Below are 115343 nucleotides of genomic sequence, written 5' to 3' on the forward strand. Positions count from 1 at the left end.
CCTGGAAACCATCGCCCCCTTGCGCGATGATCTCGCCCTCACGTTGCCCGCTGCGACCACGTGAACCTTCCGGCCAGACACGCCGGTGACCAGATGAGCGCCCCGGCTCCTACACCACGCCTCGGGACACGACCGAATCGCGTCGCCACGTCGATGGGCATGGCGACGTCTTTCAGTCCGGGTGCGAGGCGATCCGCGGTCGGAGCGGCTCTGCCTCCGCACCGTGGCCTCCAAAGAGCGCCAACACCATTTGTCCACCAAACAATTCGGCGTTCTGATGCTTGGGATGGCCGTAATTTTATTGCGCCGCTGCGTTGCACACTCAGCGTATCTGGTATTTGGTATACCAGTGTACAGTTCCCTCCATCAGACATGAGGGAGATGCACCATGGCCTACACCACCGCTTCGCACACCGATCATGACGGCGCTCTGTCGGGGATCGTCAAGGGCGTCCGCGAGTTCGTGAGCGCCTGGTTCGAAACCTCCGCCGCCTACATCGTCTATCGCGAGCTGTCGGCCCTGAGCACGGCCGAACTGGCTGCCCGCGACCTCCGCCGCGAGGACATCGGCCGCGTCGCCATGGACCTGCCGACGCTGATGCGCGAGTAACCCGCGCACCGCCGACGGAGGCTCAATTCCCCGCCAGAACCGCCAGACAGGCCGCGGGTGGCTCGGGAATGGCCTTGGGCGGCCGGGGCCCCGGCGTTTCCTTCGGGGGCTCGAACCAGCTCAGAAGCTCCTGGCCGCAGCCGTCGCCCGGCGGGATGGGAGCTTGCGGGACGCAGGCCGTCGATCCGGCCGGGCAGTTCATCCGCACATGGAAGTGCGAGTCGTGTCCGGCCCAGGGGCGCACGGCGTTCAGCCAGGAACGGTCGCCCCGCTCGCTCTCGCACAGCGCCAGCTTGATCGCCGGATTCACGAACACCCGCGCGACCTTCGGGCTCGTCGCCGCCAGTTGCAGCAGCCGGGCCTGACGGGGACCGAACCGCTCCGGCAGGACGCGCTGCGCCTGCCGGTCCACCATGGTCGGGAAGTCGGTGCGCTCCCGCGCCTCCCGAGCGAGCGGCGGCTGGTCGAGGTCGAACCAGACGTCCACGTCCAGGCCGATCTGGTGGCTGGCGTGCCCGCTTTCCATGCGGCCGCCGTACGGCTTTGAAAGGTCGCCGATGGCCAGCCGCCCCAGCCGCTCGGCCTGCGCCCGGCGGGCCAGCTGCTGGACGAAGGCGACGGTGTCGGGGTGCCCGTGGTTGCGGTTCCGCGACAGGTTGACCGCCTGATAGCCGGCGCCCTCCGGCGGCAGCGTCTGCGCGCCGCGGATGCAGCCGTTGGCATAGCCGCCGATCGGCTGCGCCACGGAGGACGTCGCCTGCGGCGGCTGCAAGGCCACCGTGCCGAGGCCCGCCGCCACACCGCCGGACCGCGGCGGGTGCGAGTCGGCCGCGTCTGCGCCACCACCCGTGCCCCAGACACCGCACAGGATCGCCAGCACGGCAAAAGTCCATCGTCGAGCCATGACCGGCGGCCCCCTTTCCTCTTCGACCGGGTCCGATTTGACCGGGTCCGACCTTAGCACGGCGCCTGCGGTCCGGGCGTTGCAACGAGCGGGCGGCTGGGGGCATGCGGATTTGGCGGGGCGGCACGGCGCCGCCTTTTTCTTGTTGCACGCGTCACGGCGATGCAGAATCCCTCCCATAATTGAAAAGAATGGGAAGGGAGAGTCCTCCGCCATGAAACGTCGTTCCTTTCTGACCAGCGCCGGGGTCGGTCTGGCCGCCAGCACCGTCGTCGCCGCCCCGGCCATCGCGCAGAGCCAGCCCGAGATCAAGTGGCGCATGGCGTCGAGCTACCCCAAGAGCCTCGACACCATCTTCGGCGGGGCGGAGCTGATCGCCCGCCGGGTCGCCGCCGCCACCGACAACAAGTTCCAGATCCGCACCTTCGCGGCAGGCGAGATCGTCCCGGCGCTCCAGGTGCTGGACGCGGTGCAGAACGGCACGATCGAGTGCGGCCAGTCCGCCGCCTACTTCTACATCGGCAAGGACCCGACCTTCTGCTTCGACACCGCCATGCCCTTCGGCCTCAACACGCGCCAGCACATTTCCTGGATGATGCACGGCGGCGGGCTGGAGCTGATGCGGGAGCTGTTCCGGGAGCACAACATCTACAACATCCCCGCCGGCAACACGACGGCCCAGATGGGCGGCTGGTTCCGCAAGGAAATCAAGACGGTGGAGGATCTCAGCGGCCTCAAGATGCGGGTCGGCGGGCTGGCCGGGCAGATCATGGGCAAGCTGGGCCTCGTCCCGCAGCAGATCGGCGGCGGCGACATCTACCCGGCGCTGGAGCGCGGCACCATCGACGCGGCGGAGTTCGTCGGCCCCTACGACGACGAGAAGCTGGGCTTCCACAAGGTCGCCAAATACTACTACTCGCCGGGCTGGTGGGAGGGCTCCGCCCAGATCCCGCTGATGATCAACATCACCGCGTGGGAGCAGCTTCCCGAGTCCTACAAGACCATCCTGGAACAGGCCTGCTGGGAGGCCAACACCTGGATGATCGCCAAGTACGACGCCGTCAACGCCGCGGCGCTGAAGCGTCTGGTGGCCGGCGGCGCCCAGCTCCGCGCCTTCCCGCGCGAGGTCATGATGGCCTGCGAGAAGATCGCCAACGAGCTGTATGACGAGCTGTCGGCGAAGAACCCGCGCTTCAAGAAGGTCTACGAGGCGTGGAAGCCCTTCCGCGACGAGGAGCGGCTGTGGTTCCGCGTAGCCGAGAACAGCTTCGACTCCTACGTCTACTCCCAGTCGGCGCAGCGGCGCTGACGGAAACACGGCCCCTCCCCGTCCCGGGACGGTGAGGGGCCGCTTCTCCGGTCACGCGGTCAGTGCGAAACCGCGCCGGCCGCCCCCAGGCCGGTTTCCGACCGGATGTACTGGTACTCGTAGGCCTTCGCCTCCGCCGCCGCCCGCGCGCTGCGGTCGGTGACCGAGAAGAGCCAGGTCGTCGCGAAGGCGATCACCATCGAGAACAATGCCGGATGCTCGTAGGGGAAGATCGGCGCCGGGAACTTGAAGACGCTGACCCAGACGGTCGGCCCCAGCACCACGAAGGCGACGCAGCTCACCAGACCGGCGAAGCCGCCGATGAAGGCGCCGCGCGTGGTCAGCCCCTTCCAGAAGATCGACAGGATCAGCACGGGGAAGTTGACCGAGGCCGCCAGGCCGAAGGCGAGGCCGACCATGAAGGCGATGTTCTGGTTCTCGAACAGCAGGCCCAGCGTGATCGCGATGACGCCCAGCGCCAGCGTGGCGAGGCGCGACACGCGCATCTCCGACGCCTCGGTGGCGTTGCCCTTCTTGAGGACGCGGGCGTAGAGGTCGTGGCTGACCGCCGACGCGCCGGCCAGAGTCAGGCCGGCGACCACCGCCAGGATGGTGGCGAAGGCGACCGCCGAGATGAAGCCCAGGAAGAGGTTGCCGCCGATGGCCTTGGACAGGTGGATGGCCGCCATGTTGCCGCCGCCCAGGATCTTGCCGGCCGCGTCGAGATAGGCCGGGTTGGTGCCGACGATGACGATGGCGAGGAAGCCGATGGTCACCGTCAGGATGAAGAAGTAACCGATGAAGCCGGTGGCGTAGACGACCGACTTGCGCGCCTCCTTGGCGTCGGGAACCGTGAAGAAGCGCATCAGGATGTGCGGCAGCCCCGCCGGGCCGCACATCAGCGCGAGGCTGAGCGACACCGCGGCGATGGGATCGGCCATGGCGGCGCTGGGGCGCAGGATGGCGGCGTTCGCGGCGTGGGCGGCGACGGCCTGCTGGAGCAGCCGCTCCGGGTTGAAGCCGAACTGCGCCAGCGCCAGCCCGACCAGCACGGTGCAGCCGCCGAGCAGCATCACCGCCTTGATGATCTGCACCCAGGTCGTGGCGAGCATGCCGCCGAAGGTGACGTACAGGATCATCAGGACGCCGACCATCACGACGGCGTAGGTGTAGTCCAGCCCGAACAGAAGCTGGATCAGCTTGCCCGCCCCGACCATCTGCGCGATCAGGTAGAAGCAGACCACGGTCAGCGAGCCGACCGCCGCCAGCGAGCGGATCGGCGTCTGGCCCAGCCGGTAGGAGGCCACGTCGGCGAAGGTGAAGCGGCCGAGGTTGCGCAGCCGCTCGGCGATCAGGAACAGCATCAGCGGCCAGCCGACCAGGAAGCCGATGGTGTAGATCACCCCGTCGAAGCCCTTGGCGAAGACCATGCCCGACAGGCCGAGGAAGGCCGCCGCCGACATGTAGTCGCCGGCGATGGCCAGCCCGTTCTGGAAGCCGCTGATGCCGCCGCCGGCGGTGTAGAAGTCCGACGCCGAGCGGGTGCGCTTCGACGCCCAGTAGGTGATGCCCAGCGTTCCGGCGACGAACAGCAGGAACATGGCGATGGCCGTCACATTGACCGGCTGGCGCTCCACCGCGCCGTCGATGGCGGCGGCGAAGGCGGGTCCGGCCGCCAGCGCCGGCAGCAGCGCGGCGGAGGCAACGGCGATCGGGGCAACGAGACGACGCGCGGCGTTCATCGGCCCACCTCGTTCAGCAGGTCGCGGTTCATCGCGTCGTAGCGGCTGTTGGCGCGGAGCACGTAGACGCCGGTCATCAGCGAGCAGAAGACGGTGATGACGATGCCGGCGGCCAGCCCGACCGGGAAGGTCATGCCCTCGGCCAGCGGGCGCGCCATCAGGTCGGGCGCCAGCGCCGAGGCGAACACGAAGGCGTAGTAGACCGCCAGGACGATCAGCGCCAGCCGCCAGCTGAAGCGCGCGCGGCTCGCCGTCATCGCGGCGAACTTCGGGTTGGACAGCACCCGCTCGTAAATCTCGTCGGACATGATTGTTATCGCTTTTTTCTTTGAGCCCAAGGCATTGCGCATCGCAGCAATACCTTGAGTGCATGGCAGCAAGAAGCGAAATTAAATTTCTTTGAGCGCAAAATGACGAAATATTCGCTCAGAATCGTCGCCGTTTAACCGAAAGTCGGTTCATCATCAGCCGAGAACCGGTTGATTCAGGGGGGCGGAATGCGACAACCGGTCGCGCTGCGACGCAACATGAGTCAACGCTGTTATCCCGCTGTCCGCCCCTTCAGCCGGGCATCCTTCAGCCGGACATGGATCAGGCCGCTGCCGGTGGGGTCGGAGCGGTCGGGCTTGACCATCGCCTCCAGCAGCTTCTCGTCGCTCGACCAGTAGGGGACGTACCACAGCCGGTCCACGTCCATGACCAGCACCCGGTGGGTTTCGGCATCGTAGGCGCCGAGCGGCGCGATGTGGCCCACCGTGGCGTCGCCGGTCAGCGTGCCCTGGTCGTAGGCCAGCAGAATGATGTCGCTGTCGTCGCGCTCGTTCTCGTCGAGGATTCGCCGCAGCTCGCCCAGCGTTTCCGGGGAAGCGTCCTTCGGCCGGAAGACTTCCACCGTGGCGTCCAGCCCAAAGGCGTCCACCGATTTCTGGACCAGACCGGCGAAGTCGGCGAAAGAGACGCCGTCCCCGTTCTCCGCGGTGGCCGCCTTCCACCCGTCGTCGTCCACCTCGTTCAGCACCCGCGCCTGGGTGACCAGCCGGTTGGAGGAGAGCGGCGGCAGTCCGCGCAGCGCGTTGATCATCATCGCCACGCTGGCGACCGAACAGGCGCTGCCGGTCTGCTGGGCCGTGTAGTAAGGCATCATCGCCCAGAAATCCGGCGCCCCGGCCCGGCGCAGATAGGCGCGGTCATCGGTCATCGGCACGGCGTCCGGGCCGAACTTCGGCTTCGTCTCGCTCTGCGCGTCCTGCGCCGCAACAGGGGAACCGGCCAGACACACGACGGCCAACAGGGCCAACAGAGCCGAGCGGAACGGTGCCTTCATCACCGGCGTTTTCCTCAATGGTGTCAGGGTGGATGCCTCTGCCGGCTCTAGCCGGACGGGGTGGGCCTTGGCGGAAGACTCTGCGGCACGAGCGCCATGCAGTTCTGCACGACCGCGGCGCAGGCGCCCAACGACGACGCCCGGTAGACCAGCTGCTCGACGGCCCCGTTCCTCAAGGTGAAGGTCGCTTCGCACCGGTTGTCCACCACGTCGCCCGACCGCGGAGGATAGTAGTCCCACGGGTCGTAGTCGAGCCCGCGATGGCGCCAGCCGGGATAGCCCCACGGATACCCCCATCCGTAGCCCACCGGTGGCGGCGGTGGGGCGTAGTAATCGATGGAGCCCGCGCGGTAGGTGAAGAACTCCAGGGCGCCGCTGGCCGCCTGCCGGTGCGGCACCCCGGCGCAGGACAGCAGTGTTCCCTTGGGCAGGCCGACCAGCGCGCTCTGGGCGGCCAGCGCGACGTCGGCCCGGGGATCGGCGCAACCCGCCAGCCCCCCGGCCGCGGCGAGCAGAAGGACGGCGGCGGACCGCCGCAAGGGTTGCGAATGCGGGAGCACGGGCGGAGCCTCCTTCCCCGGGACATATCCCGGAAGAACAAGCCTCCGCCCGTTTTTGATCCCGCTCAGGTCCGGTCAGGACGGGGATCAGGCGTCCCAGAAATGCGGCATGCTGTCCGACGCCGTGTAGCCGCTGTGGCCGATCATCGCCCAGTCCAGGTCATGAATGCCCATGGCCAGCGCCGGGGAGTTCGGCTGCAGCGAGTAGTCGCCCCAATAGGGGTTGTTGAACAGCGGCTTGCCCGTCACGTCGTTGTCGCCGTAGCGCGGCACGTTGTAGACGAGGTTGCGGTCGATCACCGGGTTCCCGGCGGTCAGCAGTTCCATGTAATCGTCCAGCGGCAGCGTCCCGCTGATGAGGTTGCCGGTGATGGTGTTGTTGCGCGGCAGGCCCGGATCGCCGTGCTTGGGCGCCCAGCCGACGCGGATGAACTCCTCCACGTTGCTGGCGATGATCGAGAAGTTGTTGGTGACGAGGTTGTTGTCGCCGCCGTGGATGTGCACCCCGGCCAGCCCGGTGTCCTTCAGGAAGTTGCCCGTCACCGTGACGCCGCCGGCCATGTCGTCCAGATAGATCCCGAAGCCCTTGTGGTTGGTCAGCCACTGGTCGGTGTTGCTGGTCGCCAGCCCGCCGACATGCTCCACCCAGTTGCCGCGGATGATCGTGCCGGTGTCGACGCTCGACCGCCCCAGCACCTCGATGCCGCCGCCGTCCGCCGTCTCCAGGTTGGTGTTGGTGACGCGGTTGTACTCGATGACGTTGTTGCGGTTGATGTTGGTGGAGTCCCAGTTCTTCAGCGAGATGCCGTAGCGCGCGCTGGAGTCCACGTCGTTGTGGGCGATCAGGTTGTTGTCGACCCCGGTGCCGATGATCCCGGCCACACCCTTGCGCACCTCGCCGACGTGGGCGATGTCGTTGGCGTAGATGGTGTTGCCGTTGCTGCGCCCGTCCAGCTCGATGCCGTTGACCGCCAGATGGTCCAGCGTGTTGCCGCCCACCAGGTTGTTGGAGGAGGCGGCCGTCAGCTTGATCGCCGTGCCGACGTTGAGGAAGCTGTTGTTGCCGATGCTGTTGCCCGACGCCCCCTTCAGCTCCACCGCGTAGCCCCAGGTGGTCGTGTTGGTGAAGCCCAGCCCCTCGATGGTCACGTCGCTGCTGCCGGTCAGGCGGATCAGCGTGCCCAGCCGCGCCACCTCGACGCCGTCCTGCGCCAGGGTGGCCGGGTTTTCCGGCTTGAACACCAGCGACTTGTCCGAGGCGCGCCACGCGAACTCACCCGCCTGATCGACGAAGGACGGGTTGTTCAGCAGCTTGTAGGTCGTCCCCTCGGCGAAGGGCAGCGAGGTGCCGTTCTTCAGCGTGATGGTGCGGGTGGCGTCGTTGACGCCGGCGATCTCGGTCAGCGTGTCGGACAGCCGCTCGGCGTCCATCAGCTGGATCTTCATGCCGGGGATGATGTCGCCCGACGACATGTCGCCGGTGTGGTAGCGCACCGACCAGCCGCTGGGGCCACCGTTGGCCGCGTCGGCGAAGTACCAGCCGGTGGTGGTGGGGTTGTCGGCGTCGACGATGCCCTTGCTGGCCAGGGTCTGGCGCACCCCGCCGATGGTCAGGTCGAGGTCGGTGGCCTGCGACAGCTTCGCGGAGTAGATCCCCTTGCCCTCGCTGACGAAGTTGGTGACCTTCTCCGCCCCGTTCAGCACCGGCGTCTCGCCGGGATAGTTGCGGAAGCTGTGGCCGTTGTCGGCGCCGGTCAGCTCCAGCGTCTTGGTCAGGCGGTAGGTGCCCTCGCGCACATAGGTGGTGTCGACGTCGCTGTCGCGCATGGCATCGCGGGCGCGCTCCAGCGAGGCGAAGGGACCGTCGGTGCCGTCGGCGTTCGGCGCGGACAGCTTGCCCGACCAGCTGTCCTTGCCGTTGGCCGCGACGTAGAAGGCCGGGCCGGTCGGCGCCGCCGGGGGCGGGGCAGCCGGCGGCTGGAACAGCGAAGCCGGGGCGTCCACGTTCAGGGCACCGCCCCAGAAGAGCCCTTCCTGCCCCTTCACCACGTCCTTTCCATCCACCGCGCCCTTGTCATAGGTGACGATGGGGTCGGTCGCCGCGACGGTGTGGCCGTTGATCGACACCGACTTGACGAACAGGTTGCGGTCCTGGCCGTTGACCACGGAATCGTTGTCGTAGTGGATCTGGATCTTGTGGGCTTCCTTGGCGTCCAGATCGACGGTGAAGCGGAAGGGCTGCGGGTCGCTGGAGGTGGCGCGGCCCTCGCCGATCACCTTGCCGTCGACCAGCAGCTTGAAGTGCGGCGCCACCCCGCCGGCCGACTGGCCCCAGGCGTTGACGACGATGTCCGTCGGCGTCAACTTGGCCGGCGGCGGGGGCGGCGGCGGCGGAACGTAGGGGCCGTCGAAATACTCCTCCGGCACGCCGAAGGTGAGCGCGCCGCCCCAGAACAGCCCCTCCTGGCCGGCGACCACGAACTTGCCGTCCACCGGCCCCTTGTCGTAGGAGGCCATCGGGGAGGTCGATTTGATCTCCTGCCCGTCGATGGTGATGCCCTGGACGAACAGGTTGCGGTCCTGGCCGTTGACGGTGGCGTCGTTGTCGTAATGGATCTGGATCTTGTGGGCCTCGTGGGGGTCCACATCGACCTTGAAGGTGTAGCCGGTCGGGCTGGTCGCGCTGACCCAGGCGTCGCCGACCACCTTGTCGTCCACCAGCAGCTTGAAATGCGGCGGCGTGCCGTTGGCGGCGGCGCCCCAGGCCTTCACGACGATCTCGGTCGTCATGGTGGCCGGCGCCTCCGGCTCGGGCTCCTGCGCGCTGGCGAACAGGGTCTTGGGCAGATCGACGTTCAGCGCGCCGCGCCAGTACATCTCGGTCTGCCCGGCGATGACGTTCTTGCCATCGATGTCGCCGGTGTCGTAGGTCACCAGCGGGTCGATGCTGAGGATCGGTTTCCCGTTCACCTCGAACGATTTGACGAAGAGGTTGCGGTCCTCCCCGTTCACGGAGCCGTCGTTGTCGTACTGAAGCTGAAGCTTGTGGGCCTTGTCGGCCGGAACGCGGGCGTTGAAGGTGTAGCGGCCCAGCGACGCCGACGCGACGGTCGCCTGACCGATCTCAACCCCATCCAGCCGCAGCACGAAATGCGGCCACTTTCCGCCTGCGGGTGCGCCCCAGGCGTTCACCGTGAAGGTGACGTCCATCAGTTCGGTAGTTTCGGCAGCCATCTCGGACCTCATGGAACTCTAGACCAACGTCTTAGCCCAAAGGTTGAGGTGCCCCGCTTAACGGAAAAATAAGAATCTTGGTAAAGATTTTACTAACGGCGCGGATTCCTGTGACATAAACAGGCATCTGTAGTCGGACAAAAATGTTTGCACATTGACAAGAAAGTCTGCACATCGACAAAAATGTTTTCTCTTAACTCATCTTGAGCTTGGCCCTACGCCTGTCGGCGCCGTTCACTTATCCAGCTACTTATCCTTGGCTCCCCTCCCTGTGACGGACAAGCGTCTCTGCTTCCCAAAACTCCACGGACTGAGCAACTTGACACCCATCGGTTCAAAGTCGCGCACGTTGTGAACCAGCAGCCAACCAGGACCCCAAGCTGACGCATCGCAATCACTTGAAGTGATTGAGAAAAGCTCTGCTGAGGTGGGGTCCCGATCAGCGCCGATCGGGACCCCACCTTGGTGAGGAAAATTCATTTATTTACAAAGGGCTAGATTGATTCTGATAAGGATCCCGCTTCCGAGCCGATTCACAGCAGTCAGGTCATCGCCGGAGTGATCTTGCCCCAAATGGATATTCTTCAATTTCGGGGGGAGGTGCCCGGTGCCAGCCCGCAACACCTCCCGCCATGGCGGAACGGAATAACCGTTCAGCGCAGTGACGCGGCAGTCACGCGAGTGTGGGAGAAACCGCCACGGTGACGCGGCCACGGACCTGCCCGTCGAGCAGGCTGGCGGCGGTGGCCATCACATCGGACAAGGCGATCTCCCTCGTCAGGCCGTCCAGCTTGGCCGGATCGAGGTCATCGGCTAGGCGGTGCCAGGCCTCGATCCGCAGGTCCCTGGGGCACATGACGCTGTCGACCCCGGCCAGGGTCACGCCACGCAGGATGAAGGGCGCCACGGTCGTGGGCAGCGACATGCCGCCGGCAAGACCGCAAGCGGCCACCGTGCCGCGATACTTCATCGCTGCGCAGACATTCGCCAGGACTTGGCCGCCGACGACATCCACTGCACCGGCCCAACGTTCCTTGGCAAGCGGCTTGCCGGGGTCCTGGAACTGCTTGCGGTCAAGCACCTCCGTGGCGCCCAGCACCTTCAGGTAACCGGCCTCTTCCGGGCGGCCGGTGACGGCCACCACCTCGTAGCCGAGCTTCGACAGCAGGGCGACGGCGACGCTGCCGACCCCGCCGGCGGCGCCGGTGACCAGAACCTCCCCCTTGTCCGGCGTGACGTCATGCCGCTCGAGCGCCATGACGCAGAGCATGGCCGTGTAGCCTGCGGTCCCGATCGCCATCGCCTGACGGAGCGTGAACGGGCTTTGCAGCGGGACCAGCCAGTCGCCGTTGACACGCGCCTTTTCCGCAAGGCCGCCCCAATGCTGTTCGCCAACGCCCCAGCCGTTGAGGACGACCTTGTCACCGGCCTTGTAGTCGGGATGAGCAGAATGCTCCACGACACCGGCAAAGTCGATGCCAGGGACCATGGGATAGCTGCGGACCACCGGCGCCTTCCCGGTGATCGCCAGAGCATCCTTGTAGTTCAGCGTCGAATGGGCGACGCGGACGGTCACATCGCCCGCCGGCAGGCGGTCGTCATCGATGGTGGACAGGCCGGCGCGGACGTCCGTGCCGTCCTTCTCGATCAAGATGGCTTGAAACATTGAACCCTCCTAGGGGTTGGGTGCGGGTGACGTCAAAGACGCCTGGTCATGCCTGAAGATGTAAGGCCGCGAAGAAGCCGCGGGAGAAAGCGTCGAGAGGGGCGGGGCTTCGTTCCAGCTTTGCCCGCAGGACGGCACCCTCCCAGCCGATCCAGAAGAACTCGGCCAAGTGATCGCAATCCAGATCGACGCCGATCTGTCCGGCGGCTTGCGCTGCCCGCAGACAGCGGGATGTGCGGGCCTGCCAATCCAGAAAGACGAGATGCAGCTTTTCACGGAACGGCTCGGGAAGCGTGCCCATTTCCTGGCCGAGATTGCCGACCAGACATCCACGGCGGAAGTCGAACCGCGCCATGCCCGTCTTGGCATCCTCGACGAAATCGCGCAGACGCTGCAGCGGAGGGCGGGACTCGTCCAGGAACCAGCGGTCCAGCTTTCGCGCGAAGTATTCCGCATAGGCAGCGATCAGCGTGCCGCCGAACTCTTCCTTGCTGCCGAAGTAATAATAGAAGGATCCCTTCGGCACGCCCGCCGATGCCAGGATTTCCTCGATGCCGACGGCGGAAAATCCTTTTTCCGTGAGTATGCCGACGCCGGTCCTGACCAACCTCTCCCTGGTGTCCAGATAGGCGCCGTCCTGTTTCGGAGGGCGCCCCCGTCGGCGAGGCTTCAAAGATGGGTCGGTCGTGTTCATGGAGTTAATTATAGACCAATCGTCTATAAAAATAAAGCGCCTCTTTTGCGCGGCGCACGGCGGCGCCGTCCGATCGCGCGGGGGCGGCGCGACCGAGCCGATGTGACGGTTTGGCCGTCCATCACATCGGCTCCCGCCTCGCTCCTCAGGCCGGTTGGCTGAAGACCATGACGGGCGGCAGGCTTCCCTTGAAACGCTCCACCTCGGCGACCCCGGTGTGCCCGCAGTTGGCCTGCGCCAGCTTCGAGGTCGACAGCCCGGTCGTCAGGTTGTTGACGTCCCCGTACCGGCACAGGCTGCCGATTTCCCGGGCGTTCGCCGGGTCGAACCAGCCGCCTTCGTTGATGCGGATCACACCGCGGCAGATGTCGTCGGTGATCTTCAAACCGGCAAGGATCTGGCCACGGTCGTTGAAGACACGGACCACATCGCCATCCGACAAGCCGCGCGCCCGCGCGTCCTCCGGATGCATCCAGCAGGGCTCCCGGCCGGCGATGGCGTAGCTCTGCCGGTTGACGGTCCCGCAGAGCTGGGAGTGCAGGCGCATCTGCGGGTGGTTGGCGGCCACATGCAGGGGATAACGGGTCGTCGGTCCGTCCAGCCGCTCGACCGGTTCCATCCAGGTGGCGTGCGGCGGGCAATCGTCGTAGCCGTACTTCTCGATGGCCGTCGAATACAGCTCGAACTTGCCCGACGCCGTCCCCAGCGCGTTCAGCAGCGGATCGGCGCGGAAGTCGGCATGGCGCACGAAATCGGCCTGCTCCTTGCCGAGCGGAAATTCCAGCGGCTTGTTGCTGTCCCAGAAGACGTCGAAGACCGGCATCTCCATGCCCTTGGCGCGCGATTCGATCTTGGCGGATTCGTAGATGCCGCGGATCCAATCCATCTCGCTGAGCCCCTGGGTGAAGGCGTAGCCCTTGCCCAGCTTGTCGGCGATGGCGGCGAAGATGTCGAAGTCGCTGCGCGCCTCGAAGACCGGATCGACGATCTTCTTCATCGGGACGATGTGGCTCAGGGCGTAGTCCCCGACCTGCTCGATGTCGTTGCGTTCATAGGACGTCGTCGCCGGCAGCACGATGTCGGCGTGGCGGGCCGACGCGGTCCATTGCACATCCTGCACGATGAAGGTGTCGAGCTGCCGCCACGCGCGCAGCATCTCGTTGCGGTCCTGCTGGTGGGAGAACGGGTTGCCGCCGGCCCAATAGGCGAGCTTGATCAGCGGAAGCGTGATCTCATGCCCGTTGAACTGCATCGTCTTGCCGGGGTTCAGCAGGGTCTCGACCAGACGCGAGACCGGGATCGACACCGCTCCGCTCTGCGACAGCCAGGCCGCCCCGTCGCTCGCCTGACCGGACGCGTCGTCGATCGCCTTGAGGATCGGCGTGGTATGGGTCGGCGCTCCGCCGGAGGCATAATGATAGCTGAGGCCGTAGCCGCCCCCCGGCAGGCCGATCTGCCCGAGCATGGCGGCGAGCGTGATCAGCATCCAATGGATCTGTTCGCCATGGTGCTGGCGTTGCGTCGAATAGCCGAGCGCCAGCATGGTCCGCTTGGCGGCGAAGCGGCGGGCCAGATCGCGCAGCGTCTCGGCGGGCAGGCCGCAGATGCCGGCGGCCCAGTCGGCGCTCTTCGGCGTTCCGTCGGTTTTGCCCAGCAGGTAGGGCAGGAACTTGTCGAAGCCGTTGGTGTAGCGGTCGAGGAAGTCCTGGTTGTGCAGCTTCTCGGTGTAGAGGGTGTGGGCGATGCCCAGCATCATCGCCACGTCGGTCTGCGGACGCGGCGCCAGCCATTCGCCGTTCAGCTCCTGGCAGGTTTCGGTGCGGATCGGGTCGATGCAGAGAACCTTCGTCTTGGCCGCCTTCATCAGCGCGATGCCGGGCCAGGCGCCATGGTCGGCGACCTGCCAGGAGATCTGCGAGCTGTTGAGCGGGTTGCAGCCCCAGAACACCATCAGCTCGCAATGCTCGGCGAGGTTCTTCCAGGTGGTGCATTGCTCATACACCTCGATCGAGCCGGACACGTAGGGCAGGATCACCTGCGCGGCGCCGGTGGAATAGTCGCCGGAGCTGTTGGTGTAGCTGCCGGTCAGGTTCAGCATGCGGCGCAGCAGCGTCTGGCAATTGTGCAGCTTGCCGGGGCTCTTCCAGCCATAGGAGCCGGCGAAGACCGCCTGCTGGCCGTGTTGGGCGCGGACGCGCGTGATCTCGCCGGCGACGAGTTCGATGGCCTTGTCCCAGCTCACGCGGACGAAATCGCCGCTGCCGCGCCCGTCCGGATCGGCGCCGGGGCCTTGTTCCAGCCAGGCGCGGCGCACCATCGGGTAACGAATGCGCGATTCCGAATAGATCGAGTCCATCACGCCGGGAAGCTGCGGCGACGGCGCCGGATCGCCTTCCCACGGGATGAATTCGGTCACGCGGCCGTCCGCGACCTTGCCGTAGAAGACGCCCCAGTGGCAGCCGGACAGGATTTTCCTGGGCGCCGCCTGCGCGAGGGCGCCGCGGGCGAGCAGCGGCAGGCCGGAGAGGCCCAACGCCGCCGCCGATCCCTTGAGGAACGTCCGTTTGGAAAGCCGCGGACCGCCGGTCATCGTCAAGCTCTTTGTCGTGTTCATGGTCAGACCTTTCAGATCGCTGCGGCTGCGCGGCCACCGTCCACCGTCGCGGAACCATCCGCGATCCGGTCGAGCAGCGAGAGCAGGAAGCGCGCGAGATTGCCGTAATAGCCGACGCCGTCGGCCCTGATGAGCGCCCCGGCGAAGCGGCCGGTCCAGACCCGCATCTGGTCCAGCAGGTCGGCGACCGTCGCGGTCCGCCGCTGCCGCATCGCCTCCGCCAGCGCCGCCAGTTGGATCGCCACATGGTCGGGCGGTTCGGCGCAGTCCGCCCCGACCCGCATGTCGAGATCGCGCAGCACCGCCCGCATGCGGTCGACGGCCGGGCCGCAGAGCCGCCCGGTGCCGTCCCACAGGCTGGCGTAGGGCGGAACGGACCGCTGGCGGAAGATGCCTTCGAACAGGGCGGTGTGCCGCCGCTGCACCGCCAGGGTCACGTCCGCCACCGAACCGGCGGCAAGCAGCTGGCAGAGGGCGTCCGCCGCGGCGGGCTGGCCGAGCGCCTCGCCGAACCGGCGCAGGGCGATCTGCCCCGGCATCGTGCGCGCCGCCTCGACCTGTTCGATGGTGGGGGGCGACAGGAACTGCCGCGCCAGCCAGTCGGTGACCGCAACGAGGTCCGTCTCCCCGGAAAAGGCGTGCGTCATGGCTCCACTCATTTCGCCGCCTCCTTGCCGTTCGGGCGCAGATCCTTCGAGTGGTTCTGCAGGTAGGTGAGGATCAGCCGGTACTGGTCGTCGTTGAAGGAGGTGAAGCGCTTCATCGCCTTCAGCGTTCCGACCCACTGGTTGGCGGTGAAATGCTGCTTGTCCGGCAGCACATGGCAGGCGGAGCACGCCTTCTGGTAGGTCGCCTGGCTGTAATCCCACAGCGCTTTGCGGTCCGCGTTCAGGTTGGCGGCGTCGGACCACAGGGTGACCTCGACCGGGACCCAGGACTGGCCGGTGTCGGCGTCGGTTTCCGGCTTGCCGCGCTTCACGGCCGCCGCCGCCGCTTGGTCGAGCACGGCGAGCATCACGCGATGCCCCTTCGACTGATAGACGACCGACGGCGCCTCCGCCATCTGCCAGCCCTTCAGCACCAGCTCCAGCGTGTCGGCGTTGCGGGCTGCGACATGCACCGGGGCACCGCCCAGCAGCTTGCCCTGCTCCGGGACCGATCCGCCGACGCCCGCCTGTTCAAGCCACACCGGCTTGGTCGCCACCACCCAGACGTCTCCGCCCTGGGCGATGGCCTGCTCCGGCGTGGTCGGCAGCGTCGGCGCGGCGGCGACGGCGTTGCGGAGCATCACCAACGTGTCGGTCCGGTTGGGTTCCGGCATGCCGGGCGCGGGCTTGTGGACGGCGGGAAGATGCTTCAGGTAGACGGCCATCGCCAGCAGGTCCTCGCGCGGAAGCTGCGCGGTGTTCTTGACGACCTCCGCCATGTCGCCCGCCGCCGTGCGGCCGATGGGGCTGACGCCGGTGTGCAGGTAGTTGGCGATCGCGTTGACCGACCAGAAGCCGATCCCGGTCTCGTCGGGGGAGATGTTGGGGAAGTAATCGACGCCGTCGGGGGACTTGCCGCCGCCGTAGCGCTGGCTTGCGATGACGTTCCCCATCAGGCCGCGCGACGAATGGCATTCGGCGCAATGGCCCGGCCCCTCCACCAGATATTCGCCGCGCCGGTACTGGGCCGCGTCGATACCGGCCGGAACCGGGCTTTCCTCGCCGCGCTTGCCGTCGAGGAAGGCCAGCCTCCAGACGCCGACGCCGCGCCGCATGGCATAGGGGAACTTCAGGTCGTGGTCCGGTACCTTGTTGCCGACCGGCTTCAGGCTGAGCAGGTAGGCGTAGAGGTCGCGGACGTCGGTGCCGCTCAGCCGCTGGTAGGAGGTGTAGGGGAAGGCCGGATAGAGGTTCCGGCCGTCCGGCCAGGCTCCGCCCGGCCCGACGCCTTCCCGCAGCGCGCGGTCGAACTGGGCCAGCGTCCAGCCGCCGATGCCGGTCTGCGGATCGGGCGAGATGTTGGGCATGTGGAACACGCCGAACTGCGTGTCGAGCGCCCAGCCGCCGCCCAGGACGGTGTCGTCCTCCTGGCCGGGGGTCTTGTGGCAGGTCGCGCAGTCGGAGGCGACGAAGACCTTGCGCCCGTTGGCGAGGTCGGCGCCCTCGGCGTCCGGCAGGGTCCGGCCGGGATGGGTGGCGGACCATGTCCAGGGCGAGGTCAGCACCACGAAGCCCAGCACGCCCAGCAGCGCCGCGCCCCCGGTGAGACGGTAAAGGGTCCTGCGATGAAGTGCCATGTCGTGTGCTTCCTTCGAATGGTACCGACCGATGGAAGCAGCGTAGCGACGGTGGCGGCGCCATAGGCGTCACGCCTGTGAGCAAGATGTAGACGCGATGTAAACGACGACGCCCTTTACACCGGCCGCACCGGCCGTAAGCTGGCCGTCTGGAGTCCGGGGGCCGGGGGCCGGGGGCCGGAACCTCGACGGGGCAATGGCTGGAGGATGGGTGCGGATGAAGCGGCGGGCCGAATGGTTGACCGACGCCCTTCGGGCCGAATGCGGGGCGCTGGTCGACGAGGGCATCCGGCTGGCCAAGCAGAAGGGCTATGCCGACCAGACCAGTTCCATGCGGGCGGCCTGGACCGAAGCCACCGTGGCGCTCAACGAGGGTCTTGCCGCCTATCTGTCCGACCCGCTGCGCCGGGATGGGCACAGCGGCCACAACAATTATCGCACCGACCCGCGTTTCGACAGGCTCCGCCACATCGCGCAGACGCACCACGACGCGGGAATCCCGCTGGAGCTGAACAACGGCTTGCTCAAGCTGTACCGGCGCGCCTATCGCAACCGGCTGGGCGACCTGCCGGACGGTGCGCGGGAGTTCGGCAGCGGCGACGCCTTCCGGGCGAGGCTCGACGATTTCTTCGACGAGGTCGAGCTGGCGATGCTGGTTCCCTGGGCGGTGGCCGCGCCGCAGGAGGAGGCCTTGAGCGACAGCCTGCGGCGGCTGACGCGCGAGCGCGACCAGTATTTCGCGGCGCTGGAAAGCCTGCGCAATCCGGTGTTCATCCTGGACGAGGACGGCCGGCTGCTGACCGCCAACCGGGCGGCCCTGCAATTCTTCCTCGACATGTCGGAAGCTGGTGCGTTGACCTACCGTCTGGCCCTGCAACCGCACCGCAGCGAACTCCAGGCGGTGGTGGACCAGATCGTCGCCACGCCGGGCACGGAGTGGAATTCGATCTGGATGCAGACCCGCCAGGGCAGCCGCTGTTTCGACATCCGCCTGCGGTCGGTCGAGGATACGGTCCACAAGCTGCGGCCCTGGCAGATCATGCTGCTGCACGACGTGACCGAGCATCATCAGGCGATCCGCAGGGCGCGCGAGGCGGAACGCACCATGTCGCTGTTCCTGGCGGCGATGTCCCATGAAATCCGCGCGCCGCTCCACAGCGTCCTGGGGGCCGCAAGCCTGATGAAGGGGGCCAGCCCGGAAAAGCAGGAGGAACTGGTCGAGCTTCTGGACATCGCGGCCCGGTCGCTGAACACGACCCTGGAGAATGTGCTCAGCTTCTCGCGCTTCGAGCATCAGGCGCCGCAGCCGCGTCCGGTTGCGGTGTGCCTGCGCGAGGCTTTGAGCGATCTGGTGCGGATCAAGGACATTCCCGCCCGTCAGCTGGGCGTGCCCCTGCGCCTGGAGATGGCGCCGGGCCTGCCGGAGCATGTCCGGCTGGATTGGTCGATGATCCAGCAGATTCTGGGCAACCTGATCCAGAACGCCCTGCGCCACGACGACGGCCGTGGGGTGCTGGTCGGCCTGCGGGTGGAAGACGGCATGCTGGTCTTTCGGGTCGCCGACCATGGGCCGGGCATGCCCGAGGAGATCCGCGACATGCTGGCGCAAGCCCCCGTCGGGCTGCGGCCCCGGACGACGGGGCGCAACGGGTCCGGCCTCGGCCTGGCCATCGCACAGCGCATGACGCTGGCGCTGGGAGGCGGCATCGCCGTTCTCGATCCTCGGGAAGGGGCCGTTGTCGAGGTGCGCCTGCCACTGGTCGTGGCTTCCCCGGCAGAACCGCCGGCCCGGCAGAGCATGCCGGACGACCGTCTCCACCAGAACTGCCTCATGGTCGACGACGACCCGATCAATGCCCAGGTCACCGCCGCCATGCTGGATCGCATGGGTCTGTCGGTGGACCACGCCCAGACCCTGGAGCAGGCGCACGCCCTGTTGCTTGCGGCCCCGGACGCCTATGGCGTCTTCCTCCTCGATTACCGGTTGCCGGACGGCACCGGACCGGACTTCGCCCGTGAGATCCGTCGCAATCCGGCTTCGGCGGATGCCTCGATCATCCTGTTGAGCGCCAACGCCGATTGGGTTCGCGCCTCGCCCGCCGACGCCGGACTGTTCCAGGCCATCCTGGAGAAGCCGCTGGACGCGACCGCGCTGGGCAAGGCCATCCGCGGCAAGGCGGCGCGACCGGCGGTGGGGGCGGGCGGACTGCTCGACGGCCTGTCGCCGACCGCCCGGCGGCGGATGGCGGAAGCGTTCACCCGTGGCTGGACTGAGTTCCGTACGATGCTGGAGGTCGCCGACCCGGCGGAGCGGGATGCCGCCCTTGCCGCTCTCGCCCACAAGCTGGCGAGCGGAGCCGCGACCTTCGGTCTGGACGAAATCGCCGACCGGCTGCGCCGGATCGAAGCGGCGCATGAGGATGGCACCGTCGGCGCGGCGACGCGGGCCAAAGAGCATGGTTCCCTGCTCGCATGTTCTCTGCCACCGGATTGGCGGAACCGCTTCGCAGAGGACTTCTCAGCGTGACCGAGACCGCCGACATTCTTCTCGTCGACGACGACGTCCTGATCCAACTGATGGTCGAGGATGTGGTCACGCAGATGGGGCATCGCTTCCATTGCGCCGCCGACGGCGAGCAGGCGCGGGCCGCGCTGAAACGGCAGCGCTTCGATCTGGTGATCCTGGACCGCCGGCTGCCGGACACCGACGGCCTGCTGCTCGCCCAGACCATCCAGGCCGAAGCCAGGGCGCCCTTCATCGTGCTGTCCAGCCTGTCGGCCTCGCACGACCAGTTGCTCGGCCTGGGGCTGGGCGCCCTCGACTACATCTGCAAGCCGGTCGAGCCGGCCTTGCTCCGGGCGCGCATCGCCAAGCACATCGACGCGCCGCGCGAAGCGCATGAGGACAGGGTCGTGACCGTCGGCAAGGCCGTTCAACTCAACACCCAGACCCGCCGGCTGTCGGTCGGCGGGCGGACCGAAGTCCTGTCCCCGGCCGAAAGCCGGCTGCTCGTCCATCTGATCCACACGCTCGACCGGCCGTCGGATCGGCTGGAGATCAGCAAAGCGATTTGCGGGCGGGAGTGGGTGTATGGAGACCGCACCGCCGACGTGTTGGTATCACGCCTTCGCCGTCGACTTGCCGGAAGCGAGGTGGAGATCGTCACGGTCCATGGGCTTGGGTATCTGCTGACCGCCAAGCCGGATGCGTAGGTTAATGCCCGTCCTCAGGAGAATGGACCCGTGTACAATTGTCCCGCCGCGGCATTTTCACCTGTTCATGGTGCCGCACTTATATGCCGCAATGGGCCTTGCACCAAGCTCTGGCTTGGGCGGGCGGCTATCCCCACAGTGATGGTGTGGAAACCAGGGCCGAGCGGATCGGCTCCAAGCATCAAGACGGACAGCCATGGATCACTGTGCCGGAATCGACGTCTCGTCGGAACAGAGCAGCGTGTGCGTGGTTCAATCGCCTCGTCTTCGTCATCAGACACCTTCCCGTTCCACTCGGAGCTTAGCTGAGGTGTCCGCCGAGCCAGGGTGAATCTGTCCGAACCTTGTCACCCTGATGCGGCGTGGCGGTTAGCGCTTACAGCCGGCTGGATTGGGCCTTCGAACTGCACCATCGCAAGATACCATTGATCGGACAGCGCTTTTGCGAGGCTGTCGGCGGTGGGGAAGGACCGGCACAGCAACGCGTCGCCATGGACGAACCGTTCGCGCAAGCTTTCGATCGTCATCGCGATCAGCAGGCGCAGGACGCCCTCGAACCTGCCGCGTTCCTCCACGCCGAAGGGCTGTCCGCGACGGCGGGCGACAGCGACGATGATGCGGTCGACCCATTCGGAATTCATCCGCTCGCGCATGCGCAACACCTCGGGATTCCGCGTGGCCAGTTCCGAGAACAGGCTGTAGAAGCCTGCGTTCGCCTCATAGGCGCGGCAATAGTCGGTGTTGGCGGTCAAGATCGCCTCGTAGCTGCTTCGTGGCCCCTTCGATACGGTGCGGCGGTGGGTGACATATTCGAAGAACAGGTTGACGAGGACGACGGCGCATTCGTCCATGTCTTTGAAATGATTGTAGAAGGTTCCGCGTGACAGCCCAGCTTCGTCCAGCAGGGCCTCCACCGTCATCAGCTTTCCCCGTGTGGTGCGCAGGTGGCGGGCGACCAGGGAGAGCAGCATGTAGCGCGTCCGCTCCCGCTTTGGGCGCGTCCGCTCCCGGCTCTTGATCGCCAGCACCTCTTCAAAGAAGAGAGGGGGAACGGTTTCATCCCGCTCAGGCCCGCTGCCCTGAATTTTCTCATCCTGCTGCATTTTTATGCCCTCGCTCCCCAACCACCATGGCCCCGACAAAAATGTTCTGCGAACTGACGTTCACAGCTTGACGAAGGCCATTTTTACACATAGCGTCATATTTAGACAATGCGTCATCACTGGACAGGCCGATGATACCTACGATGGTGGATGTCAATAAACCCTCCAGCGGCACCTTGAACAGGGAAGCTTTTTCGAAAGCGAAGGCGACCGGTGCGACGATCGAGTTCCAATCCGTCCGCAAGGCCTATGGATCGATAACAGCACTGCACGATTTTTCTCTGACCATTCATCCCGGCGAGTTCCTGACGATCCTCGGGTCGAGCGGATCGGGGAAAACGACGGCTCTGAATGCACTTGCGGGTTTCTCCGGGGCGGACTCGGGCGACATCCTCATCGACGGCAAGTCGGTGATCGACGAGCCGCCGGAGCGCCGGAATCTGGGGATGGTGTTCCAGAACTATTCCCTGTTCCCGCACATGACGGTGTTCGACAACATCGCCTTCCCGCTGCGGATGCGCCGCGCCCCGCGTAGTGAGATCAACGAACGGGTGGAGCGGGTCCTGGAGATCGTCCGGCTCGGCGCGCTCGCCAAGCGGATGCCCCGCGATCTCTCCGGTGGACAGCAGCAGCGAGTGGCTTTCGCCCGCGCCATCGTGTTCGAGCCGCCCGTCCTGTTGATGGACGAGCCGCTCGGCGCGCTCGATCTCAAGCTGCGCGAAGCGCTGCAGTTCGAGATCAAGGAAATCCAGCATCAGCTCGGCTGCACCGTGGTCTATGTAACTCACGATCAGCGCGAGGCGCTCGCCATGTCGTCGCGCATCGTCGTGCTGCGCGACGGCCGGATCGAGCAGGTCGGCACCCCGTCGGAAATGTACGACGCGCCGAAAAGCCGCTTCGTCGCCGATTTCATCGGCCAGACCAACCTGCTGGCCGCCGATCTGTCGACGGCCGGATCGGTGTCCATTTCCGAACTGGGCGCCGTTTACCGGGATGCGGACTCCCAAGCCCGCCAGGGGGCCTGGTACGCCAGCGTTCGTCCCGAAAAGCTTCAGCGCCGCCCGGCCGAAGGGGCGGACATTGCCGTGGGCGTGACCGTTCAAGAAGCGGTATTCCTCGGCGACGTGATCGAGTACAGCGCCCGCACCGCCCATGGTGCGCTCATCCACTTCCGGGAACAGAGACGCGACAGGGATCGGATCCCGGAACGCGGCGAGACGATCAGTCTCGTCCTGCGACCCTCTGACGTCGTCCTCGTTCCGGATCTCGCCAAGACCGGTCGCTAAAGAACTGATTGGGAGTGCCGTTATGAAGAAGCTGCTGTGGAGCCTCTCCGTTGGAGCGGCGATTGTCGGCGGTGCCGGCGACGCCGCCCTGGCCCAGTCCGGCAACAAGTCGATCACGATCGCCAATTACGGCGGTGCGTGGGCGGAAACCCTGAACCGCATCTGCATCGAGCCGTTCACCAAGGAGACCGGCATCACCGTCACCCAGGCGGCGACCGAAGACTCCCTTGCCCAGATCCGCGTCCAGCAGACCACCAAGAACATCCTGTGGGACATTGCGCCCACCGAACGTTCGGGCTTGCCGGTCTCGTCCAAGAATGGCTGGCTGGAGCCGATCGACTGGTCGGTGGTCGACCCGGAAAACAAGCTCCCGCCGGTTGCCCGCAAACAGTACGCCATCGGCGCAATCGCCTATTCCACCACAATCGGCGTGCGCACCGATAAGCTGCCGGAAGGCAAGAGCTTCGGCGGCTGGAAGGACTTCTGGGACGTCAAGACCTTCCCCGGCCCGCGCACGCTGCGCAACTCCCCGGCGGAAAATCTCGAATTCGCCCTGATCGCCGACGGCGTAAAGCCGTCCGAAGTCTACAACGTGCTGCGGTCACCGGAAGGCGTCGACCGCGCGTTCAGGAAACTGGACGAGATCAAGCCGGCGATCACCGTATGGTGGACCAGCGGCCAGCAGCCGGTCCAGTTGCTCGCCAGCGGCGAGGTCTTCTACGCGACAGCCTTCAACGGCCGCATCCAGCAGCTTCAAAAGGACAAGCTGCCGGTCAGGATCATCTGGAACGGCGGATCGCTGGACGTCAGCTACTATTCCATCGTGAAGGGCGCCCGCAACGTGGCCGATGCCCAGAAATTCATGAACTACTGCTGGAACACACCGACGCGCTTGGCCGAGATCGCCCGCGCCATGCCCTACTCCTCCTTCAACCCTGACATCTACAAGATCCTCTCGGCCGACGAGGCCAAGGAACTTCCGACCAGCCCGGCGAACCTCGACGTTCAGTTCGCGCTGGATTCCGAATATTGGGCTGAAAACCTCCCGCGCATCCAGAAGCGGTGGGAAGCTTGGCGCCTGCAATGAGCGACGGCGTTGCCATGCCGCACGATGGGAAAGGGGCGGCGCGCGGCAGGCGCGCGCCTCTCTCCTCCCTGTGGCTGCTTGCCCCGGCGGCCGTGCTGTTCCTCTTCGTGTTCATCCTCCCGGTGGGCGAGGTCGCGTTGTGGAGCGTGCAGGGTGAAGCCGGGCTGTCGGCGGAGAATTACGAGGCGGCACTCGGCGCGGGCCCATACCGGACGATCCTGTTCGGAACCTTGCAGCTTTCCTTCGGCGTGGCCTGCGCCTGCATCCTGGTCGGTTATCCGGCCGCCTATTTCCTCGCATCCCGTCCGCCGCGCAACCGGACCCTGCTGCTCCTGCTCATCCTGACCCCGCTGTGGGTCAGCGTGCTGGTGCGCACCTTCGGCTGGATCGTCGTTCTCGGCCGGGAAGGGCTGGTGAACTCCATGCTGATCGGGATTGGCGCCGTCGACGGGCCGCTCCAGATGCTGTACACGCGCGGAGCCGTCTACATCGCGATGGTTCAGGTCCTGCTGCCGGTCGCCATTCTGGTCATGTTCTCGACCATGACCACCATCAACCGCTCTCTGTTGATGGCGTCCCGGATTTTGGGTGCATCGCCGTGGCGCGGCTTCGTCCACATCTTCCTTCCGCTGAGCGCGGGGGGAGCGGTCAACGCCTGGATGCTCACCTTCGTGCTGGCTCTCGGCTTCTTCATCACCCCGGCGCTGGTCGGCGGTCCGAAGGAGACGATGATCGCGAACCTGATCGCGACGCAGATCACGCTGACCCTCGATTGGGGCCTGGGTTCGGCGCTGGGCGTGGTGTTGCTGATCGCGGGCTTTGCCGTGGTGGGCGCCATCGCTCTGCTCTTCCGGCGTGTGACGGGGCTGAGCGGCCATGGAGGCTCGCGATGAAACGATCACTTTGGGAAAAGTCCGGGTGCTACCTGCTTCCGGTCTATTTCGTCGGCGTCCTGCTTTACCTGTTGCTGCCGTTGCTGCTGGTCATCCCGATGTCGATCAGCGAAACGCGCTATCTGAAATTCCCGCCGCAAGGCTTCACGTTCCGATGGTATCAGGAGTTCTTCGCGTCCGCCGGCTGGATCGACGCCACCCTGCGCAGCCTGCTGATCGCCGCGGCGAGCGCCGTGCTGGCCACCGCCATCGGCACCACCGCCGCCCTGGTGCTGAGCCGGGAGGGCAGCAAGGCCGCGCGGGTGGCTGGACCGGTCTTCCTGGGTCCGCAGGTGGTGCCGGTCATCATCCTGGCGCTGGGCACCCTGCTGGTCTTCAGCCGCTTCGGCCTTTACGGCTCGCTGTGGGGGGTGGTTCTGGTCCATGCCGTTCTGGCTCTGCCCTTCGTCACCACCACGGTGTCCGGGGCGCTGCGTCAGACCGGCGATACGCTGGCCCGCGCGGCCCGCGTGCTGGGGGCGAAGCCGCATGAGGCCTTCTGGCACGTCACCTTGCCGACGATCCGTCCGGCGGTGATCTCGGCCGCCGTGTTCGCCTTCTTCATCTCCTTCGACGAGCTGGTCATCGCCCTGTTCGTCATGGGGCAGAACGAAACCCTGCCCATGCGCATCTGGGCGGACATGCGTCACGACCTGACGCCGGTCGTGGCCGCCGTCGCCACGCTGCTGATTGTCGTCACCTTCGTCGCTGTCTTCATGAGCGATCTGATCCAACGCCGCGCCCAACGGCGCGCGGGGTGACGGGTCGCCCGGCACCGCGCGCCTGCGCCGCACCTCAAATGGGCCACCACACCCGACGGTCCCATCACCCAAGGAAAGTGTGATGTTCTCAGATTTCCGCAGGGAAGAACCCGATGCTCTTGCCCACCGCCTGGAGGCGATGACGCTTCCAGATTCGGTGTATGACCTGCTGCTGACTACCGCCACCCGTGTCCCGACGGCGCCCGCTTGGCGCTTTCTCGACGATAGGGTGGAGCGGAACTGGGGCGAGGTCCTTGCCAGGGTCGATACCGCCGCCGCCGCCCTGTCCGCCATCGGCATCGGCCCGGGGGTCCATGTCGCGGTTATGGCGTGGAACCGCGAGGAATTCCCGATCACTTGGCTGGCGCTGTCGCGTCTCCAGGCGGTGATGGTACCGGTCAACGCGACCTACACCGCGCGTGAGGTCGAGTATGTCCTGAAGACCTCGCTCGCCACCTACATGGTGCTGGAGGCGGAGTTCCTGCCGCATCTGGACAGGCTGGAAACGGTGACGCTCGATCCCTCCCGCATCGTCGTGATCGGCGATGCCGTGTCGGACCGTCACCGCAACTGGCGGATCCTGATGGACGAGGCCCGTGGCCGTCAGGCCCCGGCGATCCCCCGTTCGATGGACGCCACGCTGAACCTCCAATACACCTCTGGCACGACGGGCTTCTCCAAGGCCTGCATGCTCAGCAACGAGTATTGGCTGTGCCTCGGCATCAGTTCGACCGAGTTCTTCGCCACCGACCTGCGCCGCTTCTATGTCGGCTCCAGCTTCTTCTACATGGTGGGGCAGCGCATCCTGCTGAATGCCATGGTCAGCGGAGGCTGCGCCTTCTTCCCGCGCAAACCGGGCGCCAAGCGCTTCATGCCCGACGTGTCGGCGCTGGAATGCGATTACTGCGCCCTGTTCGAGATGGTCTACAAGCAGCCGCCGCGCCCGGGCGACGCGGACAACAAGCTGAAGATCGCCACGATCTTCGCCTTCGGCCCCGAGAGCCATGTCGACTTCCAGCGCCGCTTCGACGTGTATGGCCAGGAATTCTACGGCATGACTGAAATCGGCGGCGGCAGCTATGTCCCCGCCCATCGCCTGCCGGAGATGACCGGATCGGGAAGCTGCGGCGTGGCCGCTCCCTTCCGCGAGCTGATGATTGCGGGCGAGGACGGAAAGCCGGTTCCCACCGGCGAGACGGGCGAGCTGTGGGTTCGCGGCCGTGGCATCCTCAAGGGCTATTTCGGCAATGAGGAAGCGACGGCGGACGCCTTCACCGACGGATGGTTCCGAACCGGCGACCTTTGCCGCGTGGATTCCGAGGGCTATCACTACATCCTTGGCCGCACCAAGGACATGGTCCGCCGCATGGGCGAGAACATCGCCTCGCGCGAGGTTGAAGTGGTGCTGCGCGCGCTCGACCAGATCCAGGACGCCGCCATCGTGCCGGTGCCCGACGATTACCGCGGCGAGGAGATCAAGGCCTACATCCTGCTGGCCCCCGGTGTGTCCCCGGACTCCTGCACGCCGGACTTCATCGCCGATCACTGCTCCCGCCATCTCGCCGGGTTCAAGGTCCCCCGCTACTACGAGTACCGCGACAGCTTCCCGCTGACCGACTCCCAGCGGGTCCAGAAGAAGCACCTGATCGCCGAGAAGCCCGACCTGCGGGTCGGCGCCTATGACCGGCAGGACAAAATCTGGCGCTGACGCCAACCCCATCCCATCCCCATCGACCCAATCCGAATAGGCCAGCCGGCCTTGAATGAGGACTATTGCCATGCCCGAAATTTCCACGCGGACGGAGGGCGCGATCCGCATCCTGACCATCTCCAACGAACGCAAGCGGAATGCGTTCGAAGGATCGATGGCGGCGGACTTTCTCCGTCTCCTGAACGAAGCGGAAAGCAATGACGCGGTGCGCGTGATCGTGGTCACCGGAGCCGGGGACATCGCCTTCTCCAGCGGCCATGACCTGAACGAGATCGCGTCCGGCGTGCACGCCGAAAGCAACCTGGGGGAAGAACCCTTCCTGCGCCCGCGCAGCATGCGCAAGCCAGTGATCGCTGCAATCAACGGCCATTGCTATGCCGCGGCCCTCATCTTCGCAGTGAACTGCGACCTGCGGGTGGCCAGCAGAAACGCGACCTTCGGTTCGCCGGGGGCGCGTCTCGGCATGCTGCCCGAGGGCGGCCAGATCGGCCGTCTGCCGCGTCTGATGACGTCGGCCCGCGCGCTGGAGCTGATGTTGACGGCGAACCCGCTGTCGGCCGACGAGGCTTACCGGACCGGCTTCATCAACCGGCTGGCCGAAAAGGGCGAGGCATTGAGCGAAGCGCTCGCTCTGGCGGGCGACATCGCCAGGAATTCCCCGTCCGTGGTCGCCGCGATCAAGGCCGGCGTGATCCTGGGCGAACTCGAGGGGGTCGAGGCCGCGGCCATCTATGAAGCGACGGTCGCCCGCCGGCTGGAGACGGAAGCCGATGCCCGTGAAGGTGTCAGCGCCTTCCTGGAAAAGCGCGCTCCCATGTTCCGGGGCGGTGCATAGCGATAGTTTTGGAGGGTGGAAGACAACGGCACCATCACCTTGTCGTCCACCCAATTGCCTGCGCGACAGCGGCCCCGGCACCTGGGCTCGCCCGTCAGGCGGCGGGGAGGTCCTCGCGCCGTACCTCGAGCACTTGGAGCACCGCTAGGCCGAAGGTCAGCGAAACGCCACCGCGCTATGGCGCGAGATCGGCGGCCGGGGGTTCACCGGCGGCCGATCAACGGTGCGGGCGTGGGCCACGAGCCGGCGCCGGACGTCCCCGGACACGCTGGACGCCGGCCCCTCGAAGGCCGACACATGGAAGCCTCCGTCCATCCGAGGCGTGGCGCGCCTTCTGCAGACCGACCAGAAGGAACTGGCGGAGGTTGATCGGGGGTTCGTGGACACGCTGCTGGCCGATGTCCCTGTGCTCGGCGACGTACGTGATCCCGCGCACCGCTTCGCTGCGCTGGTGCGCAAGCAGGGGACGGGCACCCTCGACGATTGGATGGCGGCCACCGCCGGGACATCGCTGGAGGGCTTCGCGTCCGGACTCCGAAAGGATTTGGCGACCGTGCGGGCGGCGCTGGAGACGCCCTGGTCGACCGGCTTGGTCCGACCGGCCTGGTCGAGGGACGGATCAATCGACTGAAGACCATCAAGCGTACCATGTACGGCCGAGCCGGTTTCGAACTCCTGCGCAGTTCGTGCCCCGAGGCGTGGTGTCTGAGGGGGCCTCTGTGCTCTTCGGCGAGGTGAAGCCACCGGCCTACTCCGCGGCAATCGGCAGCGGATCAGCCGTCTGAGGGTGGCACAGCTCGTTCATGCTTTCCATGGTCATGTACCGCCGGCACACCGCCCACTCGTCGTGCTGTTCGAGCAGCAAGGCACCGACGAGACGGGTGACCGCCCCCTCCCCGGGGAAGATGCCGACGACGTTGGTCCGCCGCTTGATCTCGCCATTCAGGCGCTCCAGCGGGTTCGTGCTGTGCAGCTTGGTGCGCAGGTCCTTGGGGTAACCGGCGTCCTCCTGACCGCACGTTGCGAGTCCCTACTGGTGGATCACCCAGCGACCGTCGAGAAAGCGTTGCGTCGCTTGCCGGCCTACGCTGCCGCGGGCGCGGATGTCCTCTACGCGCCGGTTTTGCGGACCCCGGACGTCATCAAGGCGGCGGTCGACGCCGTCGATCCGAAGCCGCTCAACCTGCTGGTCTCGTCCCCGGTTGGCCTGTCGGTGGAGCAGATCGCCACCTTGGGCGTCCGTCGCATCAGCCTGGGCAGCGGCCTCAACCGCGCCGCCTGGGGCGGCTTCCTGCGAGCGGCCCGCATGCTGGCCGACCACGGGCGCTTCGACGCCCTCGGCGAGGCCGAACCGTTCGATGCGCTCAATAGGTTCTTCCGGACGCACGGCCGGCCAACACTCTGAACGACAGGAAGTGGGCGGCGGCCCGGTCAGCTTCATGCCTGGCGTGGACCGCCCGAAGGCACTCCAGATAAACTCAACCGGACGGTGGCTGGAGCCGGCCTCAGAAGATGCCTGCCAGGAGTTACGAGCAAACATTTTTGTTTGGGCATATCGCCACCCAATGCTCCCACATGGTGGTCAGGTGCAAACTTTGAAAATTTTGCTGACCAAGCACGTATGCTAGATCAATGCCTTAGAGCACACGAATGTGCAAACATTTTTGTCCGCTCACACATCATGCAGTCGAACAAAATTACATTAGCATTGGAAAGAAAGTCTTCGCATCGACAAGATGTTTGATACCGGCCCAGCTTGAGCTTAGTCTTAACTTTTTGACGCCTCTTTCTTCGGCGATGACTTTTCCTCCGATGGCCATCCCCGCAGTGGACAGGCGTCTCTGCTCACTCGACATGCCAGAGAGTGAAGACGCTGAGGCCGAACGGCTCACGGGTCCGCGCTTGGCGCAGACCATGAGTCCCTGCCCGTAGCGCCACCGTTTTCCACATCGGACGAGCGTGATCGACGCCGAGAGAGTCATGGAACGGGCGCCTCGCGCCCGGGCGCCCGTCTTCGGCCACATGGGCGGCCATGGCATGGGCGGCCACGGCATGGCCACAAGCGGAACGCCGGGAACCACCAAGCGCGCGTCGCGCCCTGGCGGCTTCCGGCGTCCCACCTTGCCCCGGATGGGGCTATGCGGCGTTCGGAGTGGGAGTCCGGTTACTCGTCGGCCCCCGCGGAGGGAACGGGCCGGGGAACGACCAGCAGCTTGTCGATCCGGCGGCCGTCCATGTCCACAACCTCGATCCGGACGCCCTCCCATTCGAACGCTTCGCCGGCCACCGGGACGTGGCCCAGGTGATGAAGCACCAGACCGGCCACCGTGTGGAAGTCACCTGTGCCGCGCACCCCGCGCAGCCCGACGGTGTCCTCGAACTCGTCCACCGGCATCCAGCCTTCCACCAGCCAGGATCCGTCCTCCCGGCGCACCGCGGCGGTTTCCATGGCCTCGCCGGCCTCCGGAAGATCCCCCGCGATGGTTTCCAGGATGTCGGTCAGCGTGACGATGCCCTCGATGCTGCCATACTCGTCGACGACCACCGCCAGATGGTGGCCGGAGGTCTTCATCAACTCCAGCAGCTTCAGGATCGGCGTGCCGTCATGCACGACCAGGGGCCGGACAACCTGGGCCTCCAGATCGAACGGCCGGCCCTCGACGAGGGACTCGACCAGATCGCGGGTGTGAAGGACGCCGACCAGTTCGTCGAGTTCGCCGCGGCACACCGGGTAGCGGGAATGGCCCCCGGCGCGGATCGCCGCCAGTTGCTCGGCCTGCGTCTTGCCCAGATCGAGCCAGGTGACGTCGGGGCGCGGGATCATGATGGTGCGCACCGTCCGGTCGGCCAGCCGCAACACGCCGTCGATCATCTCCTTCTCGGCCGGGGCGAACACGCCGGTCTGCGTGCCTTCGGAGATCATCGAGCGGACCTCCTCCTCGGTGACCGATTCCTCCCGCGCCCCCTGCAGGCCGAGCAGGCGCAGCAGCAGGTCGGTCGACGCCCCGAGCAGCCAGACGAAGGGAGCGGCGATGCGCGACAGCAGGCGCATCGGCGGGGCGATCAGCGAGGCCACGCGCTCCGGGCTCTTCAGGGCGATCCGCTTGGGAATCAGCTCGCCCAGGACGATCGACGAATAGGTGATGACGACCAGCACGCCGCCGACGCCGAGCAATTCACCCCGTCCGGCCAGGGCGGGAAAACTGTCGAGCCATTGGCCGAGCCGGTCGCCCAGCGTCGCGCCGCCGTACGCGCCGGCGACGACGCCGACCATCGTGATGCCGATCTGCACCGTGCTGAGGAAGCGGCTCGGGTCATCGATCAGCCGCAGCGCCATCCGCGCGCCGCCGTTGCCCTGGTCGGCCATGCTCTGCAGCCGGGCCTTGCGCGACGAGACGACGGCCAGCTCGGACATGGCGAACACCCCGTTCAACAGGGTCAGCGCGACGATGATGGCGATTTCAAAAGACAGCATGACGGGCGATTCCGGACGTGAGGAGAGACGGCGGGCTCCAACGGCTCAGGGGCGGTTGGGCGGCTGACCACAGGCGTGGGCCGGGCGGGGCGAGGGGCGCCCTGGCCTGGTCCCAGCACCGGCTCGACGCCCGGCTTGGCTGCCAGGGCCTGCCCGGCCACGGGTCTGCGTCTTGGGAATCGCCCGAATCGGGCTGCGGGGGAACGCCGCAGGACATCCGGTCGGGCCGGGTACCCTGCGGCCTACAAGGGCCGCTTGAAACGTTCATGGTGTCCCCAGCCGGTCGCCGGGGGCGCTCCGTCTTTGTTGCACCTGCCGCGATCATGTGGTTTCGGCACGCCTTCGCGCAACCGTGAAGTCGGGGTGGCGGCCCGAAACCGTTGGTGGCACCCCCGAACGATCCGGACGCGCCCGCCCCGTTGCGCCTGCGGACGCCGTCAGATCCGGATCTGCCCGTCCGCCGGCTTTTCTGCCGGTTTCTCCGCCGGCGCCGGCCGGGCGACGCCGTCCAGAGCCCGCTTCAGTGCCTCCAGGCCGGCCGCCGTCGAGCCCTTCGCCGATTCGACCGCCCCGGTGATCGCCATGCACAGATCCAGACGCTGCTGCGGATCCTGCCGGCTCAATTCGAGCAGGCGGCCGATGGCGCTGGTCCCATCCTCGGCGCCGGGCGGCGACCCCGCCGGATCAATGCCGAGCAGCGGCAGGATGTACTCCCGCCCCTTCTCCTTCGCCAGGGCGACGGCGCGGTCGCCGAACGTGCCGGCCGCCTGCAGCCCCATGTCCCAGCTGGTCAGGGCAGCGGACACCGTGGGCGAACACAGCGGCCCGGTTCCGGGCGCCGGATCGGCCGCCCTGGCGGGGGTGGCGGCGCACAGGCCGGCGGCGATGACGAGGGCTGCGGTGCGCGCGGTGATCGGCATGGCTTCAGGTTTCCCCAAGTGGCGTCCGCCTATTTGGGGGCACGACGATCGCGCGTCCAGTCGGGTTTCGTGCGCCTTGCGGCGAGGCCGGGCCACGGAAGGCGCCCGTTGCCCATGGCGGGACTTTTGTGCGTTGCAGCGGACCATCTTGGAAACCGGAGGCGCGGGGCCACATGCGGGGCATGCACCATCATGACCCTCCGCCGGCGACCGATTCCCCACCCGAAGGCCGCAGGACCACCCTCCGCTCCGCTCTCCGCTTCCGGCGGCCGCCGTCGATGCGAACCGCCCAAGGGACGATCCGGCGCGTGGGGGTGGAGGTCGAGTTCCTGGGCATCGACGCCCGGACCGCCGCCCAGGCGCTGGCGCGCGCGTTCGGCGGCACCTGCGTCGAGGAGGACCCCCACGCCTTCCATGTCCAGGACACGGCGATCGGGCGCCTGAGCGTCGAACTCGACGTGCGCCACGCCCACCCGCGGCGGACGGCGGCGGCCCAGCGCCTTCGCCTGAACCCGGCGCTGGCCGCCTGGCTCGGCGCGGCCTTGAGCGGCGTCGTGCCGCGCGAACTGATCACCGCGCCGCTCCCCGTCGACGAGTTGCACCGCGTGGACGACGCCTTGCGCGCGCTGCGCGACGCGGGCGCCCGTGGCACCGGGACGACGTGGTTCGGGTCGCTGGGGCTGCATTTCAACATCGATCCGCCCAGCCTCGACGCCGGCACGATCACCGCCGTGCTGAAGGCGTTCCTGCTGCGAAACGCCCGGCTGCGCCGCGAGACGGTCGGCCGCGGCCTGACGCCGGCCTTCCTCCCCTCGCCCTATCCGGACGATTATGTCCGCCGCGTCGTCGCCCCGGACTACTGGCCGGACCTGCCGACCCTGGCCGAGGATTATCTCGCCGCCAACCCGACGCGGAACCGCGATCTCGACCTGCTGCCCCTGTTCCTGCACCTCTTCCCGGACCGGGTGAGGGCGGCGCTTCCCCATGAGAAGATCGGAAGCCGGGCCGTCTTTCATTACCGCCTGCCCCAGGCCCATGTCAGCGATCCGGCGTGGAGCATCGCCGGCGCCTGGAACGGCTGGGCCGGCGTGGAAACGTTGGCCGGCGACCGCGACGACCTCCTGCGGCGTTGGCGATCCCTGCGGGAACGGGCAGCCTGATGTCAGCGAGGACGACGTGAGACTGCTGCTGGTGGAGGACCATCAGGCCCTGTCGGAGATGGTCGCCGGCCATCTGGCGAAGGTCGGCTTCGTGGTGGATTCCGTGGGTTCCGCCGAGGAAGCGATCACGGCGCTCGGGATCACCCGCTACGACGGCATCGTGCTCGACCTCGGCCTGCCCGGAGCGGGCGGCATGGCCGTTCTGGAGCATGTCCGGCGGCGGGAGTCGCACGGCGTGCCGGTGCTCATCCTCACGGCCCGCGATTCTCTGGAAAGCCGTCTCGCCGGGTTGAACGCCGGGGCCGACGATTATCTGGTCAAGCCCTTCGACCTGAGGGAGCTGGAGGCCCGGCTGCGCGCCGTCCTCCGCCGGCCGGGACCGCGCCGGACGGAGTCCTTCGCGCTCGGCAACCTCACCTTCGACGTCCCGTCCTGGGACGCCCGGGTGGACGCGCGGTCGCTCGACCTCGGGCGCAAGGAGTTCGCGCTGCTGGAGGAGCTGATGCGGTCGGCGCCGCGCATCGTCATCAAGGACCAGCTCGAAGACCGCCTGTACGCCATCCACGAGGCCGTCACGCCGAACGCGATCGAGGCGATCGTCTCCCGACTGCGCAAGAAGCTGCAGGCGGCGGGGGCCCGCGTCCAGATCGCCACGGTCCGCGGCGTCGGCTACAAGATGACGGCGGAGGCGCGGGCGCTTGCGGATGAATAGCCTGCGCTCCCGTCTGCTCCTGGTCATGGCGCTCGTCTTCGCGCTGGGGGTGGGCAACGTCGTGATCTACCTGCTCGACCTGGACGAGGACATCCGCGCGCACGTCCTGAACGAGCAGGTCGACACCCTTCTCGCCACGGTGACGCCCGCCCCGGACGGTTCGAACCTCGGCGCGCTCCCCGTGCAGTTCTCCGCCTCGGACTGGCGCTACGCGCTCTACACGCGCGCCGGCGATCTCGTCGCGAGCGCGCCGGCGGGCGCCGCACCGCTGCCCTTCCGCAATCCGGAGACGCTTCCCGAAAGCGCGCGGGCCGCCATCACGACGCGCCTGATCGACGGCGACCGCGTGCTCGTCGCGAGCCGCAACGACTGGCAGGACTGCGAGGAGCTGTGCCAGCTCTTCCGGGCGCGGATGGCCGGGTCGTCCGTGGTCATCGCGATCCTGGCGGCCATCTCGCTGGTGTCGATCGTCTTCCTGGCGCGTTGGATGCTGGGCTCGGTCCGCCGCGCGGCCGACCTCGCCGCGACCATCGGCGTCGCCCATCCCGACCGGCGTATCCCGCTGCGCGAACTGCCGGAGGAAATCGTTCCGCTGGCGATCTCCGCCAATCAGGCGCTGGACCGCCTGTCGTCGGCGTACGAAATAGAACGGCGCTTCACCGCCGATGCCGCCCACGAGCTGAGGACGCCGCTCGCCGTGCTCGATCTGCGGCTGCAGAAGGCGCGCACCGAGCCAAGCCCCGACTGGAGCGCCATCGCGCGGGACATGGAGCAGATGCGCCACCTCATCGACCAGCTCCTGGTCCTGGCCCGCGCCGACCAGGGTGGCGAGCGGGGTCCCGATGGGTCGGACGTCCCCATCGGGCTCGCCAGGATCGTCCGGGAGGCAGTTGCCGACATGCTCCCGGCCTATGAGGCGGCGTCGCGCACGATCGACGTCGCCGTCGCCGAAGGGCTGGTGGTCGCGGACGCGCACCGGCAGCTTCGCCAAGCCCTGAGGAACCTGCTTGACAACGCTTTCCGCCACGGGCGGGGGCAGGTCTCGGTGTCCCTCGCGAGCCGGGACGAGCGCACGGCGGTCCTGCGCGTGTCCGACGAAGGGCCGGCGGTCGCACAGGACGAGGGCGACGTGCTGTTCGAGCGCTTCCACAAGGGCGCGCAGAATTCGCCGGGGTCCGGGCTCGGCCTGGCCATCGTCCGCCGCATCCTGCGCAATCTGGGTGGGGACGCCCGCATCGGAGCCGGCCCCACCTTCGCCATCGAGCTGATCGTGCCGCTCGCCCCACCCCGCCCGACACCCGTCAGGGCGTGATCACGCCGAGTTGCAACAGCGCCAGCAGCGCAAGCCCCAGCACCGTCCGGTAGATCACGAACGGCATGAAGGACGCCCGCGACACGAGCTTCAGGAACGCCACGATCACGATGTAGCCGACGAGGAAGGCGACGGCGGTCGCCACGATCGTCGGGGCGAGGGCGACGTGCTGCGGCTCCCCCCAGGATTTGGCGAGCTGGTAGAAGCCCGACCCAAACACCGCCGGAACGGCGAGGAGGAAGGAGTAGCGCGCCGCCGCCTCCCGCGTGAAGCCCAGCATCAGGGCCGCGGTGATGGTGCCCCCCGACCGCGACACGCCGGGGATGAGCGCCATCGCCTGGGCGAAGCCGAGCAGAAGGCCGTCGCGCCACGACAGCTCGGCCAGCACCTTGCGCCGGCGGCCGTAGCGGTCCGCGACGCCCAGGATGATGCCGAACACGATGAGCGTGGAGGCGACGATGTAGAGGCTTCGCAGGCTTGTTTCGATGGCTCCGCTGAACAGCAGGCCGAGGACGACGATGGGCACGCTGCCAACCACGATGAGCCATCCGAGGCGCGCGTCCTCCGGGACGTGGCCGCCGATACCCGATGTCTGGCGGATCATCGCCGTCGCGATCCGCATCAGGTCCTCCCGGAAATAGATGAGGACGGCCAACTCCGTGCCGATCTGCGTGATGGCGGTGAAGGCCGCCCCGGGATCGGCGCCGGATGGCAGGAATTCCCCCGCGATCCTGAGATGCGCGCTCGACGAGATCGGCAGGAACTCGGTCAGGCCCTGCAAGAGCCCCAGAACAGCCGCTTCCCATATCTGCATCGTCCCGTCTCCGTTTCTTCTTGGTGTCGTGTACGGCGGCAGCCTGCCGTCGTAATCTGACACGCACCTGATGCGGACCGGCGATTCCGCGGCGCAATTGGGAGGCCGTCAGGATCGTGTCAGCCGCAGCGGCTAGGACTGGTTGGGACGGTTGGAAGAGGTCCGCGACGGCGGTGCCGTCTCTCCGCTTCCCTGAAACGGCCGAAGGTGGATCACATCATGGATGCAGCCGTCGAGATGGTCATGCATTTCCTGGAACGCCATCACGACTGGGCCGGCCCGATCGTGGCGGTCCTGGCGTTCTGCGAATCGGTGGTCCTGGTCGGCCTCGCCGTACCGGCGACGGCCCTCATGATCATGTTCGGCACGCTTCTGGGGCTGGGCATCATCGACCCGGTGCCGGTGGTCGCCGGAGCGGTCCTGGGAGCCATCGCGGGCGACGCCGTGTCCTACAGCCTGGGACGCTGGCTGGGGCCGACGGTGGTGTACCGGCGGCCCCTGTCCCGATACCGGGCGGAGGTGGCGAAGTCGCGCCTGTTCTTCCGCCGCTACGGCTTCGCCGCGGTGTTCATCGGGCGGTTTCTCGGCCCCCTGCGCTCGATCGTCCCGCTCGTTGCGGGGATGATGAAGATGAACGGTCGCCGGTTCCAGTTCGCCAATGTCGCGTCCGCCGCCGTGTGGGCGCCCGCCATGCTCGCGCCGGGATGGCTGGCGTCGGCCGGCGTCGGCAGCATCGCCTCCGACACGGGCGGCTTCGGCGGACTCATGATGGCCGCCCTCGCCGGCAGCATCGCACTGACGGCCCTGATCGCCTGGTTCCTGGGACCGCGGCGGCGGCCGAGCCGCCGCTATCGGTAAGCCGCGCGACCCTGGACCGGCGGGGCCGCCTCACCCCGGCGTGACGCCGTTGAGCAGGTGGTAGCTGCGGATCACCTGGCTGTCGTCCATCGTGCCCTCGCCGCGCCCGGAGGCGGAGAGGAACATCTGGTGCGCGACGGCGGCCAGCGGCAGCGCCGCCTTGGCGCCGCGCCCGGCCTCCAGGACGATGCCGAGGTCCTTGACGAAGATGTCCACCGCGCTGGTGATGCCCGGCTCGGCCTCCAGCATGCGCGGGCCGCGGTCCTTCAGCATCCAGCTCGACGCGGCCGAGCCGCTCATGATCTCCAACAGGACCGCCAGATCGACGCCGGCCTTGGCGGCCAGCGAGAAGGCTTCCGCCACCACGGCGATGTGGACGCCGCACAGAAGCTGGTTGACCGTCTTCACCGTGGCGCCCTGCCCCGGCGCCTCGCCGACGTGGAAGACCTTGTCGCCCATCGCCGCCAGGACCGGGCGCACCCGCTCCACCACCGCCGCCGGGGCCGCCGCCATGATCGAGAGCGTTCCGGCCACCGCCCCGACCGTCCCGCCCGACACCGGGGCGTCCACGAAGCGCCGCCCCGCCGCCTCGACCCGCGCGGCGAGCGCGGCGACGGCGTCCGGCGGACAGGTCGCCATCAGGATCACCGTGGCGCCGTCCGGCAGGCGGTCCAGCGCGCCTTGGGCAAAGAGGACGGACTCGGCCTGGGCGGCGTTGACCACCATCAGGACCAGGGCGTCGGCCCCTTCGGCGGCGGCGGCGGCGCTGTCCGCCCCCCGTCCGCCACGGACTTCCAGGGCGGCGACGCTCTCGCGCCGCACGTCGAAGCCGCGCAGCGCGAAGCCGCGGGCCAGCAGGTTGCACGCCATCGGCATGCCCATGGAACCGAGGCCGATAAAGCCCACCGTCATCATGGCCGTATCACTTTCCTGAACGGAAGAAGGAGAGAGAGGCCCGGTCCAACCGTTAAAACGTCGGGCAACCGGGCCGGAAGACGGATCACAGGAAACCGATGGAAATCCAGGGCACCGCCGCGACGACGATCAGGCCGATGGTCAGCGCCACCAGATAACCGATGATCGGCTTCATGCCTTCGTCGGGGTTGATCCGGCTGATGGCGCAGGCCGCGTAGTAGCCGACGCCGAAGGGCGGGGCGAACAGGCCGATGCCCATGGCCAGGATCACGATCATCGCGTAGTGCACCTCATGCACCCCCAGCTGGCGGGCGATGGGGAACAGCAGCGGTCCGAACAGCACGATGGCGGGGATGCCCTCCAGCACGCTGCCCAGGATGATGAAGGCGATGATCGACACCACGATGAAGACCGGCACCCCGCCCGGCAGGGCCCGCATCGCCTCGGCCAGCGAGCTGGAGAAACCGGACTGGGTCAGCGCCCAGGCCATGCCGGTGGCCGCCCCGATGATCAGCAGGATCGCTCCGGACAGCGACGCCGTCTCGACCAGCATCGGGTAGATGCGGCGCCAGTCGAACTGGCGGTAGATCAGCAGGCCGGCGACCACCGCGTAGACGATGCCGATGGTCGACACTTCGGTCGCGGTCGCCACACCCTCGATCACCGCGGCGCGGATGATGAAAGGCAGCGCGATGGCCGGCAGCGCGATCAGGAAGGCCCTGCCGATCTCCGCCTTGCTGGCGCGGCGGACGTGGGACAGGTCCTCGTGGCGGTAGCGCCACCAGACCAGCGCCGCCAGCGCCGCACCCAGCACGACGGCCGGCAGCAGGCCGCCGGTGAACAGGGCGGCGATGGACACGCCGGTGACCGAGCCGATGGTGATGAGGACCAGCGACGGCGGGATGGTCTCGGTCTGGGCGCCGGTGGCCGACAGCAGGGCGACGAGGTCGCCGGGCTTGGCGCCGCGCGCCTTCATCTCGGGGAACAGAACCGGGGCGACCGCCGCCATGTCCGCCGCCTTCGACCCGGAAATGCCCGAGACGAGGTACATGGCGCCGATCAGCACGTAGGACAGGCCGCCGCGGACATGGCCGAGCAGGCTGGCCAGGAAGCCGACCATGGCGCGGGCCATGCCGGTCATCTCGATCAGCTGGCCGAGGAAGACGAACAGCGGCACCGACAGCAGGATCAGGTGGCTCATCCCCTCGTCCATGCGGCCCACCATGACGATGGCCGGGGTCGAGGTGGCGAGCGCCAGATAGCCGAAGGTCGCCAGACCGAAGGCGAAGGCGATGGGCAGGCCGAGGAACACCATCGCGCCGACGCCCACCACGAAGAAGAGCAGCAGGTTGTAGTTGCCGAGCCCGGCGAACAGCGGCGCCGCCAGCGCCATGACGCCGACCACCGCCGTGACCGCCACCACCGCCCGCAGCACGTCGGACGGGCGGCCCAGCCGCGCCAGCCGGAGCAGCGCCACCGCGATCATCAGGACGAAGCCCACCGGCAGCGCGCTCGCCCGCCAGGAGTTGGGGATGTCCAGCGCCGGGGTGGTGACCCACACCTCCTCCACCGCGAATTCATAGGCCGGCTCGGCCATCAGCAGCAGGAAGGCCAGCGCCGCGGTGATCGCCACCACGTCGAGGAACGCCTGGGTGCGGGGCTGGAGCATGCCGACGATCGCGGTCATCCGCATGTGCTCGCCACGGCGCAGCGCCACGACGGAGCCGAACATGGCGAGCCAGAGGAACAGGATGGAGGCCAGCTCGTCCGACCAGATGATCGGGCTGTGCAGGAGGTAGCGCCAGATGACGCCGACCAGCAGGACGCCGACCTCGGCGAGCACCAGCAGCGCCGCGGGCGTCTCGACCAGCAGCCCGATGCCGCGGTCCAGCCGGTCGAGCCAGCCGGTGCCGGCGCCCGATGGCCGCCCGGCGCCGTGAACGGCGGCGTCCGCCGTGTTGACGGGAGTGTTCATGGTAACCAGCCCTTCGCATGGACGATCGGTTGTGGGGAGGCGGCCGGCCCCGCAGGGCTCTTGGGGAACCGGGAGCCGGCCGCGTCGGCGGACCGCGTCAGCCCAGCTTGCCGGTCACCTTCTCAAGCAGGTCCCAGGCGGTGGCCCCGTACTTCTCCTTCCACTCCGCGTAGAAGTTCGTCCCGGCGAGCACCTTGCGGAACGGTTCGCGGTCGATGGTGTGGAAGGTCAGCCCCTTGGCGGACAGGTCCTTCTGCAGCGATTCGGTGAGCGCGGCGATGTCGGCCCGCTGGTCGTCCGCCGAACGGTCCAGTTCGCGGGCGACGATGGCCTGGATGTCGGCGGGCAGGCGCGCGAAGGCGCGCTTGTTGCCGAGCACCCAGTAGCCGTCCCAGACATGGCCGGTCAGGCTGCAGGACTTCTGCACCTCGTACAGGCGGGCGGTGGCGATGATCGCCAGCGGGTTCTCCTGCCCCTCCACCACGGTGGTCTGCAGGGCCGAGTAGAGTTCGTTGAAGTTGATCGGCGCCGGGGCGGCGTCGATCGCCTTGAACAGCGAGGTCAGGGCCGGCGCCGGCGGCACCCGCATCTTGAAGCCCTTGATGTCCTCCGGCGTCTTGATGACGCGGGTGGAGGAGGTGACGTGGCGGAAGCCGTTGTCCCAGATCTTGCTGAGCGTCATGATCGGGGTCTTGGCGATCTCCGCCCGGACATGCTTGCCCAGCTCGCCGTCCATCGCCTGCCAGACCGCGTCGTAGTCCTTGAAGGCGAAGCCCATGCTGGTGATGCCGGACAGCGGGACGAAGGTGGCGAGGATCAGCGAGGAGAGGTTGAAGATCTCCACGCCGCCGTTGCGCACCTGCCCCAGCAGGTCGGTGTCGCTGCCGAGCTGGTTGGCCGGGAACAGCTTGATGTCGAGCCGGCCGGACGTCGCCTCGCGGATGCGGTCGATGGCCTCCTGCGCGCGGATGTTGACCGGGTGGGTCGGGTCCTGGCCGGTGGCGTACTTGAACTGGAACTCGGCGGCGTTGGCCGGGCGCTTGAGGATGGTCACCAGCGGCACGGCGGCGGCGGCGGCCAGAACGGCGCGGCGGCTCGGGCGGAGAAGGACCAGGGTCGAGTGAGCGGGGGTTTGGGGCGGCTTCTTGTCCATTGTTTCCTCTCCTGTGGTCTTTTGTCGTTCAGCGTATCGGGAACGGGCGCGGCGCGGTTCTTAGGGTGTCCTCGCTTCTGCGACAGCCGGGATGGGGTGAGCGACGGGGGGTTGGGGGCGGCTTACAGCCACCCCTTGATGCTGGTTACCATGGCGTCGGTGGAAATGCCGTAGAGGTCGTGCAGGGTCGGCAGGGCGCCGGCCTTCAGGAATTCGTCGGGCAGGCCGATCTGGCGGAAGGCGCTGGGAACGACCCCGGCGCGCAGCAGCGTGCCGGCCACCGCCTCGCCCAGACCGCCGATGACCGTGTGGTTCTCGGCGACGACGACCATCCGCCCGCTGCGCCCGGCCTCGGCCAGGATGGTCTCGGTGTCGAGCGGCTTGATGGTCGGGACGTGCAGCACGGCGACGTCGACCTTGTCGGCCTCCAGGGCCTTCGCCACCTCCAGCGCCCGCATCGTCATGATGCCGGAGGAGATGACCAGCACGTCGGCGCCGTCGCGCAGAAGCTTCGCCTTGCCGAGTTCGAATTTATAGTCGTACTCGTCGAGCACCAGCGGGACGTTGCCGCGCAGCAGGCGCATGTAGACCGGCCCCTGGTGGGCGGCCATGGCGGGCACCGCCTGCTCGATCTCATGGGCGTCGCAGGGGTCGATGACCACCATGTTCGGCATGGCGCGCATCAGGGCCAGATCCTCCGCCGCCTGATGGCTGGGGCCGTAGCCCGAGGTCAGGCCCGGCAGGGCGCAGGCGATCTTGACGTTGCGGTTCTCCTCCGCGATCGTCTGGTGCACGAAGTCGTAGGCCCGGCGCGAGGCGAAGACCGCGTAGGTGGTGACGAAGGGCATGAAGCCCTCGTGCGCCAGACCGGAGGCGGCGCCCATCAGCAGCTGCTCGGCCATGCCCATCTGATAGAAGCGGTCCGGGTTGGCCTGGGCGAAGATGTGCAGGTCGGTGTATTTCGCCAGATCGGCGGTGAGGCCGACGATCTCCGGACGGGCTTTGGCCAGCTCGACCAGCGCGTGGCCGAAGGGGGCGGGCTTGGTGCGCTGCCCTTCGCCCGCGATCGAGGCGATCATGGCGGAGGTCTTCAGGCGCGGCTTGGCGGCGGCCGGGGTGGTGGTGGCGGTGCTCATGCGGTCCTCCCGGCGTCCAGCGCGTCGAGGGCGAGCGTCCACTCGTGCGCGTCCACGCGGATGAAGTGATTCTTTTCGCGGGCTTCGAGGAAGGGCACGCCCTTGCCCATTTTGGTGTCGCAGACGATCATGCGGGGCTTGGGTTCCGGATGGTCGCGGGCGGCGTCGAAGGCGGCGACCACGGCGTCCATGTCGTTGCCGTCCACCCGCTGGACGAACCAGCCGAAGGCCTCCAGCTTGTCGACCAGCGGCTCGAAGGCCATCACCTGGGTGGAGGGGCCATCGGCCTGCTGGTTGTTGACGTCGACGATGCCGATCAGGTTGTCGAGCTTGTAATGGGCCGCCGACATGATGGCCTCCCAGACCGAGCCCTCGTCCAGCTCGCCGTCGGAGAAGAGCGTGTAGACGCGGTTGTCCGACGCCTTGCGCTTCAGGCCGAGGGCGATGCCGACCGCGATGCTGAGGCCGAGGCCGAGCGAGCCGCCCGACATCTCCATGCCCGGCGTGTAGGCGGCCATGCCCGACATCGGCAGGCGGCTGTCGTCGCTGCCGTAGGTTTCCAGCTCCTCGGCCGGGACGATGCCGGCCTCGATCAGGGCGGCGTAGAGCGCGATGGCGTAATGGCCGTTGGACAGCAGGAAGCGGTCTCGGCCTTCCCAGTGCGGGTCCTCCGGCCGGTAGCGCATGGCGTGGAAGTAGGACACGGCCAGCACGTCGGCGATGTCGAGAGCCTGCCCGATGTAGCCCTGGCCCTGCACCTCGCCCATCAGCACGGCGTTGCGGCGGATGCGGTAGGCGCGTTCGGTCAGGGGAACGTTGTGGCCCAGTTGGGAGGTGTCCACGGGAGTCGTCTCCAGCGTTTCGGGATCAGTGGATGAGCATGCCGCCGTTGACGTCGAGCGTGGCGCCCGTGACGTAGGACGACAGCTCCGACGCCAGGAAGAGGCAGGAGCGCGCCACGTCCTCGGCGTCGCCCAGGCGGTTCAGCGGGATGCCCTTGAGGATGTCCGCCCGCAGCTCGGGCGTCAGCTTGCCGCCGGTGATGTCGGTCTGGATCAGGCCGGGGGTGACGGAGTTGACGCGGACGTTGTCCGGACCCAGCTCCCGCGCCATCGCCTTGGCGAGGCCGAGCACGCCGGCCTTGGCGGCGCTGTAGTGCGGGCCGCCGAAGATGCCGCCGCCGCGCTGCGCCGACACCGAGGAGATGCAGACGATGGAGCCGGACTTCTGGGCGCGCATGTGCGGGACGACCGCCTGGCTCATGTAGAGCGTGCCGCGCAGGCTGACGTCGGTCACCGCCTCATAGTTCTTCGGCTCGATGTCCATGAACTTCAGCGGCTGGGTGATGCCGGCGTTGTTGACCAGCACGTCGATGCGGCCGAACTCCTCGACCACGCGGGCGGCGGCGCTGACGCAGGCGGCCTTGTCGGTCACGTCGCAGGCGATGCCGCGGTGCGCCTCGCCCAGCTCGGCGGCGGCTTCGGCGGCCTGACCGCCGTCGAGGTCCAGGATGATCGCCCGCCCGCCGTGCAGCGCGAACAGCCGCGCCGTGGCTCGGCCGATGCCGCGCTGGGACGCCGCTCCGGTGATCACGCACACCTTGTTGGACAGCAACATGCTCGCTCCCTTTGTTCGAAGCTGGCTCCGCCATGGCGGCCGTGGGTGTGACGGCCGTGGGCGTGGCGGCCCTGGGGATGCCGCGGCGGAGCGTCGTTTTCGCTCGGTTTTGGTGGTTTTTCGGTACGGAGGGCGGATGGTCCGGGCCTCCGATCGTTGCAACAATCCTATGGTCTTGAGATGAATTCGACAAACGAATAAGATTGCCAAATGCTGAAATAAATTCATCAATATGGTGCGATGCGGAAACGGATTTCCATCAAGGCTTTGCAAGCCTTTGAGGCGGCGGCGCGGCTCGGTTCCTTCGCAACGGCGGCGCAGGATCTCGGCCTGACGCCCTCGGCGATCAGCCATCAGGTGAAGATTCTGGAGGAGCAGCTCGGCCTGCGGCTGTTCCACCGCGTGCATCGGTCGGTCGCGCTGACCGACGACGGGCGGGCCTACGCCGCGGAGATCATCGCCGCCTTCGCCCGCATCGACACGGCGACCCGCAACGTGACGACGACGGGCAGCGGCACGACGATCCTGACCGTGCGCTCGATGCCCAGCTTTGCCGCGCAATGGCTGATGCCGCGGCTGGGGCGGGTGAAGGAGATCCACCCCGCCATCGACATCCGCCTGCGCGCGTCGGTCTCACCCATCGACCTGACGACGGGGGCGGTCGACGTGGACATCCGCTACAACCCCGGCCCGCCGCCGGCCGGCTGCGTGCTGGAGCTGTTTCCCGACGACGTCATCGTGCCGATGTGCTCCCCGGCGCTGGCGAACGGGCTGAACCCGATCCGCAAGCCGTCGGACATCAGCCGCCACATCCTGATCCATTCGGAAATCAACATCGTCGGCTGGCGCGACTGGGCGAACCGGCACCGCGGGGTCGAGTTGGACATGGAGCGCGGCCTGCGCTTCGACCGCTCCTTCATGGCGATCAACGCTGCGGCGAACGGCATGGGCGTGTGCCTGGACAGCCTGCTGCTGGCCCGGCAGGAACTGCTGGCCGGCCGGCTCATCATCCCCTTCCCGACCCGCGGCCTGCGGGCGCAGGGGCATGGCTTCGTGACCCTGAAATCGACCGCCAACCTTCCCAAGATCCGGCTGTTCCGCGAGTGGCTGTTCAGCGAGCTGGAAGCCGGACGGCAGTGGGAGGAGCAGTTCCTGTCCTCACTGAACAAAAGCGATTAGGGCCTGTCAGGCGGCCGTGGTGTTCGGCGGCTGCTAATTACCCACATCGTCGAGAGCGAGGGTCGCGCCGAGCACGATGTCGGCCAGACGCGCCATGCCGCGCCACAGGACTTGGTCGCCGGGCGGTCGGTCCCCGGCTCGGGCAAGCCAGCCGCCCAGTCTTGCGATCTTCCGGACGTAGCTGGCCAAATCGTGGATGCCCGACGGGTTGGGGCTTGTGTCGGGGACCACGCGGTCGAGGACCGCGGTTTCAATCCCGGTCAGGGCAATGCCGGGCGCAACGTCCGGCACGACCCGGTTCATCATCCGCAGCCAGAAGATTCGCCAGCCCACGATGCACAGCACCGCGATCAGCTTGACGAGGCGCTCGGCCGTCCGGAGCCGCGCCGCCTCCACCTTGCACCCCGATTTCAAAATCTTGTGGAATTCCTCCACGCGCCAGCGCAGGGCGTACCAGCGCAGCTTCTCCACGGCGGCCGCGGTGTCGGCGACCGGCAAGTCGGTGGCGAGCTTCCAGTCGATACGCGGGCGGTTCTCCGGCTGGTCCAACTCCCGGGCGTGCAGGATCGTCAGGTCGAGCGCCGGGTATCGTCTCTCTTTCCCGATCGGCGGCCGGACGTGCAAGATGGAGTAGGTGAGCTCGAGTTCCGCGGTTTCGGTCCGCCCGGCGGCATCCCGGACGGCGATGCGGTGGCGGCCCCCCACGGCCACCTCGCCCATCAGGCGGGCAACCGTGGTGGTGCCGTCCCCTGCGAGCCGGTCGACACACGTCCGGACCAGGAAGTGGGTCCCGAGATCGCGTGCGAGGCAGAAGAACTCGTAGATGTCGTTCTCGCGGTCGCCGACGTAGACGCAGCGGGCCGGGTCCCCGAACAACTCTGCGGTCCGCCGCATGTTGTCCAGCCAGCGGACACTTTCCTTTCCATCGATCGGGACCCGCGTCGGATTGATGTGCCTCTTGAGGGCGCCGGTTCCCTTGAACGTCTTGCGGGTCCAGAATTTGACCGCGCCCAGGCCGAGCGGCAGGCCGTCCGTCGTGATCGCCAGGCTGGAGTGCATCAGCAGCCCGCAAGCGGTGTAGGGGCGCACGCCGCCCTGCCGATGATTGTTGCCGTTGCCTTTGTAGGTCCAGCCGACCTGGTCGGGACGCTCGCGCTCAAAGGAGAACTCGGTCGTGTCCTGGACAACGAGGATGACGCCGAGCGCGGCGGCAACGCGGCGGCGCGTCGCTTCGACGTGGCCCGCCAGAATGTCCCCCTCACCGACCCGGTCGTTGGCGAAGAACCGGTAGGCCGCCTTGGTGTTGGCCCAGTCCTGGCAGGCCAGGGGAAGGCTCTCGCCCAAGGCGTTCGCCAATTGCTCCAGCACCCGGTGCAGCCGCCGATCCAGGCGCCGGTCGACCAGATGGCAGCTGGCGAGTTCATCGTCGATCCAGTTCCTTGAAGCATCGGTCATCGGTACCTCCCGGACCTCTTTCCAATGTCAACAGCCCGCTGTTTGATGTGGCGGAGACCGGCGTGCCGCCCAACCCGCCCAGCCTGAATGACGATGTGGGTAATTAGCAGGTTCGGCGGGCGCTTACAGTCCGCTGGCTTCGTCGTTCTTCTTCGCCTTCTCTTTCTTCGCCTGATCGTGATGCCACTTGATGGCGAAGAACATGCCCGTGCCCAGCACGATGATCTTGAACGGAAAGAAGACCATGGGGAACCAGTCGTACATTTTGAACATCTCCAAGCTTTGACGCTGCCCATCGTCGGGGAACCTGACGGCGGTCAGGTCGGGCGCGTGTCGTTGTCTGCGGGCGGGGCCGTCAGCCGGATCGGCGTCGGAGCAGTCCGGACCACCGACCTCGCAGCGGGCGACCACGCACGCCGGTGCCGGGAGGGGGACGAGGCGGCCACTCCTGTTCGGATGACATCGCGTGTTCCTTCAGGAGGCAATGCCTGCATTCAATGCGTGATGCTATGCTCCATTTAGACCGACAATGTCAATTTGAATGCATCCAATACGCGTTCGAAATTCATACAAGCATGGGGGATATGGCCGATGCCCCGGCCGGAAGGCCGGCCGCTTGCCGCACGATCTCGCGCAGACTCCCGGCGGTCCTTTGGAGCACGGACGGTACCGGAGGACGGGTCAATAGGGCAGCCGCCGACCGTCCCATGCGAACAGGCCACCGCTGTCCGTCGGCGTCAGATCGCCGAGGACACGGAGCAGATGCGCGGCGGCGACGTCGGCGCTGAACAGCCGGTCCGCAGCCACCCCGGCCTGGAAAGGGTGCGACAGGGGGGTGTCGACGGTGCCCGGATGCAGCGCGACGCAAACGGCCTCCGGCCGTGAGCGCGCCAGTTCGATGGCCGTGGTCCGGACGATCTGATTGAGCGCCGCCTTGGACGCCCGGTAGCCGTACCAGCCGCCGAGCCGGTTGTCGGCGATGCTGCCGACCTTGGCGGAGAGCGCCGCGAAGACCGCCCGCCCGCGCCGCGGCAGCCGCGGCAGGAAATGCTTGGCGGCCAGCGCCGGGCCGGTGGCGTTGACCTGGAACAGGCGCGCCATGGCGGTCGGGTCCAGGCTGCGCCAGCTCTTCTCCGGTTGCACCGCGTCCTGGTGCAGCAGGCCGCTGGCGATGAAGACGAGGTCGACCGTCCCCGCCATCGCCGCCGCCTCGGCGATGGAAGGCTCGTCGGCGAGGTCGAGAAAGCCGGTGCGCAGCTTGTCCGCCGGGGCGATGGGGCGGCGCGACAGGGCCACCACCTCCGTCACTCCCGGATCGGCCAGCAGCCGCTGCGTCACGGCGGCGCCGATGCCGCCGCTCGCCCCGATCACAGCCGCCCGGATCGACGTGGTGAAACCCGCGATTCCGCTCATGACACCCCCTCCCGCGGAGAGTGACAACACCGCGCTCCGCCGATGGTTCAACGGCGTCGAGCGACGGCGGCGCGAACCGCCCCGCGTTTCAAATCTTGCGTCCGATCCCGCCGATAGGGTCGGAGGGTGCCTGTAACGACGCTTCCGCGCACCGAAAATTCGCCCTCTCTGCAAAAAGAGGTTTGTTGGAGCACATATCTCAAGCTATCATATTACAGTTGATGTAATCGTATATCGATCATTTACTGACTGGATCAAGGAGATCGCGGGTGGACGTGATCGCTGAACTGACGAGCCTGATCGGCGCCGACGCCGTCCTGACCGACCCCGCCGATCTGGACGCCGTGACCGAGGATTGGCGCGGGCGCTACCGCGGCCCGGCGCTCTGCCTCGCGCGTCCCGCCAACGCCGGACAGGTGGCCGACGTGGTGCGCTGCTGCGCCAAGCACGGCGTGCCGGTCCTGCCGCAGGGCGGCAACACCAGCCTGTGCGGCGGCGCCGTCCCGTCGGAGACCGGCCCCGCCCCGGTCATCCTCAGCCTGACCCGCATGCGCGCGGTCCGCGCCATCGACCCGGTGAACAACACGATGGAGGTCGAGGCCGGCTGCGTCCTCGCCACCGTGCAGGAGGCCGCCGTGGCCGCCGGGCGGCTCTACCCGGTCAGCCTGGGCGCCGAGGGCTCCTGCCAGATCGGCGGCACCATCGCCACCAACGCCGGCGGCACCTCGGTCCTGCGCTACGGCAACACGCGCGAGAACGTGCTGGGGCTGGAGGTCGTGCTGGCCGACGGCACCGTCTGGTCGGGCCTGTACGGCCTGCGCAAGAACAACACCGGCTACGACCTGAAGCACCTGTTCATCGGCTCGGAAGGCACGCTCGGCATCATCACCGCGGCGACCCTGAAGCTGCACCCGCTGCCGACGCGCCACGCGGTGGCCTGGGTCGGCATGGCCTCGCCGGAGGACGCGCTGACCCTGCTGACCCGCGTGCAGGAACGCAGCGCGGCCCGGCTGTCCGCCTTCGAGATGATCAACCGCCTGCAGCTCGACCTGGTGGTCGGCAACGTCCCCGGCCGGCGCAGCCCGATCGACAGCGCGGCCGACTGGCACGTCCTGATCGAGCTGTCGGACAACGGCTCCGGCGAGGCGCTCGACGCCGAGCTTCAGGCGATCCTGGAGGACGCCTTCGCCGACGGGCTGCTCAGCGACGCGGCGCTGGCCGCCAGCGAGGCGCAGCGCCACGCCATGTGGGAGATCCGCCACAGCGTGTCGGAGGCCAACAAGAAGGCCGGCGTCGGCCTGACCACCGACTGCGCGGTGCCGCTGTCGGCGGTGCCGGCCTTCATCGCGTCGGCGACCGCGGCGGTGCGCGCCCTGGTGCCCGACCTGCCGGTGATCGTGGTCGCCCATCTCGGCGACGGCAACGTCCATTTCATCCCCTTCTTCAGCTTCGACGCCTGGGAGGCCGCCGCCGCGGCGGGCGACCGCGACGCGCTCGCCGCCGCGCTGCGCCACGCCGTCAACGACGAGGCCGCCCGGCTCAAGGGCACCTTCAGCGCCGAACACGGGATCGGTCGCGTCCAGCTCGCCGAGATGGCCCGCTACAAGCCGTCGGCGGAGCTGACGCTGATGCGCGCGGTCAAGCGGGCGCTCGACCCGCAGAACATCTTCAATCCCGGACGGCTCCTGCCGCCGGGCTGACTTCCGCCTTTCCTTCCTCCGCAGCCTTTCCGCCGTCCCGGCCCATCCTCGAGGAGTTCCGACATGAGCACACGTCAATCCGGCTGGTCCCGCCGCACCCTGCTGAAAGCCGGCGCCGCCGGCACCGCGGCGCTCGCCATGCCGGCGATCTGGAGCCCGGCCCGCGCGCAGAACAAGCGCATCGTCGTGCGCGACGACGGCGGCATCTACACCAAGGCCTACGGCGAGGTCTTCTACAAGCCCTTCACCGCGGCCACCGGCATCGAGGTCGTCGGCGTCCAGGCCAACGCCGAGCCGACCGCCCAGATCCGCTCGATGGTCGAGGCGAAGTCCTACACCTGGGACATGGCCAAGATCAGCGAGCCGGCCATCCTCATGCTGACCAGCGGCGACAAGCCGATGCTGGAGAAGCACGGGCTGGAGAACGATCCGGCGGTCGCCGGCATTCCCAAGCAGTACATGTCGGAATACGGCGTCGGCACCAACGTCTACACCACCGTGCTGGCCTACCGCACCGACGCCTTCAAGGGCCGCAAGGCACCGGCCTCCTGGAAGGATTTCTACGACGTCGCCGGCGTCCCCGGCCGCCGCGCGCTGCGCAAGCACCCCTTCGACACCATCGAGCAGGCGCTGATGGCCGACGGCGTGCCCACCGGCGAGGTCTATCCCTGCGACTTCGACCGTGCCTTCAAGGCACTGGACCGCATCAAGAAGGACATCCCGATCTTCTGGACCAGCGGCGCGCAGGTCGAGCAGATGCTGATCTCCGGCGAGGTCGATCTCGTCCCGACCTGGGTGTCGCGCCCGCAGGCGGCGATCGCCGCCGGCGCTCCGGTCGGCATCGTCTGGGACCAGAACATCTGGGGCCTCGACAACTGGGCCATCCTGGCCGGCACCCCGAACGCCGACGCCTGCCGCCAGTTCATCAAGTTCACCTGCGACCCGAAGCGTCAGGCCGAGCTGGTGAAGTACTTCCCGGCCGGCGTCACCATGCCCGACGCCTTCAAGCACATCGATCCGGCGATCGCCCCCAACTGCCCGACCTTCCCGGCGAACATCGAGAAGGGCGTCAAGATCAACGCGCAGTTCTGGCTGGACAACCAGCAGAAGGCGCTCGAGCGCTACAACGCCTGGCTGCTTAGCTGAGGCGACGGGACGCTCCGTCCCGACTGAGGACCCGCGACCGGACCCGCCCGCAGGACGGAGCCGGTCGCGGGGCTCCCGCATTTTCTCCCCACTCCCTTTCTTTCTCGACGCGAGGAGACCTGCCATGTCGTCGTCCAGCCTAACCGTCCAGGGCCTCGCCAAGCGCTACGGCGATTTCGTGGCGCTCGCCCCCACGGATCTCGTGGTCGCCGACGGTGAATTCCTGACCCTGCTCGGCCCGTCGGGCTCGGGCAAGACGACGTTGCTCAGTCTGCTCGCCGGGCTGGTTCCGCCCGACGAAGGAATCGTGCGCATCGGCGCGCAGGACGTGACCTACGCCCCGCCCTACGAGCGCGACATTGGCGTGGTGTTCCAGAACTACGCCCTGTTCCCCCACATGACGATCGCCGAGAACATCGCCTTCCCGCTGAAGATGCGGAAGATCCCGGAGGCCGAGGCGAAGAAGCGCGCCCGCGAGGCGCTTGAGATGGTCCATCTGCCGCACATCGCCGGGCGCTACCCGCGCGAGCTGTCGGGCGGCCAGCAGCAGCGCGTCGCGCTGGCCCGCTGCATGGTCTACAAGCCGTCGATCATCCTGATGGACGAGCCGCTGGGCGCGCTGGACAAGAAGCTGCGCGAGCACATGCAGCTCGAGATCAAGCATCTGCACCGCGAGCTGGGGACGACGGTCGTCTACGTCACCCACGACCAGGAAGAGGCGATGACGATGTCGGATCGCATCTGCCTGATGAATTCCGGCCGCATCGAGCAGCTCGGCACGCCGGCCGACCTTTATTTCCGCCCGCGCACGCTGTTCGTCGCCGACTTCCTCGGCGAATCCAACCTGCTGCCGGCCTCGCTGGGGACCCGGCTGGGCGACGAGGCGGAGATCCGGCTGGGCAGCACCGGCCTTCCGGGCCGCGCGCTCGCCAACGGCCAGGACCTGCCGCCGGGCTCCCCGGTGCGGGTGATGGTGCGGCCGCAGAACCTGACCATCGCCCGTCCGTCGGGGGATGAACCGGCCGTGATGGGCCGGGTGTCCGACGTGATGGTCACCGGCAGCCTGACCAAGGTCTACATGCAGCCGCTCGACGACGCCCTGCCGCCGCTGGTCGCCGCCTTCGCCACCCGCAACGAGGCCGAGGCGATCCGCATCGACGACGTGCTGGCGCTGTCCTGGGACAGCCGCGACGCCGTGGTGATCGCGGACCGCGGCCCGGCGGCCATGCCCGCAACCACGGCCAAGGCGGCCTGACATGAGCGACCAGATCATGACCATGCCCCACGCCGCCCCACGGCGCGGCGCCCCGCCGGCCTGGCGCAAACCGGTGCTGATGGGCGCCCCCATCGTCCTGCTGCTCACCGTCTTCCTGGTCTTCCCGGTCGGGCAGCTCCTGGCGCTCAGCGTATACAACGGCCAGGGTTTCACGCTGGCGCCCTACCAGCAGCTCTTCGCGTCCAGCCTCTACGTCACCGTGCTGTGGATCACGCTGAAGATCTCGCTGGCGACGACGCTGGTCGCGGTGGCCGGGGCCTACCCCATCGCCTACCTGATCTCCGTCACCAAGGGGCCGGCGAAGAGCCGTCTGATCTTCTGGGTGCTGCTGGCCTTCTGGACCAGCTTCCTGGTGCGCGCCTTCGCCTGGGTCATCATCCTCGGCCGCAACGGCGTCATCAACGGCACGCTGATGTCGCTGGGCATCATCGACCGCCCGATCGACCTGCTCTACGGCTTCGGCTCGGTTCTGGTCGGCATGGTGCACGCCATGCTGCCGCTGGCGGTGATGACCATGCTGGCGGTGATGGAGAACATCGACCGCACCCTGCCCCGCGCCGCCAGCACGCTCGGCGCGCGTCCCGGCACCGCCTTCTGGACCGTCTATTTCCCGCTGTCGCTGCCCGGCGTCGCCGCCGCCGCGATCATGGTCTTCGTGACGGCCATCGGCTTCTTCATCGTGCCGGCCCTGCTCGGCGGACGGCGTGAGACGATGATCACCCAGCTCATCATCGACCAGATCCAGCAGACGCTGAACTGGGGCCTGGCGGGCGCCATCTCGGTTCTGCTGCTGATGGTGGTGCTGGCGGTGTTCCTCCTCTACGACCGCGTCTTCGGCTTCGCCACGCTGACCGGCGAGACCGCGGGGGCCGCGCACAACCGCGACACCGCCATGCGGCGGCTGGGCGGCCGGGTGCTCGGGCTGCTGGGTGCGGCGAGCGACGCGTTGATCGGCCTCTTCCCGCGCCGCCGCCCGCGCGGCACCGGCGAGATGCCGTCGGCCGGCCTGCGGACGCTGGTGTGGGCGATGCTGGTGCTGATCAGCCTGCCGGCCTTCCTGATGGTCCCGCTGTCCTTCGGCGAGGCCGGTCTGGCCTGGCCGCCCACCGGCTTCTCGCTGCAATGGTACGAGCAGCTGTTCCAGTCCCCGCTGTGGATGCAGGCGCTGACCCGCTCGCTGGTGGTGGCCTTCGGCACCGGCCTGCTGTCGATGGCGATCGGCGTGCCGGCGGCCTTCCTGATGGTGCGCACCCGGATGCGGGGCAAGGGCGCCATGCTGGCCTTCATTCTGTCGCCGGTGATCGTGCCGCGCATGATCATCGCCGTCGGCATGTTCTACCTGTTCGCCCAGATGGGGCTGGTCGGCACCATCCTGGGTCTGGTGATCGGCCACACGGTCGTCGCCGTCCCCTATGTGGTGATGACGATGACGGCGGTGCTGCGCAACTACGACACCCGGCTCGACCTCGCGGCGCAGAGCCTGGGCGCCCGTCCGCTGGCCGCGCTGCGCCACGTCACCTTCCCGATCCTGGGCGCCGGCATGCTGTCGTCCTTCCTGTTCGCCTTCGCCACCTCCTTCGACGAGCTGACCATCTCGCTGTTCTCGTCGGGCGGTCTCAGCGCCACCCTGCCCAAACAGTTCTGGGACGAGGTGACGCTGCAGGTCTCCCCCGTCATCGCGGCGGTGTCCACCGGTCTCCTCGTCTTCGTCGCGGTGCTGATCTACGCCGCGGACCGGCTGCGCCGGCGCAGCCTGGCCTCCTGACCAGCGCCCGCGCCGACGCGTCCATCTCTTCGCACTTCCAAGGATACATCATGCTCGATGCCACCAAACTCCGCGGCATTCTGCCCGCCACCCCGACGCCGGTGACCGCCGACGGCACCATCGACGTCGCGGCGTCGAAGGCGCTGTTCTCCTGGCTGAACCGCCAGGGGATCGACGGGGTGGTTCCGCTGGGCGGCACCGGCGAGTACGGCGCGCTGGCGCGCGCCGAGCGCAACCGCTTCGCCGCCTTGACGGTCGAGGCGATGGCCGGCCGGAAGCCGGTGATCGCCGGCGTCCTCGACACCGGCTACCACGACGCCCTGGCCGCGGGCCGCGATTTCGCGGCGGCCGGCGTGGACGGCCTGCTGGTCCTGACGCCCTACTACACCAACCCGACCCAGGCCGGCATCCGCGACTATTTCCTGCGCTACGCCGACGAGTCGCCGGTGCCGATCCTGATCTACGAGATCCCCTACCGCACCCGCATCGCCGTCGATCCGGAGGTGCTGCACGAGCTGTCGCGCCACGAGCGGATCGTCGGCATGAAGGCCTGCAACACCGACATGTACCATTTCCTGCGCACGATGGCCGGGCTGGACCCGTCCTTCGCCATGCTGAGCGGCGAGGACACGCTGTTCCCGCTGCATGTGGCCGCGGGGGCCAAGGGCGGCATCGTGGTCACGGCCAACCTCCTGCCGCGCGCCTGGCGCCTGGTCTTCGACCTCGCCTCGTCCGGCAAGACCGCCGAGGCGCTGGAGGTGCACCGCACCCTCATCCCCATGATGAACCTCGCCTTCGCCGAGACCAACCCCGGCCCGATGAAGTCGGTGATGGACCTGATCGGCGTGAACGCCCCGGCCATGCTGCCGCCGCTGCGCGAGCCGCGGCCGGAGCTGCGCGAGGCGCTGAAAGGCGAACTGGCGCGCCTTCTGACCACCTATGAAGGGCTGCCGGCGGCCGCGGTGGCCTGACCGGTGGCAACGCTTGCGCGTGGCATCCGGCGCGCCGGATGCTATGCGTAGGCGAACCATGCCGACGACGCGAGGACGAGCACCGATGAAGGCCGGAAAGACCACCAGGACGGGCGGCATGGCGGAGGAGGACGGCCAACAGGCCGGCACCGCGCCGGCCGTGAAGCCGAAGGCCGACCCGCGCGAATCCTCGCTGTTCGTCGGCTCGACCGAGAAGACCTTCCAGATCCTGCACGCCTTCGACGGCCCGCACCGGCAGATGCCGCTGTCCGAGATCGCCAAGGCGGCGGGCCTGGACCGCAGCGCCGCCCAGCGGCTGGTCTACACGCTGGAGACGCTCGGCTACCTGCGGCGCGTCCACGGCACGCGCAACTACGCGCTCAGCCCGAAGATGCTGCAGTTCTCCTACAACTACCTGCGGGCGAACGAACTGATCGAGAAGGCGTCGCCCTATCTGCTGGAAATCAGCCGGAGCGTCGGCGAGACCGCCAACCTGCAGGAGCTGGACGGCCACGAGATCGTCTTCGTCGCCCGTTTCCCCGGCCGGCATCTGGTGAACATCGACATCATGGTCGGCAGCCGGCTGCCCGCCTACTTCACTGCGTCGGGAACCGCCATCCTGTCGCGCCTGTCGGAGGAGGAGCGGGAGGAGATCCTGGCCCGCACCGACCTCCGCCCGCTCACCCCCTTCACCGTGAACGACCCCGGCCGGCTGCGCGCCCGCGTGCAGGAGGCGGCCGAAAAAGGCTACGCCGTGGTGACCAACGAGACGGTGATGGGCGACATCTCGGTCGCCGCCGCCATCACCGACGAGCATGGGCACGCGGTCGCCGGCCTGAACATCTCCGTCCCCACCACCCGCTGGACGCCGGAAACGGCCGAACAGGAACTCGCCCGCCATGTGCTGGTGGCGGCGACCTCGATCTCCGTCAACAAGTTCGCCGGCTACCCCCGGTAACGGCGTCAGGACGGAAGCGTCGGCACGGCGGCGATCAGCCGCCGCGTGTAGGGGTGCTCCGGCGCGGCGAACAGGCGGTCGCCCGGCCCTTCCTCGACGATGGCGCCGGCGGCCATCACCACGACCCGGTCGGCGATGGCCTCGACCACGGCAAGGTCGTGGCTGATGAACAAATACGTCAGCCCATGCCGCTCCTTCAGCGCCGCCAGGAGATGCAGCACCTGCTGTCGGACCGAGACGTCGAGGGCGGACACCGCCTCGTCGAGCACGATGATCCTCGCCCCGGCGGCGAGCGCCCGCGCGATGGCGACGCGCTGCGCCTGCCCGCCCGACAGCTCGTGCGGGTAGCGGTCCAGGATGGCGGGGTCGAGGTCGACCGACCGCATCAGCCCGGCCAGCCGCCCCTCCCGCTCCGCGGCGGGCACACCGGCCAGGAAGCGCAGCGGCGCCGTCAGGGTCCGCCGGATCGTCTTGCGCGGGTTGAGCGAGGACAGCGGGTCCTGGAAGACATACTGCACCGTCCGGCCCAGCGCCCGCGGCCCTTCGGCGGCCAGTTCGGCGAGGGGACGCCCGTCGAGCCGGACGGTCCCGCCGGTCGGCCGGCTCAGCCCGACGAGGCTGCGGGCGAGCGTCGACTTGCCGCTGCCCGACTCCCCGACGATCCCCAGCGTTTCCCCGGCGGCCACCCGCAGCGATACGGCTTTCAAGGCAGTGACCGCCGGGCGTGACCGCCCGAACAGGGACCGGCGCGCCGCGTATGTCTTGACCAGATCGCGAACCTCGACCGCCCAGCCCACCGACGACGCCCCCCGCGGCGGCGTCTCCGGGCGCCGTGACCGCCCGAGGACCGGCACGGCGGCGAGCAGGCGCCGGGTGTAGGCGTGCCGCGGGCGGGTGAGGACGCTGCGGGTGTCGCCCTCCTCGACGATTTCCCCCTGGAACATCACGGCCACCCGGTCGCAGAGACGGGCGATGACTCCGAAATCGTGGCTGATGAAGACGACGGCGAGGCCCCGCCGCCGGCGCAGATCGTCCAGCAGATCCAGGATCTCGGCCTGGACGGTGACGTCGAGCGCGGTGGTCGGCTCGTCGGCGATGATCAGCTCCGGGTCGTTGGCCAGCGCCATGGCGATGCCGACCCGCTGGCGCTGCCCGCCCGACAGCTCGTGCGGGTGGGCGTGGACGAGGGTGGTGGGGTCGGGCAGCTTCACCGCGGCGAACAGCTCCACCACCCGCCGGTCGGCCTCGGCCCGCGGCACCGGGCGATGGGCGCGCAGCGCCTCGGCCACCTGCGCGCCGACCGGCATCAGCGGATGGAGAGTCGTCAGCGGGTCCTGGAAGACGTAGGCGATCCGCCCGCCGCGCAGCCGTTGCAACGCCCCGACCGGCAGGGCCAGCAGATCGTCCCCGGCGAACCGCACCGATCCGCCGCGCACCACGCCCGGCGGCGAGGCGACGAGGCGCGCGATGGACAGCGCCGTGACCGACTTGCCGGACCCGGACTCGCCGATGATGCCCAGGCATTCGCCGGGGGCGACGCGCAGGTCGACGCCCTTCACCGCGTCCACCGGGCCGTCCGCCCGATTGCCCGCCGTGTCGAAGGCCGTGCGCAGGCCAGTGACCTGCAGCAGCGCGCCAGGGTCCGGGGCCGAATTCCCGCCGCCCCCGGCAGCCCGCTCCACCCGCGTGGCGGCGCCCGGCGCGCCGGGGATGCCGGAGCGCAGGCGCGGGTCGAGCGCGTCGCGCAGCCCGTCGCCGATCAGGTTCATGCTCATCACGATCAGGAAGACGACCAGCCCCGGCACCGCCGCGACGTGCGGCGCGGTGATCAGCGCCTTGCGCCCCTCGCTCAGCATCGAGCCGAGGTCCGCCTGCGGCGGCTGCGACCCCAGCCCCAGGAAGGACAGGCCGGCGGTCTCCAGGATCATCCAGCCCACGGTGGTCGAGGCGGTGATGATGATGACCGGCAGGACGTTGGGCAGCACCTCGCCCAGCAGGATGCGCGCCTCGCCCATGCCGGACAGGCGTGCCGCGTCCACGAACTCCCGGCGGCGCAGGCCGGCGGTGGCGCCGCGGACGTTGCGCGCGAAGAAAGGAATGTTGGCGACCACCACGGCGTAGAGCGCGTTGAGCAGCCCCGGCCCCAGCGCCGCCACGATGGCGAGCGCCAGCAGCAGATAGGGGAAGGCCATCAGCACGTCGATGCCGCGCATCAGCACGCCGTCGGTGCGCCCGCCCGCGTAGCCGGCGACCAGGCCGATGGCCGACCCGACCAGCGCCGCGAGGAGGGAGGCCGCGACGCCGACCCCCAGGCTCAGCCGCGTCCCCCAGACCAGCCGGGCCAGCACGTCGCGCCCCAGCGTGTCGGTGCCGAGCCACGCCCCGGCGCTGAAGGGCGGCAGCAGGCGCCGGGCGGGGTCGATGGCGTCCGGGTCGGCCAGCGGCAGGACGTGCGCGGCGAGCGCGGCCAGGACGATCAGCGTCAGCAGCACGAGCCCCAGCGCCGCCAGCCGGTTGCGCATCACGCGGCGCAAGAGAGCCAAGCCGCCCCTCACGGCGCGATCCTCGGGTCGAGCAGGCGTTGCAGTATGTCGGCCAGCAGATTGAACAGCACATAGCTGGCCGCGACCACCAGGACGCCGCCCTGGACCAGCAGCACATCGCGCGTCGCGATGGCGTTGACCAGCATGCGGCCGATGCCCGGCCACTGGAACACCGTCTCGATGTAGACCGCTCCGCCCAGGACGAAGCCGGCCTGGATGCCGATCACCGGGATCACCGTCACCATGGCCGCCCGCAGCGCGTGGCCGAACACCACGCGGCGCTCCGTCAGCCCCTTGGCCCGGGCGGTGCGGACGAAGTCCTGGCGCAGCACCTCCAGCATGGCCGACCGCGTCAGCCGGGCGATCACCCCGGCGGCCACGATGGCCAGCGTCGCCGCCGGCAGCGCCAGATGCCACAGCAGGTCCGGCAGGTCCCCGCCGCCGTAGATGGAGACCATGCCGCTCACCGGCAGAAGCTGCCAGCGGACGGCGAAGACCAGGATCAGCAGCAGGCCGAGCCAGAAGGTCGGCATGGAGATCCCCACCAGCACGGCCAGAGTCACCAGCTTGTCGGCGAGGCCAAACTGCCGCACGGCGGACAGGATGCCGGCCAGCAGCCCGAGCACCGACGCCAGCACCAGCGCGGCACCGGCCAGCACCAGCGTGGCGGCGAAGCGCTCCGTCACCTCGTCGAGAACCGGCCGGTTGAGGCTGGAGGAACGCCCGAGGTCGCCCGCCAGCACGTTGCCCAGCCACGTCGCGTAGCGCACCGGCAGGCTGTGGTCGAGGCCGAGGTCCTGGCGGAGCCGCGCCACGTTCTCCGGCGTCGCGTAGGGGCCGAGGATCGCGGTCGCCGGGTCGCCGGGGATCAGCGCCATGATCAGGAAGACGATCACGCTGAGCCCGAACAGCACGGGGACGAGCGCCGCGAGGCGGCCGAGGATGTAAGACCTCACGGGCGCCCCCTCAATCCTTCGACACGCGGTCGAGCAACAGGAAGAAGGACGGCTCCAGCGCGAAGCCGCGCACCGCCGCGGTGGTGACGGCGTTCTGCTTCCAGTGCGCCACGAAGGCCCAGGGCGCATCCTCCACGATAATGCGCTCGGCCTGCCGGTAGAGCGCCCCCCGCTCGTCCCGGTCGCCGCTGCGCCGCGCCCGTTCCAGCAGCCGGTCAAGCTCCGGATTCGCGTAGTAGCCGGAGTTGAACCCGCCCTCTTCCGGCAGGGCGCCGGAGCGCAGGGTCAAGTACGGCAGGGTGTCAGGATCGTTGGTCATCCAGGCCATTTCGGCCATGTCCGCCGCCTCGCCCAGCCCGCCGTTCACCCGCGCCAGGAAGCTGTTCCATTCGTAGGTTTCGATGGTGACGGCCAACCCCACGGCGGCGAGGTTCGCCTGGATCGCCGTTCCCATGGCGACGGAGTCGAGCATCCCGGACCCGCCCTCCGCCACATAGAAGGTGAGCCGCGCGCCCTCCGCCCTGGCCTCCTTCAGCAGCGCCCGCGCCCTGTCCGGGTCGTAGGGATAGCCCGTGGCCGCGGGGTCGGTGGCCCAGTCGAAGGCGGGGGCGGTGGGGCCACGGGCCGGGATCGCCGTGCCCTGCAAAATGCTATCGGCGATGGCCCGCTTGTCGATGGCGTAATTCACCGCCTGCCGGACGCGACGGTCCTTCAGCGGCCCGTGCCGGGTGTTCAGGATCAGGAACCACAGGTGCGGCCCGGCCTGCTCGTGCACCCGGAAGCCGTCGCCGTCGCGGAACTGGGACAGGGCGTCCGCCGGCACCTCCACCATCACGTCCAGGCCGCCGGCCAGCATCTCCATCGCGCGGGTGTTGGGGTCGCTGACCGGGCGGAAGATCACCGCGCGCAGTTTGGCGGGTGTGCCCCAATAGTCCGGGTTGCGCTCGATGGTCAGGCGCCGGCTGCCCTGCCACTCGACGAAGCGGAAGGGTCCGGTGCCGACCGGCCGCCGGCCGAACCCCCGGCCCTCCTTCATCACGGCCGTGGGCGAGACGATCAGGCCGGTCGGGTAGGCGAGGTTCGAGAGGAAGGGCGCGAAGGGCTCCTTCAGCGTGATGCGGACGGTGAGCGGGTCCGGCGCCTCGACCCGGTCGATGGCCGCGAAGAAGAAGGCCAGCGGGAAGGGGCCGGTGTCGGCGGCGGGGTGCGTCCTGTCCAGCATGCGGTCGAAGTTGAACTTCACCGCCTGCGCGTCGCAGGGCGTGCCGTCGTGGAAGGTGACGCCCGGACGCAGCGTGAAGCGGTAGGTCAGCCCGTCGTCGGAGACGCTCCAGCGCTCAGCCAGAGCGGGCTCGACGTCCAGGGTTCCAGGCCGGTAGCGGACCAGCCCTTCATAGAGGTTGACCAGGATGCGGAAGTCGTTGGTGGCGGTGCTGACCGCCGGGTCCAGCGACGCCGGTTCGGCGATCTGGCCGACGACCAGCACGTCCTTCGGCACCGGCGCCGCCCGGAGCGGCGCGCCCGGCAAGGCGAGAAGAGCGCCGAGGAGCAGGCCCGCGAGCGCGCGTCGGAATCCGGTCATTGCGTCCCAGCCGTCGAAGTCGATCCGACCTTATCAATGCCGGGAGGGGGAGGTTGTTGCGCCGCTTCCGCTCGGCCGAGGGTGCGTTGCGGGTCAGTCCGGCTCGCGGCAGGCGGCGAGAATCCGCCCGCGCAGCCAGCGGTGGGCCGGATCGGCGTCCTGCCGGGGATGCCACATCTGCGTCACCACGACCTCGTCCAAGACGGTGGCCAGACCGGCGGGAAGCGGCAGGGTGCGCACCCCGGCCACGCCTGCGGCGAGCTGGCGTTCGGACACCAGCGCGGTCAGGTCGGAGGCACGGACGATCGCCAGGGCCGCCGGGAAGCTCGGCACCACCGCCACCACCTTGCGGGCGAGGCCGAGGGCGGCCAGCGCCTCGTCCATGCGGTCGCGCACCAGCCCGCGCCGCGAGGTCAGCACATGGCCGCAGGCTGCGTACTGGTCCGGCGTCACCGCCTCCAGGTGGGCCAGGGGGTGATCCTCCCGCACGGCGGCGACCAGCCGGTCGCGCAGCAGGCTCTGCACCTTCAGCTCCGGCGTGGTTTCCGAATGCACCCCGATGTCGAGGTCGATCAGCCCGTCGCGCAACGCCTGCGCGTCGCGGTTGCCTCGCGGCGCGAAGCGCAGAAGGACGCCGGGCGCTTCGGCGGCGACGCGGCCGACCAGCCGGGCCGCGTAGACCTCGATGAAGCTCTCGCTGGCGCGCAGGGTGAAGCCGCGCTCCAGCCGGGCGATGTCGATGGCCTCCGCCGGACGCAGCACCGCGCGGACCTCCTCGGCGAGGCCGGGCACCCGCTCCCGCAACTGGACGGCCCGCGGCGTCGGGACGAGGCCGCGCCCGGCCCGGACGAGCAGCGGGTCGCCGGTGACCGCGCGCAGGCGCGCCAGGGTGCGGCTCATCGCGGACTCGCTGAGGCCGAGCCGGCGCGCCGCCTTGACGACGCTGCCCTCCGACAGCAGCGCATCGAGCGCGAGGAGGAGGTTGAGATCGGGATCGGCCATGGAGCCCGAGGCTAACACATGGCGCTTGGTGCAGGAATAACCTGCACGGGCGGCGTCTTCCGCCATGCCAAGCGGAGAGCGACATTGATCCAACCCCTGTTGGAGACGCCAATGCCCCGTTCCGCCCTTGCCCGAACACCCGATTCCCCGCATCCCGACGGGCTGCCCATGCCCCGCCGCGCCGTGGCCGGCGCGTCCGTCATCGCGGCGATTGTGCTCGTCGTGCTCGACGCCGCCATCGCCAACCTCGCCCTGCCGACCGTCGCCAACACGCTCGGAGTTCCACCCGCCGACACCGTCTGGATCATCACCGCCTACCAGCTGGCGCTGGTGATCGCGCTCCTGCCCGTCGGCGCCCTCGGCGAGAGTCTCGGGCACCGCCGGGTGTTCACCGGCGGGGTGCTGCTGTTCACCGTGGCCTCCGCCGGCTGCGCCCTGGCGCCGACGCTGCCCTGGCTGATCGCCGCGCGCTTCGTGCAGGGGCTCGGCGGCGCGGCGGTGATGGCGCTGGGCGTCGCGCTGCTGCGCTTCGTCTATCCGCAGCGGCTGCTCGGCGCCGCCATCGGCTGGAACGCCCTGGCCATCGCGCTGGCCTCGGCGGCGGGACCGACGATTGGAGCGGGCATCCTCGCCGTCGCCCCCTGGCCCGTCCTGTTCGCGGTCAACATCCCGGTCGGGATCGTGGTTCTGGCGACCGCCCGCGCGCTGCCCGCCGTCGCGGGAACCAAGCGCCGCCTCGATCCCGCCAGCGTCGCCCTCAACACCGGCTTCTTCGCCGCCCTGGTGATGGGGGCCGAGACCGTCGCGGCGCAGCCCCTGCGCGGCGGCGCGCTGCTGCTGGCCGCGGCGCTCTGCCTCGCCGGGCTGGTCCGGCGCGAAAAGGACCGCGAGGCGCCGCTGGTGCCGCTCGACCTGCTGCGGGTGCGCTCGTTCCGCCTGTCGGTGGTCGCCTCCGTCCTCTGCTTCACCGGCCAGATGGCCGCCGCCGTGGCCCTGCCCTTCTACCTGCAGCACGGGCTCGGCCAGGGCATCGTCACGGCGGGGCTGTTCCTGGTGCCGTGGCCGCTGGCGACCGCCGTCGCCGCACCCATCGCCGGCCGGCTGTCCGACCGTGTGGGAACGGGCTGGCTGTGCGCGGTGGGCGGCCTGCTGCTCGCCGCCGGCCTCGCCCTGTCGGCGGCCTGGCCGCTGGAACAGGACCCGCGGCCGCTGCTGGCCTTCATGGTGATGTGCGGGTTCGGCTTCGGGCTGTTCCAGACGCCCAACAACCGCAACATGCTGCTGACCGTGCCCAAGGCGCGCAGCGGCGCCGCCGGCGGGATGCAGGGCACCGCGCGTCTGGTCGGCCAGACCGCCGGCGCGGTGCTGATGACCGTGCTGTTCTCGCTGCTGTCCGGCCCGGAGGCGGCACCGCGCCTCGGCCTCGCCGTGGCCGCCGCCCTCACCCTGGTTGCCGGCCTGACCAGCCTGCTGCGCGTCCCTGCGAAAGGCGCGGCGGAGGCCGTAGAGGCGCCGGCCCTCCGGTGATCGTCAGCCGCGCCGCGCGGCCTCGATCGCGGCGATGTCGATCTTCGTCATGCCCATCATCGCTTCGAAGGCGCGCCGCGCTTCCTCGCCGCCGGCCGCCAGCGCCTCGGTCAGCACGCGCGGCGTGATCTGCCAGGAGACGCCCCAGCGGTCCTTGCACCAGCCGCAGGCGCTTTCCTGCCCGCCGTTTCCGACGATGGCGTTCCAGTAGCGGTCGGTCTCCTCCTGATCGTCGGTGGCGATCTGGAACGAGAAGGCTTCGGTGTGCTGGAACGTCGGCCCGCCGTTGAGGCCGAGGCAGGGAATGCCGGCGACGGTGAACTGAACCGTCAGCACGTCGCCCGCCTTGCCGGACGGATAGTCGGCGGGCGCGCGGTGAACGGCCCCCACCGAACTGTCGGGAAAGACCGTGGCGTAAAAACGGGCCGCGGCCTCCGCGTCCGTATCGTACCAGAGGCAGATGGTGTTTTTGGCGGTCGTCATGGCGTGTCCCTTCCCTGTCGGAGCGTTGCCGATGCGCGTGAGGATACGCCCCCGCCCTTGTTGACGGGAAGGTTGCAATCCCTTTTGCAGAGGTGGCCCATGAGCGACCCGAAGACGCCGGACGACGCCGGCGTGCATCCCCCGCGCAGCTACGACCCCGACAGCCAGAAACCGGCCAGCGATCGCCCCAATGATCGGGACGAGGCCGCGCCCGGCACGCCGGGAACCGGCGAAAACATCGACCCCAGGACCGGCGAGACCTTCACCGAGGGCATCGGCGGCGCCTGATTTCCGCCGTCGCCGCCCGCCTTTATCGTCCGGCGGCTAAAGCCTGCATGGTCACGCGGGCGGCGCTGGCGATGTGCTCGTCGTAGAGCTGGCGCGTGCGCGCTGTGTCGCGGGCGGTCATCGCCTCGAAGATCTCGCGAATTTCGCGGATCGTGTTGGGCAGCCGCCCCGGCTCGGCCAGCGACACCCCGCGCAGCAGCTGGATGCGGTTGTGCAGCGCCTTGAGGATCTGCGCCATCGTCGGGTTGCCGCAGCCGGCGATCAGCGTGTCGTAGAACATGGTCTTCGCCGTGCGGATGCGCGACGGCACGCCTTCCGCCGCCGCCGCTTCGAAGGCCGCCATGGCGTCGGCGAGGATTGCCCACTGTTCCGGGCTGGCCTGGGCGATGAACTCCGCCGCCGCCAGACTCTCCAGCGCCCCGCGCACCTGATAGATCTGCCGCACGTCCTCCGCCGTCAGGGTCACCACCTCCAGCCCGCGCTGGGGCACGTTGTGGACCAGCCCCTCCGCCTCCAGCTGGCGCAGGGCCTCCCGCAGGATCGGACGGCTGACCTGCAACGTCTCGCACAACTCGCGCTCGACCAGCCGGTCGCCGGGGGAATAGCGCCCGTCGGCGATGGCCGCGCGCAACAGGTCGATCACCTGCTGGCGCAGGGGAGCGGCGACGCGGACAATATTTATCGGCAAATTTGACATAAAATTTCTCTTCTTGTCAGACAGTATGACGATCTGCTTGCGCCACACTACCACCTTCGATTAGCATACGTATCAACGACGATCCAAGGTGGCGGCCCAGAGGGCCAAACGCCACACCCACCACACCATACCATCACCTCGCACACAGGAGGCAGGCGTGCAGCGGAGTGCACAAGCGAGCGCCGATTCAAAAAGCGCCGGCGAGCCTGAGGCGGCGTCCGATCCCAACCGGCAGAGGCGCCGCGAACGGCTGCTCCAACTGGGCACGCTGGTCCTGCTGCTCGCCGTCTGGGAATTCGCGGCGCGCGACGCCAACAAGCTGCTGGTCGCGGTGCCCAGCGACATCGCCATCGCGACCTGGGAGCTGCTGCTGAACGGCGAGCTGTTCTGGGCGACCATCGACAGCATGTCGACCTTCGTCCTGGGCTTCGTCATCGCGTCGATCATCGGCATCGTCGTCGGCTTCGCGATGGGCACGAACCGCACGGTGGAGGTGATCCTCGATCCCTACATCAACGCGCTCTACGCCATGCCGCTGGTGGCGCTGATCCCCATCCTGATGCTGTGGGTGGGCATCGGCTTCCTCGCCAAGATCACGATCATCATCCTGTTCGCGGTCTTCCCGGTGATCATCAACACGGTCACCGGCGTGAAGAACGTCGACCGGCATTATCTGGACATCGGCAAGGCCTTCATGGCCTCGCGGTTCATGGTCTACCGCCAGATCATCGCGCCCTACGCCCTGCCCTACGTGGCGAGCGGCCTGCGCATCGCGCTCGGCCGCGGCATCATCGCGATGATCGTGGCGGAGTTCCTGACCTCCATCTCCGGCCTCGGCGGCCTGATCATCAACTACACCAACGCGTTCGAGACGGCCAAGGCCTTCGCCCCGGTCCTGGTGGTGGCCCTGCTCGCCAACGCGCTGACGGTTCTCGTTCAAAAGGTCGAAGAGCGTTTCGGCCGCTGGCGCCGCCGCTGAGCGGCCCGCCTCCCCCCACACCCCACGCGCCCCACACCACACCGGATTTGAGGAAGGAAGAGGGATCATGAGCATGATGTCCCGTTCGCTGAAGGCCGCCCTGCTGGCGGGTGCCGTCTCCGTGGCGATGAGCACCGCCGCGCTCGCCGCCGACGCGCTGAAGATCGGCATGCCGGCCAAGATGTTCCTGAACCTCGTCGAGTTCGTCGCGCAGGATCAGGGCTTCTACGAGAAGAACGGCCTGACGGTGGAGCTGGTGCACATCGCCGACAGCTCCATCCCCGTGCGCTCGCTGATCGCCGGGGAGCTGGACGTCAGCCAGGCCGGCATGTCGGAGACGCTGGCGGCGGCCGACAAGGGCGGCACGCTGAAGACCATCGGCGGCGTCCACACCGGCCTGCATTACGCCTTCTACGCCAACGCCGCGTCGGGCGTGAAGGATGTGACCGACCTGCCGGGCAAGAAGGTGGGCATCTCCTCCCCCGGCTCGCTGCCGCACGTCGTCATCACCGCCCTGATGCGCCAGGCCGGCATGAGCGAGGACCAGATCAAGTCGGTCCAGTGGGTCTCGCTGAAGGGCTCCTCGGCCCGCATCAACGGCATCCTGACCGGCACCATCGACGCGACCGTCTCCAACTACGACCCGAAGGCCGCGCACGACAAGAACGCCAAGGTGCTGTTCGTCGTCTCCAAGAAGCTGCCGAACTACGTGATGACCCCCTGGGACGTCAACGACGCGACCATCGCCAAGAAGCGCGACGTGCTGAAGCGCTTCGTCAAGGCGGAGCTGGAGGCGACCCGCTGGATCTTCGACAACGAGAAGGGCGCGCTGGACGTCGCGAAGAAGCACTTCGACTACAACGACGAGCAGCTCGCCGAGTTCTACGAGTTCTACAAGGTCGGCGGCATCTGGAACCCGAACGGCACCGTCACCGCCGATCAGGCCAAGTACATGCAGGAGCTGAACGTCGAAGGCGGTCTGCAGAAGGCCGTCCACCCGGCCGAGAAGGTGCTGGACACCAGCATCGTCCAGGAGGTGCTGGCGGAGATCGGCAGCTACAAGCAGCCGTAATCCTCCCGTCGGGGCCGGCGTCGCACCGCCGGCCCCTCCCCCGCTTTGCCCCATTCCGCCCGCCGTCCCGCTTCAAGACCCGGTGCCGTCCCATGCCCAAGCTGTCCGTCCGCAACCTGACCAAGCGCTTCCCGGTGTCCGGAGGGCCGTCGATGACGGCGCTCGACGGCGTGGACCTGGACGTGGAGGAGGGTGAGTTCATCGCCTTCGTCGGGCCCAGCGGCTGCGGCAAGACCACGCTGCTGCGCATCATCCAGGGGCTGGAGACGGCGACCAGCGGCGAGATCCGCATCGACGGCAAGCCGGTCACCGGCCCCGGCCACGACCGCGGCTTCGTCTTCCAGCAATACGGCCTACTGCCCTGGCTGACCGCCGCCCAGAACATCGGCTTCGCGCTTGAGGCCAAGGGCATCCCGCCGAACCGCCAGGGCGAGACGACGGAGCGCGTGCTCGCCACCGTCGGGCTGAAGGGCTTCGGCGACCGCTTCCCGCACCAGCTCTCCGGCGGCATGCAGCAGCGCGTCGGCATCGCCCGCGCCCTGGCGATCGAGCCGGAGATCATGCTGCTGGACGAGCCGTTCGGCGCGCTCGACGCGCTGACCCGCGAGATTTTGCAGAACGAAATGCTCGGCCTGACCGAGCGCATGGGCAAGACGATCCTCTTCGTCACCCACAGCGTGGACGAGGCCGTCTGCCTCGCCGACCGGGTGGTGGTCATGTCGCCCCGCCCCGGCCGCATCCGCGAGATCGTGCCCATCGACATCCCGCGCCCGCGCGCCAGCCTGGGCGAGGCGCTGCGCGACACGCCGGAATACGTCGCCAAGCGGCACCAGCTGTGGAACCAGCTGATGGACCTCGTCTGAGCGCCCCCCTTCTCCGGAACCCAGGAGGTCCCATCGTGTCAGTCATCCCCGACGATCACGAGTGGCAGTACAACCCCCGCCATTCCGTCCCCGACTTCGCCCGCCACGCCGAGCGCGCCGCCGCGCTGAGCCGCGCCGCCCGGGAACGGAACGCCGGACGGTACGATATCGCCTATGGCGACAGCCCTCTGTCCACGCTCGACGTGTTTCCGGCGGCAACGCCCGGCGCCCCGCTGCACGTCTTCCTGCACGGCGGCTATTGGCGCGGGCGGGACAAGGCCGACTACAGCTACGTCGCCGACGCGCTGGTGCCGCGCGGGGTGACGACCGTGGTCATGAACTATGACCTGTGCCCGGCGGCGACCCTGCCGGAGATCGCCCGGCGCACCCGCGAGGGACTGCGCTGGATCCACCGCAACGCCGCGGCGCTCGGCGGCGATCCCGACCGTCTCACCGTGTCGGGCCATTCCGCCGGGGCGCATCTGATCGCCATGGCCCTTGCCGACGACGCCGGGGCCGACGACGCCGGGGCGGACCGGCTGGAGGATGGCGCCATCAAGGCCGCCGTCCTGATCAGCGGCATCTACGAACTGGCGCCGGTGCTGGGCATCACCGTCAATGAGACCATCGGGCTGCGCCCGGAGATGGTCGACGGGGTCAGCCCGATGCGCCACCCGCCGTCCACCGCCACGGCCCTGACGGTCGTCGTCGGTTCGGCGGAGACGCCCGCCTGGATCGCCCAGTCGCGCGACTTCGCCACGCTGTGCCGGGGCCGCGGCTCGCGCTGCTCCTATCACACGCTGGCCGGGGAGGATCACTTCTCGATCATGGCACGGATGGAAAGGCCGGACGACGCGCTGTCGCGGCTGGTGCTGGATGCGGCTGGAGCAAAAGAATGATCGTCATCGATGAAACCGCCGCCCGCCGTCTGGTGTCCCCCGCCGACGCCATCGACGCCATGGACATGGCCTTCCGCGAAGTCTCCCGCGGGCAGGCGCGCAACTTCCCGGTGGTCCGCGAACGGCTGCTGCCGGGGCCGGACGTCTACGGCATCAAGGCCGGCGGCGACCTTGCCATTGGGCTGCTCGGGCTGAAGATCGGCGGCTACTGGACGGGCAACCGCGCCCGCGGCCTGACCAACCACCAGTCCACCACCGTACTGACCGACCCGGAGACCGGTTGCCCGACAGCACTGGTCAGCTCCAACCACCTGACCGGGCTGCGCACCGCCGCCGCCTGCGCCATCGGCATCCGCGAGTTGGCCCGGCCCAACGCCCGGGTGCTCGCCCTGATCGGCACCGGCGGGCAGGCGGCGCACCATCTGGAGGCGGCGCTTCTGGTGCGCCGCTTCGACCGCATCCTGGTGGCCAACCGCGACCGCGCGCGGGCCGAGGAACTGGCGGCCTCCTTCGCCGGACCGGTCCCTGTCGAGGTGGTGGACGCCGAGACGGCGGCGCGGAGCGCCGACGTGCTCATCACCCTGACCACGGCGCGCGAGCCGGTGGTCCAGGCCGGCTGGGTCCGCCCCGGAACGCACCTCTGCGCCATGGGCGCCGACACCGCCGGCAAGCAGGAGCTGGACCCGATGATCCTGCTCGGCGCCTCCGTCTGGGTGGACGACTGGGCGCAGGCCTCCACGCTCGGTGAATGCCAGCACGCGCTGGCTCTCGGGCTGGCCCGCGAGTCCATCCGCGGCACGCTGTGCGACGTGCTGGAGGGCAAGGCGCCCCGCCGCGCCGACGCGGACGAGATCACCGTCTTCGATTCCACCGGCATGGGCATCCAGGATCTGGCGATCGCCGCCTGGGCCGTCCGCGCCGCCGACAGCGACGCCGGGGCAAAAGCCGGCCCCACCATCCACCGCATCGATTTAGCGCGTTAACACCCAAACTGGGCGCCGCCCGAGGCCGACATGCAGTTGAAGAATGTGCGCATCGCCGGGAAGATTCTCGGCATCGTCGTGGTGCTGGGCACCGTTTCGGTGTCCACCGCCCTGGTCAGCGGCTATGGCCTCGCCACGCTCGGCGGGGAATTGAACCGGGTCGAGGAGGCGGGCCGCGAGGCAACGCAGGGCGCCCGGCTGAACCGCTATCTGGTCGAGCTGAGCCGCGCCGAGTACCAGATGGGCGCCAACCCGGCCAGCGTCGCCACCATCGAGGCCGTCGTCGCCGACCGCAAGGCCGAGGTCCGCGCCCATCTGGACCACGCCCGCACCGCCGCCGACGCGCAGCAGCGCCCGCTGCTCGACGGCATCGAAAGCAAATACGCCGCCTACGTCAGCAGCCTGGACGACACGGTGGCGGCGGCGAAGAAGCACGCCGACATGGGCATCACCTACGCCCGGCGCGAGGTGCTGAACAACGTCTCCGGCAGCCAGGAGTTGGTCGAGGGCCTGATCCAGTCGGTCCAGGATTACAACGGCCTCACCGTCGCCAAGACGGCGCGGATCTCCGAGGAGGCGGAGGCGCTCGCGGACCGGACCACCTGGCTGATCGCCGCGGTCGCCCTGCTCGGCATCCTCGCCAGCGGACTGATCGGGCGCTGGCTGTCGGCGCGCGGCATCGTCGGCCCCATCGTCGAAGCGGTGTCCTGCCTGCGCCGTCTGGCCGGCGGCGACCTGGCGGTGGTCATCACCGGCGCCGACCGCCGCGACGAGGTCGGCGACATCGCACGGGCGCTCGCCGTCTTCAAGGACAACGCGCTCGACCGCCAGCGCATCCAGGACGAGCAGGAGGCCGAGGCCCGGCATAAGCTCGACCGCGCCGAGGCGGTCAGCGCCACCATCCTGCGCTTCGACCGCGAGGTCGGCGAGGCCCTGCACGTCATGAAGGACGCCGCCGCCGCGCTGGAGGCCACCGCCAATTCCCTGTCCGCCGGGGCGGAGCAGGCGTCGGAGCGCATGACCGTCGTGGGTGCGGCCGCCGAACAGACCGCCGCCAACGTCCAGACGGTCGCCGCCGCGACGGAGGAGATGACCTCCACCGTTCAGGAGGTGTCGCGCCAGATGAACGAGGCGCGCGGCTTCGCCGACGAGGCGACGCGGCAGGCCCAGCAGGCCCAGCAGCGGGTCGGCGCCCTGACCGAGTCCGGCCAGCGCATCAACGAGGTGATCGACCTCATCCAGGGCATCGCCAGCCAGACCAACCTGCTGGCGCTGAACGCGACCATCGAGGCCGCCCGCGCCGGGGAGGCCGGCAAGGGCTTCGCCGTGGTGGCGAGCGAGGTCAAGCAGCTCGCCAACCAGACGGCGCAGGCGACCGACGAGATCCGCAGCCAGGTCGGCGCCATGCAGGAGACCATCGGCGGTGCGGTGTCGGCCATCCAGACCATCGCCACGGTCATCTTCCGCCTGAACGAGATGGCCACCGCCGTCGCTGCCGCCGTCGAGCAGCAGGGGGCCGCCACCGCCGAGATCGGCCGCAACGCCGTCCAGGCGGCGCAGGGCACGGCGGAGGTGACGGGGACCATCGGCACGCTGCGCGTCGCCTCGGAATCGACCGCCGCCGGGTCGGCGCAGGTCCTGCAATCCGCCCGCGAGGTGGCCGGCCGCGCCGTGGCCCTCAAAGGCAGCGTCGACGCCTTCATCGCCGAGGTGAAGACCGCCTGATCCCTCCCCCAATCCATCGTCCATAACCAATCGGCCAGATCAATGGGTTGAGCGGCGCGCCGGCAACCGCCAGAATGCGGCGGGCGAGACGACCGGCGGCCTCCGCCGGTTTCTCTCTTGCGTGCATTACCGCAGGACCGGTTGGGAGAGGATCACGATGACGGTTGACGGCGCGGCTCGGACCATGAGCTTTGGATCACTCTATCGCCATGGGATGGCCCGGGTCGCCGCCTGCACGACGCCCTGCACGATCGCCGACCCCATGGCGAACGCAGCGGCGGTGCTGGACAGCGTGCGGGAGTGCGACGAGCAGGCGGTCGCGGTCGCTCTGTTCCCCGAACTGGCGCTGTCCGGCTACGCCATCGACGACCTGTTCCTTCAGGACTGCCTGCTCGACGCCGTGGAGAAGGCCGTTACCCACCTCGTGGAGCAGTCACGCGACCTGATGCCGCTGATCCTCGTCGGCGCGCCGCTGCGCCACGCCGGCCGCGTCTACAACACGGCGGTCGCCGTGCATCGCGGCCGGCTGCTGGGCGTGGTGCCGAAAATCCATCTTCCCAACTACCGGGAATTCTACGAGCGCCGCCATTTCGCCTCCGGCGCGGGCACCGAGGGCGGCACGATCCGCATCGGCGCCCAAGACGGCGCCCTCAGCGCCCCCTTCGGCCCCGACCTGCTGTTCCAGGCGGAGGACCTGGACGGTCTGGTCGTCCACGCCGAGGTCTGCGAGGATCTCTGGGTCGCCGTCCCGCCCAGCTCCGAAGCCGCGCTGGCCGGGGCGACGGTTCTGGCAAACCTCTCGGCCAGCAACATCACCATCGGCAAGGCGGAGACGCGCCGCCTGCTCTGCAAGTCGCAATCGGCGCGCTGCATCGCCGCCTATCTCTACTCCTCCGCCGGCGCCGGGGAGTCGACCACCGATCTGGCCTGGGACGGGCAGGCGTCGATCTTCGAAAACGGCGAGACGCTGGTCGAGACCGAGCGCTTTCCCAAGGGCGCCCAGATGGCCGTCGCCGACGTCGACCTCGACGTGCTGCGCCAGGAACGGCTGCGCATGGGCACCTTCGACGACAACCGCCGCTCGCACGGGACGGCCTTCCGGCGGGTCGCCTTCCGCGTCGATCCGCCCGGCGGGGACCTCGGGCTGCGCCGCAACGTGCCGCGCTTCCCCTTCGTCCCGGCGGCGCGGGAGCGGCTGGAACTCGACTGCTACGAGGCCTACAACATCCAGGTCGCCGGGCTGGTCCAGCGGCTGCGGGCGACGGGCATGCCGCGCATCGTGATCGGCGTGTCGGGCGGGCTGGATTCCACCCACGCCCTGATCGTCGCCGCCCGCGCCATGGACCTGCTCGACCGGCCGCGCACCGACATCCTCGCCTTCACGATGCCGGGCTTCGGCACCAGCGACAAGACCAAGGGCAACGCGCTGCGCCTGATGAGCGCACTCGGCGTGTCGCACCACGAACTCGACATCCGTCCCGCCGCCAACCAGATGCTCAAGGACATGGACCACCCCTTCGCCCGCGGCGAGGCGGTGTACGACGTGACCTTCGAGAACGTCCAGGCGGGTCTGCGCACCGACTACCTGTTCCGCCTCGCCAACCAGCGGGGCGGCATCGTGCTGGGCACCGGCGACCTGTCGGAACTGGCGCTCGGCTGGTGCACCTACGGCGTCGGCGACCAGATGGCCCATTACAACGTCAATTCGGGCGTCCCGAAGTCGCTGATCCAGCATCTGATCCGCTGGGTCATCGGCTCGCGCCAATTTCCGGACGAGGTGCTGGGCACGCTGGGCGACATCCTGTCCACCGAGATTTCGCCCGAACTGGTCCCCGCCGGCAGCGACCGCGCCCTGCAGAGTTCGGAAGCCGTCGTCGGCCCCTACGAGCTTCAGGATTTCCACCTGTTCTACACGCTGCGCTACGGGCTGCGCCCGTCGAAGATCGCCTTCCTCGCCCTGCACGCCTGGGCCGACCCGGCGCGCGGCGACTGGCCGGCGGGCTATCCGGTGGAGAAGCGCAGCGCCTACACGCTGGCCGAAATCCATTCCTGGCTGCGCGTCTTCATCCAGCGCTTCTTCGGCTTCAGCCAGTTCAAGCGCTCGGCCATGCCGAACGGGCCGAAGGTGACGGCGGGCGGCTCGCTGTCGCCGCGCGGCGACTGGCGCGCGCCGTCCGACGGCAACGCCCGCATCTGGCTGGAGGAGCTGGAGCGCGAGGTTCCCAAGGAGTAACCGCTACCCCGCCGAGCCGGTCCGTTCGTTCATCACCAGCCGGCCGGCCGGCCAGGAGCGGACCAGCCCGGCGGCGCGCAGTTCCGGCAGGGCGCGGGCAACCGCGTCGTGCGACAAGCCCGTCGCCTCGACCAGCGCCGGCCCCGACTTCGCCCCAGCCGCCAAGGCGCGCAGCACCGCCGCGGTCGGCGCTTCGGCCTGGGTGAGCGCCGCCTCGCTACGGGCGGGCCGGTTCGCCCGGCCGGCGGCGACCAGCGCGGCGATGGCGCGGAGTTGCCCAAGACGATGCATCGCCTCGGGGCGGCAGTCCTCGCGCAGGGCCAGCGCCGTGTGGCAGCGGGCGATCTCCCGCGCCAGGGCCGCGAGATCAGCCGCACGGTCCTGCACGAGGCACAGAGCCACCTCTTCCGCCAGGGTGTCCAGGTCCGCGTCGGCCTCGTCCCAGCGGCCGGCCGCGACGGCGTCGAGGACGTCGTCGGCCAGGGCCCGATACGCCTCCCCGCTCATGGACAGCCCTCCGTGTTCAGTTCCGGCCAGTTTTGCGGTTCCCAACGCGCCGCAACCCAGCCGGGCTCCGGCGCGTCGATGGGAAGCGACAGCCGGCGGATGCGCGACTTCTGCGCCGGGTCGGCGCGCGGCTGGAAGAACAGCGCCACCCCGCAATCGGTGATGCGCTTGTCTTCCTCCCCGTCGGCGTCGCAGACGCGGTTGAAGCGGTGCGAGAAGGCCATGCTGTTCGCCACCACCACCCGGCACGACCCGGCGCGCGAGGACTCGTCGCCGGCCTGGGCCTGCCACCGCTCCTCCGTCAGGCCGGCGTCCATCACCGGGGTGACGATCCAGTCCAGCAGCTTGGCCCGGCACAGCCACGCCGCCGGCTTCTCGCGCCCGAGATCCTCGCAGATCATCACCGCCAGCCGGCCCATGTTGGGCAGCTCGACGATGGTGACGCCGTCCCCCGGCGCGATGAACTCCTTCGCCGCGTCGAGCAGCCGCCCGTCCGGGCCGCGCACGTCGTAGGAGCGGCACTGGTCGGCATCAAGGTCCCAGCAGTGCAGCTTGGTCTGGCGGACAATCTCGGCCCCCGTCCGGTCGAGCAGGACCGCCGTGCTGCGCGGCTTGGCATCCCCCTCCCCGTCCTGCCGGACCCCGACGAGGACGTAGCGGATCGGACCGTCCACCGCGTGACGCCGCACCGCCGCCTGGATGGCGCCGAGCGTCGCGGGACCGGCGGTCACCTCGGGAAAGACGATAAGGGCCGCGCCTTCTGCGGCCAGAGCGTCGATGGCCGACACCGCGCGGGCGCCGAGATCGCCGGGAACGGCGGCGTACCAGTCCGCGCCGTCCTTGGCAAAGGTCCGCAGGGCGAGGTCGTCCTCGGCCAGCGCGAGCGGAACGACGCCGACGATGGGCGCCCAGTCGGGATCGCTGGGGCACTGGTCGGCGACCTCGGCGATGCGATGGAAGGCCAGCGAAACGGGCCTCTCGCCCTCCTCGCCGTGGGGGCACTCCGCCGCGAGGGTCGGTGGAAGCAGAAGCAGGGTGTGGAACAAGTCGGCCACGTCGAAGGACTCGCGCAGGGGCGTGACCTCCCGGATGTTCACCGAGCGGTCGAACAGGCCGGGCCGCAGGATGAGCTGACCCTCGGCAACGTCGCCGTTGAAGCGCCCGTGCCGTTTGTACCATTGCCGCGCCCGCAGATGGCCATCGGACAGCGCGCTTTGCGTCAGGAAGCGCGAGGCCAGCAGCGCGAACCATTGGTCGATGGCCTGGGCCGCCAGCACACACCGGTCCAGCGGCCTCCCCTCGCCGGACGTATCGACCCAAGACTTGAGCGCATCGGCGCCATCGTCAGCCTCCAACAGCGCCATCAGCCGGCGCAGCACACCGCCCGCATCGTCCGGTGCGAATTCCAGGCACAGCGCGGCGCGTTCGGTCTCCTTCGGGTCTCGATCCAGTTGGTGCCGCAGCGCAACGAACAGATCAGCCAGATGCATGCCTTCAACCACGCGAAGCGATGGATTTGAGCGGACGCCATCGGCATTTCCCTTTCCCCAGAGGGGAGAGGGCTAAGTCACCTCAAGCGCCCACATCCGTCCTGTTGAACAGCACGGCGGCGGCTTGGTTTCGCCGTTACGTTGTCAGGTGATGGCGCGCCGGACCTCCGCGCGCCGCGGCGCCGGAACGGCGACGCGCCCATGCAGCCACGCCGGAAGCGCCAGACTGGCGACCGCCAGGACCGTGATGGCCGTCTTGCCCAGCACGCCCACCGGCCGCACCGCCTCGTCGATCAGCACGATCCCGTAGGCGAGCACGACATGGTACGCGTAGACCTGCAACGAATGGCCGCCGAGATAGCGCAGGAAGCGCAACAGGAAGAGCCGTTGCAGGGCCTGCCCCGCCCAGCGCGCGGCGGGGGACGCGGCATCGACGCCGGCGGACAGCAGCCACGTCACCAGGAAGGCCAGCGCCGCGAAGTTCACCAGGAAGATCAGGCTGAACTCGGTGCGGTCGTGCAGGCTCCAGAAGCGCGCCGCCATTGCCTCCGGAACGAGGTCGAAGGTGAAGGCCAGCCGCCACGCCATGAAGGCGAGCACGACCCACAGCGCGACCCGGGCGAGCAGGTTGCGGTCGGGAGACAGCCAGGGGCGCAGGTCGATCCGCTCCGCCGCCATCAGCGTGCCGATCACCAGCCCGGTCACGAACACGATCTGCCACGCCAGCGGGTTGAAGTGCCCGCGCAGTTCGAAGCCTGGAATGACCGAGCCGGCCAGCGCCTCCAGCGAGGCGGCCAGCGGCAGATGCAGGCCGAACTGCACCGCCGCCCACAGGGCGAAGCTCCCCGCGATGACCTCCCCGCCCTTGCCCGCGAGCGTCAGGCGGATCAGCAGCGGCGACGCCGCGAGGTACAGCATGTACTGCGGCAGGATGTCCATCAGCGCCGGCTGGTGCAGCAGGAGCAGGACCGCCGGCAGCGCCGGGCCGAGCGCGCTGCCCAGTTGCGACTCCCAGCCGCTGCGCGCGCCGGGGATCAGCAGCGCCATCGCGACGACGGCGGCGAAGACCGCCACTGTGTACAGGTAGAGCTGCCAGACGCGGGCGCGCAGGCGCTTCCCGGCCTCCTCGTCCCGCCCGGCAGCGTAGAGGCGGCCGTAATAGAGCCCGACGATCAGCCCGGAGATGAGGATGAAGCCCTGCGCGTCCTCGACGAAGGCGAGTTGGTTGTGATTGACCAGGGCAACCGGGTTTCCGCCGTCGAACCAGATGTGGTTCACCAGCATGAACACGAGGAAATAGCCGCGCAGGCCATCCAGAAGATGGTGCCTGGTCATAACGCGTCCCCCACCTATTCGTCCGTATTCCGAATACAGACGAGCCCGGCAAAGCATCCCTTTTGACGAGGAACGAAATGGGGTTAGCCGCCCCCTCGCTTAGCGATGCATTAACCATGATCGCCTGACCATGGCTCCTGGACAGCGTGCCTCGACGAGGCGAACCAGGGGAGCGTGGCTCATGACGGGACGGGTGCTTGGCGGACTGATGGCCGCTTGGGTGTTGTGGAGCGGTGCCGCCGCCGCGTCGGCGCTGTGCCCGGTCCCGCCCGGCGCGGATTCCGCCGCCACCGGACTGGTGCACAGCCGGGCCGCCCTGGCTGCCGGGCACCCGCTGACGGTCGTCGCCATGGGGTCGTCCAGCACGGAAGGCGTCGGGGCCACCACCATCACCGCCACCTACCCCGCCCAGCTCGACGCCATTCTGGAGCAGCGTCACGCCACCTCGGCCATCCAGGTCCTGAACAAGGGCATCGGTGGCGAGACGGCGGGGGCCAACCTCGTCCGCTTCGACAAGGACGTGCTGGCCGCCAAGCCGGACCTCGTGGTCTGGCAGGTCGGGACCAACGACAGCTTCCAGAAGGTGCCGCTCGACGCCTTCGCCGCCACTCTGCGCGACGGCATCGCCCGCATCCGCAAGACCGGCGCCGACGTCATCCTAATGAACCCGCAGTCCTTCCCCGGCGAGGCCAAGGTCGAGTCCTACCCCGCCTACGCGTCGACCGTGGTGGCGCTCGGCCGCGAACTCGACGTGCCGGTGCTCGACCGCTACCGCATCATGGCGTGGTGGCTGGAGAGCCGGCACTTCGCCGCCGATCAGGTGCTGAGCACCGATGGCCTGCACCTGAAGGATCTCAGCTACCGCTGTCTGGCGGAGTTCGTCGCTGACATGATCGACACCCCGCGGGTGGTGAGCGAGAAAACCGCGGCGCGCTGAGCGTCTCCAAACATCCCTCTCCCGCCCCGGGAGAGGGTGCCCGCGAAGCGGGCGGGTGAGGGTCGCGCGAGGATCAAGACACCAATCCTCGGCAGTACCCTCACCCTTCCCACGCCTGCAGCGCGGGCCCCTTCCCTCTCCCGGGACGGGAGAGGGACTATCGTTTCCCAATCAGACCACCAGTTGCGCGCCGAGGAACTGCCGGAGTTCCGGGGTGCGGGGGTTGCCGAAGACCTCCTCGGGCGGGCCGATCTCGTGCACGCGGCCCTGGTGCATGAAGACGACCCGGTCGCAGACCTCGCGGGCGAAGCGCATCTCGTGGGTCACCATCATCAGCGTCATGCCGTCGGCGGCCAGTTCCTTCACCACCGCCAGCACCTCGTTCACCAGCTCCGGATCGAGGGCGGAGGTGATCTCGTCGCACAGCAGGGCCATCGGCTGCATCGACAGCGCCCGAGCGATGGCGACCCGCTGCTGCTGCCCGCCGGAGAGCTGGTCCGGGTAGGCGTCGAACTTGTGGCCCAAGCCCACCCGCTCCAGCATGCGGCGGGCCATCGCCTCCGCCTCGCGCGCTGGCGTCTTCTTGACGACCATCTGCGACAGCATGACGTTGCGCCCCGCCGACAGGTGCGGGAACAGGTTGAACTGCTGGAAGATCATGCCGACCTTCAGCCGCAGCGCCTTCAGGTGGAGGTCGTCGTTGATGAGCTGGGCGCCGGCCACCATGATCGAGCCGTCGTCAATCATCTCCAGCCCGTTGACGCAGCGCAAAAGCGTGCTCTTGCCCGAACCGCTCTTGCCGATGATGGCGACGACCTCGCCGCGCTCGACGTCCAGATTGATCCCCTTCAGGACTTCGACGTCGCCGAAGCGCTTCTTCACCTCAGTGATTGCGATGAGCGACATTGAGCTTCCTTTCCAGAATCTGGCTGCTCTTGGACAGGGGCCAGCACAGCGCGAAGTAGATCAGGGCGACCAGCCCGTAGACGGTGAAGGGTTCGAAGGTCGCGTTGGTGACGACCGTGCCGGCCTTGGACAGCTCCACGAAGCCGATGATCGAGGTCAGCGCCGTGCCCTTCACCACCTGCACGGAGAAGCCGACGGTGGGCGGGACGGCGACCCGCACCGCCTGGGGCAGGATCACGTAGCGCATCTGCTGGACGTAGCCCATGCCGAGGCTGGCCGACGCCTCCCACTGGCCGCGGGCGACCGATTCCACGCAGCCGCGCCAGATCTCCACCAGGAAGGCCGCCGTCCACAGGATCAGCGCCAGCCCGGCGGCCAGCCAGGCCGGGACGTCGATGCCGAACAAGCCGAGCCCGAAGAAGGCGAGGAAGAGCTGCATCAGCAGCGGCGTGCCCTGGAACAGCTCGACATAGCCCTGGACGAAGATTTGCCCGGCCCGCGCCTTGCCGATGCGCAGGTAGAGCAGCGCCATCCCCAAAAGCCCGCCGCCGATGAAGGAGACCAGCGAGAGAAGGACCGTCCAGCGCGCCGCCAGCAGCAGGTTGCGCAGGATGTCCCACAGGGTGAAGGTCATCATCGCGCGGCCCTCCGCGGGAACAGCATCCGCCCGACGCCGCGCAGCGCCTGCCGCAGGGCCAGCGCCAGCAGCAGATAGAGGCCGGTGGTCAGGAAATAGCTCTCGAAGGCGCGGAAGGTCCGCGACTGGATGAAGTTGGCGGCGAAGGTGATGTCCTCCGCCGCGATCTGCGACACCACCGACGAGCCGAGCATGACGATGACGATCTGCGACGACAGCGCCGGCCAGATCCGTTGCAGCGCCGGGATCAGGACGACGTGGCGGAAGGTCTCGAACCGCGTCATGGCGAGGCTGGCCCCGGCCTCGAACTGGCCGCGCGGGGTGGCCTCGATGCCGGCGCGGATGATCTCGCCGCTGTAGGCGCCGAGGTTGATGACCATAGCCAGGACCGCCGCCTGGAACTCGGTCATCTGCACGCCGAGCGACGGCAGGCCGAAGAAGATGAAGAACAGCTGGATCAGGAAGGGCGTGTTGCGGATCAGCTCGACGTAGGCGACGACCGGCGGCCGCAGCCAGCGCGGCCCGAGCGACCGCGTCCAGGCGCAGGCGATGCCCAGCGCCACCCCGAACAGCGTGCCGATCAGGGTCAGTTCGACCGTCGTCACCAGCCCCTTCAGGATGACGGGCCAGTATTCGGCGATCCACGAATAATCGAAGCGGTAGGTCATGCGGCCCTCCGGTCAGCCCCCCGTGCGCCGGGCCGCCGTGGCGGCCGAAGCCACCCGCGGCGCCCCGGCCTTATCGTCTTCAGAGGTCCTTCGGCAGGTCGGCGGACAGCCACTTCTGCGCGATGGCGTTCAGCGAGCCGTCGGCCTTGGCCGCCGCCAGGATGCCGTTCAGCTTCTCCAGCAGGGCCGGCTGCTCCTTGCTCAAGCCGATGTAGCAGGGGGAGTTCTTGATGAGGAACTTCAGCTCCGGCCGCTTCGGCGGGTTGCGGGCGAGGATCGCCGCCGCCACGACGTTGCCGGACGCCACCACCTCGACCTGACCGGACAGGAAGGCGGAGATGGTGCCGTTGTTGTCCTCGTAGCGCTTGATGACCGCGTCGGCCGGGGCGATCTTGGTCAGCTCCAGATCCTCGATGGCGCCGCGGGTCACGCCGACGGTCTTGCCGGCCAGATCCTCCGGCTTCGCGGCGGTGACGCCGGCCGGGGCGAAGACGCCGTTGAAGAAGGGCGCGTAGGCGTCGGTGAAGTCGATGACCTTCTCGCGCTCGGCGTTCTTGCCGAGGCTGGAGATGACCAGATCGACCTTGTTGGTCTGCAGGAAGGGGATGCGGTTGGCGCTGGTCACCGGCACCAGCTCCACCTTCACGCCCATCTTGGCGCCGATCAGCTTCGCCACGTCGATGTCGTAGCCGAGCGGGGCCATGTCCGGACCGACCGAGCCGAAGGGCGGGAAGTCCTGCGGGACGGCGACGCGCAGCGTGCCGCGCTTCGTGATGTCCTGCAGGGCGTCGGCCCGCGCGGCGGGGGCCTGGGCGATGGACAGGCCGGCGACGGCGGCGACGGCCAGGGCGAGCAGGGTCCTGCGCTTCATGTCTCTAACTCCTTTTTGGCTGGATGAGCCGGTTCTGGATGGAATGGGTTGCGTGAAAGGGTCAGGCGGGGGCGCCGGGCGAGAGGATCTCGCGCAGGCCGGCCAGGGGATCGGGGGCGGCGGCGAGGTCGAGTCCGTCCTCGACGCGCCGGATGTGCTCGTCCATCAGCCGCGCCGCCCCGGCGTAGTCGCCGTCGGCCAGCAGCGTCACGATGCCGGCATGGTCGTCGCTGGACGCCGCGGCGTCCTGGTCGGACTGGTAGAGCATCGAGACCAGCGTCGTGCGCGCGGTCAGGTCGCGCAGGATGTCGGTCAGGAAGGGGTTGCCGAAGGCGTGGGCGAGGTGGATGTGGAAGTCGCCGAGCAGGCAGGTGCGCGAGCCGACATGGCCGGTGTGCAGCGCCTCGCGCTCTTCCTCGACATGGGCGCGCAGGTGGGCGACGGCGTCGCCGCGCAACGTGTGCTCCGGAAGCGTGTGCAGATCGCGCAGCATCCCGGTCTCGATCACCCGGCGCGCCTGGAAGGCGGCCCGCGCCTCCGTCGCCGAGGGCTCGACGACGAACCAGCCGCGCCGGGCGCTGACATGGACGATGCCGCGCGTCTCCAGCCGCATCATCGCCTCGCGCACGCGGGTGCGGGATACGCCGTAGACCTCGGCCAGCTTCGCCTCGCCCAGCCGGGTGCCGGGCCGCAGCCGGCCGCCCAGGATGGCGGAGATCACGCTGTCTTCGATGCTGTCGGGAGGCTGGGTCATCAGGCTGCTGCACCAATCTTGTATACAAGACTGTTGAGCAAGCAGCGTGCCAACCGGAAAAGCGCGGAAACGCTGAGGCCCGACCCTTGTCGCGATCAAAAATTGGGCATGATGCCGACCTGATTAAGCCTTATGCACTCTTCTGCGGCATCGCCTCGTTGCGCTTGCCCCGGATGGTGGAGGACGGCGGCGGAAAAGGCGGAACCAACGGCCGCCATCTTCAGTTGGGCTGAGGGACTCTCCCGCTTCGCAAAGAGGACCGTTCCCATGGCTCGTGCAGCCACCCATTCCCTTGCCATCGTCACCGGGGCGTCCACCGGCATCGGGCTCGAACTCGCCAAGGAATGCGCCCGGAACGGCTTCGACCTCCTGATTGCCGCCGACGATCCGGCCATCGAGGACGCCGCCAAGGAGTTGCGCGCGCTCGGCGTCACGGTGGAGACGGTTCAGGCGGACCTCGCCACCCTCGACGGCGTCGACACGCTCTGCGCGGCGGTGAAGGGCCGGCCGGTCGACGCACTGCTCGCCAACGCCGGCCACGGGCTGGGCCACGGCTTCCTCGATCAGGATTTCCAGGAGGCCCGGCACGTCATCGACACCAACATCACCGGCACGCTGTATTTGATCCAGAAGGTCGGCCGCGGCATGCGCGACCGCAAGCGGGGCCGCATCTTGATCACCGGCTCGATCGCCGGCTTCATGCCGGGCACCTATCAGGCGGTCTACAACGGCACCAAGGCCTTCATCGATTCCTTCTCCTTCGCGCTGCGCCACGAGATCAAGGACTCCGGGGTGACGGTCACCTGCCTGATGCCCGGCGCCACCGACACCGAGTTCTTCGAGCGCGCCGGCATGGAGGACACCAAGATCGGCCAGGGCAAGAAGGACGACCCGGCGATGGTCGCCAAGGTCGGCTTCGACGCGATGATGCGCGGCGACGGCGACGTGGTGGCCGGCTGGAAGAACAAGCTGCAGACCGCCATGGCCGCCGTGACGCCGTCCGGCGTGCTGGCCGAGCAGCACCGCAAGCAGGCCGAGCCCGGTTCCGGCCATCACTGATCGATACCCGCCCGGCCCCCTTCCACCACCCCTACGGAGGAGCTTCCCATGAAAGCCCTGGTCTGGCACGGCACCGCGGACATCCGTTACGACACCGTCCCCGACCCGGAGATCGAGCAGCCCCGCGACGCCATCGTCAAGGTCACGTCCTGCGCCATCTGCGGTTCGGATCTGCACCTCTACGACCACTTCATGCCCGGCATGGAAAAGGGCGACATCATGGGCCACGAGTTCATGGGCGAGGTCGTCGACGTCGGGGCCGAGGCCAAGAGCGCCCTGAAGGTCGGCGACCGCGTGGTCGTTCCCTTCACCATCTGGTGCGGCGAGTGCGACCAGTGCCGCCGCGGCAACTATTCGGTCTGCGAGCGCTCCAACCGCAACAAGGCGATGGCCGACAAGCTGTTCGGCCACACCACCGCCGGGCTGTTCGGCTACACCCACCTGACCGGCGGTTATGCGGGCGGACAGGCGGAGTATGTGCGCGTCCCCTTCGCCGACCGCACCCATGTGAAGATCCCGGACGGGCTGACCGACGAGCAGGTGCTGTTCCTCGGCGACATCTTCCCCACCGGCTGGCAGGCCGCGGCGCAGTGCGACATCCAGCCGACCGACACGTTGGCGATCTGGGGCTGCGGCCCGGTCGGGCAGATGACGATCCGCAGCGCCGTCCTGCTGGGCGCCAAGCAGGTCATCGCCATCGACCGCGTGCCCGAGCGCCTGTCCATGGCCAAGGCCGGCGGCGCCATCACCATCAATTTCGAGGAGGAGAGCGTCGTCGAGCGGCTGAACGAGCTGACCGGCGGCAAGGGTCCGGAGAAGTGCATCGACGCCGTCGGCATGGAGGCGCACGCCACCGCCACGCTCGACTCCATGTACGACCGCGCCAAGCAGGCGCTGGCCCTGGAATCCGACCGCGCCCATGTGCTGCGCGAGATGATGTATGTCTGCCGCCCCGCCGGCACGCTGTCGATACCCGGCGTCTATGGCGGGCTGATCGACAAGGTCCCCTTCGGCATGTCGATGAACAAGGGCCTGACCTGGCGCATGGGCCAGACCCACGTCAACCGCTGGACCGACGACCTGCTGCGCCGCATCCAGGAGGGTCAGATCGACCCGTCCTTCGTCATCACCCACACCGTGGGTCTGGCCGACGGGCCGGGCATGTACCAGACCTTCCGCGACAAGCAGGACGGCTGCATCAAGGTCGTGCTCAAGCCGTAACAGGGAGGGGTGTCATGGCGTATTACCGCAGGAATTCGTCCGCCGACCGGATGGCCCGTGGCTTGGGCTGGTTCAGCATCGGCCTGGGTGTGGCCGAACTGGTGGCCGGGCGCCGGATCGCCCGCTGGATGGGGATGGAGGAGCAGGCCGGGCTGATCCGCTCCTATGGTGCCCGCGAGGTGGCGACCGGCGTCGGCTTGCTGGCGATGGGCGACGCCCGCCCCTGGATGTGGGGGCGGGTCGCCGGGGACGCGCTGGACCTCGCCACGCTGGCGTCGGCGCACCACGACGGCAACCCGCGCCGGGAGAACGTCGCCACGGCGCTGGGCGCGGTCGCGGCGGTGACGGCGCTCGACGTGCTGTGCACGGCGATGCTGCACCGGGAGGAGGCAACGGCCTGGACGCCGCACCCCGACTACAGCGACCGCAGCGGCCTGCCGCGCCCGCCCGCCGCCATGCGCGGCGCTGCCAAGGACGCCCCGATCCCCGCCGACATGCGGACCCCGGACATACTGCGCTTCCAGCCGGCCGCGGCGGCTCCGCTATAGCCCTCGCCCCTCTGGGGAGAGGGTGGCCCGTAGGGCCGGGTGAGGGGGTTGCGCTTGTGCCAAACGGTCCAACCCGCGCAACCCCCTCACCCCAACCCTCTCCCCGGAGGGGAGAGGGGACAACACACCCTCAGCAACACCCTGCCTTGCCGGCGCCGTAACGGGCCTGCAGTCGGTTGTCGAGGAACTCGGTGTAGGTCATCGCCGGCTGGTCGGGGTGCCGGGTCCGCATGTGTTCCAGATAGGTGTCGTAGTCCGGCACCCCGATCATGAGCTTGGCCGTCTGCTCGAAGTAACCGCGGAACCGGCTGAGGTTGCTTTTCAAGCCGCTCATCCGTCGTCCTTTTCCAAGAGACCGTTCCCTCACTCCCGAAGGGGTGAGGGAACGGTGTGCTCCGATTCAATCCCCGGCCCGCGCGGTGGCTCCGCCCGTCGGGATTTCCCGTGTCGTCGGGCGGTCGCTGCGCAGCGCCTTCAGGCAGGACTGGATGCCGAAGAGCAGCACCGCCAGCACCACCAGAACGAACAGCGAGGCCAGGGCCGCGTCCAGGTAATCGTTGAAGATCACCTGCCGCATCTGCTCCATCGAGGTCGCCGGGGCGAGCAGCCGGCCCTCGTTGGCGGCGGTGCTGAAGCGCTCGGCGTGGGCGAGGAAGCCGATCGCCGGGTTGCTGTGGAAGACCTTCTGCACGCCCGCGGTCAGGGTGCAGATCAGCAGCCACGCCGCCGGCACCATGGTCACCCAGGCGTAGCGCTCCCGCTTCATCCGGAACAGCACCACCGTCGCCAGGATCAGCGCGATCCCCGCCAGCATCTGGTTGGAGATGCCAAACAGCGGCCAGAAGGTGTTGATGCCGCCCAGCGGATCGACCACCCCCTGGTAGAGGATGTAGCCCCAGGCGGCGACGCACAGGCCGGTGGCGATCAGGTTGCCGGCCCAGGACGCCGTGCGCTGCAGTGGCTTGAAGAAGACGCCCAGCAGGTCCTGCAGCATGAACCGCCCGGCGCGGGTTCCGGCGTCGACGGCGGTCAGGATGAACAGCGCCTCGAACAGGATGGCGAAATGGTACCAGAAGGCCATCATGCCCTTGCCGCCGAACAGCTCGGAGAAGATCTGCGCCATGCCGACCGCCAGCGTCGGCGCGCCGCCGGCCCGTGACAGGATGCTCACCTCGCCGACGTCCTGCGCCGTCCGGGTGATCATCTCCGGCGTGATGACGAAGCCCCAATTGTTGATGACCTGGGCCGCCGACTCCGCCGTGGTGCCGAGCAGCGCGGGCGGGCTGTTCATGGCGAAATAGATGCCCGGCTCGATGCAGGAGGCGGCGACCAGCGCCATGACGGCGACGAAGGACTCCGTCAGCATGCCGCCGTAGCCGATGAAGCGGGTGTGAAGCTCGTTCTCCACCATCTTCGGCGTGGTGCCCGACGAGATCAGGGCGTGGAAGCCCGACACCGCGCCGCAGGCGATGGTGATGAACAGGAAGGGGAACAGGCTGCCCGACCACACCGGCCCGGTGCCGTCGACGAAGCGGGTGACGCTGGGCATCTTCATCGGCGGCGCGACGAGCAGGATGCACAGCGCCAGCATCACGATGGTGCCGACCTTGAGGAAGGTCGACAGATAGTCGCGCGGCGCCAGCAGCAGCCACACCGGCAGCACCGACGCCACGAAGCCGTAGCCGATCAGGATCCAGGTGATCTGGATGCCGGTCAGCGTGAAGACCGGCGCCCACGTCTCGCTCTGCGCCACCTGTCCGCCGAGCAGGATGGCGGCGATCAGCAGGAAGAAGCCGACCACCGAGATCTCGCCGATCCGGCCGGGGCGCAGGAAGCGCATGTAGACGCCCATGAACAGGGCGATCGGCACGGTGGCGGCGACTGTGAAGAAGCCCCACGGGCTGTTGGTCAGCGCCTTGACCACGACCAGGGCCAGCACCGCCAGGATGATGACCATGATCATGAAGGTGCCGAACAGGGCGATGACGCCGGGGATGTCCCCCAGCTCGGCCTTGATCAACTCACCGAGCGACCGCCCGTCGCGGCGCATCGAGACGAACAGGATCATGAAGTCCTGGACCGCCCCGGCGACCACCACGCCGGCCAGGATCCACAGCATGCCCGGCAGATAGCCCATCTGGGCCGCCAGCACCGGGCCGACCAGCGGGCCGGCGCCGGCGATGGCCGCGAAATGGTGGCCGAACAGGACGTACTGGTTGGTCGGGACGTAGTCCAACCCGTCGTTGTGGCGCATCGCCGGTGTCGGGCGCGCCGGGTCCAGCCGCATGACGCGGGTTGCGATGAACAGGCTGTAGTAGCGGTAGGAGACCAGATAAGTACAGACGGCGGCCACGACCAGCCAGAGGGCGTTGATGGTCTCGCCGCGCGCCAGGGCGACGGTGCCGAGCGCGAAGGCGCCCAGCACGGCGAGGACCAGCCACGGCGCGTGATTGAGGATGCGGGGCATGCGTACTCCTCCCAAACGATTCGCAATCGTTGAAAAGCACGATGAACCTGATGAAAACGATGGAGAATCATCCTCTCATCACGCCCGAACGGGAAGAGCAAACTCGCCGGTCGCGACAAAATGGGTCAAAAATAAGGCGTACCCTCAATTTGAGCGGGCAGCCCGCCGTTGCCGGATGATGAGGGCGCCATGGACGACACCGGCGCCCAGGCTGGTGTGACCGCTGAACATGACGAGGCCAAGCCCCCAGCCCTGCCACGACACGAGGAGACCCAGCGCGCCCAGCAGGGAAACCGCCCCGCCGACGCGCAGGGCGAGCGTCGCGGGCGCCGGCAGGGGCCGTCCGAACAGGTCATGCTGCGGACGATCCATCGCGAAGGCCAGCGCGGCGAACCCCGTCAGGCACAGGATGAAGGAGGACAGGTGGATCATGGTCATCCCTCGCGGAGAACGGCGCCACCGGCCGGCTTGTTGACGGTTTTGCGGGCGGGCCGCGTCTTGGGCTGGTGGCGGAGGGTGCGGAGCGCCAGGACGGCGTGGAGCGCCGCCAGCGCCCAGCACATCAGGTCCATGCCGACGAACACCCAGTCGCCGTCGGCCAAGCTGCGCCAGAAAGGCCGCTGCGTGGTCGCGGCGTTGAGCATGGGCAGCAACGCCAGCAGCGCCGCGGCCAGCCACAGCTGCTCGACCCAGGCCTTCTTTGCCGGACGCAGCACGCCGTGCAGCAGAGTCAGCGCCCAGACGATGAAGAAGCTGTGGATTTCCCAGTTGGCGCGCTCCGCCAGGGTCTCCGGCAGCAGGCGGTTCGCCCACAGGAAGGCCGCCATGGCGACCGACAGGCCGGCGATGCTGGCGATGTTCAGCCGCTCCACGACGTGGAAGCCGACATGGGGCCGGGCCGGATCGGGCAGCTTCTGCCGGCGCTTCACCGTCCACATCACCAGACCGGTGCCCACCATGGCGGTGCCGGCGAGGCTGACCAGGAAATAGAGCCAGCGCGTCACCAAGTCGCTGAAGCGCCCCAGATGCAGGGCGTAGAGCACGCCGCGCGTCTCCGCCGCCGGCCCCACCCCTTCATGGACGGCCAGCAGCTTGCCGGTGGTCCCTTCGAATTCCAGATACTGCGGACTCATCGACACGCGTCCGCCGTCGCCGCGCGCCACCGCCACCCGCGCCGCCGCGTCGCCGGGATGCGTGGCGGTGACCCGCCCGACGCCGTCGCGGCCCCAGCGCTCCTGGGCGTGGCGCACCATGTCCTCGATCGAGGCGAGCGGCGCCTTTTCGCCGCTGGGCTTGCCCGGCTGGATGAAGGCGCTGAGTTCGGCGTTGAGCTGCTGGCGGTCCGCCGCGGTCTTGATCCCCGCCTGCTGGCCCCAGGGCATGTAGAGCGCCATCAGCGTCACCAGCCCGGTGTAGGTGATCATGGCGTGGAACGGCAGCCCGAACACCGACAGCGCGTTGTGCGCGTCGAGCCAGGAGCGCTGCCCCTTGCCCCAGCGGAAGGTGAAGAAATCGACGAAGATCTTCTTGTGGGTGATGACCCCGCTGACGATGGCCACCAGCATGAACATCGCTGCGACGCCGGCGATCCAGCGTCCCCACACCACCGGCATGTAATGGAACTGGAAATGGAAGCGATAGAAGAAGTCGCCGCCCAGCGTCGCGCGCGACGACACCGTCTGCCCGGTCGCCGGGTCGAAATTGCCCTCGCCAAAACCGCGCTGGCCGGGAGCCGCCCCGGCGGTGCGCCAGAAGGCGTAGACGCTGTTGTTGCGGGCGTCCGGCAGGCGCAGGCTCCATTGCGGACTGCCCGGCACCAGGGCGACCAGTTCGTCGGCCACCCGCTGGGCCACCACGGCCTGATCCGGAACCCCGCTCTGCGCCGGCAGCTCGGGGCGCATCCATTGCGACAGCTCGTCCTTGAAGTAGGACACCGTCCCGGTGAGGAACATCGCGTAGAGCACCCAGCCGAGAAGCAGCCCGACCCACGTGTGCAGGTCGGACATGCTCTGGCGAAGGCCACGGCCGTCGGGGCGCGCTTGTTGGTCCGTCGTCACGCTCGGCTCCCCATCACCAGACCGACCACGCCGCCAGCAACAGCGGCGCGGCCACGACAAGAAGGCCCGCCCAGGCGCGCAGCGCGCTGCGGACCGCGAAGACCCAGAGCACGGCGGCGGCGTAGACGAGGAAACTCGCCATCTCGCCGGTGAGCACCGCCTGCGGCGTGCTCATGGGAAGCGCCAGCACCGCCACGCTGGCGAGTGCCGCCAGCGCATAGCCGCCGAACAGGGCGGCGGCTATGCGCGAGACGAGCGGGCCAAACCTGCGGACCCGTCCGGCCACGGAGGTCATTTGTTGGGCGTCGCCGCCGGGCCGGCGGGGACAGGCGCGAGACCGTCGGGGTGGACGTAGGTCACCGTGGTGACATAGCTGACGCCGTCATATTTCTCGGCACCGTTGGCGCCCTGGCGCTCGCCGGGGGTGCGCTCGTTCAGGCTGACCTCGGCCACGTAGGTGCCCTTCCACGGCAGGTCGAAGGTGACCAGCCCCTGCTCGTCGCTGTGCTCCTCCTTGGCCCAGCCGGACTGGGTGACCAGCATCACCTTGGTCTTGGCCTTGGGCTGACCCTGGAAGACCAGCTTGAACTGGCCGGGCTTGCCGGTGGGCACCAGATCCAGCGTCAGCTTCGGCGCCTGCTCGGCGAAGCCGGTGATCAGGCGCGCGGCGGGGTGGAACCAGTTGGTGGTCTCCTTGTCGCCCTGCTTCCAGGTGTAGAGCGGGTAGAGCGTGTCCTCGGCGACGATGCTCTCGCCGTTGGCGGCCTTGAAGGGCAGCGCGAAGCCGTCGGCGGTCTTGGCGGCTTCGGCCTTCTGCTCGCCCTTGGCGGAGAGGAGGGTGGCGGCCGGCTTGCCGAACTTGTCGAGCAGGCCGGGCGAGACCTCGCGCAGGTTCTCGCCGAACTCCCCGAAGCGGATCGTGGCGTTGCCCTGCTCGGGCTGCTCGATCCAGATCTGGTGGGCTTGGGCGGGCATGGCGGCGGGCATGGCGAAGCCCAGCGCGGCGATGAGGGCGAGGGACAGTTTGTTCATGACGTCATCCAAAGGAATGGCTTGGCGGATTTAGAAATCGACGGTGGCGGACAGCAGCACCGTCCGCGGCGAGCCGACGGTCACGTAGGTGCCGGTGGTCAGCCAGTACTCCTTGTCGAAGAGGTTCTCGACGCTGGCGCGCAGCACGACCGGCTTGCCCGACACGTCGGTGGTGTAGCGGGCACCGATATCGAAGCGGGTCCAGCCGTCGAAACGCAGCGTGTTGGCGTTGGTCAGGTAGGAGCCGGAGGTGTGGATCACCCGCCCGTTGAGGGCGAGACCCTCGACCCACAGCGTGTCCCAATCCAGGCTGGCGGAGAAGCTCTTGTCCGGCACGCCGGCGGCGTCGTTGCCCTCTTCCGAGGCGACGGCGGTCTTCGTCAGCTCCGGCTTCAGGAAGGTCGCGCTGGCCATGGCGCGCAGGCCGGGGAGTATCTCGCCGTAGGCGGACAGCTCCAGGCCGCGGTTGCGCTGCTCGCCGTCATAGGCCAGCTCGTTGGACGCGGTGCGGATCGAGCTGGGGCGGGTGATCTGGAACAGCGCGGCGGTCGTGGTGATGGTGCCCCAATCGACCTTGACGCCGCCCTCGAGCTGCTTCGACTTGTAGGGTTCGAGCACCGCGCCGGTGTTGGCGTAGCCGGCGCCGACGATGGTGCCGCGCGACAGGCCCTCGGCGTAGTTGCCGTAGACCGCGACATTCTCCAGCGGCTTGACGACCAGACCGGCAAGCGGCGTCGTGGCGCTGGCGTCGTAGCTGCTGGTCTGCGCGCCGGTCGTCGTGCTGAAACCCTTCACCTTCACCGTCTGGTCGCGCACGCCGAGCGTCAGCAGGACGCGGTCGTTGACGAAGGACAGCGTGTCGGCGATGGCGATGCTGCTCAGCGTCGTCTCGGCCGACTTGCGCGGATCGGTGCGCGGCGCGGTGATGACTGGCAGCGGTGCCGGGTTGTAGATGCTCGACGGGGCCGAGCCGGCGGCCTGGATGTAGGCGTTGCCCTCCTCCCGCTGGAAGCCGGTGTAGCCGATGTTGAGCTGGTGGCGGACCGGACCCGTCTCGAAGCGCAGGCGCGCGCCGGCCGTGCCGCTGACCGTCTCGCTGTAGGAGTCGTAGTAGGAGTTGCGGACCGTGAAGTTGCCAAGCGCGTTCACGGCGGGGTTGGACTGCGGGAACACCTGATCGTTGGTACCGTCGCGGTAGCCGATGCCGGCGTAGGCGGTCAGCCACTCCGTCACGTCGAACTCGATGTTCGAGGCGATGGTCTTGTCCTTCTGGACCAGCGTGGTGTTCGGGTACCAGTTGCTGCGCGCGTCGGGCGGCGACGGGATCGCCGTCGTCGTGGGCAGGATGCTGATCTGCGGGCGGAAATTGTCGGTGTCGTCGCGCTGGATGATGCCGTCGAGCGACCAGCGCAGCCGCTCGCCCCGGTAATCCACCGCCAGCGAGCCGAGGCCGGTCTTGACGTCGCCGTCCTCGATCGAGGCCTCGCCGCCGCGCAGCAGGCCGTTGAAGCGCACGCCCCAGGCGTTGTTCTCACCGAAGCGGCGCCCGGTGTCGACATGGACGCCGAAGTTGGCGTCGCTCTGGTAGAGCCCGGTCACGCGGGTCAGCGGCTGGTCGCCGGCGCGCTTGCTGAGGATGTTGATGCCGCCGCCGATGCTGCCGTTCGGGGCGATGCCGTTCATCAGCGCGCCCGGCCCCTTCAGCAGCTCGATCCGCTCGATGATCTGCGACGGCACGCGGTTGGAGGACACCAGCCCGTACATGCCGTTGAAGCCGACGTCGCCGGACGGAACGGCGAAGCCGCGGATCTGGAAGGTGTCGTCGAAGCCGTTGCCGCCGGTGGTCGTGCGCACCGACGAATCGTTGACCAGCGTGTCGGCTGCCGTGCGCGCCTGCTGGTTCTCGATCAGCTCGGCGGTGTAGTTCGTCGTGCTGAACGGGGTGTCCAGCGTGTTCCTGGTGCCCAGCAGGCCCAGCGTGCCGCCGCGCGCCACCTGACCGCCGGCGTAGGGCGGCGGCGGCTCGCCCGGCAGCGCGCCGGCGTTGGCCGACACCTGGACGGAGGGCAGCACCGTCGCCCCGGCCGGGGCATTCGCGACCGGCGTGGAGCCTTGCGCGACGAGGCCGTACCCCGACGGCGTGCCCGCGAGCTGATAACCGCTGCCGTCCAGCAGGCGGCGGAAGCCGTCCTCGACCGTCGTCGCTCCACGCAGCCCCTGGGAGGTCTTTCCCCGGACCTGAGCCGGGTCCACGGCGATGCTCACCCCGGCCTGGGCGGCGAAGCCGCGCAACGCGGCGTCCAGCGGCCCCGCCGGCACGTTGGCGTCGATCGTGCGGGCCGCCGCCGTCTGCGCCTGCGCGGCCGGCGCGAAGGGAAGGCCGCCCGCGAGGACGGCGCTGGCAAAACAAACCGCCATGGCGACCGGGCGCAGTCCCGGCGCAAAGACGTCCTGCACGGGGCCGGCGGCACCGCGGCGGCGGGCGGTTGGACGCGGAGCGTCCGTGCCGCAAGAATGTAGCATAGAGCCGTTCCTCAATTTAAAGGTGCAGATGTGACGCAGCGTTTGCGACCGGCCCCGTGTCGGTTTCAAAAAGCCAGAGGGTCTGCGCTGATCGTCTGAGTGCGAATAATTCTCATTCTAATCATCAAGCCGCCGGCTCCGCAAGGGGGCAACGTCGCCGTTGCGACAATCGCGGCCGCTCGGCATGTCCCTGATCGGACTATGGAAATCCCGGCCCGGCATCGCTTTGGACAACCGGAGGACAGTGTGGAGCCTGTGCGCCCGGAACAACCGCGGCCACCCTGCGGAGGCGCCCTCCCGCAACAGGCGGCGATGGCACCGCTCGTCACCATCGTCGGCGACCAGACGCTGTTACGATACAACTTAGGATAAATTTCGAAGACAACAGCACAGGCATCGCCTGCATGCGTCGGCTCTCATATGAATAACCACGGAATTACTAAGGACGGATGAGGTTGCACATCCTCTCCGCGAAACAAAACAGCTCTTCCCCCTGAAAAAATGTCGTCTGTATTTAGACATTTTTCAGCAAATCACTTTGTTATGGACACTCCCGAGATGCGACCGCCGAGACGGCGAGAGGGCCACCATGCCGGATACCCTGAACGCCACCACTCCGCTCCTGACCATCCCCGATGCCCTGGCGTCCGAAGCGGCGGCGGTGCTGCTGGGCGGCGATCCCGGCGCGCTGAAGGCGGTTCAGGAGAAGCTGGCGGCGGCACTGACCGGACAGGGCTTGCCGGAAGGCGCCGCGGGCAGCGTGGCGGACGGCTGGATGCGCGACGTCGCGGCGGGGGTCGGCGCCAGCGCCACGCCCGACGACGCCATTGCGCAGGCGAGCCGGGTCGCCGCCGGCACGGCGGCGCGCATGGCGCAAGCCGCGCAGGAAACTGCGGCTCTGACCGGAGAGCAGCGCTTGGCCGTCGCGCTGGCCCAGGGGCAGGGACTCGGGCCGGACAACGCCGCCAATTCGAAGGCGGCGTCCGATTTGTCGGCCGCGCTGTTCAGCGGGGTGATGGACCCGGCGGCCCGCCCGGCGGGCGCCGCCGACCCCATCGCCGCCCTGTCGCAGGCCTTGACCGCTCCTCCCGCCGCCCCGACGGCGCCGGAGGCCGTTCCCATCTCGCCCTCCGACAAGCTCGCCGCGGCGCTCGCCTCCGGCGTAGGGGTGCAGGACGCCGTGACGGCGCTCGGCCCCGCCCCGGGCGGTCACTTCGCCCAAGCGCTGGAACACGCCCTGTCCAGCGGCGCCGACGCGGCCGGCGCCGTTGCCGAGGCGCAGGCGCTGAGCGCGGCCGGCGCGGTTCAAACCACATCCGTCGCCGTTGAGCAGACCGACGGCGCGCGCCTGCTCGGCGCGCTGGCCGCCGGAAAGACGGACGGGGCGGGCGGCGCCCTGGCCGGCACCCCCGCCTTCACCAGCGTCCTGAACGACGCGCTGGCGCAGGGCGCCGCACCCGACGCGGCGCTTGGCGCCTCAGCACGGGCGCAGACGGACATGGCGGCCCGGCAGGAGGCCGCCGCCGTGCCGGCGAAGCCGGCGGACGCGCTGGTCGCCTCGCTCTCGTCCGGCCAGAATGTGGCGGCCACGGTCAAGACCTTCGCCGCCGCCGCCGGGCTCGACGGCGCGGCGGCCGGCGGCTTCGGCGACGCCCTGGGGCGGGCGCTGTCCGGCGGACAGGAGATGGCCGGCGCGCTGGGCTCGGCGCAGCAGACCGTCTCGACCGCGCTGTCCCTGTCGGCGGAAACCGCCAAGGGCGTGAAGAGCGACGGGCTGATCGCGGCGCTGGCCAGCGGGCAGAACGTGCAGCAGGCGGTGCAGGCGCTGGGCGGGTCCGGTGCCGCCTTCAACGCGGCGCTCGGGCAGGCGCTGGCGGACGGACGCGCGCCCGGACAGGCGCTCGCCGCCGCCCGCCAGACGGCGGAGACGGTGCAGCAGAACGCCCAGGGCAGCGAGGTTCCGGTGTCCGCCGAGAACAAGGCGCTGGCCGATCTCGCCAACCCGCCGCCCGCGGGCGAGGCGGCCAAGGAGGGCGCCAAGGCAGACGGCGACAAGAGCGGCGGTGAAAAGGCCAATGCAGAAAAGGCGGGCGAGCAGGTTGCCGAAGCTCCGGCCGAGGGCAAGGAGGGCGGCGAGAAGGACGACGCCAAGGAGGAGGCGAAGGGCGAAGACGGCGACAAGGCTGCCGATAAGCCCGCTGCCGATGCCTCCCCCGACGCGGCAGCGGCGAAGGGCGAATCGTCGCCTGCACCGGCCAAGTCCGGCATGGGAAGCGAGCCGGCGCTGAAGGCGATCAGCTTCGACGTGGCCGGCACCGCCAAGAGCGCCGACACCGTCACGCCCGGCGTCACGGCCCCCGCCCCCTCCTCCGGCGCGACGCCCGCCACCACGCCGGTCACCCGGACGCTGACCAGCGACCCCTTCGCCGTCGCCGCGCAAATCCAGCAGCAGGTGGCCCGAGCGCTCGAAGCCGCGGCCAACGCCCTGCCGGTGACGGTGCCGCCGGTGGCGGCGCCCACCCTCTCGTCCGGCTTCGACGCGGCCGCCTTCACAAAGGCGCTGGCGATCGCCGAGGGCACCGCGGCCCCGGCCGGCTTCGCCGTCTTCCATCTGATCGAGGCGATGTTCCGGCCCGGCGAGGCCGGGAGCAGCGTGATCGGCGTCGCCGTGGTGGCGAACCCCGATTCCACCTCCGGCGTCTGGCAGTACAGCCTGGACGGCGGGGCGTGGCGGACGGTGGGCACGGTCGGCGACGGCGCGGCGCTCGTGCTTCCGGGCAGCGCCCTGCTGCGCTTCCTGCCGGCCGACAACTGGAACGGCACCACCCCGTCGCTCGGGCTGCGGGCGGTGAACAGCGCGTGGACCGAGGGGTTCAGCGGCGCCGAGCACCGGCTGTTCACGCTGACCGGCGTCGGCGGCACCACCCCGCTGTCGGCGGACGTCGTCCCGCTGACGCTGGAGGTGACTCCGGTCAACGGCTCCCCGGTGGCGACGGGCACGACGGCGGTCCTCGCCGCCGTCACCGAAGACAGCGCCAACCCGGCGGGCGCCAGCGTGGCGGCGCTGTTCGGCGGGCTGTTCTCCGACCCGACCGACGCGGTGTTCGGCGCCGTCGGCAACGGCTTCGCCGGTGTGGCGGTGATCGCCAATCCGGCCGACGCCACCCAGGGACAATGGCAGTACTGGACGGGCTCCGCCTGGGCCGCTGTGGGAACGGTGTCGGACGGCAACGCCCTGCTGCTGGCCGCCGACGCCACGCTGCGTTTCCTGCCCGCCGCCAACTGGAACGGCGTGCCGCCAAGCCTGACGGTGCGGCTGATCGACGATTCGCAGGGGCCGGTCACCAACGGCGAACGGGCGGACGCGACGGCGGCGGACGGTGACAGCCGCTACAGCCTCGGCACGGTCGCCCTGACCACGGCGGTGAGCGCCGTCAACGACGCCCCGGTGGCGACCGGCACGACAGCGACCCTGCCGACGATTGCCGAGGACACCGCCAACCCGGCGGGCACCACCGTCACCGCCCTGTTCGGCGCCCTGTTCTCCGACGCCGCCGACGCGGTCAGCGGAGGCTCGACGGCCAACGGCTTCGCCGGCGTGGTGGTGGTCGGCAACGCCGCGACCGCGGCGCAGGGGACGTGGCAGTACTGGACGGGCACCGCCTGGGCCGGCATCGGCGCGGCGAGCGACGCCGACGGCCTGCTGCTGGCCGCCGACACGGCGCTGCGCTTCGTTCCCGCCGTCAACTGGAACGGCACCACCCCCGCCCTGACCGTCCGGCTGGTCGAGGACGGCGGCGCGCCGCTGGTCACCGGCAACCGCGTCGACCTAACGACCGGCGTCGGCGGCAGCAGCGTTTACAGCGCCGGCACCGTCGCGCTGACCGGCACCGTCACCCCGGTCAACGACGCCCCGATCGCCACCGGAACGACCGCCACCCTGCCGACGATTGCCGAGGACACCGCCAACCCGGCGGGCGCCACCGTCTCCAGCCTGTTCGGTCACCTGTTCTCCGACGCGACGGACACGGTGGCGGGCGGGTCCGCCGCTAACAGCTTCGCCGGCGTCGCCATCGTCGGCAACGCGGCGACCGCGCAAGGTGTCTGGCAGTATTGGACGGGCTCCGCCTGGGCCGCTGTGGGAACGGTGTCGGACGGCAACGCCCTGCTGCTGGCCGCCGACGCCACGCTGCGTTTCCTGCCCGCCGCCAACTGGAACGGCGTGCCGCCAAGCCTGATGGTGCGGCTGATCGACGACTCGCAAGGGCCGGTCGTCAGCGGCGAGCGGGCGGACGCGACGGGGGCGGGTGGCGACAGCCGCTACAGCCTCGGCACCGTTGCCCTGACCACCGCGGTCAGCGCCGTCAACGACGCCCCGGTGGCGACCGGCACGACAGCGACCCTGCCGACGATTGCCGAGGACACCGCCAACCCGGCGGGCACCACCGTCACCGCCCTGTTCGGCGCCCTGTTCTCCGACGCCGCCGACGCGGTCAGCGGAGGCTCGACGGCCAACGGCTTCGCCGGCGTGGTGGTGGTCGGCAACGCCGCGACCGCGGCGCAGGGGACGTGGCAGTATTGGACGGGCACCGCCTGGGCCGGCATCGGCGCGGCGAGCGACGCCGACGGGCTGCTGCTGTCCGCCAACACGGCGCTGCGCTTCGTTCCCGCCGCCAACTGGAACGGCACCACCCCAACCCTGACCGTCCGGCTGGTCGAGGACGGCGGCGCGCCGCTGGTCACCGGCGGCCGCGTCGACCTGACCGGCGGAGTCGGCGGCAGCAGCGTCTACAGCGCCGGCACCGTCGCACTGACCGGCACCGTCACCCCGGTCAACGACGCCCCGATCGCCACCGGAACGACCGCCACCCTGCCGACGATTGCCGAGGACACCGCCAACCCGGCGGGCGCCACCGTCTCCAGCCTGTTCGCCCACCTGTTCTCCGACGCGACGGACACGGTGGCGGGCGGGTCCGCCGCCAACGGCTTCGCCGGCATCGCCGTCGTCGGCAACGCGGCGACCGCGCAAGGTGTCTGGCAGTATTGGACCGGCACGGGCTGGAGCGCCGTGGGGGCCGCCTCGGACGGCAACGCCCTGCTGCTATCCGCCAACACGGCGTTGCGCTTCGTTCCCGCCGCCAACTGGAACGGCACCACCCCGGTTTTGACCGTCCGGCTGATCGACGACTCGCAAGGGGCCGTGACCAGCGGCGGGCGGGTTGTCCTGACGAGCGTTGGCGGCAGCACCGCCTACAGCGCCGGTACCGTCGCGCTGACCGGCACCGTCACCCCGGTCAACGACGCGCCGGTCGCCACCGGCACCGTGGCCGTCCTGCCGACCATCGCCGAGGACACCGCCAACCCGGCGGGCGCCACCGTCTCCAGCCTGTTCGGCCATCTGTTCTCCGACGCCGCCGACGCGGTGAGCGGCGGCTCGGCGGCCGACACGCTGGCCGGCATCGTGGTGGTCGGCAACGCCGCCATCGCGGCGCAAGGGGCGTGGCAGTACTGGACCGGCGCCGCCTGGGCCGACATCGGCGCGGCCAGCGGCGGCAACGGCCTGCTGCTGGCGGCGAACACGGCGCTGCGCTTCGTTCCCGCCGCCAACTGGAACGGCACCACCCCGCCCCTGACCGTCCGGCTGGTCGACACGTCGCACGGCCCGATCGCCAGCGGCGCGCGGGTCGACGCGACCAACGTCGGCGGCAGCACCGCCTACAGCGCCGGAACCATCGCGCTGACCGGCGCCGTCCTTCCGGTCAACGACGCCCCGGTGGCGACCGGCACGACGGCAACCCTGCCGACCATCGCCGAGGACACCGTCAATCCGGCGGGCACCAGCGTCACCGCCCTGTTCGGTCATCTGTTCTCCGACCCGGCGGACGCGGTGCCGGGTGGCTCCTCCGCCAACGGCTTCGCCGGCGTCGCCATCGTCGGCAACGCGGCAACCGCCGGCCAGGGCGTCTGGCAGTACTGGTCGGGCTTCGCCTGGATCACCGTCGGCGCGGTCGCGGAAGGCTCGGCCCTGGTCGTCGCCGCCAGCGCGCTGCTGCGCTTCCTTCCCGCAGCCGACTGGAACGGCACCACACCGGCCCTGACCGTCCGGCTGATCGAGGACGGCGGCGCCCCTGTCGTCACCGGCGGCCGCGTCGACCTGACGACCGGCGTCGGCGGCAGCACCGTCTACAGCGCCGACACCATCGCCCTGACCGGAACCGTCACCCCCGTCAACGACGCGCCGCAGATCACCGCCGGCACGACGGCGCTGGCGACGATGAAGGGCGTGGCGGTGGCGGTCACCGGCCTGTCGGTGTCCGACGTCGACGCCGGCGCGCTGCCGATGCTGGTCACGCTGACCGCCGGCCACGGCACGCTGACCCTGGCCAGCGCCGGCTGGGACGCCGTCATCACCGGCAACGGAACGGACAGCGTCACCATCCGCGCGACGCTCGCCACCATCAACGGGCTGCTCGGCGCCGCCAACGGGGTCCTCTACACGGCCAGTTCCTACACCGGGGCCGACGCCATCCGGATCGTCGTGAACGATCTCGGCAACGGCGGGGCCGGCGGGCCGCTGACCGCGACCGCGACCATCGGCGTCACCGTGGCGCCGCCGAACGCCTCCCCCGTCCTGATCGACACCAACCTCGACGTCACCGTGGCGGCGGAGGCCCTGGCCGCCCCCACCGCGGGCACGGCCGGCTTCGCGGTGTCCAAGCTGGTCGGGCTGAACGGCAGCGGCCCCGCCAACGTCACCGACACCGACGCCGGGGCCGTCGTCGGCATCGCCCTGACCGGCACCAACGAGAGCTATGGCCGCTGGTGGTTCTCCACCGACAACGGTGCGACCTGGAACCTCGTCGGCGCGGTCAACGACAGCGATTCCGCCCTTCTGCTGCGCGCGACCGACCGGCTCTACTTCCAGCCCAACGCCGCGGTGCCGGCCACCGTCAACGGCGCCCTGACCATACGCGCCTGGGACCAGACCACGGGCAGCGCCGGCTCCAAGACCGCCATCACCCTCGGCGACGGCAGCGCCTTCTCCGCCGCGACGGACACCGTCACCCTGCATCCCGGCGTGTTGATCCCCAACGGCACCTTCGACAAAGGGCTGACCGGCTGGAGCTACACCGGCGGCGCCACGGTGGGCGCGACCGGCGACGGCCATGAGGGCACCCTGACCTCGGCGGGCGGGCAGTCGCCGACGCAGCTCGAGGACTTCCTCGGCCTCGCCCACGGCTCCATCGCGGCGGCGACCGGCACCATCCCGTCCTTCGGCCACGCGATGAAGCTGGCCAGCACCGTCACGGTGACGAAGGACACGACGCTGACCTTCGACTGGACCTTCATCTTCTCCGACCCCGGCTATCACGACTTCGCCTTCGTCAGCGTCAACGGCGTGGTCACCCTGCTCGCCAAGGAGGCGAGCGCCAACGGCAAGTTTAGCGTGGTGATCCCCGCCAACACCACCCTGACGCTGGGCTTCGGCACCTCCGACACCAGCGACAACAGCGTCAACCCGGTGTTGCGCGTCGACAACGTCAAGCTGACCACCGTCGCCAGCGACCCCATCGTGCTGGACATGGCCGGCGACGGGCTGGCCCTGCGGGCGCTGACCGACGGCGTCCTGTTCGACGTCAGCGGCGACGGCGTGGCCGACCGCACCGGCTGGGTCGGCAAGGGCAACGCCCTGCTGGTGCGCGACGACAACCACAACGGGCAAATCGACGACGGGCGCGAACTGGTGTCGGAGCACTTCGGAAAAGGCTTCAACAGCAGCCTGGAGGCGCTCGCCTCGCTCGACAGCAACCACGACGGGCGCATCGACGCCGCGGACGAGAGCTTCGCCACGCTCCAGGTCTGGCAGGACGACGGCGACGGGGTGAGCCAGCCGGGCGAGCTGCGCACGCTGGCCGACGCCGGCATCCTCTCCATCGCCACCGCGGCCACCCTGACCGGACCGACGCTGGCCGACACGACGCTGGCCGGCAACCACATCCTCGGCACCACCAGCATGACCATGGCCGACGGCAGCAGCCGCGTGGTGGCCGGCGTCGCCTTCGACGTGCAGGCCACCGTCGCGGCGCAGCTGCACAGCCAGCCGCTGGCCGCATCGCCAGCGCCAGCGGCTCAGGCCGACCACGGACGCTTCGACTACGCGGCGCTGCTCTCCTCCGGCCTGGGTCTGCCGGACAATGTTCCGGTTGTGCAGAACGGAGTGGATGCACACGCGGGGGACTGGGCGATGGCCGTTCACAGCGCAGACACACATCACGTCACAACCCATGCCCCGACGATTGTGCCGGTTGCAGAAACTTCATGATCGACTGACAGAATTCGTCGCATTTTTAGGTATTTGGATACTGTTTTGTCCTAAATGAGTATGAGAGTTCTCGACTAAGATCATCATCGCTGTAAGCCAAACGGCTTAGACATGCGGCGATCTCCAGGACCCTCATGCACAAGTTTTGTCTTATCGCCACGGTTGCGCTTCCGCTCCTGACCGGAGCGCCACAATCTCTGGTTGCGTCTCCGCGCGACGAGGTGGTGGCGCTGATCGGCAAGGCGACGGAGAGCCACGACCGCCTGCGCGGGGCGGAGGCCGCCGCCGACGGGGCGCGCAACGCCCTGCGGGTCAGCCATGGCGGCTGGTTCCCGACGCTGAGCCTGTCGGCCAACGGCGGGCGCGAGAGCACGACCAAGCCGGCGGGCCTGCCCAACACCGACATGAACGCCTCGCAGTTTTCAGCGCGGGCGACGCAGCTGATCTGGGACTTCGACGCGACCAACGCCGACATCCGGCGCGCCCAGGTGACGCTGGTCCGCGCCGACATCGCGGTGGAGCGCACCCGGCAGGAGTTGCTGGTGGAGGGCCTCACCGCCTACGCCAGCCTCGTCCGCGCCCACCAGCTGCTCGCCTTCGCCCGCCAGTCCGAAGACAACATCCGGCGCCAGACCGGGCTTGAGGAGGTGCGGCTTCAGGAGGGCTTCGGCTTCTCCACCGATGTCCTCCAGGCCAAGAGCCAGCTGGCCGGCGCCCAGGCCCGCCGCGTGGCGGCGGAGGAGGCGACGCAGACCGCGCAGAGCCGCTTCCAGGCCTTCTTCGGCCATGTCCCCTTCCAGGTCAGCAACGCCCAGGTCCTGGCGATGACGCGCGCCGGCCTGCCCGTGTCGATGGACGCGGCGGTGGAGGAGGCGCGCCGCCACAACCCGCGCCTTCAGGAACTGGCCCTGACCACCGCGGCGGCGCAGGAGGCGGTGACCGCGGTGCGCGGCCGCACCCTCTACCCGCGGATCGACGGCTTCGTGGAACACAACATCAAGCGCGACGTCGCCGGCCAGTCCGGGCGGCAGAACGAGCTGCTGTTCAAGCTCCAGGTCACCTTCTCGCTGAACACCGGCCTGACCGCGCTCAACAGCATCCGTCTGGCCGAGGCCGACCTGCGGGCCGCCGACGCCACCTGGGCCGACCAGGAGCGCACGGTGCTGGAGACCGTCCGCAACAGCTGGAACCGGCTGGAGAGCGCCCGCGCCCAGGTGCAGCTGCTGAACGATCAGGCGAGCCTCGCCGCCGGCTTCCTCGACGTGGCGCGGTCGGAGCGCGAGCTGGGCACCCGGTCGCTGATCGACATCCTCTCGGGCGAGACGACGCTGATCAACGCGCGCAGCGACGCCGCGGCGGCGGAGACGGAGCTGGTGCTGGCCGGTTACCGCCTGCTCGCCGCCATGGGACGGCTGAACGCCACCGACATCCAAACCAAGCCGATGCCGAAGCTGACCGCACCGGGCCGCGGCGCTTTCCGCGATCAGGGCCAACGTGATCCCGGCCAGCGTGATCAGGGCCGCCGCGGCACGGGAGACCAGCGATGAGCGGCGGCGCCATCGGCCTGCTGGTGCTGCGGCTGCGCGCCAACCTGCGGCTGACCGCCCGCGTCTTCGCGGCGTCTCTGGCGGCGAACCTGCTCGGGCTGGCCTCCTCCTTCTACACGATGCTGGTGCTGAACCGGTACGTGACGCACGGCGTCGACTCCACGCTGGCGGCGCTGACCGTCGGCGTCGTGCTGTCCATCGCCTTCGAGCATCTGTTCCGCCACGTCCGGCTGGGCATCGCCGGGCGCATCGGGCGGGCCGAGCACGAGCGTCTGACCACCGGGGCCTTCGGCATCCTGATGACCGCGCGCAGCGGCGCCGGATCGGCGGAGGGCGACGCGGCCCGGCGCGAGGCGCTGCGGGCGCCGGAGCAGATCGACTCCGCGCTCGGCTCCGCCAACCTCGCGACGCTGTTCGACCTGCCCTTCGCGCTCGGCTTCATCCTCGTGGTGGCGCTGATCTCCTGGCCGCTGGCGGCGATCTGCCTCCTCTTCACGCTGCTGGCCATCGCCGCCGGGCTGCTGGCCCAGGCGGACATGCGCGCGGTCGGGCGCGACCTCGCCCAAGCCGGCGCCGACGCCCAGGGGCTGGTCACCACCGCCATCGTCGGGCGCGACGCGGTCGCCCTGTTCGGCGGCGCCAAGCCGCTGCTCGGCGACTGGCAGCGCGCGGCCAAGGCGCTGCGCGTGGTCCGCGAGCGCATGTCGATGCGCCAGGGCCGCGCCCAGTCGGCGGCGCAGAGCCTCCAGGCGCTCCAGGGCGTGGCGGTCATCGCCACCGGCGCCGTTCTGGTGGTGCGCGGCGAGCTGGACGTCGGGTCGCTGATCGGCATCAACCTGCTGGTCGGCCGGGCGCTGGCCCCCTTCACCCGGCTGGCCCAGATCGGCGAGTCCCTGGCGATGGCCCGGCAGGCGCAGGCGCGGCTGGAGCAGTTCGCCCGCACCGCGGTCGAGCCGACCGGCGGCACCAGCCTGCCCCGCTACGCCGGCACGCTGGAACTGCGCGACCTGACCTTCACCCCGCCGGGCGGCGTCACGCCGCTGCTGCGCCGGCTGAACCTGTCGGTGCCTGCCGGCAACATCCTGGTGCTGAAGGGCCGCAACGGCTCCGGCAAATCGACGCTGATCCGCCTGATCGCCGGGCTGGCCGACCCGCAGGAGGGTGCCGTGCTGGCCGACGGCGTGGACATCCGCAAATTCGCCCCTTCCTGGTGGCGCCAGCAGATCGGGCTGCTGCCGCAGGAGCCGGTGTTCCTCAACCGCACGATCCGCGAGAACCTGCTGCTCGCCAACCCGCGCCTGTCGGAGACGGAGCTTCACGCCGTCCTGCACCGCGCCGGGGCCGACCGCACGGTGGCCGACTGCGCCCAGGGGCTCGACACGCCGCTGCGCAACTTCGGCCACGAGCTGCCGACCGGCCACCGCCGCCGGCTGGCGCTGGCCCGCGCCCTGGCGGTCGGCGGACGGCTGATCCTGCTCGACGAGCCGACCGACGGGCTGGACTCGGACGGCACCGCCACCGTCTACCGCACGCTGATCGAGCTGGCGCGCAGCGGCCACACGGTGATCATCGCCTCCCACGACCCGCGCATCCTCCAGGGCGCCTCGCTGGTGCTCGACCTCGACCAACCGAACGGCACCGTGGCTGCCCGTGAAGCGGCCGGGGTGGTGACGCCATGAAGCCGCTTCCCCTGCTGACCCGCAAGCCCGCCGCCGCTCCGGCCCTCGCCGTGCCGAACGCCATCCCCTCGCCCCTGCCGGGACCAGACCCCGCGGACACGGAAAGCCGTTTCGGCGACGGCCTGTTCGTCGTCAGCATCGCCGCCTTCCTCGCCGCACTCGGCTGGGCGGCGATCGCCGAGCTGAACGTCTCCAGCAGCGCGCCCGGCGACGTGGTGCCGCTGTCCTACAACCAGTCGGTCCAGCATTTCGAGGGCGGCATCGTCCGCGACATCCTGGTGCAGGAGGGCGATTCGGTCACCGCCGGCCAGACGCTGGTCGAGCTGGACCAGACCAAGATCCGCGCCGACCTGGAGGAGTTGAAGCTGCGCCTCGGCTCGCTGTCCGCCGACACCGCGCGGCTGGAGGCCGAGGTCGGGCGCCGCGAGACCATCGATTTCCCCGAGCGGCTGCTGCGCGAGCGGCCCGATCTGGTGGCGCAAACCCGCGACCTGTTCCGCGCCCGCCGCGACCGGCTGGCCTCCGACCTCGACATCCAGCGCCAGGACATCGCCCAGCGCGAGCAGCAGGTGGCCGCCGTGCGGGCGCGCATCGGCGGCTCCCAGGTGGCGCAGGGGCTGATCCGCGAGCAGCTCTCCATCAGCGAGACCCTGCTGAAGCGCGAGATCACCAACCGCATGAAGCACCTGGAGCTGCTGCGCGACGACGCCCGCGTCAGCAGCGCCATCGCCGAGGACCGCGCCACGCTGGCCCAGGCCGAGGCGGCGCTGGCCGAGGCGCGCAGCAAGCTGGTGTGGATCGGCCGCAAGTACGAGGAAGAGAGCCGCAACGCCCTCGACGAGGCCCGCCGCAACCACGACGAACTGTCGCAGCGCCTGACCCGCTACCAGGACAGCCTGGATCGCAGCAGCCTGCGGGCGCCCATGGACGGCATCGTCAAGACGCTGGCCGTCTCGACCAAGGGCGCGGTGGTCAAGGCCGGCGAGACGGTGGTGGAGCTGGTGCCGCGCGACGGCAAGCTGGTGGTGGACGCCCGCCTGCCGGTGCAGGACATCGGCTATGTCCGCCCCGACCAGCCGGTGGTGGTGACTCTGGCCGGCGGCGACGCCTCGCGCTTCGGCCACATCGAGGGGCGGGTGCGGACGATCAGCCCGGACACCCTGCTCGACGCCAACAAGCAGTCCTACTACAAGGTCCGCGTCGAGCTGCCGGTGACCCGTTTCGACTACGGCGGCAAGACCTACGCGCTGTTCCCCGGCGTGCGCGTGACCTGCAGCATCCTGACCGGGCGGCGCACCATCCTCGACTATGTGTTCTCGCCGGTCCTCAACGGCCTCCAGCACGCGATGCAGGAGCAATGAGGATGACCGGACCGATTGCCGCTTTCCCTCTCCCCTCTGGGGAGAGGGTCAGGGTGAGGGGGTTGCGCGTGGAGGCACGTCCAGCACAAGCGCAACCCCCTCACCGGCCCTCCGGGCCACCCTCTCCCCAGAGGGGAGAGGGCTATTTCCACCCCGACACGGACCGCCCGAGGCCCACCCCATGCTGAGCTCGCTCCAGCCCCGCTCCCGGCCGCCGCTGCGCTGGTCGCACCTGACCAAGAAGGCGCGCTTCGCGCTGATCCTGGCGGCGGCGATGCTCGTCACCGTGCTGGTCTCCCTGGTCGTCCGCGCCGGCTTCCTCGGCGACAGCGCGCGCGAGCCGCTGACCGTCGCCGTCGTCGGGCCGCTCAGCGGGCCGGACGCGGCGCTGGGGCTGGCCCTGCGCAAGGGGGCGGCGCTGCGCGCCGACACCATCAACGCGGCGGGCGGCATCGCCGGCCGTCCCGTGCTGGTCAAGCCCTTCGACGACGAGGGCGACAAGGGCAAGTCGCTGGAGATCGCCCGGCGCGTCTCCAACGACCCCTCCGTCCTCGCGGTGATCGGCCACACGCCGGACGCCGCCGACAGCGCGACGGCGATCTACGCCCAGCGCCAGATCCCGCTGATCGCCCCGCGCCCGCTGGTCCGCCCGGCGGACGCCGCGCCCAGCCCCTGGCTGTTCAGCATCACGCTGGACCGCACGCACGAGACGCGCTTCCTCGCCAACTACGTGCGCAACGTGGTCGGCGAGCCGACCGTCGCCATCGTCCGCGAGGACAGCGAGCAGGCGGCATCGCAGGCCGGGCAGTTCGACGCGATCCTCCAGCGCTTCGGCACCAAGCTGGTCGGCCAGTGGACCTTCGCGCCGGGCCGCGGCGGTGCGTCCGCCCTGCCGGCGCTGGCCCAGGCGGTCAAGGAGAAGATGCCGACCGGCGCCGTCGTCGTCATCGGCTCGGCGGTGGACAGCGCGCGGGTGGTGGTGGCGCTGCGCGACGCCGGGGTGCGCAACCTGATCGCCGGCAGCTCGGAGATGGCCTCCTCGGCCTTCCGCACCGAGATCGTCGCCCAGGCGCAGGCCAACCCCAAGGCGCTGACCCCGGAAGCCTACGGCCACGGCCTGCTGGTGTCCTCGCCTGTGCTGTTCGACACGGCGAACGAGCGGGCGCAGCGCTTCTACGGCCAGTATGTGAAGCGTTTCAACGCGGTGCCCGACTGGGCGGCGGCGCTGGGCGCCGACGGCGTGGACCTCATTGCCGGCGCCATCGCCAAGACCAATGTTGCCACCGGCAAGCCGGACGGCGAGGCGCTGCGCCGCGCCATCGCCGACCACGACCGCGCCGAGACCGCCTTCCAGGGCACGGTCGGCACCTGGACCTTCGACGCGCGAGGCCAGGCGACCCTGCCGGTGATGATGGCCTCCTACAACGGCCTGAACCCGGTGGCGGCGCTGACCCAGCTCCAGCCGATCCGCGAGGCCGGCGTCTCCAACTTCCTGGAGGAGGTCACCAAGGGCCGGGCGCTCTACGTCAACGACCGCTTCATGTACAAGACGGACGTCATCTACACCGGCGTCCAGCTCCACGAGATCCGCGACCTGAACCCGGACGCCAACGAGGCGACGCTGAACCTGACGATCTGGTTCCGCTACCGCGGCGCCTTCAACCCGGCGGACGTCGTCTTCACCAACGCGGTCAAGCCGGTCGAGCTGGGCAAGCCCTACCGCGAGGAGCGCGGCGAGGTCACCACCTACGTCGCCTACCGGATCGAGGGGCGCTTCGCCCTGAACGTCTTCGACCAGCGCCCGCCCTACGGCAGCCAGACCGTCGGCGTCAGCTTCCGCCACCGGACGCAGAACCGCAACACGGTGATGTTCGTCACCGACGTTCTCGGCATGTCGCTGGTCGACACCAACGACTTCGTGGAGAAGCTGAAGGCGATGGCCGCGGCGGAGACCGCGTCCGCCGCCGACCCCGGCCTCGCCGACCGCTTCCGCCGCGCGCTGGAGGGCGAGAGCGAAAGCTCCACCCTGCTCGACCAGCTCCGCGCCAAGCGGGTGCTGGCGCCGTCGCCCGGCTGGCGCCTGTCGCGCGCCTGGATCTCGCAGGACGTCGCCTCGGTCGGCAGCGAGGGCGATCCCAACTACGTCGGCTTCGGGCGGCCGCAGCCGGACTTCTCGCGCGTCGACTTCGGCGTGGTCGCGGCGCCGGACTCCCCGGCGGCGCGCGACTTCATCCACCGCGACTTCTTCGTCTACATCGCCATCTTCAGCGCCGTGCTGGCGGTCTTCGCCGCCGTCATGGACCGCCGCGACCGCGGCCAGTTCTGGAAGATCCAGACGCTGTTCATGCGCATCCTGTCCTGGCCGCTACTGCTGATGTCCGTCGGCAACATTGCGCTGGACCAGGCGGTGGCGACGCTGCCGCCGAGCGGGATCGCCATGGTGGTGAACGGGGTCAACGTGCTGTGGTGGATCGTGCCGGCCATCCTGGTCGACCGCACGCTGGAGCGCTTCGTCTGGACCCCGCTGGAGATCCGCACCCAGCGCAAGATCCCCGGCATCGTCCGCCGCTTCTCCACCCTGATCGTCTTCGGCTTCGCCGGCTGCGGCATCATCGCCTTCGTGCTGAAGCAGCCGATCACCAGCCTGCTCGCCGCCTCCGGCCTCGTCGGCATGGTCATCGGCCTCGCCATCCAGGCCAACATCGCCAACGTCTTCTCCGGCATCGTCCTGAACATCGAGCGGCCGTTCCAGATCGGCGACAGCATCCAGATCACCGATCTGGTGCGCGGCGTCGTGGTGGACATGACGTGGCGCACGGTGCGCATCCGCAACGTCGCCGGCTTCATCGTCGCCATGCCCAACGCCAAGGTGTCGGAGGCGACCGTCATCAATTTCAGCGCGGTCGACCGGGTGTCGATGAAGCTGGAATATTACGCCGACGCCCGCCACGACCCCGGCCGGATGGGCGGCCTGCTGACCACCGCCCTGCAGAACGCCGACAAGGTGCTGCCCAGCGCCACCGGCGGCCCGGCCTTCGTCCGCTATGACGGCATCCGCGGCGTCAACGGACAATGGCTGTGCAAGTACAACCTGTTCTTCTGGGTCGAGGACTACGACGCCAGCTTCGTCGTGCCCGAGCTGGTCTGGCGGTCCGTCTACCGCACGCTGGCCGAGGCCGGCATCGAGCCGACCCCGCCCGACCTGATGGAGGCCGCCGGCCCCGCCGCGGTCGCCACCAACGCCCAGCGCCAGGCGATCCCGGCATGAGCAGGCCAGGCATGAGCAGGAAGACCCCGATGATGCGAACCCTGATCGCCGCGACGGCGCTGCTGCCGGTCCTGCTCGCCGGGACGGGCTGCGCGCCGCTCGGCGGCGACCGCCCCGGCGCGATCCTGGAGAAGCTGGCCGACGGCGACTACGACGTCGGCATCCGCTACCCCGCCAAGCGCGCCCGCTACGTGATGATCGTCGAGGAGGACGAGGACGGCTTCGTCGTGACCAACCGTCCGGCCGCGGGCCGCGAGGTGGACACCGTCCCGGCCCCGGCCTCAACCCCGGTGGTGGCGCAGCCGCAGCGCAACGACCGCGTGCTCGCCCCTTGCGCCGAGGCGACCGGCAACTGGTACCGCCACACCCCGGCGGGCTACGTCTGTGCCGGCCAGTCGGCGCCCGGCGGCGGTGGCTGACATGAAGCGCCTCGCGATTATCCTATCCCTGACGCTCGCCGGCTGCGCCGCCAGCGGACCCACACCTAATGCGGGGGGCGCCGACGCCCCCGTCCTGCGCATCGTCGCCGAGCCCGACGCCAACGGGCGCCGCCCGGTCGCGGTCGACGTGGTGCGGGTGGCCGACCCGGCGCTGGCCGGGCGGCTGGCCGGGCTCGACGCCGCGGGCTGGTTCCGCAACCGCGAGGCGCTGAGCGCCGAGGCCGGCAGCCGCATCGCCATCGCCTCCTGGGAGATGGTGCCGGGCCAGAGCGTGCTCCTGCACAGCCTGCCCCCCTTCGCCACCACCCCGACCCAAACCCTCGTCTACGCGCGGTACGGCGCGCCCGGCGCCCACCGGCAGACGCTGGACGGCTCCGGCGCCCTGGACGTGCGGCTGGGACGGGACAGCTTCACCGTGGCTCCGCTGACGGAGGGAACGCCGTGACCGCCCAAATCGCTGCGGCGCAATCCGCCCCTACACCGAAGGCCGTCCCCGCCGGCGCCAAACCCGCCGGTACGCTGGCCCTGTTCCGCGCCTTCCAGGAGGATCTGCTGGCCGGCTGCGCCGACGCGCAGGCCCCGGCGGGGTCGGTGGCCGACCGTCTGACCGCCACGCTCCATGGGATGAGCGGCGCCGCCGTCTCGCAAGGGCCGGGCGCGCATGGCACCGTGGTCAAGGCGGTCTTCGCCATGGCCATGCTGGCCGACCGCGCGCTGACCCAGACGCGGCCCGCCGACGCCGTGGTCTCCAGCCGCCTGTTCGGCGCGAACGCAACGCTGCAAACCCTGTTCGTCCAGGCCGACGACCTGATCCGCCAAGGCGCCAAGGCCGACCGTGGGCTGGCCGCCGTCTATCTCGCGGCGCTGGCGCTGGGCTTTCCCGACGACACCCAGGCGACCGCCCGCCGCCCCGCCCTGCACCGCATCGTCGTCGGCGAGCGCGCCGCGGCCAGCCATCCCAGCCCGCGCGCCTGCGAGCCGACGGACGGCGCCGTGCCCGGCTACCTCGCGCCGTCCGCGCGCCGCTGGTGGTGGGCGGTGGGCGGGACCGCCGTGCTGTTCCTCGTCGTCTCGCACCTGCTGTGGGCCGGCGCCGTCGGCGGCATCCAACGCGATCTGAGCGGCGCCCGCGCCGCGGTCGAGGATATGGGGCTGTCATGGTCCTACTGATGCTCACGCTGGAGCTGGTGCTCTCCACCATCGGCTCCGCCATCGTCCATCTGCTGTCCTTCGCCGTCACGCTGGCGCCCTACGCGCTGCTGGCGCTGCCGCTCTACATCTTCTATCGCCTCGGCCGGATGGTCTGGCCGAAGCTGCGCGGCTGGCGGCGCAAGCCCACCGCCAAGGGCACCGGCCAAAAGAAGGCGCCTGCGCGCCGGACCGCCCCGCCGGCGCCGCTGCGCGTCCGCGCCGAGGCCCCTCCCCCCACGAAGGCCGCAGCCGACACGCCGCCCAACGCCCGCATCTACGGCGAGGGGCTGGACATCCTGACGCGGCAGATGCGCGGTCCCCTGCGCCGCGGCGACATCCCGTGGTTCCTCGCCTTCGGCGTCGGCGGACCCGCTCTGCTCGCCACCGACCCGACCCATGTCCGCTGGCCCGAGGACGGCAACGGCGAGAACGGCTGCTGGTGGTTCTGCGAAGGGGCGGCGATCCTGCACGCCGGCGCCGATTCCGCCGACGGCTCCCGGCTGGGCGCGTCCTGGCCGGCGCTGGTCGCGGCGATGCGCAAGCGGCCGATGCGCCGCCCGCTGGACGGCGTCCTGCTGATGGTCGGCGCCGACGAACTGCGCGCCGCCGCCGAGCGCCCCGGCCCGCGCGACGCGCTGGCCAAGCGGGGCGCCGCCCTGCGGGAGCGCCTGCGGACCCTGCGCGACGATCTCGGCGTGGTCGGCCCGGTGCATGTGGTCGTGGTCCGCGCCGAGGCGCTGGACGGCTTCACCGACCTCTGCGCCGCCATGCCGTCGGCCCTGCTGGACGGCGTGCTGGGCTGGACCAACCCCCAGGACTGGGCCAAGCCCTTCGAACCGCGCCGCATCGACGAGGCGTTCGAGGCCATCGCCGCCGACATCGCCGTGCTGGAGGCCGACGCCTTCGCCGCCGGCACCGCCGGGGTGCGCCTGCCGCTGCTGCCGGCATCCCTCGACACCCTGCGCCATCCGCTGGCGCTGTTCCTCGACGGTGTTCTGGGCGACGACGATCAGGCGGAGCCCTTCCCGCTGCGCGGCATCGCCCTGACCGGCGCCTATGCCCCGGCCATCGGCGGGCGACGCCCGGTCTTCGCCCGCAACCTTCTGCCGCGCCGCGCCTTCGCCGAGGCCGGCTACGGGCGGCCGTCCGACGCCGCCTACCAGCAGGCCCACAAGCGCCGCCGGATGGCCCAGGCCGCGCTCGCCGCCTCGGTCGCCGGCCTGTCGGTCGCCGCGTGGCAGGGCGTGTCCAGCGTGTCCGCCGGCAGCCCGCCGGTCGTCGCCGCCACCGCCGACCTGCGCCGGGCGCTGCTGGCGCGCGACGCCGTCACCGACGGCCCCCTGGCCGGTCGGGTGATCGCCGCCACGGCGGTGATGGAGCGCAGTTCCCTCGCCACGCCGCTGCTGCCGACCTCGCTGGTCAGCACCTTCGACGAGGACAAGAAGCGGCTCGCCTCCGTCACGCTGCGCCGCTCGGTGCTGCGGCCGATCCGCGACGCGCTGCTGCCCAGCGCCACCATGGCCGACCTGCCGCCGGTCGCCAACCCGCAGCGAGTCGAGGATCTGCCCGCCTTCCGCCGGCTCGCCGAGCAGCTCGACCGCATCGGCGGGCGGCGCGACGCGCTGGAGCGCTACGACCGCTTCCGCCGCAACAGCGGCTTCGACGAGCTGAACGCGCTGGCCGAAAGCGTCTACGGCGCCGTCCCCCGGTCGCCGATGACGGCGACGGACGGCTACATCACGCGCATCGCCGCGGGCGCCGACCTGCCCAACCTGGACGCCCGGACCATCGCCGCGGCGGTGCGCGCGGAATCGGTGCAGCTCGCCGCCCCGCTGGCCGAGGAGCTGTATGGCCGCAACCCGCTCCGCCAGCGCGCCGAGGCCTTGGCCGAACGGCTGCGCGGCCTGCCGGAGACGCCGACCGCCGAGGATGTCGACGACGTCCGCCGCCTGACCGCCGCCGTCGCCGAAGCCGTTTCCTGGCCCATCGCCGGCGCCCTGCAGGAGCCCGCCCGCGGCCTGCCCGACGCGATCCGGGTGGCGCTCCAGAAGGCCGCCATCGCCGATCTGCCGGGCCGCGACACCACCGACCGCATCACCGAGGCCCTGTCCACCGCCGCGACCGGCGCCCGCGCCGCCGTCCTGGCGCTGGACGCGCCGCAGACCGGAACCCTGTTCGCGGTGGGTGACGGCGGCGCGTTGGTTCTCAACCCGGCGGTGACCGCGCTGCCGGACGCCCTGGCCGCCGACCTGCCCGCGCCGGTTCCCGACGCTCCCCCCGCCGAAGCCGTCAAGCCGGCCGAGGCCAAGCCCGCTGCGCCCAAGCCCGCAGAGCCGAAGCCCATTTCGCCCGAAGCGGAGCCGGCCAAGCCGGTCGCGGTGGCCCCGCCTCCGCGGCCGGCCCCATCGCCGGAACCCGCGGCGCCACCGCCCGCCGCGCCACCATCCGCTAATGTGGAGGTGCCGGCCGTCGTCGCGCATCTGCCGATCCCGCCCAGACTGCCGCCGGAAACCTCCGTTCCGGACAGCGACGTCGCCCTGTCGAAGCTGTCCACCGCCTTCGCGCAGACCCTCGCCGGGCGCTTCCCCTTCGTCGGCCCGGAACAGGCGCGCGGGGCGGCCGACGCCGACCCGCAGGACGTCCGCCGCTTCTACCGGCAGCTCGATGAGCACCGGGCGGCGGTGATGCGGGCCGCGACCCCCGACGTCGCCGCCTTCCTGGAACGAATGGAGGCCGCCCGCCCCCTGCTGGAGGCCATCGCCCGCCCGGCCCCCGTCAGCGTCCGCCTCACCTACGGAGCCAACCGCGCGCAGGAGGTCGGGGCGGAGCACATCATCGACTGGTCGGTGCGCTCCGGCGCCAGCGCGGTGGGGGCGGCGGCCAACGGCGGGACGCTCGCCTGGACGCCGGGCCAGCCGGTGCTGCTGAGCGCCCGCTGGGCCGCCGGGTCGCCCTACCGTCCGAAGGGCGCTGCGGCCGGCGGAACCGCCGCCGCGACCGGCGACACCATCACCCTGGCCGAGCGCGGACCGTGGGCGCTGCTGCGCCTGCTGAAGAGCCACGCCGCGTCCTCGTCGCGGGACGGCCTGCTGCTGCGCGTCGCCCTGCCCACGCAGACCATCGAGGGACAGCCGGCGCGCGACACCGTCCTGGTCCTGGGAGCGGCGGTCAGTATGGGCGGGCGCAACGAACTTCCGGCGCGCTCCCTCGATCTGCCGGCCCGCTTCCCGCAGAGGTAGTGAAGTTCATTATACAAAGAAAAGCTCATGATGAACTTTGTCACAATTCGCAGAAAGATGACGCAGCTTCCGACAAAAACTCCGACGGTGGTCATAGGCATTTAATGCGTTGTTAATTACTGAAAATGTATCAAGTCGTTGGGACATATTGGATCGTTGGGCTGCCGTTCTCTGTCCAGCGAAAGTCCTGAGGACCCCCGCTTAATTTACCAGAAGCAATAAGGGCATTCTTTTACCAATCGCTTTTACAGCGGTTGATTGGCGATGTTTTGTTTCTTTCGGGATGCTGATCTTGCGACGCATAACGTCCTAAGGCGTGTATCGAAAACCAAAGTTTCCACCTGAAATCAACCTCACCTGACCCTCGAAAGGTTTCGGATCATGGTAGACCGCAAGAAGCGCGCCCAGGAACTGATCAAGTATCACAGCTACGCCTCGGGCGCCTTCGGACTCATCCCCGTTCCCGGCGCGGACGTCGCCGCGGTCAGCGTGGCCCAGCTCAACCTGATCCATAAGCTCGCCAAGCTCTATGAGATCGAGTTCGCGCAGGAGCGCACCCGCGCGATCATCGGCGCGCTGATGGGCGGCGTCATGCCCGGCGCGCTCAGCTCCAGCGTGCTCGGCTCCGCCGTGAAGGCCGTTCCGTTCATCGGCACCGCCCTGGGCGTCGCCGTCATGCCAGCGCTGTCGCTGGCCGCCACCCAGGCGCTCGGCCGCGTGTTCGCGCAGCACTTCGAGACCGGCGGCACGCTGCTGGACTTCGACGTCGAGGCGATGCGCGAGCATTTCCGCAAGGAGTTCGAGGCCGCCCGGAACGAGGCCAAGGACGAGGCCGGTGAGGCCCCCGCCGCCGCGCCGCAGATGGAAGAGCAGCCGGTCCAGAAGGCCGGCTAAGGGCACGACGCCGGGGCGCCGGGCAAAGAAGGCCGGGCAAAGAAGGAAGCATCGCCGTGTTCGAGCTGATCTACATCGGTCTCTGCCTGCTGGTCGGGTTTCTGGGGATCGGCCGCCGCGGCGGCTTCCTGCTTTACGCCTTCCTGGCGGTGGTTCTGACCCCGCCCGGCGCCCTTCTCGTGATGATCCTGCTGACCACCCGCGCCAAGAAGCGGGCGAAGGCATGACGGCGGCGACGGCGTCCGTCCTCCGCCCGGTCCTGCGGCTCCTGCTGCCGGTCCTGCTGGCGCTGTTCGCCGCGATCCTTCCGGCGCGCGCCGAATACTGGACCATCGCGTCGGAAGACCATTTCCCGCCTTACAACTACTCCTTCAACGGCACCCGCACGGGGATCGACACCGAGATCGTCGTCGCCCTGCTGAAGGAGTTGAACATCACCCCGGTCCACCGGCCGCTGTCTTGGACCGAGGTCGTCCGGTCGATGGACGAGAACACCGCCGACGTCGGGTTCCAGTTCATCGCCTCGCCCGCCCGTTTCGCGCAGTACAACATGATCGGCCCGTTCCGCACCGGCACGACCGTTTTCATGGTGCGCAAGGACTCCCCCATCGCCTTCGAGCGGCTGGAGGACCTGACCCCCTACCGCATCGGCGTGGTCGACGGCTTTGCCTACGCGCCGGACTTCGACGCTGCGACCTATCTGGAAAAGGTCCCGTCGAGCAGCAACGTGGTCAACTTCCGCCGCCTGATCCTGGGCCGGGTGGACGTGATCGTCGGC

Annotated in this window: 93 protein-coding genes and 2 pseudogenes (1 of these 95 running past the window's edge); 48 read left to right on the forward strand and 47 right to left on the reverse strand. The window is 69.3% G+C overall.

The window, feature by feature from the left end:
- Positions 1-388 precede the first annotated feature (388 nt).
- Entirely contained in the window at positions 389-610 is a 222-nt protein-coding gene (locus FBZ83_RS25035; RefSeq protein ID WP_145678914.1) for a hypothetical protein, read from the forward strand.
- A gap of 22 nt (positions 611-632) precedes the next feature.
- On the opposite strand, the gene mepA is transcribed toward FBZ83_RS25035, so the two are convergent.
- Entirely contained in the window at positions 633-1514 is an 882-nt protein-coding gene (gene mepA, locus FBZ83_RS25040; RefSeq protein ID WP_145689416.1) for a penicillin-insensitive murein endopeptidase, read from the reverse strand.
- 214 nt (positions 1515-1728) lie between these two features.
- Between mepA and FBZ83_RS25045 the strand changes: the two genes are divergently transcribed.
- On the forward strand, positions 1729-2823 hold the full coding sequence (locus FBZ83_RS25045; protein ID WP_145689417.1) for a TRAP transporter substrate-binding protein: 1095 nt from the start codon (positions 1729-1731) through the stop codon (positions 2821-2823).
- Positions 2824-2882: 59 nt separating this feature from the next.
- On the opposite strand, the gene FBZ83_RS25050 is transcribed toward FBZ83_RS25045, so the two are convergent.
- From FBZ83_RS25050 to FBZ83_RS25100, 10 genes are all read right to left on the reverse strand, one after another.
- Positions 2883-4565, reverse strand: coding sequence for a cation acetate symporter (locus FBZ83_RS25050; RefSeq protein ID WP_145689418.1), 1683 nt, complete (start codon positions 4563-4565; stop codon positions 2883-2885).
- Positions 4562-4873, reverse strand: coding sequence for a DUF485 domain-containing protein (locus tag FBZ83_RS25055; protein WP_014198129.1), 312 nt, complete (start codon positions 4871-4873; stop codon positions 4562-4564). The genes FBZ83_RS25050 and FBZ83_RS25055 overlap by 4 nt, the downstream gene beginning before the upstream one ends.
- 233 nt (positions 4874-5106) lie before the next feature.
- Positions 5107-5889: a phytochelatin synthase family protein gene (locus tag FBZ83_RS25060; protein ID WP_145689420.1), complete on the reverse strand. Its 783-nt coding sequence runs from the start codon at positions 5887-5889 to the stop codon at positions 5107-5109.
- A 47-nt stretch (positions 5890-5936) separates the two neighbouring features.
- Positions 5937-6449 carry a hypothetical protein gene (locus tag FBZ83_RS25065; protein WP_145689421.1) on the reverse strand — a complete coding sequence of 171 codons (513 nt, stop codon included), beginning with the start codon at positions 6447-6449 and terminating at the stop codon, positions 5937-5939.
- An 87-nt stretch (positions 6450-6536) separates the two neighbouring features.
- Positions 6537-9683: a carbohydrate-binding domain-containing protein gene (locus tag FBZ83_RS25070; RefSeq protein ID WP_145689422.1), complete on the reverse strand. Its 3147-nt coding sequence runs from the start codon at positions 9681-9683 to the stop codon at positions 6537-6539.
- A gap of 673 nt (positions 9684-10356) precedes the next feature.
- Positions 10357-11349: an MDR family oxidoreductase gene (locus FBZ83_RS25080; RefSeq protein WP_145689424.1), complete on the reverse strand. Its 993-nt coding sequence runs from the start codon at positions 11347-11349 to the stop codon at positions 10357-10359.
- Between the two features lie 46 nt (positions 11350-11395).
- Positions 11396-12043, reverse strand: a complete 648-nt coding sequence (locus FBZ83_RS25085; protein WP_145689425.1) for a TetR/AcrR family transcriptional regulator — start codon at positions 12041-12043, stop codon at positions 11396-11398.
- Positions 12044-12188: 145 nt separating this feature from the next.
- On the reverse strand, positions 12189-14657 hold the full coding sequence (torA, locus tag FBZ83_RS25090; RefSeq protein WP_186466183.1) for a trimethylamine-N-oxide reductase TorA: 2469 nt from the start codon (positions 14655-14657) through the stop codon (positions 12189-12191).
- Between the two features lie 11 nt (positions 14658-14668).
- Positions 14669-15316 carry a TorD/DmsD family molecular chaperone gene (locus tag FBZ83_RS25095; RefSeq protein ID WP_145689426.1) on the reverse strand — a complete coding sequence of 216 codons (648 nt, stop codon included), beginning with the start codon at positions 15314-15316 and terminating at the stop codon, positions 14669-14671.
- Entirely contained in the window at positions 15313-16941 is a 1629-nt protein-coding gene (locus tag FBZ83_RS25100; RefSeq protein WP_145689427.1) for a c-type cytochrome, read from the reverse strand. The genes FBZ83_RS25095 and FBZ83_RS25100 overlap by 4 nt, the downstream gene beginning before the upstream one ends.
- Positions 16942-17158: 217 nt before the next feature.
- On the opposite strand from FBZ83_RS25100, the gene FBZ83_RS25105 reads away from it, so the two are divergent.
- Positions 17159-19468, forward strand: coding sequence for a hybrid sensor histidine kinase/response regulator (locus FBZ83_RS25105; protein WP_200476522.1), 2310 nt, complete (start codon positions 17159-17161; stop codon positions 19466-19468).
- A complete protein-coding gene (locus FBZ83_RS25110; RefSeq protein WP_186466184.1) occupies positions 19465-20154 on the forward strand; it encodes a response regulator transcription factor in 690 nt (229 codons plus the stop codon). The genes FBZ83_RS25105 and FBZ83_RS25110 overlap by 4 nt, the downstream gene beginning before the upstream one ends.
- A 347-nt stretch (positions 20155-20501) precedes the next feature.
- On the opposite strand, the gene FBZ83_RS25115 is transcribed toward FBZ83_RS25110, so the two are convergent.
- The gene (locus tag FBZ83_RS25115; protein ID WP_145689429.1) at positions 20502-21257 is read right to left on the reverse strand and encodes a TetR/AcrR family transcriptional regulator; all 756 of its coding nucleotides are present in this window, start codon (positions 21255-21257) and stop codon (positions 20502-20504) included.
- A 143-nt stretch (positions 21258-21400) separates the two neighbouring features.
- Between FBZ83_RS25115 and FBZ83_RS25120 the strand changes: the two genes are divergently transcribed.
- The 7 genes from FBZ83_RS25120 to FBZ83_RS31555 all read left to right on the forward strand — a co-directional run bounded on the left by FBZ83_RS25120 (position 21401) and on the right by FBZ83_RS31555 (position 28500).
- Positions 21401-22543 carry an ABC transporter ATP-binding protein gene (locus FBZ83_RS25120; RefSeq protein ID WP_237906974.1) on the forward strand — a complete coding sequence of 381 codons (1143 nt, stop codon included), beginning with the start codon at positions 21401-21403 and terminating at the stop codon, positions 22541-22543.
- Between the two features lie 22 nt (positions 22544-22565).
- Complete coding sequence (locus FBZ83_RS25125) at positions 22566-23630, forward strand: ABC transporter substrate-binding protein (RefSeq protein ID WP_145689431.1); 1065 nt, start codon at positions 22566-22568, stop codon at positions 23628-23630.
- The gene (locus FBZ83_RS25130; protein ID WP_145689432.1) at positions 23627-24523 is read left to right on the forward strand and encodes an ABC transporter permease; all 897 of its coding nucleotides are present in this window, start codon (positions 23627-23629) and stop codon (positions 24521-24523) included. The genes FBZ83_RS25125 and FBZ83_RS25130 overlap by 4 nt, the downstream gene beginning before the upstream one ends.
- Complete coding sequence (locus tag FBZ83_RS25135; RefSeq protein WP_145689433.1) at positions 24520-25323, forward strand: ABC transporter permease; 804 nt, start codon at positions 24520-24522, stop codon at positions 25321-25323. Before FBZ83_RS25130 ends, FBZ83_RS25135 begins: the two co-directional genes overlap by 4 nt.
- A 139-nt stretch (positions 25324-25462) precedes the next feature.
- Positions 25463-27031, forward strand: coding sequence for a class I adenylate-forming enzyme family protein (locus FBZ83_RS25140; RefSeq protein WP_247888463.1), 1569 nt, complete (start codon positions 25463-25465; stop codon positions 27029-27031).
- Between the two features lie 70 nt (positions 27032-27101).
- Positions 27102-27869, forward strand: a complete 768-nt coding sequence (locus tag FBZ83_RS25145) for an enoyl-CoA hydratase/isomerase family protein (RefSeq protein ID WP_145689435.1) — start codon at positions 27102-27104, stop codon at positions 27867-27869.
- A 322-nt stretch (positions 27870-28191) separates the two neighbouring features.
- Complete coding sequence (locus FBZ83_RS31555; protein WP_186466185.1) at positions 28192-28500, forward strand: transposase; 309 nt, start codon at positions 28192-28194, stop codon at positions 28498-28500.
- Positions 28501-28617: 117 nt separating this feature from the next.
- Here the strand turns inward: FBZ83_RS31555 and FBZ83_RS25155 are convergent.
- Positions 28618-28869: pseudogene (locus FBZ83_RS25155) on the reverse strand (transposase); the annotation flags it as partial.
- Between FBZ83_RS25155 and FBZ83_RS25160 the strand changes: the two are divergent.
- Positions 28837-29274 (forward strand): isocitrate lyase/phosphoenolpyruvate mutase family protein, encoded by a 438-nt coding sequence (locus FBZ83_RS25160; protein WP_247888472.1) that lies wholly within the window; start codon positions 28837-28839, stop codon positions 29272-29274. The pseudogene FBZ83_RS25155 and the gene FBZ83_RS25160 overlap by 33 nt on opposite strands.
- A gap of 759 nt (positions 29275-30033) precedes the next feature.
- Here the strand turns inward: FBZ83_RS25160 and FBZ83_RS25165 are convergent.
- Positions 30034-31344: a hemolysin family protein gene (locus tag FBZ83_RS25165; RefSeq protein ID WP_145689436.1), complete on the reverse strand. Its 1311-nt coding sequence runs from the start codon at positions 31342-31344 to the stop codon at positions 30034-30036.
- A gap of 437 nt (positions 31345-31781) precedes the next feature.
- Entirely contained in the window at positions 31782-32264 is a 483-nt protein-coding gene (locus FBZ83_RS25170; protein ID WP_145689437.1) for a hypothetical protein, read from the reverse strand.
- Between the two features lie 278 nt (positions 32265-32542).
- Between FBZ83_RS25170 and FBZ83_RS25175 the strand changes: the two genes are divergently transcribed.
- From FBZ83_RS25175 to FBZ83_RS25185, 3 genes are read left to right on the forward strand one after another with little or no spacing between them, the layout of a single operon-like run.
- Positions 32543-33424 (forward strand): amidoligase family protein, encoded by an 882-nt coding sequence (locus FBZ83_RS25175; RefSeq protein WP_211101697.1) that lies wholly within the window; start codon positions 32543-32545, stop codon positions 33422-33424.
- 16 nt (positions 33425-33440) lie between these two features.
- Positions 33441-34136, forward strand: coding sequence for a response regulator transcription factor (locus FBZ83_RS25180; RefSeq protein ID WP_145689439.1), 696 nt, complete (start codon positions 33441-33443; stop codon positions 34134-34136).
- Positions 34129-35448 (forward strand): sensor histidine kinase, encoded by a 1320-nt coding sequence (locus tag FBZ83_RS25185; RefSeq protein ID WP_145689440.1) that lies wholly within the window; start codon positions 34129-34131, stop codon positions 35446-35448. Before FBZ83_RS25180 ends, FBZ83_RS25185 begins: the two co-directional genes overlap by 8 nt.
- Here FBZ83_RS25185 and FBZ83_RS25190 read toward each other — a convergent pair.
- Complete coding sequence (locus FBZ83_RS25190; protein ID WP_145678902.1) at positions 35438-36262, reverse strand: undecaprenyl-diphosphate phosphatase; 825 nt, start codon at positions 36260-36262, stop codon at positions 35438-35440. The two genes, FBZ83_RS25185 and FBZ83_RS25190, sit on opposite strands and share 11 nt — an antisense overlap.
- Positions 36263-36481: 219 nt before the next feature.
- On the opposite strand from FBZ83_RS25190, the gene FBZ83_RS25195 reads away from it, so the two are divergent.
- The gene (locus tag FBZ83_RS25195) at positions 36482-37120 is read left to right on the forward strand and encodes a DedA family protein (RefSeq protein WP_145689441.1); all 639 of its coding nucleotides are present in this window, start codon (positions 36482-36484) and stop codon (positions 37118-37120) included.
- A 30-nt stretch (positions 37121-37150) separates the two neighbouring features.
- Here the strand turns inward: FBZ83_RS25195 and FBZ83_RS32505 are convergent, their stop codons facing one another.
- From FBZ83_RS32505 to FBZ83_RS25225, 7 genes and pseudogenes are all read right to left on the reverse strand, one after another.
- Positions 37151-37579, reverse strand: coding sequence for an NAD-binding protein (locus FBZ83_RS32505; RefSeq protein WP_348982522.1), 429 nt, complete (start codon positions 37577-37579; stop codon positions 37151-37153).
- Positions 37565-38056, reverse strand: a pseudogene (locus FBZ83_RS32510) (NAD(P)-dependent oxidoreductase); the annotation flags it as partial. The gene FBZ83_RS32505 and the pseudogene FBZ83_RS32510, both read right to left, overlap by 15 nt.
- A 64-nt stretch (positions 38057-38120) precedes the next feature.
- On the reverse strand, positions 38121-40010 hold the full coding sequence (locus FBZ83_RS25205; protein ID WP_014198864.1) for a TRAP transporter large permease subunit: 1890 nt from the start codon (positions 40008-40010) through the stop codon (positions 38121-38123).
- A 97-nt stretch (positions 40011-40107) separates the two neighbouring features.
- The gene (locus FBZ83_RS25210; RefSeq protein WP_145689443.1) at positions 40108-41163 is read right to left on the reverse strand and encodes a TRAP transporter substrate-binding protein; all 1056 of its coding nucleotides are present in this window, start codon (positions 41161-41163) and stop codon (positions 40108-40110) included.
- Positions 41164-41285: 122 nt separating this feature from the next.
- The gene (locus FBZ83_RS25215; protein WP_145689444.1) at positions 41286-42299 is read right to left on the reverse strand and encodes a transketolase family protein; all 1014 of its coding nucleotides are present in this window, start codon (positions 42297-42299) and stop codon (positions 41286-41288) included.
- Entirely contained in the window at positions 42296-43141 is an 846-nt protein-coding gene (locus FBZ83_RS25220) for a transketolase (protein ID WP_186466186.1), read from the reverse strand. Before FBZ83_RS25220 ends, FBZ83_RS25215 begins: the two co-directional genes overlap by 4 nt.
- Positions 43142-43166: 25 nt before the next feature.
- Positions 43167-43916: an SDR family NAD(P)-dependent oxidoreductase gene (locus tag FBZ83_RS25225; protein ID WP_145689446.1), complete on the reverse strand. Its 750-nt coding sequence runs from the start codon at positions 43914-43916 to the stop codon at positions 43167-43169.
- Between the two features lie 240 nt (positions 43917-44156).
- On the opposite strand from FBZ83_RS25225, the gene FBZ83_RS25230 reads away from it, so the two are divergent.
- Positions 44157-45095 (forward strand): LysR substrate-binding domain-containing protein, encoded by a 939-nt coding sequence (locus FBZ83_RS25230; RefSeq protein WP_145689447.1) that lies wholly within the window; start codon positions 44157-44159, stop codon positions 45093-45095.
- Between the two features lie 33 nt (positions 45096-45128).
- On the opposite strand, the gene FBZ83_RS25235 is transcribed toward FBZ83_RS25230, so the two are convergent.
- From FBZ83_RS25235 to FBZ83_RS25245, 3 genes are all read right to left on the reverse strand, one after another.
- Positions 45129-46550 carry an IS4 family transposase gene (locus tag FBZ83_RS25235; protein ID WP_145689448.1) on the reverse strand — a complete coding sequence of 474 codons (1422 nt, stop codon included), beginning with the start codon at positions 46548-46550 and terminating at the stop codon, positions 45129-45131.
- Between the two features lie 123 nt (positions 46551-46673).
- Positions 46674-46961, reverse strand: a complete 288-nt coding sequence (locus FBZ83_RS25240; RefSeq protein WP_145689449.1) for a hypothetical protein — start codon at positions 46959-46961, stop codon at positions 46674-46676.
- Positions 46962-47231: 270 nt separating this feature from the next.
- Complete coding sequence (locus tag FBZ83_RS25245) at positions 47232-47963, reverse strand: SDR family NAD(P)-dependent oxidoreductase (RefSeq protein WP_145689450.1); 732 nt, start codon at positions 47961-47963, stop codon at positions 47232-47234.
- Between the two features lie 269 nt (positions 47964-48232).
- Between FBZ83_RS25245 and FBZ83_RS25250 the strand changes: the two genes are divergently transcribed.
- The 6 genes from FBZ83_RS25250 (at position 48233) to FBZ83_RS25275 (ending at position 55779) form a co-directional block, all read left to right on the forward strand.
- On the forward strand, positions 48233-49663 hold the full coding sequence (locus tag FBZ83_RS25250) for an FAD-binding oxidoreductase (RefSeq protein WP_145689451.1): 1431 nt from the start codon (positions 48233-48235) through the stop codon (positions 49661-49663).
- A gap of 63 nt (positions 49664-49726) precedes the next feature.
- A complete protein-coding gene (locus FBZ83_RS25255) occupies positions 49727-50809 on the forward strand; it encodes an ABC transporter substrate-binding protein (protein ID WP_145689452.1) in 1083 nt (360 codons plus the stop codon).
- A 124-nt stretch (positions 50810-50933) separates the two neighbouring features.
- On the forward strand, positions 50934-52064 hold the full coding sequence (locus tag FBZ83_RS25260) for an ABC transporter ATP-binding protein (RefSeq protein ID WP_145689453.1): 1131 nt from the start codon (positions 50934-50936) through the stop codon (positions 52062-52064).
- Position 52065: 1 nt separating this feature from the next.
- Complete coding sequence (locus FBZ83_RS25265; RefSeq protein WP_145689454.1) at positions 52066-53850, forward strand: ABC transporter permease subunit; 1785 nt, start codon at positions 52066-52068, stop codon at positions 53848-53850.
- 50 nt (positions 53851-53900) lie between these two features.
- Positions 53901-54821, forward strand: coding sequence for a 4-hydroxy-tetrahydrodipicolinate synthase (dapA, locus tag FBZ83_RS25270; protein ID WP_145689455.1), 921 nt, complete (start codon positions 53901-53903; stop codon positions 54819-54821).
- An 85-nt stretch (positions 54822-54906) separates the two neighbouring features.
- Positions 54907-55779: an IclR family transcriptional regulator gene (locus FBZ83_RS25275; protein ID WP_186466187.1), complete on the forward strand. Its 873-nt coding sequence runs from the start codon at positions 54907-54909 to the stop codon at positions 55777-55779.
- A 5-nt stretch (positions 55780-55784) separates the two neighbouring features.
- On the opposite strand, the gene FBZ83_RS25280 is transcribed toward FBZ83_RS25275, so the two are convergent.
- The 4 genes from FBZ83_RS25280 to FBZ83_RS25295 all read right to left on the reverse strand — a co-directional run bounded on the left by FBZ83_RS25280 (position 55785) and on the right by FBZ83_RS25295 (position 61862).
- Positions 55785-58322, reverse strand: coding sequence for an ABC transporter ATP-binding protein/permease (locus tag FBZ83_RS25280; protein ID WP_145689456.1), 2538 nt, complete (start codon positions 58320-58322; stop codon positions 55785-55787).
- A gap of 8 nt (positions 58323-58330) precedes the next feature.
- Positions 58331-59278, reverse strand: coding sequence for an ABC transporter permease (locus FBZ83_RS25285; protein ID WP_145689457.1), 948 nt, complete (start codon positions 59276-59278; stop codon positions 58331-58333).
- Between the two features lie 10 nt (positions 59279-59288).
- Complete coding sequence (locus tag FBZ83_RS25290; protein WP_145689458.1) at positions 59289-60860, reverse strand: ABC transporter substrate-binding protein; 1572 nt, start codon at positions 60858-60860, stop codon at positions 59289-59291.
- A 93-nt stretch (positions 60861-60953) separates the two neighbouring features.
- Positions 60954-61862, reverse strand: a complete 909-nt coding sequence (locus FBZ83_RS25295; protein WP_145689459.1) for a LysR family transcriptional regulator — start codon at positions 61860-61862, stop codon at positions 60954-60956.
- A gap of 111 nt (positions 61863-61973) precedes the next feature.
- Between FBZ83_RS25295 and FBZ83_RS25300 the strand changes: the two genes are divergently transcribed.
- Complete coding sequence (locus FBZ83_RS25300) at positions 61974-63389, forward strand: MFS transporter (RefSeq protein ID WP_145689460.1); 1416 nt, start codon at positions 61974-61976, stop codon at positions 63387-63389.
- Positions 63390-63392: 3 nt separating this feature from the next.
- On the opposite strand, the gene FBZ83_RS25305 is transcribed toward FBZ83_RS25300, so the two are convergent.
- Positions 63393-63872, reverse strand: a complete 480-nt coding sequence (locus tag FBZ83_RS25305) for a VOC family protein (protein WP_145689461.1) — start codon at positions 63870-63872, stop codon at positions 63393-63395.
- 99 nt (positions 63873-63971) lie between these two features.
- On the opposite strand from FBZ83_RS25305, the gene FBZ83_RS25310 reads away from it, so the two are divergent.
- A complete protein-coding gene (locus tag FBZ83_RS25310) occupies positions 63972-64160 on the forward strand; it encodes a hypothetical protein (RefSeq protein WP_145689462.1) in 189 nt (62 codons plus the stop codon).
- A 22-nt stretch (positions 64161-64182) separates the two neighbouring features.
- On the opposite strand, the gene FBZ83_RS25315 is transcribed toward FBZ83_RS25310, so the two are convergent.
- On the reverse strand, positions 64183-64857 hold the full coding sequence (locus FBZ83_RS25315; protein WP_211111340.1) for a GntR family transcriptional regulator: 675 nt from the start codon (positions 64855-64857) through the stop codon (positions 64183-64185).
- Positions 64858-65014: 157 nt separating this feature from the next.
- Between FBZ83_RS25315 and FBZ83_RS25320 the strand changes: the two genes are divergently transcribed.
- The 7 genes from FBZ83_RS25320 to FBZ83_RS25350 all read left to right on the forward strand — a co-directional run bounded on the left by FBZ83_RS25320 (position 65015) and on the right by FBZ83_RS25350 (position 73611).
- Positions 65015-65836 (forward strand): ABC transporter permease, encoded by an 822-nt coding sequence (locus tag FBZ83_RS25320; protein ID WP_145689463.1) that lies wholly within the window; start codon positions 65015-65017, stop codon positions 65834-65836.
- Between the two features lie 67 nt (positions 65837-65903).
- On the forward strand, positions 65904-66908 hold the full coding sequence (locus FBZ83_RS25325; protein WP_145689464.1) for an ABC transporter substrate-binding protein: 1005 nt from the start codon (positions 65904-65906) through the stop codon (positions 66906-66908).
- A 92-nt stretch (positions 66909-67000) separates the two neighbouring features.
- Positions 67001-67771, forward strand: coding sequence for an ABC transporter ATP-binding protein (locus FBZ83_RS25330; RefSeq protein ID WP_145689465.1), 771 nt, complete (start codon positions 67001-67003; stop codon positions 67769-67771).
- 35 nt (positions 67772-67806) lie between these two features.
- Entirely contained in the window at positions 67807-68670 is an 864-nt protein-coding gene (locus FBZ83_RS25335; protein ID WP_145689466.1) for an alpha/beta hydrolase, read from the forward strand.
- Entirely contained in the window at positions 68667-69653 is a 987-nt protein-coding gene (locus FBZ83_RS25340; protein ID WP_145689467.1) for an ornithine cyclodeaminase family protein, read from the forward strand. Before FBZ83_RS25335 ends, FBZ83_RS25340 begins: the two co-directional genes overlap by 4 nt.
- Before the next feature lie 30 nt (positions 69654-69683).
- Positions 69684-71378 carry a methyl-accepting chemotaxis protein gene (locus FBZ83_RS25345; RefSeq protein ID WP_145689468.1) on the forward strand — a complete coding sequence of 565 codons (1695 nt, stop codon included), beginning with the start codon at positions 69684-69686 and terminating at the stop codon, positions 71376-71378.
- A 184-nt stretch (positions 71379-71562) separates the two neighbouring features.
- Positions 71563-73611 (forward strand): NAD(+) synthase, encoded by a 2049-nt coding sequence (locus FBZ83_RS25350; protein ID WP_145689469.1) that lies wholly within the window; start codon positions 71563-71565, stop codon positions 73609-73611.
- Between the two features lie 3 nt (positions 73612-73614).
- Here the strand turns inward: FBZ83_RS25350 and FBZ83_RS25355 are convergent, their stop codons facing one another.
- The 3 genes from FBZ83_RS25355 to FBZ83_RS25365 form a co-directional block, all read right to left on the reverse strand.
- A complete protein-coding gene (locus FBZ83_RS25355; protein ID WP_145689470.1) occupies positions 73615-74118 on the reverse strand; it encodes a hypothetical protein in 504 nt (167 codons plus the stop codon).
- The gene (locus FBZ83_RS25360) at positions 74115-75608 is read right to left on the reverse strand and encodes a hypothetical protein (RefSeq protein ID WP_145689471.1); all 1494 of its coding nucleotides are present in this window, start codon (positions 75606-75608) and stop codon (positions 74115-74117) included. Before FBZ83_RS25360 ends, FBZ83_RS25355 begins: the two co-directional genes overlap by 4 nt.
- Positions 75609-75752: 144 nt before the next feature.
- On the reverse strand, positions 75753-76943 hold the full coding sequence (locus tag FBZ83_RS25365) for an OpgC family protein (RefSeq protein ID WP_145689472.1): 1191 nt from the start codon (positions 76941-76943) through the stop codon (positions 75753-75755).
- 181 nt (positions 76944-77124) lie between these two features.
- Between FBZ83_RS25365 and FBZ83_RS25370 the strand changes: the two genes are divergently transcribed.
- Entirely contained in the window at positions 77125-77880 is a 756-nt protein-coding gene (locus tag FBZ83_RS25370) for an SGNH/GDSL hydrolase family protein (RefSeq protein WP_145689473.1), read from the forward strand.
- Between the two features lie 171 nt (positions 77881-78051).
- On the opposite strand, the gene FBZ83_RS25375 is transcribed toward FBZ83_RS25370, so the two are convergent.
- From FBZ83_RS25375 to FBZ83_RS25395, 5 genes are all read right to left on the reverse strand, one after another.
- The gene (locus FBZ83_RS25375) at positions 78052-78786 is read right to left on the reverse strand and encodes an amino acid ABC transporter ATP-binding protein (protein WP_014197879.1); all 735 of its coding nucleotides are present in this window, start codon (positions 78784-78786) and stop codon (positions 78052-78054) included.
- Positions 78764-79423 (reverse strand): amino acid ABC transporter permease, encoded by a 660-nt coding sequence (locus FBZ83_RS25380; protein WP_145689474.1) that lies wholly within the window; start codon positions 79421-79423, stop codon positions 78764-78766. Before FBZ83_RS25380 ends, FBZ83_RS25375 begins: the two co-directional genes overlap by 23 nt.
- Positions 79420-80091 carry an amino acid ABC transporter permease gene (locus tag FBZ83_RS25385; RefSeq protein ID WP_145689475.1) on the reverse strand — a complete coding sequence of 224 codons (672 nt, stop codon included), beginning with the start codon at positions 80089-80091 and terminating at the stop codon, positions 79420-79422. Before FBZ83_RS25385 ends, FBZ83_RS25380 begins: the two co-directional genes overlap by 4 nt.
- 79 nt (positions 80092-80170) lie before the next feature.
- The gene (locus FBZ83_RS25390) at positions 80171-80962 is read right to left on the reverse strand and encodes a transporter substrate-binding domain-containing protein (RefSeq protein ID WP_145689476.1); all 792 of its coding nucleotides are present in this window, start codon (positions 80960-80962) and stop codon (positions 80171-80173) included.
- A 61-nt stretch (positions 80963-81023) separates the two neighbouring features.
- Positions 81024-81716 (reverse strand): GntR family transcriptional regulator, encoded by a 693-nt coding sequence (locus FBZ83_RS25395; RefSeq protein ID WP_145689477.1) that lies wholly within the window; start codon positions 81714-81716, stop codon positions 81024-81026.
- Positions 81717-81983: 267 nt separating this feature from the next.
- Here FBZ83_RS25395 and FBZ83_RS25405 point away from each other — a divergent pair, with 267 nt between their 5' ends.
- The 3 genes from FBZ83_RS25405 to FBZ83_RS25415 are packed head-to-tail and all read left to right on the forward strand — an operon-like array spanning position 81984 to position 84544.
- Positions 81984-82775 carry an SDR family NAD(P)-dependent oxidoreductase gene (locus FBZ83_RS25405; RefSeq protein WP_145689478.1) on the forward strand — a complete coding sequence of 264 codons (792 nt, stop codon included), beginning with the start codon at positions 81984-81986 and terminating at the stop codon, positions 82773-82775.
- Positions 82776-82823: 48 nt separating this feature from the next.
- The gene (locus FBZ83_RS25410; RefSeq protein ID WP_145689479.1) at positions 82824-83996 is read left to right on the forward strand and encodes a zinc-dependent alcohol dehydrogenase; all 1173 of its coding nucleotides are present in this window, start codon (positions 82824-82826) and stop codon (positions 83994-83996) included.
- 14 nt (positions 83997-84010) lie between these two features.
- Positions 84011-84544 (forward strand): cyclase dehydrase, encoded by a 534-nt coding sequence (locus FBZ83_RS25415; protein ID WP_145689480.1) that lies wholly within the window; start codon positions 84011-84013, stop codon positions 84542-84544.
- Positions 84545-84674: 130 nt separating this feature from the next.
- Here FBZ83_RS25415 and FBZ83_RS25425 read toward each other — a convergent pair whose 3' ends face one another.
- From FBZ83_RS25425 to FBZ83_RS25455, 7 genes are all read right to left on the reverse strand, one after another.
- Positions 84675-84878, reverse strand: a complete 204-nt coding sequence (locus FBZ83_RS25425) for a YbdD/YjiX family protein (RefSeq protein WP_014197888.1) — start codon at positions 84876-84878, stop codon at positions 84675-84677.
- A 66-nt stretch (positions 84879-84944) separates the two neighbouring features.
- Positions 84945-87011, reverse strand: coding sequence for a carbon starvation CstA family protein (locus FBZ83_RS25430; RefSeq protein ID WP_145689482.1), 2067 nt, complete (start codon positions 87009-87011; stop codon positions 84945-84947).
- Positions 87012-87155: 144 nt separating this feature from the next.
- Positions 87156-87443, reverse strand: coding sequence for a DUF3325 domain-containing protein (locus tag FBZ83_RS25435; protein ID WP_145689484.1), 288 nt, complete (start codon positions 87441-87443; stop codon positions 87156-87158).
- A 2-nt stretch (positions 87444-87445) separates the two neighbouring features.
- Positions 87446-89068, reverse strand: a complete 1623-nt coding sequence (locus FBZ83_RS25440) for a PepSY-associated TM helix domain-containing protein (protein WP_247888464.1) — start codon at positions 89066-89068, stop codon at positions 87446-87448.
- Positions 89069-89081: 13 nt separating this feature from the next.
- Positions 89082-89363, reverse strand: a complete 282-nt coding sequence (locus tag FBZ83_RS25445; protein ID WP_145689486.1) for a DUF3649 domain-containing protein — start codon at positions 89361-89363, stop codon at positions 89082-89084.
- The gene (locus FBZ83_RS25450; protein WP_145689487.1) at positions 89360-90100 is read right to left on the reverse strand and encodes a DUF4198 domain-containing protein; all 741 of its coding nucleotides are present in this window, start codon (positions 90098-90100) and stop codon (positions 89360-89362) included. The genes FBZ83_RS25445 and FBZ83_RS25450 overlap by 4 nt, the downstream gene beginning before the upstream one ends.
- Positions 90101-90130: 30 nt before the next feature.
- Entirely contained in the window at positions 90131-92557 is a 2427-nt protein-coding gene (locus FBZ83_RS25455) for a TonB-dependent receptor (RefSeq protein WP_247888465.1), read from the reverse strand.
- Between the two features lie 655 nt (positions 92558-93212).
- Between FBZ83_RS25455 and FBZ83_RS31560 the strand changes: the two genes are divergently transcribed.
- From FBZ83_RS31560 to FBZ83_RS25515, 12 genes are all read left to right on the forward strand, one after another.
- Positions 93213-100946, forward strand: a complete 7734-nt coding sequence (locus FBZ83_RS31560; protein WP_186466190.1) for a beta strand repeat-containing protein — start codon at positions 93213-93215, stop codon at positions 100944-100946.
- 134 nt (positions 100947-101080) lie between these two features.
- On the forward strand, positions 101081-102493 hold the full coding sequence (locus FBZ83_RS25470) for a TolC family protein (protein ID WP_247888466.1): 1413 nt from the start codon (positions 101081-101083) through the stop codon (positions 102491-102493).
- The gene (locus tag FBZ83_RS25475) at positions 102490-104172 is read left to right on the forward strand and encodes an ATP-binding cassette domain-containing protein (RefSeq protein WP_145689491.1); all 1683 of its coding nucleotides are present in this window, start codon (positions 102490-102492) and stop codon (positions 104170-104172) included. Before FBZ83_RS25470 ends, FBZ83_RS25475 begins: the two co-directional genes overlap by 4 nt.
- Complete coding sequence (locus tag FBZ83_RS25480) at positions 104169-105533, forward strand: HlyD family type I secretion periplasmic adaptor subunit (RefSeq protein ID WP_145689493.1); 1365 nt, start codon at positions 104169-104171, stop codon at positions 105531-105533. The genes FBZ83_RS25475 and FBZ83_RS25480 overlap by 4 nt, the downstream gene beginning before the upstream one ends.
- Positions 105534-105714: 181 nt before the next feature.
- Positions 105715-108801, forward strand: coding sequence for an ABC transporter substrate-binding protein (locus tag FBZ83_RS25485; RefSeq protein WP_145689495.1), 3087 nt, complete (start codon positions 105715-105717; stop codon positions 108799-108801).
- An 11-nt stretch (positions 108802-108812) separates the two neighbouring features.
- Entirely contained in the window at positions 108813-109220 is a 408-nt protein-coding gene (locus FBZ83_RS25490; protein ID WP_145689497.1) for a hypothetical protein, read from the forward strand.
- A gap of 1 nt (position 109221) precedes the next feature.
- Complete coding sequence (locus FBZ83_RS25495; protein WP_145689498.1) at positions 109222-109686, forward strand: hypothetical protein; 465 nt, start codon at positions 109222-109224, stop codon at positions 109684-109686.
- Positions 109683-110411, forward strand: coding sequence for a hypothetical protein (locus tag FBZ83_RS25500; protein ID WP_145689500.1), 729 nt, complete (start codon positions 109683-109685; stop codon positions 110409-110411). The genes FBZ83_RS25495 and FBZ83_RS25500 overlap by 4 nt, the downstream gene beginning before the upstream one ends.
- Positions 110399-113671 (forward strand): type VI secretion system protein, encoded by a 3273-nt coding sequence (locus FBZ83_RS25505; RefSeq protein WP_247888467.1) that lies wholly within the window; start codon positions 110399-110401, stop codon positions 113669-113671. Before FBZ83_RS25500 ends, FBZ83_RS25505 begins: the two co-directional genes overlap by 13 nt.
- 381 nt (positions 113672-114052) lie before the next feature.
- Entirely contained in the window at positions 114053-114565 is a 513-nt protein-coding gene (locus FBZ83_RS25510) for a YcjF family protein (RefSeq protein ID WP_145689502.1), read from the forward strand.
- A 56-nt stretch (positions 114566-114621) separates the two neighbouring features.
- On the forward strand, positions 114622-114792 hold the full coding sequence (locus tag FBZ83_RS31565) for a hypothetical protein (RefSeq protein WP_167555913.1): 171 nt from the start codon (positions 114622-114624) through the stop codon (positions 114790-114792).
- Positions 114789-115343, forward strand: partial view of a substrate-binding periplasmic protein gene (locus FBZ83_RS25515; RefSeq protein WP_145689503.1) — the 5' portion only. The gene runs 207 nt beyond the window's last position; 555 of the gene's 762 nt are visible here — the first part of the coding sequence; its start codon is at positions 114789-114791; its stop codon lies off the right edge, out of view. The genes FBZ83_RS31565 and FBZ83_RS25515 overlap by 4 nt, the downstream gene beginning before the upstream one ends.

The sequence above is a fragment of the Azospirillum brasilense genome (genome assembly GCF_007827815.1).
In the GTDB taxonomy this organism is placed as follows: Bacteria; Pseudomonadota; Alphaproteobacteria; order Azospirillales; family Azospirillaceae; genus Azospirillum; species Azospirillum brasilense_C.

Bases quoted from the DNA above. Each gene is read 5' to 3' on its own strand.
- dapA (WP_145689455.1), top strand. From the start codon at position 53,901: ATGCTCGATGCCACCAAACTCCGCGGCATTCTGCCCGCCACCCCGACG.
- FBZ83_RS25390 (WP_145689476.1), bottom strand. From the start codon at position 80,962: ATGAAGCGCAGGACCCTGCTCGCCCTGGCCGTCGCCGCCGTCGCCGGC.
- FBZ83_RS25195 (WP_145689441.1), top strand. From the start codon at position 36,482: ATGGATGCAGCCGTCGAGATGGTCATGCATTTCCTGGAACGCCATCAC.
- FBZ83_RS25310 (WP_145689462.1), top strand. From the start codon at position 63,972: ATGAGCGACCCGAAGACGCCGGACGACGCCGGCGTGCATCCCCCGCGC.
- FBZ83_RS25190 (WP_145678902.1), bottom strand. From the start codon at position 36,262: ATGCAGATATGGGAAGCGGCTGTTCTGGGGCTCTTGCAGGGCCTGACC.
- FBZ83_RS31560 (WP_186466190.1), top strand. From the start codon at position 93,213: ATGCCGGATACCCTGAACGCCACCACTCCGCTCCTGACCATCCCCGAT.
- FBZ83_RS25130 (WP_145689432.1), top strand. From the start codon at position 23,627: ATGAGCGACGGCGTTGCCATGCCGCACGATGGGAAAGGGGCGGCGCGC.
- FBZ83_RS25050 (WP_145689418.1), bottom strand. From the start codon at position 4,565: ATGAACGCCGCGCGTCGTCTCGTTGCCCCGATCGCCGTTGCCTCCGCC.
- FBZ83_RS25265 (WP_145689454.1), top strand. From the start codon at position 52,066: ATGAGCGACCAGATCATGACCATGCCCCACGCCGCCCCACGGCGCGGC.
- FBZ83_RS25185 (WP_145689440.1), top strand. From the start codon at position 34,129: ATGAATAGCCTGCGCTCCCGTCTGCTCCTGGTCATGGCGCTCGTCTTC.
- FBZ83_RS25045 (WP_145689417.1), top strand. From the start codon at position 1,729: ATGAAACGTCGTTCCTTTCTGACCAGCGCCGGGGTCGGTCTGGCCGCC.
- FBZ83_RS25510 (WP_145689502.1), top strand. From the start codon at position 114,053: ATGGTAGACCGCAAGAAGCGCGCCCAGGAACTGATCAAGTATCACAGC.
- FBZ83_RS25355 (WP_145689470.1), bottom strand. From the start codon at position 74,118: ATGAGCGGGGAGGCGTATCGGGCCCTGGCCGACGACGTCCTCGACGCC.
- FBZ83_RS25035 (WP_145678914.1), top strand. From the start codon at position 389: ATGGCCTACACCACCGCTTCGCACACCGATCATGACGGCGCTCTGTCG.
- FBZ83_RS25175 (WP_211101697.1), top strand. From the start codon at position 32,543: ATGCGAACCGCCCAAGGGACGATCCGGCGCGTGGGGGTGGAGGTCGAG.
- FBZ83_RS25495 (WP_145689498.1), top strand. From the start codon at position 109,222: ATGAAGCGCCTCGCGATTATCCTATCCCTGACGCTCGCCGGCTGCGCC.
- FBZ83_RS25505 (WP_247888467.1), top strand. From the start codon at position 110,399: ATGGTCCTACTGATGCTCACGCTGGAGCTGGTGCTCTCCACCATCGGC.
- FBZ83_RS25165 (WP_145689436.1), bottom strand. From the start codon at position 31,344: ATGCTGTCTTTTGAAATCGCCATCATCGTCGCGCTGACCCTGTTGAAC.
- FBZ83_RS25435 (WP_145689484.1), bottom strand. From the start codon at position 87,443: ATGATCCACCTGTCCTCCTTCATCCTGTGCCTGACGGGGTTCGCCGCG.
- FBZ83_RS25365 (WP_145689472.1), bottom strand. From the start codon at position 76,943: ATGACCAGGCACCATCTTCTGGATGGCCTGCGCGGCTATTTCCTCGTG.
- FBZ83_RS25395 (WP_145689477.1), bottom strand. From the start codon at position 81,716: ATGACCCAGCCTCCCGACAGCATCGAAGACAGCGTGATCTCCGCCATC.
- FBZ83_RS25425 (WP_014197888.1), bottom strand. From the start codon at position 84,878: ATGAGCGGCTTGAAAAGCAACCTCAGCCGGTTCCGCGGTTACTTCGAG.
- FBZ83_RS25245 (WP_145689450.1), bottom strand. From the start codon at position 47,963: ATGAGCGGAATCGCGGGTTTCACCACGTCGATCCGGGCGGCTGTGATC.
- FBZ83_RS25215 (WP_145689444.1), bottom strand. From the start codon at position 42,299: ATGAGCACCGCCACCACCACCCCGGCCGCCGCCAAGCCGCGCCTGAAG.
- FBZ83_RS25405 (WP_145689478.1), top strand. From the start codon at position 81,984: ATGGCTCGTGCAGCCACCCATTCCCTTGCCATCGTCACCGGGGCGTCC.
- FBZ83_RS25490 (WP_145689497.1), top strand. From the start codon at position 108,813: ATGAGCAGGAAGACCCCGATGATGCGAACCCTGATCGCCGCGACGGCG.
- FBZ83_RS25100 (WP_145689427.1), bottom strand. From the start codon at position 16,941: ATGGCACTTCATCGCAGGACCCTTTACCGTCTCACCGGGGGCGCGGCG.
- FBZ83_RS25305 (WP_145689461.1), bottom strand. From the start codon at position 63,872: ATGACGACCGCCAAAAACACCATCTGCCTCTGGTACGATACGGACGCG.
- FBZ83_RS25230 (WP_145689447.1), top strand. From the start codon at position 44,157: ATGCGGAAACGGATTTCCATCAAGGCTTTGCAAGCCTTTGAGGCGGCG.
- FBZ83_RS25330 (WP_145689465.1), top strand. From the start codon at position 67,001: ATGCCCAAGCTGTCCGTCCGCAACCTGACCAAGCGCTTCCCGGTGTCC.
- FBZ83_RS25105 (WP_200476522.1), top strand. From the start codon at position 17,159: ATGAAGCGGCGGGCCGAATGGTTGACCGACGCCCTTCGGGCCGAATGC.
- FBZ83_RS25345 (WP_145689468.1), top strand. From the start codon at position 69,684: ATGCAGTTGAAGAATGTGCGCATCGCCGGGAAGATTCTCGGCATCGTC.
- FBZ83_RS25170 (WP_145689437.1), bottom strand. From the start codon at position 32,264: ATGCCGATCACCGCGCGCACCGCAGCCCTCGTCATCGCCGCCGGCCTG.
- FBZ83_RS25380 (WP_145689474.1), bottom strand. From the start codon at position 79,423: ATGATGACCTTCACCCTGTGGGACATCCTGCGCAACCTGCTGCTGGCG.
- torA (WP_186466183.1), bottom strand. From the start codon at position 14,657: ATGAACACGACAAAGAGCTTGACGATGACCGGCGGTCCGCGGCTTTCC.
- FBZ83_RS25080 (WP_145689424.1), bottom strand. From the start codon at position 11,349: ATGTTTCAAGCCATCTTGATCGAGAAGGACGGCACGGACGTCCGCGCC.
- FBZ83_RS25315 (WP_211111340.1), bottom strand. From the start codon at position 64,857: ATGTCAAATTTGCCGATAAATATTGTCCGCGTCGCCGCTCCCCTGCGC.
- FBZ83_RS25360 (WP_145689471.1), bottom strand. From the start codon at position 75,608: ATGCATCTGGCTGATCTGTTCGTTGCGCTGCGGCACCAACTGGATCGA.
- FBZ83_RS25375 (WP_014197879.1), bottom strand. From the start codon at position 78,786: ATGTCGCTCATCGCAATCACTGAGGTGAAGAAGCGCTTCGGCGACGTC.
- FBZ83_RS25480 (WP_145689493.1), top strand. From the start codon at position 104,169: ATGAAGCCGCTTCCCCTGCTGACCCGCAAGCCCGCCGCCGCTCCGGCC.
- FBZ83_RS25430 (WP_145689482.1), bottom strand. From the start codon at position 87,011: ATGCCCCGCATCCTCAATCACGCGCCGTGGCTGGTCCTCGCCGTGCTG.
- FBZ83_RS25255 (WP_145689452.1), top strand. From the start codon at position 49,727: ATGAGCACACGTCAATCCGGCTGGTCCCGCCGCACCCTGCTGAAAGCC.
- FBZ83_RS25205 (WP_014198864.1), bottom strand. From the start codon at position 40,010: ATGAACACTCCCGTCAACACGGCGGACGCCGCCGTTCACGGCGCCGGG.
- FBZ83_RS25060 (WP_145689420.1), bottom strand. From the start codon at position 5,889: ATGAAGGCACCGTTCCGCTCGGCTCTGTTGGCCCTGTTGGCCGTCGTG.
- FBZ83_RS25115 (WP_145689429.1), bottom strand. From the start codon at position 21,257: ATGCAGCAGGATGAGAAAATTCAGGGCAGCGGGCCTGAGCGGGATGAA.
- FBZ83_RS25350 (WP_145689469.1), top strand. From the start codon at position 71,563: ATGAGCTTTGGATCACTCTATCGCCATGGGATGGCCCGGGTCGCCGCC.
- FBZ83_RS25085 (WP_145689425.1), bottom strand. From the start codon at position 12,043: ATGAACACGACCGACCCATCTTTGAAGCCTCGCCGACGGGGGCGCCCT.
- FBZ83_RS25125 (WP_145689431.1), top strand. From the start codon at position 22,566: ATGAAGAAGCTGCTGTGGAGCCTCTCCGTTGGAGCGGCGATTGTCGGC.
- FBZ83_RS25095 (WP_145689426.1), bottom strand. From the start codon at position 15,316: ATGAGTGGAGCCATGACGCACGCCTTTTCCGGGGAGACGGACCTCGTT.
- FBZ83_RS25325 (WP_145689464.1), top strand. From the start codon at position 65,904: ATGAGCATGATGTCCCGTTCGCTGAAGGCCGCCCTGCTGGCGGGTGCC.
- FBZ83_RS25385 (WP_145689475.1), bottom strand. From the start codon at position 80,091: ATGACCTACCGCTTCGATTATTCGTGGATCGCCGAATACTGGCCCGTC.
- FBZ83_RS25475 (WP_145689491.1), top strand. From the start codon at position 102,490: ATGAGCGGCGGCGCCATCGGCCTGCTGGTGCTGCGGCTGCGCGCCAAC.
- FBZ83_RS25450 (WP_145689487.1), bottom strand. From the start codon at position 90,100: ATGAACAAACTGTCCCTCGCCCTCATCGCCGCGCTGGGCTTCGCCATG.
- FBZ83_RS25145 (WP_145689435.1), top strand. From the start codon at position 27,102: ATGCCCGAAATTTCCACGCGGACGGAGGGCGCGATCCGCATCCTGACC.
- FBZ83_RS25260 (WP_145689453.1), top strand. From the start codon at position 50,934: ATGTCGTCGTCCAGCCTAACCGTCCAGGGCCTCGCCAAGCGCTACGGC.
- FBZ83_RS25370 (WP_145689473.1), top strand. From the start codon at position 77,125: ATGACGGGACGGGTGCTTGGCGGACTGATGGCCGCTTGGGTGTTGTGG.
- FBZ83_RS25445 (WP_145689486.1), bottom strand. From the start codon at position 89,363: ATGACCTCCGTGGCCGGACGGGTCCGCAGGTTTGGCCCGCTCGTCTCG.
- FBZ83_RS25140 (WP_247888463.1), top strand. From the start codon at position 25,463: ATGACGCTTCCAGATTCGGTGTATGACCTGCTGCTGACTACCGCCACC.
- FBZ83_RS25295 (WP_145689459.1), bottom strand. From the start codon at position 61,862: ATGGCCGATCCCGATCTCAACCTCCTCCTCGCGCTCGATGCGCTGCTG.
- FBZ83_RS25210 (WP_145689443.1), bottom strand. From the start codon at position 41,163: ATGGACAAGAAGCCGCCCCAAACCCCCGCTCACTCGACCCTGGTCCTT.
- FBZ83_RS25470 (WP_247888466.1), top strand. From the start codon at position 101,081: ATGCACAAGTTTTGTCTTATCGCCACGGTTGCGCTTCCGCTCCTGACC.
- FBZ83_RS25225 (WP_145689446.1), bottom strand. From the start codon at position 43,916: ATGTTGCTGTCCAACAAGGTGTGCGTGATCACCGGAGCGGCGTCCCAG.
- mepA (WP_145689416.1), bottom strand. From the start codon at position 1,514: ATGGCTCGACGATGGACTTTTGCCGTGCTGGCGATCCTGTGCGGTGTC.
- FBZ83_RS25340 (WP_145689467.1), top strand. From the start codon at position 68,667: ATGATCGTCATCGATGAAACCGCCGCCCGCCGTCTGGTGTCCCCCGCC.
- FBZ83_RS25290 (WP_145689458.1), bottom strand. From the start codon at position 60,860: ATGACCGGATTCCGACGCGCGCTCGCGGGCCTGCTCCTCGGCGCTCTT.
- FBZ83_RS32505 (WP_348982522.1), bottom strand. From the start codon at position 37,579: ATGGGCGACAAGGTCTTCCACGTCGGCGAGGCGCCGGGGCAGGGCGCC.
- FBZ83_RS25415 (WP_145689480.1), top strand. From the start codon at position 84,011: ATGGCGTATTACCGCAGGAATTCGTCCGCCGACCGGATGGCCCGTGGC.
- FBZ83_RS25120 (WP_237906974.1), top strand. From the start codon at position 21,401: ATGGTGGATGTCAATAAACCCTCCAGCGGCACCTTGAACAGGGAAGCT.
- FBZ83_RS25485 (WP_145689495.1), top strand. From the start codon at position 105,715: ATGCTGAGCTCGCTCCAGCCCCGCTCCCGGCCGCCGCTGCGCTGGTCG.
- FBZ83_RS25070 (WP_145689422.1), bottom strand. From the start codon at position 9,683: ATGGCTGCCGAAACTACCGAACTGATGGACGTCACCTTCACGGTGAAC.
- FBZ83_RS25275 (WP_186466187.1), top strand. From the start codon at position 54,907: ATGAAGGCCGGAAAGACCACCAGGACGGGCGGCATGGCGGAGGAGGAC.
- FBZ83_RS25300 (WP_145689460.1), top strand. From the start codon at position 61,974: ATGCCCCGTTCCGCCCTTGCCCGAACACCCGATTCCCCGCATCCCGAC.
- FBZ83_RS25055 (WP_014198129.1), bottom strand. From the start codon at position 4,873: ATGTCCGACGAGATTTACGAGCGGGTGCTGTCCAACCCGAAGTTCGCC.
- FBZ83_RS25235 (WP_145689448.1), bottom strand. From the start codon at position 46,550: ATGACCGATGCTTCAAGGAACTGGATCGACGATGAACTCGCCAGCTGC.
- FBZ83_RS25410 (WP_145689479.1), top strand. From the start codon at position 82,824: ATGAAAGCCCTGGTCTGGCACGGCACCGCGGACATCCGTTACGACACC.
- FBZ83_RS25135 (WP_145689433.1), top strand. From the start codon at position 24,520: ATGAAACGATCACTTTGGGAAAAGTCCGGGTGCTACCTGCTTCCGGTC.